The organism is Stutzerimonas nitrititolerans (assembly GCF_003696285.1).
Classification (GTDB): domain Bacteria; phylum Pseudomonadota; class Gammaproteobacteria; order Pseudomonadales; family Pseudomonadaceae; genus Stutzerimonas; species Stutzerimonas nitrititolerans.
Map to the genome: position 1 here is coordinate 1 of NZ_RFFL01000006.1, position 113,633 is coordinate 113,633.

A 113,633-nucleotide genomic window follows, 5' to 3' on the forward strand; every position below is an offset into this window, starting at 1 on the left:
CACGTCAACGGTATTTTGCAGTTTTGTTTCAACGCTAAGCCCTTCTTCCCCACCTTGTCCTGAAACCTGCCAAGCGGTGAGCTACCGTAGGCAGGCGCACCAGCAGCAACAACGCCGCGATAGAAGCGTAGAGCACCCAGCGTCCCGCATCGGCGCGCACAACCCACAGCATATGCAGCAAGACAATCAGAAGCATCGGATATATGAGCCGGTGCAGCTGTTTCCAACGCCTGCCCAGCTTGCGCATGCTCCAGCGGGTCGATGTTGCCGCAAGGGCAAGCAATCCCATCAGTGCCACCGCGCCGACGGTTATATAGGGGCGCTCGACCAACTCGGCGCCGAAACTGCTGAAATCGAGCCCCAGCAGGAAGTAAAGATATGCCGACAAGTGGAGCACCGCGTAGGCGAATGCCCACAAGCCCAGCTGCCGGCGAAAGGAGATCCAGCCCGCCCAGCCACTCAGTCTTTGCAACGGAGTCATTGCCAACGAACAAAGCAGGAAGACCAGCGCGCCCTCGCCAAGATTATCGACCAGCACCTTGCCCGGATCCGGCCCTAACGCGGCAATAGCCGCCAGGTACAACCAGTAGAAGGGCACGCTCGCGGCGACTAGAAAAATCAGCAACCGCCACCAGAAATGGCGCATCAGTAATCCCGGCTCAGATCCATTCCTGCATACAGGTGCGACACCTGGTCAGCATAGCCGTTAAATAGCAGCGTCTCGCGAATGTTCGGGTTGAAAAGGCTTCCTGGCAACCGACGCTCCCTAGCCTGAGACCAGCGCGGATGCGAGACCTGCGGATTGACGTTGGCGTAGAAACCGTACTCTTGGGGCGCCATCCTCTGCCAGGTAGTCGCCGGCTGTTCACGCACGAAACTGATGCGCACGATGGATTTGATGCTTTTGAAGCCGTACTTCCAAGGGACTACCAGGCGGAGCGGCGCACCGTTCTGATTCGGAAGCACCCGACCGTACATCCCGACCGCCAACAGCGTCAGCGGATGCATCGCCTCATCCATTCTAAGCGCTTCGACATAGGGCCAATCGATCAGCGAAAAGTCGCCACGCATGCCTGGCATCTGCTCCGGTCGGGCCAGGGTTTCGAATCGGACATACTTCGCAGCGGAGGTTGGCTCGAGACGCCGGATCAATTCGGCCAGAGGGAAGCCGAGCCAGGGAATGACCATCGACCAGGCTTCGACGCAACGCAGGCGATAGATACGCTCCTCGAGCTGGCTCGGAGCGAACAGTTCCTCCACCGAATACTTCCCCGGACGCTCGACTTCGCCATCCACCAAGACGGCCCAGGGCTCGATAACCATGCCCGCAGCATTTCGTGCCGGATCCCCCTTGCCAGGGCCGAACTCGTAAAAATTGTTGTAATGCGTGGCGTCACGGTAAGGCGTAAGGCTCTCGTCCTCTGGCAGCGCTTGCCAGCGCGTATGACGAAGCTTGTCAGCGAACCAGCCAGGTGCTGCTGCAGCGGGAACGTCGGCATAGCGCTCGGCGTCAGCCCAGGACAGACGGGGAATGACTGAGCACGCCGCTGAAGCCATCATCCCTTGCAACACCCGACGTCGGCCCAGATAGGCTTTCTCGGGAGTCACCTGCGATTCGCTGCAATCGCCAACACCGGGAATTTTGATCAACATGAGAACCTCCGCTGTCCGAGGACTGGCTCACACCAGACAGCGGATCAGGGCAGAAATCAACTTTCGGCGCGTTTACGTCTCCGCATCAGATATTGCACCGGGCCCGAAGCGGCATAGGCCAGGAATATCAGCAGCAGCACCCGTGGTGGATCGCTGAACACGACGGCGAAGACCAGTACCACCACCAGAATCGCCACGAAGGGCACTCGCCCCTTGAGGTCGAGATCCTTGAAGCTGTAGTACTTGATGTTGCTCACCATCAGCAACCCGGCCGCAGCCACCAGCAGCGCGAACAACATGACCAGCGCCAGAGGCAGGTCGGCACCGAGGATACCCGGATCATCCAGCGCCCAGACCGCCCATACGGAACCGGCCACCACACCTGCAGCCGCCGGACTGGCCAGGCCGATGAACCAACGCTTGTCCACCTTGCCGATCTGGGTATTGAAGCGAGCCAGACGTAGCGCTGCGCAGGCGACATAGATGAAAGCCACCGTCAGCCCGACGTTCCCCAGTTCCGACAGCGCCCATTCGTAAGCCAGGATAGCCGGCGCCAAACCGAATGCCACCATGTCGGAAAGCGAGTCATACTCCGCGCCAAAGGCGCTTTGAGTGTTGGTGAGACGAGCCACGCGACCATCGAGACTATCGAGCACCATCGCTACGAATACGGTGGCGCCAGCGACATAGAAATTGCCGTTTATGGCCGTGATTATGCAGAAGAAGCCGGCAAACAGATTGGCGGTCGTGAACAGGTTCGGGAGCAGGTAGATCCCCCGGTGACGCACCTTGCGCCCCTCGGCATCCTGGCTCTCCTCGACGTGTTCGTCGATAGGAAGCAGGCTTTCCGTCTCGACGGGCTTGTTTGGCTCTTCGGGGTGCTCACTCATGCACAATCCACCTTACAGCAGGTTTGAATAATTTCGACAGACCCGGACCAGGGCGGTTCAGCCCGCGGCCGGCATTGCCTTATACCAGATGGCCGCCGATCCCAACGAAAAAACGCGGCCTCGGCCGCGTTTTTTCTGAGCAGAACTCTTATCAGTTCTTGCTCTTGTCGACGATCTTGTTCGCCGCGATCCAAGGCATCATCGCGCGCAGCTTCTCGCCGACCACTTCGATGCCATGGGCAGCGTTGTTGCGACGGTAAGCCGTCATCGAAGGATAGTTGGCAGCACCTTCGGTGATGAACATCTTGGCGTACTCGCCATCCTGGATACGCTTGAGCGCGTTGCGCATGGCAGCACGGGATTCGGCGTTGATGACTTCCGGACCGGTCACGTACTCGCCGTACTCGGCGTTGTTGGAGATCGAGTAGTTCATGTTGGCGATGCCGCCTTCGAACATCAGGTCGACGATCAGCTTCAGCTCGTGCAGGCACTCGAAGTAGGCCATTTCCGGTGCATAACCGGCTTCGACCAGGGTTTCGAAACCGGCCTTGACCAACTCGACGCAACCGCCGCACAGAACGGCCTGCTCACCGAACAGGTCGGTTTCGGTTTCGTCCTTGAAGGTGGTTTCGATGATGCCGGTACGGCCGCCGCCCACGCCGGAGGCGTAGGACAGGGCGACGTTCTTGGCATTGCCGGATGCGTCCTGATAGATGGCGATCAGGTCAGGGATACCGCCGCCCTTGACGAACTCGGAGCGTACGGTGTGGCCTGGGGCTTTCGGCGCGATCATGATCACGTCGAGGTCAGCGCGCGGCACCACCTGGTTGTAGTGGATCGAGAAGCCGTGCGCGAAGGCCAGGGTGGCGCCCTTCTTCAGGTTCGGCTCGATTTCGTCTTTGTACAGACGACCCTGGAACTCGTCCGGGGTCAGGATCATCACCACATCGGCGGCGGCAACGGCAGAAGCGACGTTGTCGACTTTCAGGCCATGGGCTTCAGCCTTGGCGACCGAGGGCGAGCCGGCGCGCAGACCGACAGTCACGTCGACACCGGAGTCCTTCAGGTTGCAGGCGTGGGCATGACCCTGGGAGCCGTAGCCGATGATCGCGACCTTCTTGCCCTGGATGATGGAGAGATCGCAATCTTTATCGTAGAAAACTTTCATGGAATTACCCCTGTTGCAGGCCACGCGGCCTTTCTTGAAAAGGTGTTAGATGCTCAGCACTTTGTCGCCACGGGAAATCCCGGTGACACCGCTGCGCACGACTTCCAGAATCGAGGTGGTCCCGATGGCCTGGATGAAACTGTCCAACTTGTCGGTGGTACCTGCCAGCTGGATGGTGTAGACGCTGGGCGTCACGTCGACGATCTGCCCACGGAAGATGTCGGTGGTGCGCTTGACCTCGGCACGCTGTGCGCCGGAGGCCTTGACCTTGATCAGCATCAGCTCGCGCTCGATGTGCGCGCTTTCCGAAAGATCCACCAGCTTGACCACTTCGATCAGCTTGTTGAGGTTCTTGGTGATCTGCTCGATCACTTCCTCATGACCGACCGTTGTCAGGGTCAGGCGCGACAGCGTTGGATCTTCCGTCGGCGCCACGGTCAGGCTTTCGATGTTGTAGTTGCGCTGCGAGAACAGACCGACCACCCGGGACAAGGCGCCCGGCTCGTTTTCCATCAGCAGGGAAATGATATGTCTCATGATCAGGTCCGCTCCGTCTTGCTCAGCCACATGTCGCGCATGGCACCATCTTTGATCTGCATCGGATAGACGTGCTCGCTGGTGTCGACGGCGATATCGAGGAACACCAGGCGATCCTTCATGGCAAAGGCCTCTTCCATTTTCGGCTTGAGGTCCTTCAGGTCGGTGATGCGCATGCCGACATGGCCATAGGCCTCGGCCAGCTTGACGAAGTCAGGCAGCGACTCCATGTAGGAATGCGAGTAGCGGCTGTTGTAGACCATGTCCTGCCACTGGCGGACCATGCCCAACGCACCGTTGTTGAGGTTGATGATCTTCACCGGCAGGTCGTACTGCAGGCAGGTCGACAGCTCCTGGATGTTCATCTGGATACTGCCCTCGCCGGTAACGCAGGCGACATCGGCGTCGGGGAAGTTCAGCTTCACACCCATGGCCGCCGGCAGGCCGAAGCCCATGGTGCCGAGGCCACCCGAGTTGAGCCAGCGGTTGGGCTTGTTGAACCTGTAGTACTGGCAGGCGAACATCTGATGCTGACCAACGTCCGATGCCACATAGGCCTCGCCCTTGGTCACTTCGCAGAGCATTTCAATGGCGGCCTGCGGTTTGATGATGCTGCCGTCGCCCTTGTCGTAGGGGAACAGGCCACGGTTGCCGCGCCACTCGTCGATCTGCTTCCACCAGCTGGCGACCGTCTCGGCGTTCGGCGCCTGGCCGATTTCCTTGACGATGGCGACCATCTCGGTCAGCACGCTGTCCACCGGGCCGACGATCGGGATGTCGGCCTTGATCGTCTTGGAGATGGACGCTGGATCGATGTCGATGTGGATGATCTTGGCGTTCGGGCAGAACTTTGCCGCACCGTTGATCACGCGATCGTCGAAGCGCGCGCCTACGGCCAGGATCACATCGGAATGGTGCATGGCCAGGTTGGCGGTGTAGCTGCCGTGCATGCCGAGCATGCCGACGAACTGGCGGTCGCTGCCCGGATAGCAACCCAGGCCCATCAGGGTGTTGGTCACCGGCAGGTTGAGCATCTTCGCCAGCTCGGTCAGCTGTGCCGAAGCATTACCCATGACCACACCGCCACCGGCGTAGATGATCGGGCGCTTGGCAGCCAGCAGCAGCTCCGCCGCCTTGCGAATCTGGCCAGAATGCCCACGCACGGCCGGGCTGTACGAGCGCAGTTTGGCCTTCTTCGGGTAGACGTACTCGAATTTTTCGGCCGGGTTAGTCATATCCTTCGGGATATCGATGACAACTGGCCCAGGACGCCCGGACTCGGCGAGATGGAACGCCTTCTTCATCACGTCGGGGATTTCCGAAGGATGCTTGATCATGAAGCTGTGCTTCACGATGGGCCGGGAGATACCGATCATATCGGTTTCCTGGAAGGCATCGGTGCCAACCATGTTGCTCGGAACCTGACCGGAAATGACCACCATCGGGATCGAGTCCATGAAAGCGGTCGCAATGCCGGTGATGGCATTGGTCGCACCAGGACCGGAAGTCACCAGCACCACGCCGGCCTTGCCGGTTGCCCGCGCATAACCATCGGCCATGTGGGTGGCGGCCTGCTCGTGACGAACCAGGATGTGCTCGATGGACTTTTCTTTGAAAAGCGCATCGTAAATATGCAGAACGGCACCACCCGGGTACCCGTAGATGTACTTAACGCCTTCGTCGCGCAAGAAGCGGACGACCATTTCAGCGCCGGATAAAAGTTCCACGTTGTTCACCTCTGAAACGCCAGATAGCCGCCCCGCGTTCGGAACGGCCAGAAATAGGTTCGCTACCAAGCAGGGCATGAGCGACGGGTGGTCGCCGACTACGTCAGCTCTGACTCAGCAAGCATTAGGAAAGCCCCAAGTGTTGCGGGGCGCCCCTCCCAGCGCGAGGTAACGCGTTGCGGATATTGCAGATCGGCGCGGGTATGCGCCTCGTACCATTCTGAAAAGGTTCGCTTGCGGCGGCCTGCTCAGAACAGCAAGCATGGAATTGTTCGGATTAGGCCCCGGCAAGTCAAGTGCGCCGTTACCCCAGGACAGTTTTCAGCTGTGATCCAGCGCAGAATGGAGGCCAGCCCGATTGCGTATAGTACCGCTCTGGTACGCATCCACAGACAGAAGGGATAAGCATGCGATCGTTGATTGTAGCCGGCAGCCTGTTGTTCGCCTTGAGCGGCAGCGTCATGGCCGGCCAGATTTACAAATGGGTGGATGCTCAGGGCGTTACCCATTTCGGCGCGCAGCCCCCTGCCGGTCAGGCGGCCGAAACCCTGAACACGGTCGTAGCCCCACCGAAGCCTGCCATCCCGGCGAACACGCCCGAACAGGCGGCAACAGGCGACACCGAGCAGCGCGAGATCGATCGCAAGGTCAAAGAGCAGGTCGCGAACCAAGAGGCCGAGCGCAAGCGCTACTGCGAAACGCTGCGCACCAACCTCGCCCAACTGGAAAACAATCCGCGCGTGCGCGTCGAGGAAAACGGTGAAGTGCGAAGGATCACCGAGGAAGAACGTCAGTCGCGTATCGCCGAAGCCAAGCAGAAGATCAGCGAGAACTGCCAGTAAGGAAAACTTTCGCGGCGGCGATCACTCCCCGCCGCAAATCAGCTGATCGAATGCCCCCAGCGATTCGAGCAAGCCGCGCGCAGACGGCTGTCGGTCACGGTAGATCAGCTCCGCCATGACGAGAATGCCCGAGGCAGCCGGCAACGCCTCGTCATTCTCCAGGATCACCTTCATGCGCGGCAGAAATATCCACTGCAGCCATTCCTCGAAGGCCAGGGTATCCACGCAGAATGGCTCACAACTGGCCAAGGCCTCCTCTGTGGGTGGCGTGGCACTCCACATACCCAGCACCCGCAGCTCACGCTCGATCAGCAGCAACTGCTCGGCCAAGGCGTGGAAACGCTCATCCATCACAGACTGACCTTGGCCCGCTCGCGTGCCTGGGCAGCACCTGCGGCATTGCCCTGACGCTCGCGCGCCTGGGCGATCAGTTCCCACAAGCTGGCCTGCAACGCAGGCCGACCGCTGGCGTAGCTCAACCCTCGACGCGAAAGCTGTTCGGCCTGGACGGCATCACCCTGGGCCAGGCGGACCTGGGCCAGGCGATACAGCACCTGGGGCTCACGCGGCGCGATACGCTGCGCGCGCTCCAGGCTGGATGCCGCGCCATTGAGATCACCGCCACCCTGTTGCTGCTGGGCCGTGGTCAGCAGCGCCAGCACCGGGCCATCGAGTTGCTCGTCGGCCGACAACCCGCCGGCAGAGGGTATGCCGCTGGGCGCGCTGGGTGGCTGATTGGCAGAGGATGACGGGGCTGGCGACTCCCAGCGCGTCTGCGGAGCCGGCGGCGTCTCGGGCGTCCCCGAGAAAGCGGCGTCCGGCGCTGCAAAGGTCTGCAAAGGTGCGGAATTTCCTTGCGGCACGGCCACCACGACATCCGAGTCCTCGTAGCTCGGCTGAGCGGCGACGGGCGCAGGCGCTCGGTACGCCTGGCGCCCGGCAGTCTCCTCGGACACCGGCGCGCCGGCGTCGACCACCGGGATCGCGCCCCTGTCCACCGTCGCGCAACCCTGCACCAGCGTGGCGGCGATCAGGATGCCCATCCATTGCTTGTTCAATTGTTCAACCTCTCGCAAGCTGCTGCTTCGTCAATATGTTCAACGCGCGCCCGCCCTGTCACTGCAACCAGCCACGGACCCAGTCCATCACCGATTCGGCTGGCGCCTGAATGCCACAACCCGGCCCTGGCCCAGGTTCGCTGCCGCGAATATAGGGCATCTGCACGGCGCCAGGGCAGCGTTCATCCGTTCCGAGCCCCGTTTCCGCGTTCACCCAGGCATGCACGACATTGTCCGGAACCGGCATGTTCAAGGGCAACGGGTCCGCGCGGCGCATGAAGTCGGACCACACTTGCAGCGCACCGGTGGCACCGGTCAGCGAGGTCTTGCCGTTGTCATCGCGCCCCAGCCAGACCACCGCCAGCAGATCCTGACTGAAACCGGCGAACCAGCTGTCACGCGAATCGTTGGTGGTGCCGGTCTTGCCTGCCAGCGCAAGAGATTGCGGCACCCGGTTGTAAGCCGAACGACCGGTACCTTCGCGCATGGCGCGCTGCATGGCGTACTGGGTGAGGTAGATGGCGCCGGGATCGAAGCGCTGCTGAATCTGGAACGGATAACGCTTGAGCGGCTCTCCGCCGGCGGTCAGCACGCTGCGAATACCGCGCAGGGGGGTATTGAAGCCGCCGTTCGCCAAGGTCTGGTACATGTCGGCGACCTCGATCGGACGCAAGCCGCCGGCGCCCAGCAGCATCGAGGGATAGGCGGGCCAATCGGGCGAGGCGCCGAGGCGGCCGAGGGTCTTGAGCACCTGAGGCACGCCCAGATCCAGACCGAGACGAGCCGTGGAGAGGTTGTAGGAGTTGGCTAGCGCCTGGTACAGGTAGACGGTGCCGTGGGCGTTGCGTCCGTAGTTCTGCGGTTTCCAGACTTGCCCGTCGGCGCCCCTGACCGAAAAGGGTTCGTCCTCGAGCAGGCTGGTCAGGGTGTACTGGCTAGGCCTCTCGAGCGCGGTCAGATAGATGGCCGGTTTGATCAGCGAACCGATCGGGCGTACCGCATCCAGGGCCCGGTTGAATCCGGCATAGCCGGGCTGGCGACTGCCCAGCATCGCCTGGATTTCCCCGGTCTCGGGATTGGTGACCACCATCGCCCCCTCGATCTCGGCCGTCGCCTTGCCGCCCAGGCGCTTGAGCGTCTCGCTCATGGCCGCCTCGGCTTTCAGTTGCAGGATCGGATCGAAGCTGGTGAAGACACGCAAACCTTCTTCGGTCAGATCCTCCTCCCGATAGTCTTCACGCAACTGGCGTTTGACCAGGTCGAGGAAGGCCGGGTACGAGCTGTCGGCCAGGCTGCCGCGCTGAGTGATGCCGAGCGGTTTGCTTTTGGCCGCCGCGGCCTCTTCGGGCGTGATCACCTGCTGCTCGGCCAGCAGATCGATGATCAGATTGCGGCGATTCAACGCGCGCTCCGGATGACGGCGCGGATTGTAATAGGTCGGTCCCTTGACCATCCCGACCAGCAGCGCCACATGATGGAGCTTCAGCTCCGCCAGCGGCTGGCCGAAGAAGTACTGGCTCGCCAGACCGAAACCATGCACGGCGCGGCGCCCGTCCTGCCCGAGAAATACTTCGTTCAGGTAGGCCTCCAGTATCTCCTGCTTGTCGTAGTGCAGCTCCAGCAGAACCGCCATCATCGCTTCGGTGGCCTTGCGGCTGAGACTGCGCTCGTTGGTCAGGTAGAAGTTCTTGACCAGTTGCTGGGTCAGGGTACTGCCACCCTGGCGTACCTGGCCGGCCGTCAGGTTGACCCAGACGGCGCGGGCGATGGATTTCGGTGAAACACCAAAATGCTCGAAGAACTCACGGTCCTCCACGGCAACCAGCGTCTCGATCAGATAGGGCGGCGCCTGGTCGAGCTTGATCAGGATCCGGTCTTCGTTGTGCGCCGGATACAGCCCGCCGATGGTCACCGGTTCCAGTCGCGCCACCGGCAGCTCGCCACCGCCGACTGCCGACAGGCCGGCGACGAAGTCACCGGAGAAGCGCACCCGCAACCGCCTGGACTCCTCGGCCCCTTCGTAGAACTGGAAACCACGGGTATGCAGCTCGACATTGCTGCCTGCAACCGAAACGCCACCGGGCCCGCTCACCGCGTTCTCGCGGCGGTAGCCGAGGGCGCCGAGCTCGGCGAGAAAATCGTCCTTGTCCAGTTTCTGTCCGACGAACAATTCGAGCGGCCGGGCGTAGACCTTCGCCGGGATGGTCCAGCGCTTGCCGGAAAACTTCTCCTGCACCACGGCATCGAGATAAATGGCCATGCCAGCCAGCAGAACCAGCGCCACGATGGACAGTTTGAGCAGCCAGCCCAACCAGGGGCGAGCCGGGCCGGAGCGGCGTTTCGAGCGGGTACGAGGGGAGCGTGCTTTAGTCATGGCGGCGCATTATACGCACTTTGATTTCGCCGGCAGACGGCCTCTCGGCGGTTTGCACAACATCCATGTACGGCCATAATGGCGCATTTTCCGACTCTGTGAGCTGCGTCGCAGCGCATAGGCCCGTCCAACAATATCCACAAGGAATGACCGTGAGCCAAGCATTGATCGCCGCGCTGCAGAACCCAGCCCTATACCCGCATCCGGTGGATGGTTTCCAGGTCATCGAGACGCATATTTCCTGGATCATCCTGACCGGCACCTATGCCTACAAGCTCAAGAAGCCGGTCGATTTCGGCTTCCTCGACTTCACCGAGCTGAGCGCCCGCAAACACTTCTGCGAGGAAGAACTGCGCCTGAACCAGCGCCTGGCGGCCGACCTTTATCTGGAAGTGCTGCCGATTACCGGTAGCGTCGAGGCGCCCCAGCTGGATGGTGCCGGCGAGCCGATCGAGTACATGCTGAAGATGCGCGAATTCCCCCAGGCGCAACTGATGGCCCAGGTGCAGGCCCGCGGAGAACTGAGCGACGCTCACATCGATGCGCTGGCCAAGCGGATCGCCCAGTTCCATCTGGCCACCCCACGGGTGCCCGCCGACCATCCGCTCAGCACTCCCGAAGCCATAGTCGCGCCGATGCGGCAGAACTTCGAACAGATCCGCCCGCTGCTCAGCGAAGCGGCCGATCTGGAGCAACTGGACGCCCTGCTCGACTGGACCGAAACGACCATCAGCCGTCTGCAGCCACTGCTCGAACAGCGCTGTCAGCAAGGCTTCATTCGCGAATGCCATGGCGATCTTCACCTGGGCAACGCCACCATCATCGATGACGAGGTGGTGCTGTTCGACTGCATTGAGTTCAACGACCCCTTCCGCCTGATCGATATCGCCTCGGACGCCGCCTTCCTCGCCATGGATCTGGAAGACCGCGGCCTGAAGTGCCAGGCCCGCCGCTTCATCAACGGCTGGCTCGAGCACAGTGGCGACTATGCCGCGCTGGAGCTGCTCAACCTGTACAAGGCCTATCGCGCCATGGTGCGCGCCAAGGTCAATCTGTTCCGGCTGTTCCAGGAACAGGATGCCGTGCAGCGCAAGGTGATCCTGCGTCAATACCGCGGCTACGCGAACCTGGCCGAGAGCTACAGTGCGATTCCGTCGCGCTTCCTGGCCATCACCCATGGCGTATCGGCCGTCGGCAAGAGCCAGGTGGCGCTGCGCCTGGTGGAAGCGCTGGGTGTGGTGCGCCTGCGTTCGGATGTGGAACGCAAACGCCTGCATGGCGCGCAGACGGATGACGCCAAGGGGATGCTGCATGCGGGCATCTATAGCCCGCAGGCCAGCGAGGCGACCTACCGACGCCTGCATGAGCTGGCCGAAACCGCACTGAATGCCGGCTTCTCCGCGGTCATCGATGCCAGTTACCTGAAACAGGAGCAGCGCCAGGCGGCCTGGCAAGTGGCCGAATCCACCGGCGTGCCGTTCCTGATCATCGATTGCCAGGCGCCGGACGCGGTCATCGAGCAATGGCTGGCACAGCGTCAGGCGCAGGGAGCGGATGCCTCCGATGCGACCATGGAGGTCATTCGGGCGCAGCAGGCCGACCGCGAGGCGCTCAGCGAAGCCGAGCAACTGCTGAGTCGCCGAGTCGACACGCACGAGGCCGCCAGCCTCGACGACCTGGTCGCCGCCATCCGACAGCGTCTGCCCGGTCTCTGAGACCTCTCGCCGGCGTGATCGAGAGATCGCGCCGGCCGTAGCCAGAAGATCGGATCAATCTTCCCGACCAGCACAAATCCCAGCGCTACGGGCAGAAACCGACACGGCACCTATACTGTTCGAGGCACGCTCCTGGAGCCCGCCATATGCCTCGACACCTGCCGCCCCGCCCCAGACGGCTCGTTACCATGAGCGATAGCGTCCGGCCATGCCCTTTCCTGCCCCGGCGCCAAGGTGCCGTTTCGCCCAGCTGTCCGCCCGCCCTCTTCCGTTGGCTGACGAAACGCACCGTAACCTGGCAGGCGCTGCCCAACTGCCGCGACAGGGTGTTCGCAGGCGACGTCAGCCTCTCAGGCCATCCATGCCGATAGGAGATCCCGATGCACGACGAGCTGCTGACGTTGAAGAATATCGGCAAGACTTCCGCGCAATGGCTGCACGCCTCGGGCATTCATACCGCCGAGGATCTTCGCCGCCTGGGAGCGCTACAGGCCTACCTGGCGGTGAAGACACGAGGCTTCGGCGCTTCCCGGGTGTTGCTGTACGCCATCGAAGGCGCCCTGCATGACATTCCGTGGCAACACCTGTCCGAGACCAGAAAGGCGGAGCTCAACGAACAGCTGAACAAGGACGTACACGGCAACAAGAGCTAGCTCACAACCTCCGCGCAGTGAGATTTACTCAGCCCTATCCGCCACTTATCGTGGCGGGCACACGGCAACATGGCCGTCTGATCGTCTGTCCAAGGATTACCGACATGTATCTACTCGGGGAGCAACCGGCTTACGCCGATCGTCTGATCAACCGACTCCAGGGTATCCCCGCCCAGTTGCTCGATGGCCTGGCGCCTTCCGGCGATCCGATCGAACTCGGCAGCACCAGCGATATCGCGTCACAACTGCCGGAGCAGCAGGTGTTTCTGGTCCAGCGAGGACTGCTGCATGCCAGGGTGGACGAGCGTCCACTGTTCTATCTGCGCGAAGGCGATCTGCTGGGCCTGCGCCAGGGCATCGAACTACCGACCTGCCACTACTGCAGCGACGAGCCGATCACTCTGATCCCCTATACGCGCCGTGCGGTCTTCGAACACATCCATGCCGACGAACAGCGCCAGGAGCTGTTTACCCAGTACCTGATCGGCCATACGGCATTGCTGTCGGATGCATTGGCGCGCCTGAAGCAGCCGGAGATTCGCCCCACCACCGGCTTCCAGTATTTTGCCGAAGGAGAGGAACTGATCCGCCAGGGCGATGAAGCCGACAACGTCTTCATCATTATCGAGGGGCATGCCGAAGCCATCGTCGACGGGCAGAAAGTAGGCGATGTGCAACGCGACGAGATCTTTGGCGCCATGGCGGTATTCACCCAGGAGAAGCGCAGTGCCAGCGTCATCGCCAGCACCGCCTGCACCGTCATGGTGATCCCCAAGGACCAGTTTCTCGGCCTGATGCAGAACAACCCGAGGATCGCCCACAGCCTGATCGAGAGCATGGCTCGGCGCATCGATCTGCTGAACAAGGAAGTCACCCAGTTGCGGCTGCCGATGACCGCATGACCACCGAACTCGCAGGGCCGAAAAATAATTGAGTTTCCGCTGTTGACACGCAAACGAGAATTGTTATTATTCGCACAACTGGTCGCGAGATCAGCCGATAAGCTGAGAGCTCAGGCAGTCGAACTTTCAGGTTATCTCCTCATCAGGCTAATCACGGTTTTGACCCGGCTTCTTGCCGGGTCTTTTTTTGCCTGCAATATCCTCAGTCGCGGTGACGCAGCGTTGCGCAATAATCCTTTTCAGGCTGCTTCGGCGTGAACCAGACAAAATCGGCCTGAGCGGCCTCGACGCGCTCGCCCACCTCCGCCAGGATCAGTACTTTCGTCCGTTCCCGATCGCTACCACTATTCAGATGCAGCGGTACGCCGACATCACGCCGCACGTGGAAAACACCGGCCAGCAGCATCGCCGGCGCCGGCGCGGCCTGGAGGCGCTCCGCCATACGCCGATCACGCTGCTGCTGGACCGCCAGCATGGCGGGTAGCTGGGCCTCCGGAAGCATGTCGCAATGCGAGCGACGAATCTGCTCGAACAACGCTTGCTGCACCTCGGCCGCCGCTGGCGGGCCGGTAACCTTCGGGCGCTGACGGTAGATCGCGGATATCTCGTCACGATCCAGGTTCGCCTGCAGCAACGGATAAGGCTGCGCCAGCGCGTACTTCACCAACGGCCCGTAGAGCGACCAGTCCCAGCCCTTCTGCCAGCCCAGTTCCGCCGGCAGATCCTCGGGCCAATCCCCTTTGGCAATCGATGCCTTTACGGCCTCCACTCGGGGCTGCTGCATGGGATCGAGCATCTCCAGCAACAGGCTGCCCTGCTCGCGCTGCTGGGCCAGGGCCTGCAGCAACCAAAGCTGCAATGCATGGTGATCAGGGTTATCGTGGCGCTCGCCGACCAGAATCCGCTCCGCCGCAGCCAGTTCGGCCAGCAACTGCCTGGGCGTCAACTGCTGGCCTTCGCGCAGGTCGAGGATGCGATTGAGATCGGCATGTTCGAGCCCCTCGGGGCCCTGCCAGGAGGGCAGTGGCGGCAACGAATGACAGGCGGCCAACAGAGGCACCACGACCATCAGCAGAATACGCACTGGATTCATCTCACTTGCCTCGGCGGTATGAGCGACGCAGCATAAAAGGCCGCGAACGCTCGTCGCCAGCCCTCATCGCGCCAAAACGGCCGAACGACCGGTAATGACCATGCAACCGAATGCAAAAGACATCACGCCTCTGTGCGCTTCGAGCGCGCTTGCCGAAGGCCAGAGCCGCGGCTTTCAGGCCGGCGGCCTCAAGCTTGTGGCCGTCCGCAAGGATGACCGAGTGTATGTCTACGAGAATCGCTGTCCGCACCGCGGCGTGCCGCTGGAGTGGCTGCCCGATCAGTTCCTCGACACCAGCGGCAGCCTGATCCAGTGCGCCACCCACGGCGCACTGTTTCTGATCGACACCGGTGAATGCGTCACTGGCCCGTGCGCAGGCCAGGCCTTGCGAGCACTGCCGAGCCACGAAGCCGATGGCTTCGTCTGGTTGCACCGCGCCGAATCCGGCGATCACTGACGACCTTCGGTTCACCGCGCAGCGGCAGCGATCGAGAGTGCGACGCTGCGCCCAAGCGACAAGGCGTCGCGTTGGGTATCATGCGCCGATTGTTACTCGAGAGATGACCCATGCGCCGTTTGCTGAGTCTGCTGATCCTGCTGTTCGCCCTCCCCGCTGCCGCCGGCCTGTTCGACAGCCGTCCCAGCGCCTCCCTGGGAGGGATCAACAACAGTGCCGACTTCCTACCGGTGCGTGAAGCCTTCCGCCTGAGCCTGGTGGAAAGCACCCCGGAGCAGATCACCCTGCGCTTCGTGGCGACCGAAGGCTATTACCTCTACCGACACCGCTTCCAGTTCAAGACCGGCGATACCGAGGTGGCACTCGGCGAAGCCAGAATGCCCGCAGGCCAGCAGAAGACCGATGATTACTTCGGCGAAGTCGAGGTCTACTACGGCATATTGGATATCGAGTTGCCGGTCCGGAACCCGAAGAACCGGCCGTTCACTCTGCAGGTTGGCTACCAGGGCTGTGCAGACAAGGGCCTCTGCTATCCGCCCGAAACCGAGTCCTTCAGCATCGCCGGCGACGGCGCCGCCCCCGATAACGCCGCGACCTCGGACAACAACGACCGCAGCCTGTCCTGGCGCGCGGTGGCGTTGTTCTTTCTCGCCGGCCTGGGCCTGACCTTCACCCCCTGCGTATTGCCGATGCTGCCGATACTGTCCGGCGTAGTGTTGCGTGGCCAGACCGGTGGCATGCGCAGCTTCCTGCTGTCGCTTGCCTATGTACTGCCGATGGCCACCGGTTTCGCCGTGCTGGGCGCGTTGATGGGGGTTTTCGGTGCCGAGCTGAACCTGCAGGCGCGCCTGCAATCGCCCTGGGTGCTGGTGCCTTTCGCGCTGTTCTTCGTGGCCTTCGCGCTGGCCATGTTCGGCCTCTTCGAGCTGCGCCTGCCGCAGGTGCTGAGTGGCCGCCTCGACCGCCTGGCCGGTAATGTCAAGGGCGGCTCCTTCCTTGGCGCAGCGGTGCTGGGCACCGTTTCCAGCCTGCTGGTATCCCCCTGCGTCTCGGCGCCGCTGGCCGGCGCGCTGCTTTATATCAGCGCCAGTGGCGATGCTCTGGGCGGCGGGTTGAAACTCTTCGCGCTGGGCCTGGGCATGGGCACACCCCTGGTACTGTTCGCCACGGGCGGTGGTGCGCTGCTTCCCCGTAGCGGCCCCTGGATGGTGACGGTCCGCAATACCTTCGGCGTACTGCTGCTGGCCGTGGCCGTCTGGATGCTCGAGCGCGTACTGCCGGGCCCGGCAGCGCTGGCACTGTGGGGCCTGCTCGCCGCAGGGGCGGCGCTGTTCCTCGGCACACTGGAATTCAACAGCAAGACGCCACGGCAAAAGCTGGCCCAGTTGCTGGGTCTGGTACTGCTGGTGTACGCGCTGGCAGCCTGGGTCGGCGCACTGCAGGGCGGATCCGATCCGTTGCGTCCGCTGCCACGCGCCACGCTCAGCGCCACTGGCGGCAACGTCGAGATGGAGCGCTGGCAGACCATCTCCACTCCCACCGAACTCGAGGCACAACTGGCTGCCGCAGCGGCTGCGAACCAACCGCTGTTGCTCGACTGGTACGCCGACTGGTGCATCAGCTGCAAAGTCATCGAGCGCGAGGTCTTCGAAAATCCGCAGATCGCACCGCGCCTTGCCGACTACCGCCTGATCCGCTTCGACATCACCGACAGCAACCGCGAACAACGCGCCCTGCTGGATCGCTACAAACTGTTCGGGCCGCCGGCAGTGTTGTTCTTCGATCGCACCGGCAAGGAGCTCGCCCAGGTACGGGTGGTCGGCGAAATCGACGCAGAACTGTTCGGTACGCATCTGGACCGCGCCGAGCCGCTGCTCTAGGGTCAGCTGCCGCAAACTCCAGACATAATGACGGCATTTACGCCGATCGAGACATGACTGGACAGTCAGCCCAGGCTTCGTGCATAGTTTTTCTTTTCGCCGAGCCAGGCGACCCGCGAACGCAAAGTCCATAGAACAACAAGGAACATACATGGCGACCTTTCTGGTCCTTCATGGCCCGAACCTGAATCTGCTCGGCACCCGTGAACCGGGCGTCTACGGGGCGGTGACGCTGGCGCAGATCAACCAGGATCTCGAGCAGCGCGCCCGCGACGCCGGCCATCATCTGCTGCACCTGCAATCCAACGCCGAGTACGAACTGATCGAACGCATCCATGCCGCGCGCAGTGAGGGTGTCGATTTCATTCTCATCAATCCTGCAGCGTTCACGCATACAAGTGTCGCGTTACGTGACGCGTTGCTGGCAGTGAGCATCCCATTCATCGAAGTGCACCTGTCGAACGTGCACAAACGTGAACCTTTCCGCCATCACTCTTACTTTTCGGATGTTGCGGTAGGCGTGATCTGCGGCCTTGGCGCCAGCGGTTATCGGCTGGCATTGGAGGCTGCCCTGGAACACCTCGCTGCTTCCTGACGGGCCTGTGCACAAGCATGCCGGGTCTCGATAACGCGAGCAGCAATACCCTTCGAACTTACTTGGGAGTCAACGCTTCATGGATATTCGCAAAGTCAAGAAACTGATCGAGTTGCTGGAAGAGTCCGGGATCGACGAACTGGAGATTCACGAGGGCGAAGAGTCGGTGCGCATCAGCCGCCACAGCAAGCAAGTGGCCATGCAACAGCCGGTCTATGCCCAGGCCCCAGCAGCCGCGCCGGCACCGGCGCCAGTGGCTGCCGCTCCGGTCGCGGACGCCGCTCCGGCCGCTCCGAAGCTGAACGGCACCGTGGTCCGCTCGCCGATGGTCGGCACCTTCTACCGCGCTTCCTCGCCGGAATCCAAGCCGTTCGTCGACGTCGGTCAGAGCGTCAAGAAGGGCGACATCCTCTGCATCGTCGAAGCCATGAAGATGATGAACCACATCGAGGCCGAAACCAGCGGCACCATCGAATCCATCCTGGTGGAGAATGGTCAGCCGGTCGAATACGACCAGCCGCTGTTCACCATCGTTTGAACCGCGGAGAGCCAGCGATGTTGGAAAAAGTACTGATCGCAAACCGCGGTGAAATCGCCCTGCGGATCTTGCGAGCCTGCAAGGAGCTGGGCATCAAGACCGTCGCGGTGCATTCCACCGCCGACCGCGAATTGATGCACCTGGCCCTGGCGGACGAATCCGTCTGCATCGGCCCGGCCCTTGCCACCAATTCCTACCTGCACATTCCGGCGATCATCGCCGCGGCAGAGGTTACCGGTGCCACCGCCATTCACCCCGGCTACGGCTTTCTCGCCGAGAACGCCGATTTCGCCGAACAGGTCGAAAAGTCGGGCTTCGCCTTCGTTGGCCCCAAAGCCGACACCATCCGCCTGATGGGCGACAAGGTGTCCGCCAAGGACGCCATGATCAAGTCCGGCGTACCCGTGGTTCCCGGCTCCGACGGCCCGCTGCCGGAGAACGAGCAGGAAGCCCTGCGCATCGCCCGTGAAGTGGGTTACCCGGTGATCATCAAGGCCGCTGGCGGCGGCGGTGGTCGCGGCATGCGCGTGGTGCACAAGGAAGAGGACCTGATCAAGTCGGCCAAGCTGACCCGCACCGAGGCCGGTGCCGCCTTCGGCAATCCGATGGTCTACCTGGAGAAGTTCCTCGGCAATCCGCGTCACGTGGAAGTCCAGGTACTCTCCGACGGACAGGGCAACGCCATCCACCTCTACGACCGCGACTGCTCGCTGCAGCGTCGTCACCAGAAGGTTCTGGAAGAGGCGCCCGCCCCCTACATCGACGAGAAGGCTCGCGCCGAAGTGCTGCAGCGCTGCGTCGATGCCTGCATCGAGATCGGCTACCGGGGCGCCGGCACCTTCGAGTTCCTCTACGAAGACGGTCGCTTCTACTTCATCGAGATGAACACCCGGGTACAGGTCGAGCATCCGGTCACCGAGATGGTCACCGGCGTGGACATCGTCAAGGAGATGCTCAGCATCGCCGCGGGCAACAAGCTGTCGATCAAGCAGGAAGACGTGGTCATCCGCGGCCATTCGCTGGAATGCCGGATCAACGCCGAAGACCCGGAGAAGTTCCTCCCGAGCCCCGGCAAGGTCAAGCACTTCCATGCGCCGGGCGGCAATGGCGTTCGCGTCGATTCGCACCTGTACAGCGGCTATTCGGTTCCGCCGAACTACGACTCGCTGATCGGCAAGCTGATCACCTACGGGGCCACCCGCGAAGAAGCCATGGCGCGCATGCGCAATGCCCTGGACGAAATCGTGGTCGACGGCATCAAGACCAACATCCCGCTGCACCGGGATCTGGTTCGTGACGAAGGCTTCTGCAAGGGCGGCGTGAACATCCACTACCTAGAAAAGAAACTGGGTATGGACAAGCACTAAGCACCAGCCGAGAAAAGCGCTGAAGGCTGGAAGGCCGAACGAAAAAGCGGATAATCCCGCCACCTTTCGTTCAGCCTTCCAGCCTTCAGCCGTTTCTAGACGAGAATTTTATGCCCTGGCTACAACTTCGCCTCGCCATCGCCCCGGAACAGGCCTCCACCCTTGAGGATGCCCTGCTGGGCGTCGGCGCCGTATCGGTGACTTTCATGGATGCCGAGGACCAGCCCATCTTCGAGCCGGATCTGGGCACCACGCCCTTGTGGTCCAAGACCCACCTGCTCGCACTGTTCGAAGCCGACGTCGATGAAAGCAACCTGCTCGCCCATCTGCAGCTGCTGGCCGGCGGCGAACTGCCCGACTACCAGCTGGAGCGCATCGAGGATCAGGACTGGGAACGCAGCTGGATGGACAATTTCCAGCCCATGCGCTTCGGCCGCCGCCTGTGGATCGTGCCCAGCTGGCATGCCGCACCCGAGCCGGACGCGGTGAATCTGCTGCTCGATCCCGGCCTGGCGTTCGGCACCGGCACCCATCCGACGACCGCCCTGTGCCTGGAGTGGCTGGACGAACAGGATCTGCGCGGGCAGCAGGTGATCGATTTCGGCTGCGGCTCGGGCATTCTCGCCATCGCGGCGTTGCTGCTGGGCGCCGAGCAGGCCATCGGCACCGATATCGATCCCCAGGCACTCGAGGCGTCGCGCGACAACGCCGGGCGCAACGGCATCGAGCCGGCGCGCTTCCCGCTTTATCTGCCCGAGCAGCTACCCGTTGCCCAGGCCGACGTGGTGGTAGCGAATATCCTGGCCGGTCCACTGGTTGCGCTGGCACCGCAGATCACCGCACTGGTCAAGCCAGGCGGCCGACTTGCGCTGTCCGGCGTACTCGCCGAGCAGGCCGAAGAGGTCCGAGCCGCCTACTGCGACACCTTCGATCTCGACCCTACCGCGGAAAAGGATGGCTGGGTACGCATCAGCGGGATGCGTCACGCCTGATTTTCGGAGCCTGCCAAGGCGCGTGATGATCCCGATCGCCTTCTCACCTCTGCCGCTGTCGCCCAGGCATGCGCTAGACTAGCGGGCATTCTCCGCCGGACCTGCGCATGACCAGCTTCATCACCCAATGCCCACACTGCCGAACCAGTTTCCGCCTGAACCGCACCCAGCTCGGTGCGGCACGCGGGGTCGTGCGCTGTGGCGCCTGCCTAGAGGTATTCAATGCGTCCCAACGCCTCCAGCAGGAAGATGGCGAGCCGCTCGTCGTAGCACCGCCCTCCGTGACTGCCGCCGAACCGCCCTCGGTGCCGGTTGCGCCGCGCTCGGCGAAGCCGGTGACGGAAGAGGAACCGCTCTGGATTCATGACGACCTCGATCTCGACAACCTGGACCTCGACGAGGAACTGGCCAAGCTCGAGCGCGAGGAACGCGAACTGTCCCGCCAGTTGCAGGAACTGGAGCACCCGCCGCAAGCCCATACCGACGAAGCCTGGGCAGAACAGCTGTTACGCGCCGAAGGCCAGACGGACGAAAGCGACGACACGCCCGGTACTCCTGCTCCTCCGCAAGCGCCCGAGACGCTGAGCTTCACCCCGGTCTCGCCTGAAAAGCCTGCTCCACCGAGCCCCCTCACCGCATCCCGGGCATTCACCGATGCCCTGGAGCAGCAGCCACAACGCATCGAGCCGGCAATCGGCGATGTCGACCTGCCCACCCCTGGCGAGCCGGAAGACCTCGAGACAGTCACCCCGAAACACCTCGAGCGAAGCGACACGCCCCGCACCGTCGATGCTGCGGCCGAGCCGTTGTTCGACCTGGAAGACGAGCCGCTGCAACTGGACTGGCAAGCCCGGCGCAAGCCCTGGGGACGCTGGCTGGGCTGGGGAGTGTTGAACCTGATCGCGCTGCTGGCGCTGGCCGGCCAGTACGTCGCCTACAACTACGACGAGCTGGTACGGCAGGATCGCTATCGCCCGTGGTTCGAGCAGCTATGCCCCTCCATCGGCTGCACGCTGCCACCCAAGGTGGATATCGAGCAGATCAAGAGCAGCAACCTGGTGGTGCGCAGCCACCCCGACTTCAATTCGGCGCTGGTCGTCGACGCGATCATCTACAACCGTGCCTCGTTCGCCCAGCCCTTCCCGTTGCTGGAAGTACGCTTCGCCGACATCAACGGACAGCCACTGGCGAGCCGCGTGTTCAAGCCCGGCGAATACCTGTCCGGCGAGCTGGCCGGACGAACGGAAATGCCGCCTCAGGTGCCCATCCATATCGCGCTGGATATTCTCGACCCCGGCACCCGGGCTGTGAACTACAGCCTGAGTTTTCGCTCGCCCGAGTGATTCCGGCGCTCTGGCGCAGGGGCTCCCAAGCTCCTTCTAACGCTTGGCTATAAGCCTGCAACTGTTCAGATTTTGTTCAAAACAGCCTTTATCCCGTCATGCAGAGCGGGTATTATGCACACCCTTTTTTGCTGTCCCGATCGTCCTAACAAGCAGGCTCCAAGCAGGGAATCTTCATGTCCGCGGTGCGCATCGGCCCCTATACCCTTCCGAATCGATTGATCCTCGCGCCCATGGCCGGCGTGACGGATCAGCCGTTCCGCCAGCTGTGCCGCCGCATGGGCGCCGGACTGGTGGTTTCGGAAATGGTGACCAGCGACGTGCGCCTGTGGAACAGCCGTAAGTCACGCCTGCGCCTGCAGCATGACGGCGAGCCCGAGCCCCGCTCGGTACAGATCGCCGGCGGCGACCCCGAGATGCTGGCCGAAGCGGCCGTTCGCAACGTCGAACTGGGCGCGCAGATCATCGACATCAACATGGGCTGTCCGGCCAAGAAAGTCTGCAACAAGGCAGCCGGCTCCGCCCTGATGAAGGACGAGCAGTTGGTCGCGCAGATCCTCGAAGCCGTGGTCGGGGCCGTCGATGTGCCCGTCACGCTGAAGATCCGCACCGGCTGGGATTCGGAGAACAGAAACGGACTGACGGTGGCGAAGATCGCCGAGCATTCGGGCATCGCCGCATTGGCGGTGCATGGCCGAACCAGGGCCGACCTCTATACCGGCGAAGCCGAGTACGACACCATCGCCGCCATCAAGCAATCCGTCTCCATTCCCGTATTCGCCAATGGTGATATCGACTCGCCGCTCAAGGCCCGTCAGGTATTGCAGGCGACCGGTGCCGATGCCCTGCTGATCGGGCGGGCAGCCCAGGGAAGACCCTGGATCTTTCGTGAGATCAATCATTTTCTCGCGACCGGGCAACTGGCCCCGGCGCCTGAAGCGGCGGAGATCGAAAGCACTCTGCTCGATCACCTGGCCGCGCTGCATGCCTTCTATGGCGACGTGATGGGCGTGCGCATCGCACGCAAGCATGTGGGCTGGTACCTGGCGGCCGTTCCGGGAGCAGAGGAATTCCGTCGAGGTTTCAATCGTTTGCAAGACAGGGATGCGCAAAGCGCCAGTGTTCGGAGGTTCTTCAGCGAACACCGATCACGCCCTGACTCAGGGGATGGAAAGGGGGTGGCGGCATGACGCTGTTGAACGAAACACTGGCAACTGGAACATCATCCGTGAGCGACAACGTAAATCTCAAGCAGCATCTCAACACGCCGAGCGAAGCAGGCCAGACCTTGCGCGGCAGTGTGGAGAAGGCGCTTCACAACTATTTCGCGCACCTCGAAGGCGCAGACGTCACCGACGTATACAACCTGGTGCTTTCCGAAGTGGAAGCGCCGCTGCTGGAAACCGTGATGAATTACGTCAAGGGCAACCAGACCCGTGCCTCGGAACTGCTGGGGCTCAATCGCGGCACGCTGCGCAAGAAGCTCAAGCAATACGATCTCCTTTAAAAAGCCGCTGGAGGCTCAAGGCTGGCAGCTGGGCGAACAAGCGACACCCTCGCCCGGCTTCCAGCCTCCAGCGTTGTCTACCTTCCGATGGAAACCGTGATGACCGACCAAACTCTCCGCCTTCCCGTGCGCCGTGCGCTGATCAGCGTGTCCGACAAGACCGGCGTCGTCGAATTCGCCCGTGAACTCGTCCAGCTCGGTGTCGAGATCCTCTCCACCGGCGGCACCTTCAAGCTGCTGAGCGAGAACGGCATCGCCGCCGTGGAAGTCGCCGACTACACCGGTTTTCCGGAAATGATGGACGGCCGGGTGAAGACCCTGCATCCCAAGATCCACGGCGGCATCCTCGGCCGTCGTGATCTGGACGGCGCGGTGATGAGCGAACACGGCATCACCCCGATCGATCTGGTCGCGGTCAACCTCTATCCCTTCGCTGCCACCGTGGCCAAGCCCGGTTGCACCCTGCCTGACGCGATCGAGAACATCGACATCGGCGGCCCGACCATGGTTCGCAGCGCGGCGAAGAACCACAAGGATGTCGCCATCGTGGTCAATGCCGGTGATTACGCCAGCGTGATCGAGTCGCTGAAGGACGGCGGCCTGACCTACGCCCAGCGTTTCGATCTGGCCCTCAAGGCCTTCGAGCACACCGCGGCCTACGACGGCATGATCGCCAACTACCTGGGCGGTATCGACCAGAGCACCGAGCAGCTCGGCACCGAGAACCGCAGCCTCTTTCCACGCACCTACAGCATGCAGTTCATCAAGGCGCAGGACATGCGCTACGGCGAGAACCCGCACCAGCAGGCGGCTTTCTATGTCGAGAAGCCGGACGAGGCTTGCGTCGCCACGGCCAAGCAGCTGCAGGGCAAGGAGCTGTCGTTCAACAACGTCGCCGACACCGACGCCGCGCTGGAATGCGTGAAGAGCTTCACCAAGCCGGCCTGCGTCATCGTCAAGCACGCCAACCCGTGCGGCGTGGCTGTGGTGCCGGAAGACGAAGGCGGCATCCGCCAGGCCTACGAGCTGGCCTATGCCACCGACAGCGAATCCGCGTTCGGCGGCATCATCGCCTTCAACCGTGAACTCGACGGCGAAACCGCTCGCGCCATCGTCGAGCGTCAGTTCGTCGAAGTGATCATTGCCCCGAGCATTTCTGCCGAAGCCCGTGAAATCGTCGCCAGCAAAGCTAACGTGCGCCTGCTCGAATGCGGCCAGTGGCCGGCCGAACGCGCCGCCGGCTGGGACTACAAGCGCGTCAATGGCGGCCTGCTGATCCAGAGTCGCGACATCGGCATGATCACCGCCGACGATCTCAAGGTGGTGACCAAGCGCGCGCCCACCGAGCAGGAAATTCACGACCTGGTGTTCGCCTGGAAGGTGGCCAAGTTCGTCAAGTCCAATGCCATCGTCTACGCCAAGAACCGCCAGACAGTGGGCGTCGGTGCCGGTCAGATGAGCCGCGTCAACTCCGCGCGCATCGCCGCGATCAAGGCCGAACACGCCGGCCTGCCGGTTCCCGGCGCGGTCATGGCATCGGACGCCTTCTTCCCCTTCCGCGACGGCATCGACAACGCCGCCAAGGCCGGCATCACCGCAGTGATCCAGCCGGGCGGCTCGATGCGCGACCAGGAAGTGATCGACGCTGCCGACGAAGCGGGCATCGCCATGGTATTCACCGGTATGCGCCACTTCCGCCATTGATCCGGCGGTGGATGGCTTCGGCCATCCACCCTACACGGAACGCCAGACATCGTAGGGTGGATAACGCTTCGCTTATCCACCACGCGGGCCACCTGCCCGCCTCCAGGGGGAAAGAGTAATGAACGTACTGATCATCGGCAGCGGCGGTCGCGAGCACGCGCTGGCCTGGAAAGTCGCGCAGGATCCGCGCGTCGCGAAGGTATTCGTCGCACCGGGCAATGCCGGTACCGCACGCGAGGCCAAGTGCGAGAACGTCGCCATCGACGTGCTGGCCATCGAGCAGCTCGCGGACTTCGCCGAGCAGAATGTGCAGTTGACCATCGTCGGTCCGGAAGCGCCGCTGGTGAAGGGTGTGGTCGACCTGTTCCGCTCACGCAAGCTGGACATCTTCGGTCCGACCGCCGCGGCCGCCCAGCTGGAAGGCTCCAAGGCGTTCACCAAGGACTTCCTGGCCCGTCATGCGATTCCCACCGCCGATTACCAGAACTTCACTGAGGTGGAGCCGGCGCTGGCCTACCTGCGTGAGAAGGGTGCGCCGATCGTGATCAAGGCCGACGGCCTGGCCGCCGGCAAGGGCGTGATCGTCGCCATGACCCTGGCCGAAGCCGAAGACGCCGTGCGCGACATGCTCTCCGGCAATGCCTTCGGCGATGCCGGTGCCCGCGTCGTGATCGAAGAGTTCCTGGACGGTGAGGAAGCCAGCTTCATCGTCATGGTCGACGGCGAGAACGTGCTGCCGATGGCCACCAGCCAGGATCACAAGCGCGTCGGCGATGGCGACAGCGGCCCCAATACCGGCGGCATGGGCGCCTACTCGCCGGCCCCGGTGGTCACCGCCGAGGTACACCAGCGCGTAATGGATGAAGTCATCTACCCGACCGTGCGCGGCATGGCGGCCGAAGGCAACGTCTACACCGGCTTCCTCTATGCCGGTCTGATGATCGACAAGTCGGGCGCGCCCAAGGTCATCGAGTTCAACTGCCGCTTCGGTGACCCGGAAACCCAGCCGATCATGATGCGCCTGGAATCCTCGCTGGTGCTGCTGGTCGAGGCTGCGCTGGCGAAGGCCCTGGGCAAGGTCGAGGCAACCTGGGATCCGCGCCCGACCGTGGGCGTGGTACTGGCCGCCGGCGGCTACCCGGGCGACTACGCCAAGGGCGACGTGATCGAAGGTCTGGACGAGGCGGCGCAGCTCGACGGCAAGGTCTTTCACGCCGGCACCGCGCTGAATCCCGCAGGTCAGGTGGTCACCGCCGGCGGCCGTGTGCTCTGCGCCACCGCCATCGGTGCCAGTGTCTCCGATGCCCAGCAGCAGGCCTACCGCCTGGCAGAGAAAATCCGCTGGAGCGGCAGTTTCTACCGCAAGGACATCGGCTACCGCGCTATTGCCCGCGAGCAAGGTGAAGGCTGAAGCCGGCATGAGCTGGGGCTGTGCTGCCATCAACCCGACAGGAGCATATCCAACCAGCGTTAGTCACCGCCACTTCTCCCCCTCTCCCTTGATGGGAGAGGGGCCGGGGGAGAGGGTGAAGGGCGTAACCTGTAGCACGCTCTTGCCCCTCTCCCTAGCCCTCTCCCGCGAGGGGAGAGGGGATTTCATGTGCCAACCGATAGTCTGGATGGCATGCCTCACCAGCGGAACATCACCCTGGCTCAGTGCCAGTCGCGCAGATCCCTGTCCTTGGTTTCCGGCATCAGGAACAGGCCGATGACGAAGGTCATCACCGCCACGATGATCGGGTACCACAGCCCGTAGTAAATGTTGCCGGTGGCGGCCACCATGGCGAAGGCGGTGGTCGGCAGGAAGCCGCCGAACCAGCCGTTGCCGATATGGTAAGGCAGCGACATCGCCGTGTAGCGGATGCGCGTCGGGAACAATTCCACCAGCAACGCCGCGATCGGGCCATAGACCATGGTCACGAACAGCACCAGCACCGTCAGCAGCACCACCACCATCGTCTTGTTGATTTGAGTCGGATCGGCCTTGGCCGGATAGCCGGCTTCGCGAATCACCTCGGTCATGCTGGCGTTGAAAGCATCGGAGCGGGACTTGACCTCATTGGCTGGCAGGCCGGCACCCGCGAAGGAGGTGATCACCTGATCGCCGACCTTGATGCTCGCCACGGTTCCGGCAGCCGCCGCCTCGTTCGAATAGTTCACCGAGTTGCGCGCCAGGAAGCTCTTGGCGATATCGCAGGAGGTGACGAACTTCGAGGTGCCTACCGGGTTGAACTGGAACGAGCACTCACTCGGGTCCGCCACCACCGTCACCGGCGCCGAGGCCTGGGCCTGCTCGAGCGCGGGGTTGGCATAGTGGGTGATCAGGCTGAACAGCGGAAAGTAGGTCAGCGCCGCCACCAGGCAACCGCCGAGGATGATCGGCTTGCGCCCGATCTTGTCGGACAGCCAGCCGAAGACGACGAAGAACGGCGTGCCGATCAGCAGCGACAGCGCGATCAGGATGTTGGCCGTCGCGCCGTCCACTTTCAGCGTCTGGGTCAGGAAGAACAGCGCGTAGAACTGGCCCGTGTACCACACCACCGCCTGCCCCGCGGTACCGCCGAACAGGGCGATCAGCGCCACCTTGGCGTTCTCCCAGCGCCCGAAGGCCTCGGTAAGCGGTGCCTTGGAGGTCTTGCCCTCCTCTTTCATGCGTTTGAACACCGGGCTCTCGCTGAGGGTCAGGCGAATCCACACCGAAATGGCGAGCAGCAGGATGGACAGGAGAAACGGAATGCGCCAGCCCCACTCCGCGAAAGCTTCCTCACCCATCCAGGTGCGCGTGCCGAGAATCACCAACAGTGACAGAAACAGGCCCAGCGTCGCAGTGGTCTGGATCCAGGATGTGTAGAACCCGCGCCGGCCATGGGGCGCGTGCTCGGCGACATAGGTCGCCGCACCGCCGTACTCGCCGCCCAGTGCCAGCCCCTGGAACAGCCGGAGCAGGATGAGGATGATCGGCGCCGCGATCCCCCAGGTCGCATAGGACGGCAGAATCCCGACGATGAAGGTCGACAGGCCCATGATCATGATGGTGATCAGAAAGGTGTACTTGCGCCCCACCAGGTCGCCCAGCCGCCCGAAGACGATTGCGCCGAACGGTCTGACCGCGAAGCCGGCGGCGAAGGCCATCAGCGCGAAGATGAAAGCCGCCGTGGGGTTGACGCCCGAGAAGAACTGCGCCGCGATGATCGCGGACAGCGAACCGTATAGATAGAAGTCGTACCATTCGAAAACGGTACCCAGGGAAGAGGCGAAGATGACCTTGCGCTCCTCCGCCGTCATCGGCCGGACAGGGGGGTGTCCGGCATCTGCTGTTGCTACGCTCATGGCTGTCTCCGTGACATCCGCCAAGGAGCGCCAATCGCCCTGCAGTCGGACGTCTTTGTTGTTCTTTCGAGAAGAGGCTAGACACGGCCAAAAGCGTCGTTATTAGACATTGGTATTATTTCTGCTAAATCTCTGAAACACCCGCCGTACGGGGCTTTGCGCAGATACTGGAAGCCAAGCGGCAGATCGTTACATCCTCCGAAACAATCGCATAAGCCTCTGCGAAGCCGGCTGATTTTTTGCTCCCAGTTCTTTAAGGTTCCGACTTCTTCGTTTTCGAAGAGAATTCATCGCGACGACTCGACAAACGGAGTCTCGACGGCGGACAGCGACAAAACCGGAGAAGGCAGTGTTCGGAATGCGCGCGGCGACAAGTTTTATCGCTGTCATGCGCATTCCAGCCAGGATTGGCCAAGGCTATAATCCGCCGTCATAACGATGAAAGGTTTTCAATAGTGCGCCGGCTTCGGATCGCCATCGCGATGACCTTCAGTCTGTTGCTGATAGCGCTCGGCGCGTCACCGGCATGGACGGCCGAGGCGCAACCCAGTGATCAAGCGGACTCCCTCGCAGCACAACCCATAACGCCTAACTGGCGGATGCTGATCGACCAGTCGGGTCGCCTCACGCTCGACGAAGTGCTGACACAGCGTGCGCTGTTTCAGCGACTCGAGAAGCGCTCCTATACCGCCCCCGCCAGTACCAGTGCCGTCTGGCTGCAGGTAAGCCTGCCGGCCTATGCGCAACCCAACTGGCTGTGGGTGTTCGCCCCCCGCGTCCAGTACCTGGACTACTATCAGCTGCGCGACGGCAAGCTGGAACGACATGTCGAAACCGGTGAACTGCGACCGCTGGAGTCGCGGCCATTGCCGGCGCGCGCCTATCTTTTTTCCCTGCCCAATGACGGCCAGCCCCGCGAAGCCTACATCCGCCTGCAATCCTCCCACCCGATCATGGCCTGGTTCGAGACCATCGATGAAACCGGCCTGGTTCAGCAGTCGAAACCGGCCTACCTGTTCGGGGCGCTGTTCGGTGCGCTGGCGTTGCTGATGGTCTACAACCTGCTGCGTTTCGCCTATACCTTCAGCTACAACCACGTCTGGCTGGCGCTGCTGCACGGGGCCTTGTTGGCCTGCGTGGTGGCGAACCTCGGTTTGCTGGCGGTCTGGTCGCCCCAGCTCATCTATAGCCAGCCGTTGATCGCGGATCTCGCCGCGCTGGTCGCCTGCCTCTCGCTGCTCGCCTTGACCCTGGGTTTCTTCCGCCATCACGCGAAAACCTGGGTCACCTGGCTGCTGGGAACGCAATTCAATCTGGTGGCCGCACTGGCGGCGATCATCCTGCTGACGCAGCAGCTGTGGTACAGCTGGCTGATCTACCTGCTGGTGCTGCTGGCCTCGATCAGCGTGACCGCCGTGGCGCTCTATCACTGGCGCCGCGGTTATCAGCCGGCGCGCCTGCTGGTCGCGGGCATGCTGCTGTTCGATTCGGGATTCCTGTTCATCTTCCCGATCCTGCTGGGCTTCAACCAGCTCGACCCCGACTGGCTGACCGGGGTGATCTTCAGCATCGCCACCTGCTCGGGGCTGATCCTCAGTTTTGCCCTGCTCGAACGACAGCGCCGAATCCAGGCGGATAACCGCAACCTGTACACCGCAGCAGCGGTCAACAGCGCCGAGCTGAGAACCAAGGCGGACTTCCTCGCCAAGATCAGCCATGAGATCCGCACGCCGATGAACGGCGTACTGGGCATGAGCGAGCTGCTGCTGGGCACGTCGCTTTCCGCCAAGCAACGCGACTATGTCCAGACCATCCATAGCTCCGGCAACGAACTGCTCAACCTGATCAACGAGATTCTCGACCTCTCGAAACTGGAGTCGGGACAGATCGAACTCGATGACGTGCAGTTCGACCTCAACGCCCTGATCGAAGACTGCCTGGGCATCTTCCGCGCAAAAGCCGAGCAGCAGAAGGTCGAGCTGATCAGCTTCATCCAGCCGCACATGCCCCAGGTGATCGCCGGAGACCCCACCCGTCTGCGCCAGGCACTGCTCAACCTGCTGGACAACGCCTTCAAGCAGACCGAAGAAGGCGAAGTGCTGCTGATCGCGGCCATGGACGAAGACGAACAGGAACCGCAGCTGCGTATCACCGTTCAGGACAGTGGCCGGCCGCTCGAGGACGAGGAGCGTAACGACCTGCTCAACGCCGAGCTGGACAGCCGCGACTTCCTTTCCGCCACCCGCCACAGCGGGCGCCTCGGTCTCATCATCGCCCGACAGCTGGCGCACATGATGGGTGGCGATTTCGGCATCGAAACCGGCGGCGCGCAAGGCAACACCTTGTGGATGAGCCTGCCATTGAGCAACTCCGCGCCGGCGCAGGCCAGCCCCGACCTGGACGCCACGCTGCGGGATGCCCGTTTGCTGGTGGTGGATGACAACGATACCTGCCGCAAGGTGATCAGCCAGCAGTGCAGCAGTTGGGGCATGGAGGTCAGCGCCGTGGCCTCCGGCAAGGAAGCCCTCGCGCTGCTGCGAACCAAGGCGCACCTCAACGAAGTCTTCGATGTGGTCCTGCTGGACCAGGACATGCCAGGCATGACCGGCATGCAGCTGGCCAGCAAGATCAAGGAAGACTACAACCTGGACCAGGACATACTGCTGATCATGCTCACCGGGATGAGCAGCGCGCCGAGCCGGATCATCGCGCGCAACGCCGGCATCAGGCGCATTCTCGCCAAGCCGGTCGCCGGTTACACGCTGAAGACGACGCTGGCCGACGAACTCTCCCGTCACCGAGCCAGCGCTCCCGCCCGCTCCATCACTCCGCCAGGCAGCATGCCGGATGATTTCCGCGTCCTGGTAGCAGAGGACAACAGCATTTCCACCAAAGTCATCCGCGGCATGCTGCGCAAGCTCGACCTGCAACCGGACACCGCGGGTAATGGCGAGGAAGCACTGGAAGCCATTAAAGCCCGCCCCTACGACCTGGTCCTCATGGATTGCGAGATGCCGGTGCTCGACGGCTTCGAGGCCACCCGGCAGCTACGCAAGTGGGAAATCAGCGCAGGCCGCCCCCGCACGCCGGTGGTCGCGCTGACCGCACACATCTTCAGCGAACACCGCGAGCGTGCCCGGGAAGCTGGCATGGACGGACACATGGCCAAGCCGGTGGAAATGTCGCAACTGCGCGAGGTGATCGCGCACTGGATCGCCGTCAAGAACGCCGCCGACGGTCATTGAGCCACCCGCCGCACATCGCTGATCACCAGCTGGCTCTCCGGTTGTGCTGGCATGCGCGAGGGATCGATACGCAGGTCCTGAGCCGGCACCGCATATTCCATGTGTCGGGTCAGCATGCATAGCGAGGCCTTCAGCAGCTCGATGGCCAAGCGCTCGCCGGGGCAACGATGGCCGCTGGCCGGATCACCACCGCCCTGGGTGATGAAGTTGAAGGCACTGCCGTTCCAGTGGGCGAACCGTTCGGGGTCGAACCGCTGTGGCTCATGCCAGGAGCGGGGGTCGCGATTGGTACCGTACAGGTCGAGCAGCACCCGGGTTCCCTGCGTGAAGCGATAGCCGTTCCACTCGAAATCCTGCTTCACGCGCGCCGCAACAAAGGGGAAGAATGCATAGAGGCGCCGGACTTCCTGGGCAAACGGCTCGAGCAGCGCATCGCTTTCCTGCAGCCGCTTGCGCCACTGCGGATGGGTCAGCAGCTCCTCTACGGCATACACCACGAAACGCGACACCGCGACGATGGGGCGCAGCAGATTGAGCAGCTCCACGGCCGCGATCTTCAGCTCCATCGGGCGTCCATTCAGCTCGGCATGACGAGCCACCACCGCCAGTGGCTGGTCCGCGGCGACATTCAGTGTTCCGTCGCGCACCTGCTGAATCAGCCCGGCCGCCCAATCTTCCGCCGCCTTGCGCGCGCGACGCGCCTGCCAATGTCGCGCCGCTACGCCACCCGCGCCATCGATCATCGCCGCCAGCTGCTCGCAGCGCTGCTGCGCCTCGTCCGGTGCCAGAGGTACGGCCGCCCACCGACAGGCCGCACGGGTCAGAAGCAGTTGCATTTCCTGCAGCAGCACTATTCGCTCGCGGTTCTGCCAATCGTCGATGGCGGCGCTCCATTCGGCATTGCCGAGCCGCACCATCTCGGCCACGCCCTGCTCGTCGAGCAGCGCCAGGAACAACCCCTTGCGCTGTCTGTGTGCCGCTCCGTCCAGGCCTTGCACACCGCCCTGCCCGAAAAGGGTCTTCTGCAGCATCCGCGGAGCGGCATGGGCACGCTGCAGACGACGATCATCGTAAAAGAGCCGAGCGGCGTCCTCGCCAGTCATGCAGATGGTGTCCTGCATCAGCAGGCGCACCCGGAACACATCGCTTCCGAGTCGCTCGCACCGGTTGCGGATGAAGTCGTAACCTTCGCGCAGCAGCGAAACGGAACCATCGAAGCTCGCATCGCGCGGTATCGTCGGCATATCCACCTCATTCATAATCCAGCCCTTCGGTCGACAGCCTTCACCCAGCAGGGTTGCTGCACTGCCCAGCCAGCCGAAGCATTGAACAAAAAACCTTTGTTGCTGCCGATGTAACAGGCCTAGCGATCTTCAACGGCACGGGTCGCCGGCATCGAGTAGCCAGCCAACCGTCTCCAGGAGTCGCCCATGATGAAAAAGAGCGATGTGGCCTGGACAGCCATCGGCATCACCGCCGTCCTGCTGTCCGGTTATCTGCTCTATCACGAGATTCGCAACCTCTCCCTCGAGGACCTGACCGATAGCCTCGCAGCCATCGGCAGCCGCGACTGGCTATTCGCCGTGCTGGCAACCCTGGGCGCCTATACGGCGCTGGCCTGGTATGACCGTATCGCGATAGCGCATCTGGGCAAGAGCATCTCCTGGTGGTTCATCACACTGTGCTCGTTCACCACCTATGCCTTGGCCCACAACATCGGCGCGTCGGTATTCTCCGGCGCCCTGGTGCGCTACCGGGCCTATCGCAGCAAGGGCCTGACCCCTCAGGAAATCGGCATCCTGATCGTGTTCTGTTCCTTGACCTTCGTGCTGGGTACGCTGCTGGCGGCCGGCATCGTGCTGATACTGCGTCCGGAACTGCTCGAACGGCTGGTGGACGGTGGGCCCGGGCTGGCACGTCTGATCGGAACCGCACTGCTGGTCACCATAGGCCTGTATATCATCGGTGCCTGGCGACAGTTGCGGCCCTGGCAGCTGGGAAAATGGCGAATCGAATATCCACGCCTGCCCATTGTCAGGCGTCAGCTGATAGCCGCCCCGCTGGAGCTGGCATGCGCAGCGGCGATCATCTATTTCGCCCTGCCAGCCGAAGGCAATCCCGGCTATCTGGTGATACTCGGCATTTTCCTCGCGTCCTTTTCCCTGGCGCTGCTGTCCCATGCGCCGGGCGGCCTCGGTGTGCTCGAGCTGACCTTCCTGGCCGCGCTCCCCGAGCTGTCGACGGCCGATGTGCTGGCGGCGCTGATCGTGTTCCGCGGGCTCTATCTGCTGCTGCCCTTCACCCTGGCGATCATCGTGGTGCTGACCTTCGAAGCCGGCCAATGGTCGCGCCGGCATCATCCATCCCGAAACCAGTGATAACCTGCGCCCACCCACAGCTGCACCGCGCTATGGCGAAGCCGACGCGGACAGGCGATGATTGCGTTCTTTTCCAGGCATCCAAGCGAAGACATGACCGATAACCGCTCCAGCGCTCCTCCGCAACACAAGCCCCGCCCGCTGATGGACCTAGCCATCAGCATCCTGATTCCCTCGCTGATTCTCATGAAACTCAGCGGCGAACAACGCCTCGGCCCCGATGGCGCCCTGTTGCTGGCGCTGGCGTTTCCGCTGGGCTGGGGTCTGCTGGAGCTGGTCAAGTACCGTAAGTTCAACTGGATCGCCCTGCTCGGCCTCATCAGCGTGCTGCTGACCGGCGGCATCGGATTGCTGCAGCTGGACTCCGGCTGGCTGGCGATCAAGGAAGCCGCCATCCCGGGCATCATCGGTATCGCGGTGTTGGCCTCGACACGCACGCGCTACCCGCTGATCCGCACCCTGCTCTACAACCCTAAGGTGCTCAACGTCGCCATGATCCAGCAGCAACTGGAACGCAACGGCCAGGTCGCGCACTTCGAAACGCGCCTGCTTCGCGCCACCTACTGGCTCAGCGGCACCTTCTTCTTTTCCTCGTTCATGAACTTCGTGCTGGCCAAATGGCTGGTCAAGAGCCCGGCCGGCAGCGAAGCGTTCAACGCCGAGCTGGGCCGCATGACGCTGATGAGCTACCCGATGATCGCCATTCCCAGCATGCTGATGATGATGGCCATCTTCTATTTCCTCTGGCGCACCATCCACGGCCTGACCGGTCTGCGCCTGGAGGATATCGTCGCTACCTCGACCCAGAGCGAACCGCCGCAGCAATGATGGCGGCGTCGCTCACGCAGCCATCAGCAGCATCCACAGCGGCAAACTGATCGCTGCCAGGACGGTGGACAGGAAAACCGTCGAGCTCACCGCCCGGGTGTCCTCGGGCTGCTTCACGAAAGCCAGCACGTTCACGCCCGTCGGACAGGCCGCCAGCAGCACCAGTACGCTGCGCGCCGCTTGATCGAGCCCCGGTAGCCAGGCACTGAACCACCACACCAGCAGCGGAAAAAGCCCCAGCTTGACCAGGGTCAGCGCCAGCGAGCCGGTGCTCGGCCGCAGCCGATAACGCGACAGACTGATGCCCAGCACGATCAGCGCACAGGGCAACGCCGCCTGGGCCAGCCAGTCCACGATGCGCCATATCGCTCCCGGCAGGCCCAGCCCCGAAACGTTCAGCAAGGCGCCGAGCAACAACCCGATGATCAGCGGGTTGGCCAGATTCTTCAGCAGTGCGACAGGACGCACCCGCTCACCCGAGCCGAAGGCGGTGTAGAAGCTCTGCAGGGAAAACAGGATCAGGCTGTGGAACACCAGGATGGCGAACACGTAGACGAGACTTTCCGTGCCCAGCAGGGTGGTCACCAGCGGAATCCCGACCAGCACGTTGTTCGAATAGGCCGCCGCGAGCCCCAGGGGCGCGGCGCGGCCGAGCCTGTGGTGGGCCAGCAAGCTCACCAAGGCGAAGACGGCCAGCACAGGGCCGAAGTAGGCCAGCAGAAGCATTGGCGACATGCCGACACTCAACTCGGCACGGGCGATCCCCGCGAACAGAATCGCCGGCATGAAGAGCTTGAAGGTAATGCTGGCCAGCCCCGCTGCCGCCTCATCGGCCAGCCAGCGACGCCAACCCAGCAGATAACCGAGCATGATCAGACCGAAGATCGGCACGATCGCCTGAAGCACTACCATGCAGCCGCTCCCCGCAACAGAGGCGGAGGCAGATGCGTCCGCGCAAAGGGGCGCAAGAATACACCGTTATCGCAGAATTCCGCCAAGCCCGGCGGGCCCGTGATACGAATGCCACGCTCGCGAACAATGAACTTCGATCAAGACAGCGAATTCGCGCTGCGCGGGACGGCCAGAGCGGCAAGCACCGAGGCCAGGTCGCGATGCCAATCCGGCGCCGCGAGCCCGAACGTCCCCTCGAAGCGTCGACAATCGAGCACCGACCACGCAGGGCGGCGCGCCGGCGTGGGATATTGAGCGCTGCAGATCGGCGTCACCTGCGGTCGCCGGGACAGCAATCCGCCGGCCTCGGCCTGCCGAAAGATCTCGACCGCGAAGTCGTACCAGGAACAGGCGGGCTGGCCACCGAAGTGATACAGGCCCCAGGCGAGCTCTTCCCGACGGGCATGTCTGGCGGCCAACGCCAGCAGCACCTCGGCGATACTTCCCGCATAAGTCGGGCAACCGACCTGGTCGTTGACCACCGACAAGGCATCGCGCTGGCGCGCCAGGCGAAGCATGGTTTTGACGAAGTTGTGCCCGTGCGCACCGAACACCCAGCTGGTACGCAGAATCAGATGCTGCTCGAGGCGGGATCGAACGGCCTCTTCGCCGGCCTGCTTGCTGGCACCGTAGACACCTGTCGGGGATACGCTGTCGGTTTCCCGGTACGGAGCATTGGCCGCACCGGAAAAAACATAGTCGGTGGAGATGTGCAGCAGCGGAATGCCGGCTTCCCGGGCCGCCTCGGCAAGGTAGCCGACACCATCGCGATTGACCGCATAGGCCTGCTCGGCATGTGTTTCGGCATTGTCGACGTGGGTATAGGCCGCGGCATTGATGATCAAGCCGGGCTGCAACTGCCGAACGGCCCGGGCAACCTCCTCGCCCTGGCTGATGTCCAGCATGGCCCGGTTCATGCCAAGCGCCTCGAGGCCAAAGCCAGCCGCACGTTTCACCACTTCGTGACCGACCTGGCCATTCGCCCCGCAAACAAGAATCCGCATCTACTCTGCCTCGTCGTGCGCTCGCCCCGATGGCGAACAATGCGCGTTTAGCATCCTGGCCCGATATCCCTGCGACGCGCCAAGAATACCGAACTAGCGCGGTTCGTGCCTCGTTCAGGCCGAATAAAAGGCCTTTTGTTCCCGCCATCCGAGGCAGAGAAATAACCGGTTACATGAAGCAAATCGCCACCCTTCGAGGCATTGCCGCCCGGATGAATTTCAACTGCCTGGCACCCTGCAAGCACTCGCTCCCTCGAAGGCCGTGAAACTCACGCGCCTCCTTGCGGCCCAATCTTCTACCAACCCGCTCAGAGGACACCCGAATGCTCAAGCACGCCTTCATCGCCATCGGTCTGGTAACCGCTGTTTCAGGTTGCGCCTCCAACTCCCAGAACCCGCTGGACCGCGTGACCTATCGCGGCGAGCCCCTGGTAAAGGACGTCAAGCACGGCATGTCCCAGGAACGTGTCCTGGCCCTGGGCGGCGAGCCGTCCAGCGTTACGCCTCGCACGGCACGCCCCGGCCTCTGCCAGGAGTACGTGCTCTACCACGACGGACACGAAACGCCGTACTACGTCACCTTCGATTCATCGGGGCATGTCGACGGGAAAGGCTTCCTGACCTGCGCCCAGATGGAAGAGAACCAGCGCTGAACCGCTGAGCGACAACCTCTAATCCGCCATGGGAGCACCGACATGCCACGTGGAGATAAATCCAAGTACACCGCCAAGCAGCAGCGCAAGGCCGAGCACATCGAGGAGAGCTACGAAGAGCGTGGCGTCTCCGAGAAGGAGGCCGAAGCCCGTGCCTGGGCCACGGTCAACAAGCAATCCGGTGGCGGCGAACGCAGTGGTGGTTCCGGCAAGAAGAAGAGCGCCACCGCCAAGCGCGCCGATCGCAAGGATTCGGCCCATCGTGCGGCGCAGTCGCGCAAGGGCGACTCGCCGAACAAGGGCTCGGCCAGTTCCAGCGCGTCGAAATCCGGAAGTACTTCCCTGGCCGACATGACGCGCGACGAGCTGATGCAGAAGGCCCGCGAGCGGGACATCCGCGGACGCTCGAAGATGCGCAAGGACGAACTCCTGCGCGCGCTCAGCTAACTGCGCTGGAGGCTGTCGCAATGCAAGAACCCGACTCGCCGGACGATCGCAGAGCGCCCTTTCCGGGCGGCAATCCGAAGCGCAAGGACCCTGGCGAACCAGTACCCATCGAAGAGCCGGAGCAACCGGCCAACCCTGAAGAAGACGGACGCGCCTGACTGCCCATCACGGCGCGCCAGTAGCGACGAAGAGGAACCCCTGATGAGTTACGTTCAGTTGAGTGACAAACAAACCTTGCGCGAGCGCGCGCGCCAGCACGTCGAGAATGGCGCGGTAACCGAGAGCTATTCGGCCGACCGCGAAACCGTGATTCAGCTGCTCAACGATGCGCTGGCCACGGAGCTGGTGTGCTACCTGCGCTACAAGCGCCACTACTACATGGCTACCGGCCTTAAATCCAGCCTGGCGGCCGATGAGTTCCTCGAACATGCCAATCAGGAGCAGGAACATGCCGATCGGCTGGCCGAACGCATCGTTCAGCTGGGAGGCGAGCCTGATTACAACCCCGACAGCCTGACTGAACGCTCGCATGCCCAGTACGCCGAGGGCAACGGCCTGCGCGACATGGTCTTCGAGAACCTGGTGGCCGAACGCATCGCCATCGACAGTTATCGCGAGATCATCCAGTACCTGGGCGACAAGGACCCCACCACCCGCCGCATCTTCGAAGACATCCTCGCCCAGGAAGAAGAGCATGCCGATGATCTGGCGAGCCTGATGGACGGGATGAACTAGTCGAGCGGGAAGGCAATGAGCCGTTTCGCATGTACTCATTGCCGCAACAGTTTCTGCAGCTGAAAAAAAGGCCACCCGAGGGTGGCCTGAAAACTAGGAAAGAGAGTGTCGCTTAATGTGCGGCAGCGGGCCGCATATAGGAGATCGGAGCCGTCTGCGCGTCGTCGAAAGTGACCATTTCCCACGCATCCTTCTGAGCCATCAGGGCGCGTAGCAGGCGGTTGTTCAACGCATGTCCGGATTTGAAACCGCGGAATTCGCCGATCAGGCTGGTGCCCAGCAGATACAGGTCGCCAATCGCATCGAGGATCTTGTGCTTGACGAACTCGTCTTCATAACGCAAGCCATCTTCGTTGAGCACATGATCTTCGTCGACCACGATCGCGTTCTCCACACTGCCCCCAAGCGCCAGATTGTGCGAGCGGAGAAACTCGATGTCGCGCATGAACCCGAAGGTCCGCGCACGGCTGACTTCCTTGACGAAGGAAGTGCTGGAGAAATCCACGGTGGCAGTCTGAGTGCGTCCGCGGAAGACCGGATGGTCGAAATCGATCTCGAAACTCACCTTGAAGCCGTCGAACGGAAGGAAGGTAGCCCGCTTGTCCCCATCCTCCACCGTGACCTCGCGGATGATGCGGATGAATTTCTTGTGGGCGTCCTGCTCTTCCAGCCCCGCTGACTGAATCAGGAAAACGAAAGGACCCGCGCTGCCATCCATGATCGGCACTTCCGAGGCGGAAAGCTCGACGTAGGCATTGTCGATGCCCAGCCCGGCCATCGCCGACAGCAGATGCTCGACCGTGTCGACCTTGACATCACCGCTGACCAGCGTCGTCGACATGGTGGTTTCGCCGACGTTTTCGGCCCGCGCTGCAATGTACACAGGCGGGTCGAGGTCCTTGCGGCAGAACACGATTCCCGTGTCCACAGGCGCCGGTTTCAGGGTCAGGTAGACCTTTTCCCCCGAGTGCAAACCGACGCCGGTGGCGCGAATGATGTTCTTGAGTGTGCGTTGTCTGATCATGGCCTGATTTCGCTAGTGCGCTGTTGCGAATGGTTTCCAACAAAGGCGGCGATCATAGCAGAAGCCCACTTTGCTGAACACCAATCACACCGATACTCCTGATGCATATCTTCAATCGGCCTGGCGACGCAGGAACGCCGGGATGTCGAGATAGTCCAGATCCTCCTGAGGGTTCATCTTCGCCGCCGTCGCGGCAGCATGGGCCTGGTTGCGCATTACCGTCGGGCGTTCCAGGTCACGGTAGTTCACCGCTGCCTGCTCCTGACGAGGTGCGGCGGGCGCAGCCACGGCTGCGGTCTGGATGGTGTTGTCGACGACCTTGACCGGCTTGTCGTTGCGCGAACCCAGGCCGGTGGCGACCACGGTGACGTGCAATTCGTCGAGCATGTCCGGATCGATCACGGCACCGACCTTGACGGTGGCTTCATCGGAAGCGAAAGCCTCGATGATCTCGCCCACGGCCGCGTACTCGCCGAGAGACAGATCCAGACCAGCGGTAATGTTGACCAAGATGCCACGTGCACCCTGCAGATTGACGTCTTCCAGCAGCGGGTTGCGAATGGCCGCTTCGGTGGCTTCGCGGGCGCGGTTCGGCCCCGTGGAGCAACCGGTGCCCATCATTGCCATACCCATCTCGCCCATGACAGTCTTGACGTCGGCGAAGTCGACGTTCATCAGACCCGGACGCTGCATGATGTCGGAAATCCCGCGCACGGCACCGGTCAGCACGTCATCGGCCTTGGCGAAGGCGGACAGCAGGCTGGCATCCTTGCCCAGGATGGTCAGCAGCTTCTCGTTGGGAATGGTGATCAGCGAGTCGACGCATTCGGACAGCGCACGGATGCCTTCGTCGGCCACCTGCATACGGCGACGGCCTTCGAACGGGAACGGCCGGGTCACCACGGCAACGGTGAGAATGCCCATTTCCTTGGCCACCGACGCGATGATCGGCGCCGCACCGGTACCGGTACCACCGCCCATGCCGGTGGTGATGAACACCATGTCGGCGCCCTGCAGCACTTCGGCGATGCGCTCGCGATCTTCCATGGCCGCCTGACGGCCGATGTCCGGGTTGGTCCCGGCGCCCAGGCCCTTGGTGATGGCCGAGCCGAGTTGCAGCACGGTGCGCGCTTCGATCTTCTTCAGCGCCTGTGCATCGGTGTTGGCACAGATGAATTCCACGCCTTCGACGTTGTTGCGCACCATGTGATTGACCGCGTTGCCGCCGCCACCACCGACGCCGATGACCTTGATGACTGCACTTTGCGGGGTATGATCTACGAGTTCGAACATGTCCCTCTCTCCTTCCAGCTTTCTAGTTGTGGTACCGCACTGCTCAGAAATTGCCCTGGATCCAGCTCTTCAGCCGGTCCAGGACAGACGGTTTGGTTTCATCGGCGAAATGGCCGAGACCGGACATGGAAGTGCCGTCGGCCTGCTTCTGCAGTCCGTACAGCAACAGGCCCACGCCCGTTGAATAGATGGGGTTGCGTACGACGTCGGTCAGTCCCTTGAACCGGTGCGGCACGCCCAGGCGTACCGGCATGTGAAAGATTTCCTCGGCCAGCTCGACGGCTCCTTCCATCTTCGCTGTACCGCCTGTGAGGACGATTCCTGCCGGAACCAGATCCTCGTAGCCACTGCGACGCAGCTCGGCCTGAATCAGGGTGAAAAGCTCGTCATAGCGCGGCTCCACCACTTCGGCCAGTGCCTGACGGGAGAGTTCCCGCGGCGGACGATCTCCGACGCTCGGGACCTTGATAGTCTCGCCCGCGCCCGCCAGCTTGGCCAGCGCGCAAGCATAGCGAATCTTGATCTCCTCGGCATACTGGGTCGGCGTGCGCAGTGCCATGGCGATGTCGTTGGTGACCTGATCGCCGGCGATCGGAATCACTGCGGTGTGGCGAATCGCGCCCTCGGTGAAGATGCAGATATCGGTGGTGCCGCCGCCAATATCCACCAGGCAGACGCCCAGCTCCTTCTCATCCTCGGTAAGCACCGCATGCGCAGAAGCCAGCTGCTCGAGGATGATGTCGTCGACTTCCAGGCCGCAGCGGCGCACGCATTTCTCGATGTTCTGCGCGGCATTCACCGCACAGGTGACCACATGCACCTTGGCCTCCAGGCGCACGCCGGACATGCCCAGGGGTTCACGCACGCCTTCCTGGTTGTCGATCACGTAGTCCTGCGGCAGCGTGTGCAGCACGCGCTGATCCGCCGGAATTGCCACGGCCTGGGCGGCATCCAGCACGCGATCCAGATCGGCGTTGCTCACTTCACGGTCGCGAATGGCGACGATGCCGTGGGAGTTCAGGCTGCGGATGTGGTTGCCGGCCAGGCCGACGAAGGCGGAGTGGATACGGCAGCCCGCCATCAGCTGGGCTTCCTCGACGGCACGCTGGATCGACTGCACGGTGGATTCAATATTGACCACTACGCCTTTCTTCAACCCACGCGACGGATGCGTGCCGATCCCGACGATCTCCAGGTCGCCATCGGGCGTCACTTCGCCCACCAGGGCGACTACCTTGGAGGTGCCGATATCGAGTCCGACGATCATCTTGCCGCTTTGCACGCTTGACATGTTCATCCTTTCCTCAATTCTTCGCGGCGACGGTCATGTCCGTCGCCGCCGGATTCGGTTCGTGCCACGCAACGGCCAGACCGTTGGCGTAGCGCAGATCGATCCGCGCAATGTTCTCGCTCTCCTGCACCAGCGCTTGCTGGTAGATGGCAGTGAAGCGCCGCATTTTTTCGATTACCTGGTCGCGCCCCAGCAGCAGCTCGATACCCTGGCTGGTGGTCAGGAACCAGCTGCCGCGGGCGCGCAATTCCAGTCGCGCGATGGAGAAACCCAAGGGCCGCAACATCTGGCTGAGCAACTGGTATTGCTGCATGACCCGCAACTGGGCCCGCTTCGGACCGTACAACTGCGGCAAGTGTTCATATTCGGCCAGGTCATTCGGCGCAAAGGCCTGGCCGCTGTTGTTCAGCAACGCCTCGTCACCCCAGCGGGCGATGGGCAGCTGTTCGTCTAGACGCACCATGACCTGGTCCGGCCAGATCCGCCGCGCCTCCACATGGGCGATCCACGGCATCTGTTCAAGGTCGTGACGCAGCGCCTCCAGATCAACCTCGAAGAAGCTCGCTTCGACGAACGGCGCCATACGCGCCTGCACGGCCTGCTGGCTCACGTAACTCAACTCGCCCTGCACACTGACTTTGGCGATCGGCCGGTCGGCATAGGGCAGCAGACGCTGCCCCAGCTCATAGAGCCCGACCACCAGCCCCACCAGCAGCAGCGGCCAGAGAAACCGCTTCAAACCGTTCCAGCTGGGACGCGGCAAGCGGGCCCGGAGCGGCTCGCGCTGCACCAGGCGACTCGCACCCCGTGCCCCCGGCTTGCGCGTGGCGCGGCCGGTAGCGGGTTGCGAATGGCGCAGTGTGGCGATCATCGACTAGCTCCTCGCCGCCAGGCTGTCATCGAGAATCGCCAGCACCAGCTGCTGGAAATCCAATCCGGCCGCATTGGCCGCCATCGGCACCAGGCTGTGGTCGGTCATGCCCGGCACCGTGTTGACCTCGAGCAGCCAGAAGGCGCCGTCGGCGTCCTGCATCACGTCGACGCGCGCCCAGCCCTGGATACCCACGGCCTCACAGGCGCGCGCAGAAAGCGTCTTGAGCTCGGCTTCCTTCGCGCCATCCAGCCCACAGGGAATCCGGTACTGGGTATCGTCGGCCAGGTACTTGGCGTCGTAGTCGTAGAAGGTGTGGGGCGTGCCCAGTCCGATCGGCGGCAATACCTGCCCGCGCAAGGTGGCGATAGTGAACTCGGGGCCCTGAATCCATTGCTCCACCAGAACTTGCGCGTCGTAGGCGCTCGCGTCGCGCCAGGCGGCGATCAGCTCGCCCAGCCCGCTCACCTTGGCCATGCCGATGCTGGAGCCTTCATGTGCCGGCTTGACGATAAGCGGGAACCCCAGCGTCTTCGCGGCCGCTTCGCAATCCTCTTCGCTGGCCAATACGGCATGGCGCGGCGTCGGCAGCCCGAGGCTCAGCCAGACCTGCTTGGTGCGCAGCTTGTCCATGGCCAGCGCCGAAGCGAGGATGCCGCTGCCGGTGTAGGGAATGCCGGCGCACTCGAGCAGCCCCTGCATGCTGCCGTCTTCGCCGCCACGACCATGCAGGACGATGAAGGCGCGATCGATGCGCTCCGTGCTCAGGCGCTGCAGGAAATCGTCACCGACGTCGATCCCGAATGCATCGACGCCCGCCGCCTGCAATGCGCCCAGCACCGCTGCGCCGGATTTGAGGGACACCTCCCGTTCGGCGCTCTTGCCACCGAACAGCACCGCCACACGGCCGAAGTCCCGTGGATCACGGGTGGATTGCAGCGCATTCATTGCTTGTTCTCCCCGGCGGTCTCGGCGCCGGCAAAAAGCGGACTCTTGAGCAGTTGCGGCGCCAGGCCGCCGATATCGCCGGCGCCCTGGCAAAGCAGGATGTCGCCGGCGCGCAGCAGCGGCTTGACCAACGGCGCCAGGTCGACGCCGCGCTCGATATAGATCGGATCCAGCTGGCCGCGCTGGCGAATGCTGTGGCACAGCTGACGGCTGTCGGCGCCGGGAATCGGCTCTTCGCCGGCCGGATAGACCTCCATCAACAGCAGCACATTGGCCTCGGCGAGCACCTGCACGAAATCGTCGTAGAGATCGCGGGTACGGCTGAAGCGATGGGGCTGATAGACCATCACCAACCGGCGCTCCGGCCAGCCGTCGCGAACGGCCTGGATCACGGCCGCAACTTCACGTGGGTGATGGCCATAGTCGTCCACCAGCATCACGTTGCCGCCTTCGACCGGCAGCTCGCCATAGACCTGGAAACGTCGCCCCACGCCGCCGAATTCCGACAGGCCGTGAACGATGGCGGCATCGTCGATACCTTCATCGGTGGCAATGGCGATGGTTGCCAGCGCATTGAGCACGTTGTGCTTGCCCGGCATCCTCACCGAAACGTCGAGTGGCTCGAAGCCCGCTCGCAACACGGTGAAGTAGGTGCGCATGCCTTCCTGACGGATGTTGATGGCGCGCACGTCGGCATCGTCGCTGACGCCATAGGTCGTGGTCGGCCGGCCGATCTGCGGAAGGATCTCGCGTACCACCGGGTCGTCGACGCAGAGCACCGCCAGCCCGTAGAACGGCAGGTTGTGCAGGAACTCGACGAAGGTCTTCTTCAGCTTGCCGAAGTCGCCGCCGTAAGTGCTCATATGGTCGGCGTCGATATTGGTCACCACCGCGACCATCGGCTGCAGGTGCAGGAAACTGGCGTCGCTTTCGTCCGCCTCGGCGATTAGATAACGGCTGCTGCCCAGCTGCGCGTTGGTGCCGGCGGCGGTCAGGCGTCCACCGATGACGAATGTGGGGTCCAGGCCACCGGCAGCGAACACCGAAGCCAGCAGGCTGGTGGTGGTGGTCTTGCCGTGGGTGCCGGCCACGGCGATACCGTGGCGGTAACGCATCAGTTCGGCGAGCATCTCGGCACGCGGCACCACCGGAATACGCTGTTCGAGCGCCAGCGCCACTTCCGGATTGGCCGAGTTGATTGCGCTGGACACCACCAGCACATCGGCGCCCGCGACGTTGCCGGCCTGGTGACCGATGAATATCTGCGCACCGAACTTCTGCAGGCGCTCGGTGCTGGCCGATTCCTTGAGATCGGAGCCGGACACCTCGTAACCGAGGTTGAGCAGTACTTCGGCGATGCCGCACATGCCGACGCCGCCGATGCCGACGAAATGGATGCGCCGAATGCGCCGCATGCGGCGCACTTCGGCCTTCACGGCTGCGGGAGACTTAGCCATGCGCCACCTCCAGGCAGATATCGACGACGGTACGGGTGGCATCGGGTCGGGACAGCCGACGCGCAGTCGCCCCCATGGCCTTGAGTTTTTCCGGTTGCATCAGGACCTCGGTCAGCTGCGCGGCCAGCGCGGCAGCATCTGTTGTGGCTTGCGGCAGAAGAAGGGCGGCACCTTCCTTCGCCAGATATTCGGCGTTGTGGGTCTGGTGGTCGTCGATGGCATGGGGCAGCGGCACCAGAAAGGATGGAAGCCCGGCCGCTGCAAGTTCGCAGACGGTCAACGCGCCGGCCCGGCAGATCACCAGGTCGGCCCAGGCGTAGGCACTGGCCATGTCCTTGATGAACAGCGCGACTTGCGCGGCAACGCCTGCAGCCTCGTAGCGCTCGCGGGTGACATCGGCGTGCTGCTTGCCGGCCTGGTGGAACACCTCGGGGCGCAACTCGCTCGTTACCTGCGCGAGTGCATCAGGCAGCAGTTTGTTCAGTGGCTCGGCGCCCAGGCTGCCACCCAGCACCAACAGGCGCGGGCGACGATCGCCCAGGGAGTCGCGCGGGGTCTCCAGGAACAGCTCGGTACGTACCGGATTGCCGGTGGTGCGCCGCTTGTCACTGGCAGCGAAGGTCCCCGGAAACGCCTCGCACACCCGCGCAGCAAATGGAGCCAGACTGCGATTGGCGGTGCCGGCGACGGCGTTCTGCTCATGAATCACCAAAGGCACGCCGGCCAACTTGGCGGCCAGCCCACCCGGACCGGTCACATAGCCGCCCAGGCCCAGCACGCACACCGGCTGCAACTGGCGCATGACACGGCGTGCCTGCCAGAGCGAACGCAGCAACTGCCAGGGCGCCTTCAGCAACGAGGCCACGTTCTTGCCGCGCAGGCCGCTGACATCTATCAGGTGCAACGGCAGACCGGCTGCCGGTACCACTTCGTTCTCGATGCCACGCGGGGTTCCCAGCCAGTGGACCTTGTAGCCACGGCTCTGGAATTCATGGGCGCAGGCCAGGGCCGGGAACACGTGTCCGCCGGTGCCACCAGCCATGATCAGCACGTTAGCGGCCACGGGCGCCCTCCTTGGCCAAGGGTGCCTCGGCAAAATCGTCTTCGTTGAACTCGACATCCTCGCTGCCCAGCACCGTGCGGCTCTCCCACTCGATGCGCAGCAGCAGGGCCATGCTGGCGCACGTGACCACCAGCGAACTGCCGCCATAGCTGAGGAATGGCAGCGTCAGCCCCTTGGTCGGCAGCAGCCCGACGTTCACCCCGACATTGATCAGGAACTGGCCGAGCCAGAGAAACGCGATGCCCCAGGCCACATAGGCCGCGAAGAACTGCCGCGCACGCTCGGCCGCCAGGCCGATATACAGCGCACGAATACCGACGAAAGCGAACAGGGCGATGGTCAGCAGCGCCCCCACCATGCCCAGCTCTTCGGCGAGCACGGAAAACACGAAGTCGGTGTGGGCTTCGGGCAGGTAGAACTGCTTCTGCACGCTGTTGCCCAGTCCCACGCCGAACCACTCGCCACGACCGAAGGCGATCAGCGCCTGGGTCAGCTGGTAGCCGGCACCGTACTGGTCAGCCCAAGGATCGGTGAAGGTGATCAGACGCTGCAGACGGTATTCCTGGGTCTGTACCAGGATCACCACCGCACCGACCGCCGCCACCACCAGCAACGAGAAGCGGATCATGCCCACGCCGCCGAGGAACAGCATCGCCACGGCAGCGCCCATCATCACCACGGTGGCACCGAAGTCCGGCTCCAGCAGCAACAGGAAGGCCATCGGCAGCAGCACCAGGAAAGGCTTGGCAAAGCCCCAGAGGCTTTCACGCACTTCCTCCTGGCGGCGCACCAGATAGCCGGCCAGATAAATCACGACGAACACCTTGGCCAGTTCGGAAGGCTGGATGTTGAAAGCACCGAAGCCGATCCAGCGCATCGAGCCGTTCACTTCGCGACCGACCCCGGGAATCAGCACCAGGATCAGCAGGACGAACGCCGCCAGCAGCGCCATCCAGTCCAGCCGCTGCCAGGTCGACAGCGGGACCAGCAAGACGGCCGCGGCAGCACCTATCCCGAGCAGCAGGTAAACGAGGTGACGAATCATGTGATACATCGCGTTACCGGAGTTCACCGCCGCGACCTCCGAAGAAGCCGAGGTGATCATCACCAGCCCCAGCCCTAGCAACGCCAGGCAACCGGCGAGCATAGGGAAGTCGAGGTCCACGCCCCGGCGGCCGAACAGCGGCGAAGGAGCACTGCGCAGGAAGGCGAGCATCATTTCAGCGCCTCCACCGCGGCGGCGAACAGACGGCCGCGCTCTTCGAAATTCTTGAACATGTCCAGGCTCGCGCAGGCCGGAGACAGCAGCACGGCATCGCCCGGCAACGCGCATTCCGCTGCTCGCTGCACCGCCTCCTCGAGACCTTGCACCTGCTTCAAGGCAACGGCGCCTTGCAGCGTGCAAGCCAGCCGCCCGGCATCGCGGCCGAGCAGGATCACCTCACGGCAGTGGCGCCCGATCGGCTCGCGCAACGCGGAGAAATCTGCGCCCTTGCCATCACCGCCGGCGATCAGCACCAGCTTGCCGTCGATATCCGCACCGAGCCCGCCGATCGCTGCCAGCGCGGCGCCGACATTGGTGGCCTTGGAGTCGTCGTAGTAGCTCACGCCCGCACGCTCACCCACCCACTGGCAGCGATGGGGCAGACCGGCGAAGGTCCGCAGAGTCTGCAACATCGCCGCGAACGGCAGGCCGACGGCATGGCCGAGCGCCAGCGCCGCGAGGGCGTTGGACTGGTTGTGCGCACCGCGCATTTTCAATTCGCGCGCGGGCATCAGGGCCTCGAACTGGAAAGCCAGGTGCTTCTCGCCGTTCTCCTCGATCAGCCCGAAGCCCTTGAAGTCCGGTTTGCCGAGGCCGAACGACCAGACCGGAACCTCTTCGCCCACCAGCGGCCGGCTGAGACGGTCGTCACGGTTGACCACCACCTGGCGCGCGCCACGGAAGATCCGGTGCTTGGCCTGGTGATAGGCCGGCAGGCCGGCGTAGCGATCCATGTGGTCTTCGCTGACGTTCAGGCAGGTCGCGACTTCGGCGTTCAGCTGCTCGGTGGTTTCCAGCTGGAAGCTGGACAGTTCTAGCACATAGAGCTCAACGTCATCGTTCAGCAGATCCAGCGCCGGCGTGCCCAGGTTGCCGCCCACCGCCACCTTGCGACCGGACGCCTGAGCCATTTCGCCGACCAGGGTGGTCACGGTGCTTTTCGCGTTGGAGCCGGTGATGGCGACGATCGGCGCCCGGGCCTCGCGCGCGAACAGTTCGATATCGCCGGACAGCTTGACGCCGCGCGCGACCGCAGCCTGCAATGCCGGTGTGCTCACCGCCAGCCCTGGGCTGACCAGCAACTCGCTGGCCCGGCAGAGGAAGTCGACGTTCAGTTCGCCGCAACGCACCTCGACTTCTGGGTACTGTGCCTGGAGAGTGGCCAGCTCCGGCGGGTTCGCGCGCGTATCGACGACGGCGAACGGCTGCCCACGGCGCGCCAGGTGGCGTACCACGGACATGCCGCTCTTGCCGAGGCCGACAACGATGCGGAACTGGTCGGAAGCGATCAGCACTCTCTATTACCTCAACTTCAACGTGGCAAGGCCGATCAGCACCAGAATCACGGTGATGATCCAGAAACGGACGATAACCCGTGGTTCGGGCCAGCCCTTGAGTTCGAAATGGTGATGAATGGGCGCCATGCGGAACACGCGCTTGCCGGTCAGCTTGAACGAGGCGACCTGGATCATCACCGACAGGGTTTCCATCACGAACACGCCGCCCATGATGAACAGCACCACTTCCTGGCGAACGATCACCGCGATGGTGCCCAGCGCCGCACCCAGCGCCAGCGCACCGACGTCGCCCATGAAGACCTGCGCCGGATAGGTGTTGAACCAGAGAAAGCCCAGGCCGGCACCGATCAGCGCGCCGCAGAACACGATCAGCTCACCTGCGCCCGGCACATAGGGAATCAGCAGGTACTCGGCGAAATTCGTATTGCCCGACAGGTAGCAGAAGATGCCCAGGCCTCCGCCGACCATCACCGTCGGCATGATCGCCAGGCCATCGAGGCCGTCGGTGAGGTTGACCGCATTGCTCGAGCCGACGATGACGAAATAGGTCAGCACCACGAAACCGATGCCCAGCGGAATCTCGATGTTCTTCAGCAACGGCAGGATCAGCGTGGTCTCCACCGGCGTCTGCGCGGTCATATAAAGGAAGAGCGCCGCTCCGAGGCCGAACACCGACTGCCAGAAGTACTTCCAGCGGCTCGGCAGACCACGCGAGTTCTTCTCGATCACCTTGCGGTAGTCGTCGACCCAGCCGATCGCGCCGAACAGCAGCGTGACGGCCAGCACCACCCAGACGTAGCGGTTGGACAGGTCGGCCCAGAGCAGCGTGCTAATGGCGATGGCACTGAGAATCAGCGCGCCGCCCATGGTCGGCGTACCGGACTTGGACAGGTGCGACTGCGGACCATCGGTACGCACCGCCTGGCCGATCTGGCGCAGCTGCAGGGTGCGGATCAGCCACGGCCCCATCCACAGCGACAGGATCAATGCGGTGAGCACGCCGAGAATTCCACGCAGGGTCAGGTACTGGAAGACCGCGAAGCCCTTGTGGAACTGTTGCAAGTACTCGGCGAGTAGCAGCAGCATCAATGTTTCTCCATGCTAGGCGCGGTCAATGCCGCGACGACGTTATCCATTGCCGCGCTGCGCGACCCTTTGATCAGGAGGGTGGTGAGGTTGCCCTGCTCACGCCCCAGTGCCGCGATCAGGCTCTGCTGATCGGCGAAATGCTGGCCGCCGGCGCCAAAGGCATTCACGGCGTGCGCCATCAGCGACCCTACCGCATAAAGCGCATCGACCTTGCCAACCGCGTATTCGCCCACTTCGCGGTGGCCTTGCTCGGCCCACTCGCCCAGCTCCCCCATGTCACCGAGCACCAGCACCGTGCGCCCGGCAAAGCCGGTCAGCACATCCACGGCGGCACACATCGAAGCGGGGTTGGCATTGTAGGTGTCGTCTATCAGGCGCATGCCGTTGGGCAGGATCTGGGCGACACCGCGTCCCTTCACCGGTTGCAGTGCCTGCAGGCCGGCAACGATATGCTCATGGGCGATCCCCAGGGCATGTGCCGCCGCCGCCGCCGCCAGCGCATTGGCTACGCTATGGCGGCCGAGCAGGTTGAGTTGGACTCGCGCGCTTCCCGATGGCCCGGTCAGCACGAAATTCGGGCACCCGCGGGTGTCGTAGGCGATCGATCCTGGAGAGAAGTCAGCCAGAGGGCTGTTCATGGCGAAACTCAGCACACGGCGTCCGACAACGCGCTGCTCCCAGACCGGATAGGCCCTGTCGTCGCGATTGAGCACCGCCACGCCATCGACGGCCAGGCCATCGAGAATCTCACCCTTGGCCTCGACTATCTTCTCCACACCGCCGAACTCGCCGACGTGAGCCGTTCCGGCGTTGGTGATCAGACTGACATGCGGCTGCACCAGGCTTACGGTGTAGGCGATCTCGCCACAACGCGAAGCACCCAGTTCGATCACCGCGCTGCGGTGCTGCGCACCCAGCTCCAGCAAGGTGAGCGGCACGCCCAGTTCGTTGTTCAGATTGCCGCGCGTGGCCAGGACCGCATCGTCGCCATGGGCGGCACGCAGGATGCTGGCCAGCATTTCCTTGACGCTGGTCTTGCCGCTCGAGCCGGTGATGGCGGCGACGGGGCCGGTGAACGCAGCGCGGTTCAAGCCACCCAGCTGGCCCAGCGCCAGACGTGTGTCACGCACCACCAGTTGCGGCAATGCGGCACCTTCGACGTGCCGCTCCACCAGAGCGGCAACCGCGCCCTGGGCAGCGACTTCCTCCAGGTAGGCATGGCCGTCGAAGCGCGGACCGGCCAGCGCCACGAACAATTGCCCCGGCTGGATGGCACGGCTGTCCGTACTCACCGACGTAAAGCTGGCATCGGTACCGATCAGTTGTCCCGACAGGGGAACGCTCAGCTCGCTCAGGCGCATGGCGTCAAGCATCGGTGGCCTCCCAATCGTCCAGCGCGCTGGCGGCTTGATGAAGATCGGAGAAGGGCTGGCGCTCACCCTTGATCTCCTGGTAATCCTCGTGCCCCTTGCCTGCCAGCAGCAGCACGTCATCAAGGCGACTGCCGGCAATGCAGGCGGCGATGGCCTGGCCACGACCGGGGATGAAACGCACCCGCTCCGGTGCAGTGAGGCCGCCCCGAATCTCGTCGCGTATCTGCGAGGGATCCTCGTTGCGCGGATTATCGTCGGTAACCACTACCTCATCGGCCAGTCGCTCAGCCACGGCGGCCATCAACGGCCGCTTGCCGCGGTCCCGGTCGCCACCACAGCCGAACAGGCACAGCAGCTTGCCGCGGGTATGCGGACGCAGGGCTTCGAGGACCTTTTCCAGCGCATCGGGGGTATGCGCGTAGTCGACCACCACCAGCGGCCGCTCCCCACCACCCAGGCGCTGCATGCGGCCGATCGGCCCCTGCAATTCGGGCAGCACCGCCAGGATCTCGTCCAGCGGGTAATTCATGCCCAGCAGCGCGCCGATCGCGGCCAGCACGTTGCTCACGTTGAAACGCCCCAGCAAAGGACTGCGCCATGAGCGCTCGCCCTGGGGCGTGATCAGCCGGGCGCGAATGCCTTCGTCGTCCAGGTGCGCTTCCGGGCAGTACAGATAGGCCGAGGCATCTTCCAGGCTATAGGTGATCAGCCGCGACTCGGCTTCGACCGCCGCCAGAGTACGCCCGAACGCGTCGTCCAGATTGATAACCCGGCAGCTCAGCCCCGGCATGGCGAACAGGCTGGCCTTGACCGCGCCGTAGGCCTCCATGGAGCTGTGATAATCGAGGTGGTCGCGCGACAGGTTGGTGAACACCGCCACATCGAACGCCAACGCTGCGACACGCCCTTGCGCCAAACCGTGGGACGACACTTCCATCGCCACGGCGCGAGCGCCCTCCTTGCGCAGGCTGGCAAGATTGGCTTGCACGCCGATCGCATCGGGTGTGGTGTGGCGACCCAGTACCAACTCGCCATGGAAACCGGTACCCAGCGTGCCGATGATGCCGCAGCGCTCACCGAGCCGATCGAGCGCCTGGGCGATCAGATAGCTGACGCTGGTCTTGCCGTTGGTGCCGGTCACGCCGGCCAGATGCAGGCTGCGGCTCGGCTCGCCGTAGAAGCGCCCGGCGATCGCCGAGAGCTGGCCGGCGAGCTGGCGCACCGGCACCAGCACGGCACTCGCGGCGCTGATGTCGGCAGCTCCTTCAGCCTCGTACGCCACCGCCGCAGCACCACGGGCGATCGCATCGGCGATATGCACGCGGCCATCCTGCTGCAATCCGGGTACTGCCAGGAAAAGATCACCCGGGCGCACCATGCGACTGTCCAGGGTCAGCTCGCGAATCAGCACCGAACTGTCGGCCTGCGGCAACAATTGATTCAACGGCATCGGCATCAGATGCGCCCTCCCTTGCCCGTTGCGGCCTCGGCGGTTTGCAGCGGTGCCGGAGGCGGCAGGTTATCCGGCGCGACGTTCAGCAGGCGTAAAGCGCGAGCCGTGACCTTGCCGAACACGGGCGCCGCGACCAGCCCGCCGTAGTAGCCGCCCTCGCTCGGCTCGTCGACCACTACCACCACCGCGATACGCGGATTGGAAAGCGGCGCGACGCCGGCAAAGAACGAGCGGTAGGCATCCTTGGTGTAGCCGCCGGTACCGGAGACCTTCTTCGCAGTGCCGCTCTTGCCGCCGACGTGATAGCCCGGCACTCGGGCGCGCGAACCGCCGCCGCCGTCTTCCTCGACAACCGCACGCAGCATCTGCAACACGGTGGCGGATATATCCTTGTCGATGATCTGCACGCCCTCGGGGCGCTGATCCAGGCGCAGCAACGAGAGCGGCACGTTGCGGCCTTCGTTGCCCAGTACCGAATAGGCATGCGCCAGTTGCACTGCCGTGACCGACAGGCCGTAGCCATAGGCGAGGGATGCCGTCTCGGCATCCCTCCACTTGCGATGGTTGGGCAGATTGCCCACGCGTTCACCCGGAAAGCCAAGGCCGGTGCTCTGCCCGAAGCCGGCCTGCTGCATCGCCGCGTAAACCGGCTCGGCACCGATATCCAGGGCGATCTTGCTGATCCCAACGTTGCTGGATTTCATCAGGATTTCGGTGAGGTTCAGCTGGCCACCACGCGACACGTCGCGAATGGTGTAGCGGCCGATGCGCATCCAGCCCGGCAGGGTATTGATCACCGACTCGGGATGATATTTGCCTGTGCCCAGGGCGGCGGCGATGCTGAACGGCTTGACCGTCGAACCCGGCTCGAACACGTCGATCAGGGCACGATTGCGCATCGCCGCCGGCTGCAGGTTGCGACGATTGTTGGGGTTGTAGGTCGGCTGGTTGGCCATGGCGAGGACTTCGCCGGTCTCCACATCGACCATCACCAGGCTGGCACTCTTGGCCCCGTATTGCTGGACAACGTCGCGCAGTTCGCTATGGGCCAGGTACTGCAGGCGCAGGTCGATCGAAAGCGCCAACGCCTTGCCGGCCTTGGCGTTCTTGACCACCTGGACATCCTTGATCAGCCGGCCGCGGCGATCCTTGAGCACCTGCCGCTTGCCCGGCACGCCCGCCAACCATTCTTCGTAGGCCAGTTCCATCCCTTCACGGCCACGGTCGTCGATATCGGTAAAGCCGACCACGTGGGCAGCCACTTCGCCAGCCGGATAGAAGCGGCGAAACTCTTCCTGCTCGTAGACACCCGGAATCTTCAGGTCGAGCACCCGTTGCCCCTGTTGCGGCGTCAGGCCCCGTACCAGATAAATGAACTCGCGCTCGGCCTGTTCCTGCAGGCGCTTGGTCAGGGTCGCGCTGTCCTGGCCCAGCGCCTCGGCCAGTTCGGGCCAGCGGGCGCGTGCAGCCTGCAGCTCGCGAGGGTTGCCCCACAGCGTGGTCACCGGCGTGCTCACCGCCAGGGGCTCACCATGTCGATCGGTGATCAGTCCGCGATGCGCCGGAATGGGAATATGCCGCACACTGCGTGCGTCGCCCTGACCTTTGAGGAATTCCTGGTCGAGCACCTGCAGGTCGACAATGCGCCAGGCGATGGCACCCACCATCAGCGCCAGCAGTGCCAGCACGATGCGGAAACGCCACGGATACAGCGCGCCCTGCAGTTTCATGGTGCCACCAGCCTGACGTCCGCTGCTGCCGGGACGTGCATCTTCAATTGCTCGCTGGCCAGCGTTTCGATCCGGCTGTGTGCAGTCCAGGTACTCTGCTCGAGAATCAGGCGCCCCCACTCCGCTTGCGCACGATCCCGCACGCTCAGCTCTGCATACAGCTCGTTGAGCAGCTGACGGTTCCAGTGCGCGCTGTAGGCGACGGCAATCGCCGAAACCAGCACGGCAAGGAACAGCATCAGCATCGTCAGGCTGCCGTTGGGCATGGCGCGGCGCAGCGTGCTCATCGCAGTTTCTCCGCGACACGCATGACCGCGCTGCGCGAACGCGGGTTGGCCTTGAGCTCTTCGGCCGAGGCGTATTGCGGCTTGCCGAGCAGCTTGAGGCGCGGCACAAAAGCCTTGGGGATGATCGGCAGATCGCGCGGCAGGGTATCCGCCTCGCCCTTGGCATGGCGGCGCATGAACTGCTTGACGATGCGGTCTTCCAGCGAATGGAAGCTGATCACCACCAGCCGGCCGCCCACTTCCAGCGCCTCCAGTGCGGCCTCGAGGCCGGTCTCGAGATCGCCAAGCTCGTTGTTGATGAAGATGCGCAGCCCCTGGAAGGCACGAGTCGCCGGGTTCTTGCCCTTCTCCCAGGCGGGATTGGCGGCCGTCAGCACCTGTGCCAGATCGGCAGTGCGTTCGAAAGGCTTGTCGTTGCGTCGCTGCACCACCGCCCGGGCCATGCGCTTGGCGAAACGTTCTTCGCCGTACTCCTTGAATACGCGCGCAATCTCCTCTTCGGCGGCTGTCGCGATCCACTGCGCCGCGCTGATGCCCCGATCAGGATTCATACGCATGTCCAGAGGGCCATCGTTGAGGAAGCTGAAGCCGCGCTCAGGGTCGTCCAGTTGTGGCGATGACACGCCCAGATCCAGCAGGATGCCGCTCAGCGTCCCGCTCCAGCCACGCTGCGCGACCTCCTCGCCAAGCTCGGCGAAGCTTCTCTGTACAACGACAAAGCGGCCATCCTCGGCCGCCAATGCTTGCCCCGTAGCGATTGCCTGCGGGTCCTTGTCGAATCCCAGCAGGCACCCTTCCGGCCCGAGCTGCCGCAACAGCAGACGGCTGTGCCCACCGCGCCCGAAAGTGCCGTCCAGGTAACGACCGTCCGGCCGCACGGCCAGGGCCGCGACGGCTTCGTCGAGCAAGACGGTGATATGGCGCAAGCTGCTGATCGGGTTCAAAGGATTAGGTCACGCAGTTCGTCCGGCAGGCCGCCGGGTTGTTTGATGGCCGCCAGGTCCGCATCGGCTTGTGCGTTCCAGTCGTCCTCGTTCCACAGGATGAATTTGTTCAGTTGCCCCACCAGCATGGCTCGCTTGTCCAGGCCGGCGTATTCACGCAGACGCGGCGGCACCAGCACGCGACCGCTGCCATCCATTTCCAGATCCACGGCGTTACCAATCAGCAAACGCTGCAGACGGCGCGTTTCCTCGCGCAACGACGGCAGCTCGCGCAACTTGGCTTCGATCTGTTCCCACTCGGACAGGGGGTAAATACAGAGGCAGCGGTCGACGGCATCGATGGTGATGATCAATTGCCCATCGCAACGCGAAATCAGCTCGTCACGATACCGGCTGGGCATGGCAAGCCGGCCTTTGGCGTCGAGACTGATGGCGTTTGCTCCGCGAAACACGGTTGCACTTCCTCTGAATTAGCTATCCCAGCCCATTTTTTTCCACTTCCTGCCACTTTTTACCACTTGTGCGCACTATAGAAATGCATCAGCCCCACCGTCAAGGCGAGCCTGACGGGAAGAGCCTCTATATGTGGCGAATTTATCGATCAGGAGGGGGCTAAAAGCAGGCAAGGGAAGCGAAGGAAAGGAAGAAAGCCTTATCGCACGCACAGATGCGCCACAAAGTTAAAGTACTTTGTAAGCACAAATATCTTTTTGGACTTAGAGCGAAGGAAAGCGGAAGGAAAAGTCGGAGAGTCGATCTGTAAGCCGGGTTCTGTCGAGGACAGCCATTCCTCTACGACAGCCATCACTGACTGCCTCTAGCAACCTACCCGGATCCAGCGCGGGCCACGCCAATGGATCCCTATTTGGTCTTGCTCCAAGTGGGGTTTACCTAGCCACGGACTGTTGCCAGCCGTGCGGTGCGCTCTTACCGCACCTTTTCACCCTTACCGGCGCCGAAGCGCTTAGGCGGTTGTTTTCTGTGGCACTTTCCGTAGGCTCACGCCTCCCAGGCGTTACCTGGCACTTCGCCCTATGGAGCCCGGACTTTCCTCCCTCCCACTCTGAAACAGAGCGGAACAGCGACTGTCCGATCGACTCTCCGGGCGCAAGAGTATCGTTGCCGGTGGGCGACCGCAACCTGATATCACGCGATGGCGACAGGAGCATCCACGGCATAAACCGTGATGCTCGAGGCTCAATCGTTTTTCTTCGTTTCCAGCGCGATCTGGTAAAGCAGGTTCTTGCGCACACCGGTGATTTCCGCCGCCAGCGCAGCGGCGCGCTTGACCGGCAGTTCACCCAATAGCAACTCGAGTACCCGCCGCGCCTGGCCATCCACCGCTTCGTCACCTTGCGGCGCCTGCCAGCCGCCAACCACCAGCACGCACTCGCCCCGCCGCTGGTTGCCGTCAGCCTCGACCCAGGCACGCAACTGCGCCAACGGCAGCCCTTTGAGGGTCTCGAAGGTCTTGGTCAGCTCTCGCCCCAGCACCGCCGGACGCTCGGCGCCGAAAACGGCTTCGAGATCCATCAGGCATTCCAGGATACGGTGGGGCGCCTCATAGAAGATCAGCGTTCGCGGTTCTTCCTTGAGCTGCTCGAGACGCGTGCGCCGCCCTGCCGCCTTCGCCGGCAGAAAGCCCTCGAAAACGAAACGATCCGAGGGCAGCCCCGCTGCCGACAGTGCAGCGATCAAGGCACAGGCACCGGGCAGCGGTACCACTCGAACACCCGCCGCACGCGCCTGCCGGACCAGGTGGTAGCCAGGATCGGAAATCAGCGGCGTGCCGGCATCGGAGATCAGTGCCACATCCTCACCCGCCTGCAAGCGGCTGAGGAAGCGGCCGCCCTGATCCCGCTCGTTGTGCTCATGGCAGGCCGCCAGGGGCGTAGTGATACCGAAATGCTGCAACAGGCGCGCCGAATGCCGGGTATCTTCCGCGGCGATCAGACTCACCTCCGCCAATACCCTCAGCGCCCGCGCGCTGATGTCTTCCAGATTGCCGATTGGCGTGGCGACCACGAAGAGGGTGCCGGTGACGGAATTCACGACATCTTGCACAGTCACATCGGCTACCTCGAACACGGAAAGTGCGCATTGTAGCCCGTTTGGCCGCCGCAACATCGCCGCCCCGGTATCGCTTGGGTACAATCGCCCCTCGCTCGCGTTTTCAGGAATGACCTCATGCCGGCTCGTTTATGCCCGATCATCCTCATCTGCCTTGCCGCCTTACTGGCAGCTTGCGCCAGTTCGCCGACATCCACTCTTGGCGAATTGCCACGCACGCCCCAGGCGACAACGCAACAGCTGCTGGAGCAGGCCGACAGCAGCGATCCGCAGAAAGCCGCGCTGTTGCGCCTTTCGGCATCCGACCAGAGCTTCCAGCAAGGCGACCTGGCCAAGTCTCGGGAAATTCTCGCCCTGGTGCCGCTCGAGCAACTGCCACCGGCGCAGCAGATTTTCGCCAGCACCCTGCGGGCCGAACTGGCTCTCGCCGCGAACGATCCTCAACAGGCCTTGCAAGCGCTACAGCACGTCGCCTTCGAGCGGCTTGGCGAATTGCCCGTCGAGCAGCAGGTACGCAGCCAGCTCGTCAGCGCCAAGGCGCTGGAAGCCAGTGATCAGCCCCTCGCCGCCGCCCGCGAACGTATCTTCATCGCGCCACTGCTGAGTGGCGAAGAGGCGCAGAGCAACCACGAAACCATCTGGCGACTGGTCTCCGGGCTGCCGGTAACCACCCCTCAGGACTCCACCGATCCCGATCTCTCCGGCTGGCTGGCATTGGCTCGCTCGGTAAAACAGGCCGGCACCCTTGGCCAGCAACAACGGGCCATCGATAATTGGGTCCAGCAGAATCCACAGCACCCGGCCGCACAGCAGCTGCCAGAACCGCTGGTCATGCTCCGCGAACTGGCAGACCGCCCACTGACACATGTCGCCTTGCTGCTGCCGATGGACGGCCCGCTGGCCGGCGTGGCACGCGCGCTGCGCGACGGCTTCCTGGCTGCCCATCTGCAGGCACACCCCGAGGGCTCCGAGCTGCAGATCGAGTTGTACGACAGCACGCGCCTCGGCTCGCTAGACACCTTCTACCGACAGGCACAGGCCGCGGGCGTGCAACTGGTAGTCGGCCCCCTGGAAAAGAACCTGGTGCGCCAGCTCAGCGAGAAGGACGAACTGCCCATCACCACCCTTGCGCTGAACTACAGCGACGCGGGCCAGACTACCCCTCCTCAGCTGTTCCAGTTCGGCCTGGCCGCCGAGGATGAAGCACGCGAGGTTGCACGCCGTGCCTGGGCCGACGGTCATCGCCGCGCCATCGCCCTGACGCCTCGCGGCGAATGGGGTGCACGCGTGCTCGACGCCTTCCGGCGCAGCTGGGAAGAAGCCGGCGGCACGCTGGTGGCCGCGCAGGCGCTGGCGGAACCGGTGGAAATGGCCAACCAGATCGCCAGCATCCTGCAGATTCGAAACGGCGAAAGCCGCAGCCAGAGCACCGACGGATCGGCAACCCAGCCCACACGCCGCCAGGACGTGGACTTCCTGTTCCTTGCCGCCACGCCGCAGCAGGCCCAGCAGGTCAAACCCACATTGATCTTCCAGTACGCAGGCGACCTGCCGGTTTACGCCACCTCTCATCTGCACGCGGCCAACGAGAACCGCAGCCAGTACCTGGACCTGGAAGGCATCCGCTTTGCCGAGACCCCCTGGCTGCTCGACCCTCAGCTACCGCTACGCCAGCAGGTGGAGCGCCAGTGGCCTCAGGCCGGCGGCAGCCTTGGCCGCCTCTACGCGATGGGTGCCGATGCTTATCTGCTGGCTCCGCGCCTGAACCAGCTGCTGGCGCTGCCAGACACCCAGCTCGAAGGCATGTCCGGCGTGCTCACCCTCAACCCGGCACAGCGTATCGAACGACAGCTGCCATGGGCCGAGTTCCAGGACGGCGAAGTCCACAGCCTCACGGATTATCCCGTTGAGTAAAGACAGCCGGGACAGCGGCCGGACTGCCGAGGAGTTCGCCGAGGGTTATTTGCAGCGTCAGGGCCTACGCCTGCTCCAGCGTAACTGGACATGTCGCTGCGGAGAGCTCGATCTGGTCATGCTCGATGGCGATACAGTAGTATTCGTCGAGGTTCGTTACCGCCGCTACCGCGCCTGGGGTGGCGCCCTGGAAAGCGTCGACCTGCGCAAACGGCAGAAGCTGATCAAGGCCGCCCAGCTGTTTCTTCAGCAGGAAAGCCGCCTGGCGAAGCATCCATGCCGCTTCGATGTCATAGCCATTGGCCAGGCCGGAAAAGAGCAGGAGCCGAACTGGATCCGCAACGCTTTCGACAGCTGACAGGCAATCGCGTCCAACGTCGTTTTTGCCCACATCAACCTCAACCGTTCGCTTACGGCACGCCCCGCGAGGCCTGCCCGTCACCTTGAAGGTCAGATACCGATGGACATGCAAACCCGTATTCGCCAGCTTTTCCAGGCCAGCATCGAAACTAAGCAACAGGCGATGGAAACGCTCGCCCCAAGTATCGAACAGGCCGGACAGGCCATGGTCAATGCCCTGCTCAGCGAAGGCAAGATTCTGACCTGCGGCAACGGCGGCTCCGCGGGCGATGCGCAGCATTTCTCATCCGAGCTGCTCAACCGCTTCGAACGCGAGCGCCCCAGCCTGCCCGCCATCGCACTGACCACCGACAGCTCCACGCTGACCTCGATAGCCAACGACTACAGCTACAACGAGGTCTTCTCCAAGCAGATTCGCGCCCTGGGCCAGCCCGGCGACGTGTTGCTGGCGATCTCCACCAGCGGCAATTCCGCGAATGTCATCCAGGCGATCCAGGCCGCGCATGACCGGGAGATGCTGGTGGTGGCGCTGACTGGTCGTGATGGCGGTGGCATGGCTTCGCTGCTACTGCCCGAAGACGTCGAGATTCGCGTGCCGGTCAAGGTCACGGCGCGCATCCAGGAAGTCCACCTGCTCGCCATTCACTGCCTTTGCGACCTGATCGACAATCAACTGTTCGGGAGTGAAGAATGATACCGGCCCGCTTTTCCATCGTCGCGCTGGCGCTGTGCCTGGCAACCACCGGTTGCAGCTCGGTTTTGACTGCAGCCCGGGACGAGCCCATCAACGACAACCGTGGCACCCGCACCATCGGCAGCAAAATCGACGACTCGCTGATCGAAACCAAGGCCGCCGTGAACATCGCCAAGGCCCACCCGGATCTGGACAAGGCATCGCATATCGTGGTGGCCAGCTACAACGGCGTTGTGCTGCTGGCGGGTCAGACACCGCGGGAAGAGCTCAAGCAGCTCGCCGAGCAGACCGCGAGCGCGGTGCAGCGGGTCAAGCGGGTGCATAACGAGCTGCAGGTCCTGCAGCCCTCTTCCGCCCTGGCCCGCAGCAACGACTCCTGGCTGACCACCAAGATCAAGACGCAGATGCTGACGGACCAGAACGTCCCCGGCTCGCGAATCAAGGTCATCACCGAGAACGGAATCGTCTATCTGCTGGGCCTGGTTACACGCCAGGAAGGAAACCGGGCGACCAGCCTGGTTCAGGGCGTATCGGGCGTCCAGCGCATCGTCAAACTGTTCGAATACATCGATTGACACCGTCGACTGGAGCGTCGCGACAGGCTCATGCCTTGTCGCACCTCCAGCGCCGCCACGCCACGTTACTTGACGACCTTGAGACTTGGGCGGCCGGCCGGGCGATTGCCTTCACCTTCCGGAACAGGGCCATCTCCGTCGGGCGTGTCTTCGGGCGGTGTTGGCTCGATCTCGAATACCATTCCCTGGCCATTCTCACGCGCGTAAATCGCCATCACCGCCGCACAAGGCACATGCAGATTGTGCGGCACGCCGCCGAAACGCCCATCGAAACTGACGGCATCGTTACCCAGCTGCAGGTTACGCACCGCACCGGGCGCCACGTTGAGCACGATCTGGCCGTCGCTGACGAAACCCGGCGGCACCTGCACACCGGGATACTCGGCATTTACCAGCATGTGCGGCGTGCATTCGCTGTCGACGATCCACTCATACAGCGCGCGAATCAGATAAGGGCGACTTGACGTCATGAGGGCCTCTCTTGGCGCATATCGCGCTCAACGGCGGAAAGACTGGCCTGGAAGGCCGCACGCGCGAAATTGCGTTCCATGTAGTCGAGCATCGGCTTGGCCGCACCCGGCAACTCGATGCCGAGTCTGGGCAAACGCCAGAGGATAGGCAACAGGCAGCAGTCGACCAGACTGATTTCTTCGCTCATGAAATAGGCCATCTCGGCGAATATCGGCGACACCCCGGTCAGGCTCTCCCGCAGCTCCTTGCGCAACTGCAGCCGAATCGAGTCGCTGGTGCGGCTGTCGCCGATGCGATCGACCAGGGCGCACCAGTCGCGCTGGACGCGGTGCATCAGCAGGCGCGTATTGGCACGCGCCACCGGATAGACCGGCAATAACGGCGGGTGCGGATAACGCTCCTCAAGATACTCGGTAATCACGTTGGGCTCGTAGAGCGCCAAGTCACGATCCACCAGGGTAGGCACGCTGGAATACGGGTTCACCTCAGCCAGCTTGATCGGGCAGTGACCAGGCTCCACGTCGATGATATCGACACTGACGCCTTTCTCGGCGAGCACGAAACGCACGCGATGGGAATAGTGGTCGGCGGGATCGGAATAACAGGCCAACCTGTTGGTTGCGGCCATGGCCCCTCCTCACTTGAATTATCGAATAGCAGAAAAAAGCGCGCGCCCATGAGGGCGCGCGCGATGTACCACGAAACAGCGGTCTGTCAGTGCACGTCTTTCCAGTACTCGCGCTTGAGCAAGTAGGCAAACACGAAGAAGACGGCAAGGAACAGCAGCACGTAAGTGCCGATACGCTGGCTTTCCAGTTTCACCGGGTTGGCGGAGTAGGCCAGGAAGGTCACCAGATTCTTGATCTTCTCGTCGTACTCGGCCTCGCTCAGCGTACCGGTACCCGGCTCGATGATTTTCTGATCACAAGCTTCCTGAGTGATCGGCGTACCGGTCAACGGATCGAACTGCTTGCGACCATTCTCCACCACCTGAACCTGGGTGCACCCAACGATGCGGTTACCTTGCAACGGAGCGAGCACATGCGGCATGCCCACGTTCGGGAACACTTCGTTGTTGACGCCGTAGGGACGCGCCGGGTCGACATAGAAGCTGCGCATGTAGGAGTACAGCCAGTCGTTGCCGCGCACGCGCGCAACCAGAGTCAGATCCGGCGGAGCAGCGCCGAACCAGCCCTTGGCGTCCTGGGGCTCCATGCCGATGCGCATGTGGTCGCCGATCTTGGCATCGCTGAAGACGACATTATCCATCATCACTTCAGGCGGAATGCCCAGGTCGGTGGCGACGCGCTCGTAACGCTGGAACTTGGCGCTATGGCAGCCCATGCAGTAGTTGGCGAATGTCTTCAGGCCATCCTGCATGGCAGCCTTGTCGGTCAGGTCGATATCGACCTTGTCGAGCTCTACTGCCGGGCCTGCTGCAAAGGAGAAGGCCGGCAGAATTGCAAGAATCAATGCAGCAAATTGCTTTTTCATCAGCCATCCACCCTTTGCGGAACCACTTTGGTCTTCTCGATCTTGGTGTAGAACGGCATCAGGATGAAGTAGCCGAAGTAGATAGCTGTACAGATCCGCGATACCAGTGTGCGCTCAGGCGTCGGAGACAACACGCCAAGCACGCCGAGAATGATGAAAGAGATGCAGAACACCACCAGCGCGACCTTGCTCATCCAGCCCTTGTAGCGCATGGACTTAACCGGGCTGCGATCCAGCCACGGCAGGACGAACAGCACCGCGATGGCACCACCCATGGCGATGACGCCGAGCAGCTTGTCCGGGACGGCACGCAGAATCGCGTAGTACGGGGTGAAGTACCAGACCGGCGCGATGTGCTCTGGTGTCTTCAGCGCGTTGGCTTCTTCAAAGTTCGGCTTCTCGAGGAAGTAACCACCCATTTCCGGGAAGAAGAACACCACGGCACAGAACACGAACAGGAACACCACCACACCGACGATGTCTTTCACCGTGTAGTAGGGATGGAACGGAATACCGTCGAGCGGCACGCCGGCTTCATCCTTGGTTTTCTTGATGTCCACACCCAGCGGGTTGTTCGAGCCGACCTCATGCAGCGCCAGGATATGCAGCACCACCAGACCGAGAATCACTATCGGCAGGGCAATCACGTGCAGAGCGAAGAAGCGGTTCAGGGTGATGCCGGAGATCAGGTAGTCACCGCGAATCCACTGCGTCAGGTCACCGCCGATTACCGGAATGGCACCGAACAGCGAGATGATTACCTGGGCACCCCAGTAGGACATCTGACCCCAGGGCAGCAGATAGCCCATGAACGCCTCGGCCATCAGCGCGAGATAGATCATCATGCCGAAGATCCACACTAGCTCGCGCGGCTTCTGATAGGAGCCGTAGAGGATGCCGCGGAACATGTGCAGATACACCACCACGAAGAACGCCGAGGCTCCGGTGGAGTGCAGATAACGCAGGATCCAGCCGTACTCCACGTCGCGCATGATGTACTCGACGGAGGCGAAGGCGCCTTCGGCCGAAGGTTCGAAGCTCATCGTCAGCCAGATACCGGTCAGGATCTGGTTGACCAGCACCAGCAGTGCCAGGGAGCCGAAGAAGTACAGAACGTTGAAGTTCTTGGGCGCGTAATACTTGGACAGATGGTCTTCCCACATCTTGGTGGCGGGGAAGCGGGCATCAACCCATTCCATGAACTTGCTCATCAGGCGCTCTCCTGGTCCACACCGATGATGATCACATCATCCGTCTCGTACGAGTGCGGGGGTACTGGCAGGTTCAAGGGAGCCGGCTGCCCCTTGTAGACACGGCCAGCCATGTCGTATTTCGAGCCATGGCAGGGGCAGAAGTAACCACCCAGCCAGTCTGCGCCCAGATCGGCGGCGGCCACTTCCGGACGATAAGAAGGTGCACAGCCCAGGTGCGTGCAGAGCCCGACCAGGATCAGCAACTCAGGCTTGATCGAGCGGAACTTGGGATCGACATAAGCCGGCTGCTCCGATGCCTCGGACTGCGGATCGGCCACTGCGCCCTGGAGCTTGTCCAGGCCAGCCAGCGTCTCCTCGGTACGACGCACGACAAACACCGGCTGCCCGCGCCATTCGGCGACCATCTGCTGCCCCGGTTCAATCTTGCTGATATTTACCTTCACCGGTGCACCGGCCGCCTTGGCCTTGGCACTTGGGAACCACGATCCCACGAACGGGACCGCGGCACCCACCGCTCCTGCAGCACCCACCACCGAGGTGGCAGCCACAAGGAAGCGACGCCGGCCAGCATTCACGCCGTCATTGCTCATTCAGTCGTCTCCCATCAGTTTCTTATGACCCACCGAAGGCAGGCCTGTACTACGTAAAATTGGGCCGCGAAAAATTCGCCAAATGGTAAAGAAAACCCCCTTTAAAGACAAGGCAATAAGCCGATACAAACCCGCCCAAAGCCGCGTAATGCGGGCTTCAGGCGGCGCGACAAGCTGTCGCAGGAATAAATCCAACGCATAAAAAAACGCCCAGTCTCGTTGCAGAACTGGGCGTTTTTTTGTGAAGCGGAATTAGCGCTTCGAGTACTGCGGACGCTTACGCGCTTTGCGCAGACCAACCTTCTTACGCTCGACTTCGCGGGCATCGCGAGTAACGAAACCGGCCTTGCGCAGTGCAGGACGCAGCGTTTCGTCGTATTCCATCAGCGCGCGAGTGATGCCGTGGCGGATTGCGCCAGCCTGACCACTCACACCACCACCGAGAACGGTGACGTAGACGTCGAACTTCTCACCGGTTTCAGTCAGCTCAAGCGGCTGACGAACAACCATCCGAGCAGTTTCACGACCGAAAAAGTTATCCAGCTCGCGGTTGTTGATGGAGATCTTGCCAGTACCCGGGCGCAGGAAAACGCGCGCGGTTGCAGTCTTGCGACGGCCAGTGCCGTAATTTTGAGTCGCCGACATAATGAACTATTCCGTTAAATCTTCAGTTCTTGGGGCTGCTGAGCGGCGTGCGGGTGAACAGCACCCTTGTACACCTTCAGCTTACGATACATGTCGCGACCCAGCGGGTTCTTCGGCAGCATGCCTTTTACCGCGGTCTCGATCACACGCTCGGGCGCCTTGGCGATCAACTTTTCAAAGCTGATCGACTTGATGCCACCCGGGAAACCGGAGTGGGAGTAATAAATCTTGTCGGTGGTCTTGGCACCGGTAACACGCACTTGCTCGGCATTGATCACGACGATGTAGTCGCCGGTATCAACGTGAGGAGTGTATTCCGCCTTGTGCTTGCCACGCAGGCGGCTAGCGATTTCGGTTGCCAGACGACCCAGGGTCTGGCCGGCAGCGTCGACGACAAACCAGTCGCGCTTGACGGTTTCCGGTTTAGCAGTAAAAGTCTTCATTCGATATAGCCTCAGGGGCCGCCCTGAAAATAAGACGGCGAATCTTACTGAATGGTGCTCGCCCTGGCAAGCCGGGGCAGCCGGAAACAGACGCTATCGGGGGCTCGGGTCAGCGCGTCCGCCACGGCAGTGGTTTGGTAGGCTAGGCATCCCCTACCGATGTTGTTGCGTCGACAGGCTAGGCATCCCTGGCGACAGGCTGCGGAATTATCCCGATTGAGAGAAAAATAGCAAGCGACTTCGGGCTGCGAAGCGGCGTAATGCCGCCGCATGGCTGTATATTCCTCGGCCCCGTGAACCATATTGGCGGTTTACAGTCGAGCGACTACGCACAAATCGCACCAACAGCCTCAGCCCAGCCCCGCCATCACCTCATCGGCACAAGGATCTTCCATGGAACAGCGTCAACTCGGCCGTACCGACCTGCGCGTCAGCGCGCTCTGCCTGGGCACCATGACCTGGGGCGAACAGAACGATGAAACCCAAGCCTTCGCCCAGCTCGATCGGGCCAAGGCTGCGGGCGTGAACTTCATCGACACCGCCGAAATGTATCCTGTGCCGCCCCGCCCTGAAACCTACGCGACCACCGAACGCTACATCGGCAACTATCTCAAGGCCCGCGGCGGCCGCGCGGACTGGATCATCGCCAGCAAGATCGCCGGCCCCGGAAACGGGATCACTCATATCCGCGACGGCCAGCTGAAAATGGACCGTCGGCACATCACCGCTGCCCTGGATGCCAGCTTGCAGCGATTGCAGACGGACTGGATCGACCTCTACCAGCTGCATTGGCCCGAGCGAAACACCAACTTCTTCGGCCAGCTAGGCTACCGTCATCGGGATGAGGAGTTCACCCCTCTCGAGGAAACCCTGGAGGCGCTCGACGAACAGATCAAGGCCGGCAAGATTCGCCACGTCGGCCTTTCCAACGAAACCCCCTGGGGCGCCATGAAGTTTCTACAGCTGGCGGAATCGCGCTGCTGGCCTCGAGCGGTCTCCATCCAGAACCCTTACAACCTGCTGAACCGAAGCTTCGAGGTAGGGCTGGCCGAAATCGCCATGCGCGAACAATGTGGATTGCTTGCCTATTCGCCACTGGCGTTCGGCATGTTGAGTGGCAAATACGAAGGAGACGCACGCCCTGCCAACGGACGGATCACGCTATTCAGCCGGTTTGCCCGCTACAGCAACCCACAGGCTCGGACAGCATGCTCGCGCTACGTTGCACTGGCACGCGAGCATGGTCTCGACCCGGCCCAGATGGCCCTGGCCTATGTGACGCAACAACCCTTCGTGACCAGTAACATCATCGGCGCAACCAACCTCGAACAACTGGAGAACAACCTCGCGAGCCTGCAGGTACAGCTGTCCGAGGGCGTGCTGGAAGCCATAGAAGCCATCCATGTCGAACAACCCAACCCGGCACCCTGATAGCGCCTTCCGATTGGGAATGAGTAATACGCATCATCACAAGGCCCGGGCCAGTCGCAACATGATTACGACCTGGCCACCGATGAAAATGAAAAAGGAGCAGCAGTGATTTCTGCCGAACTACTGGCCCCGTCCAGCATTTACACGGGCTGGTTCATTTATGGCCTCGCGCTGATCTGGGCGACCCTGCGCGCCCCATGGGTCGAACTATTCAGCGACAGCCGTCGCCAGCACATCCTGTTCGCCACCATTCTGGCCATATTCATTCTATGGCTGGTACGGCGCGACTTCGAGTCAGGCCTGTCCTTTCACTTCATCGGACTGACCGCCGTCACGCTACTGCTGGACTGGCCGCTGGCGATTCTCGCCGCCTTCCTGGCGCAGCTGGGGCTGACCGTGACCGGGCACCAGCACCTGCTGGCGCTAGGTATGAATGGTGTACTGCTGGTATTGATTCCGGTCGCGGTAACGGAAGCCTGCGCACAGCTGGTCGAGCGCAAACAGCCACGCAACCTGTTCGTGTTCATCTTCTTTTCCGGCTTCTTCCCGGCCGCGCTCGCCACCCTTCTTTGTGTGCTGGCCTCGCTGGTCGTGCTGTTGGTCGACGGTCGCTACCCGATGCCACCCTGGCTGGACGACTTCGCAGGCTACATATGGCTGATCATGTTCCCCGAAGCCTTCATCAACGGAACCGCCATCAGCGCATTGGTGGTCTATAAACCGGAGTGGCTGGAAACCTTCAACCGTAGCCGTTATCTGCAGGCGCCGTGGAAGGATGAGGAGTGGTGAGAAAACAGGATGACTTACTACTCCTCAACGTCTCATCTGCCCTCATACGCATCTGCACCTAAAGCCTGCTTTTTTCAAGCTGAACAAAGCACTTCGCTTCCAGCTTCAACTGCATAAAGGTTCGACGCCTCGGGCTTTTAAATCATCCATCCTGAAGGGCCAAGTATTTTTTTATATTATCAGCATTCTTGTAAGCACAGGTGACTACTCTACCCTCTTCCAAGTAAACCCCCTCGTAGCAGTTCTGCAGCGCGGCACTCGGATGATCTCCTGGAAAAAAATTCAACGATAACGTATCCCCTTCCAAAATAATGGGGAGCTCCATTACCGAGTATGAATACCCCTCAAAAAGCCGATTTGAAACCACGGTCTTCGTCAGCACGAACATGGACCTTCCAGCTCTGCCGGCGGATTTCCACTTGAAAAAAAACACTGAAGAAATCTGATCGCCCTCCACCTTCCAAACATACTTGAGGTCAGGAGCCAGCGGCCGCACTTGGATATAGTAAATCTCACCAGACGCCACGTGGTCATTTTTTATGCTCTCTTTGAAGTTATTCTTCAAAAATACAACAACTATCTTTTTATCCCGCTCAGAAACCACCACTGAAGGATGGAACTCTTCGACATAACGCGAATCACTACCAACTGCTATAGCATCTACCATTACAAAAAAACCGATTAGAAGAGCAAGAACCTGCTTATACATCCTTGAAAACCTCCTCAACCTCAAAAATCCTCTTAAAATTTTCTCTACGCTTCCCATAGCTATCAGTAGCCTCGTTTATTATTCTAGTTATTGCATCTACAACCGACCCATCAGATCCCTTATCAGCCTCGACGAACAAACTATTAGACATCCAGAAGTAGATACCAGAGCGAACCACATACTTATAGTCCTCATGCAACAGATCAGGATTCTGGACAAAATCCACATCCTCACCCCAAAAACTTTTATGGTAATTTTTAAAATCAGAATAATTGCTTTTAAAAGTTAGATGCTTCAGGCCTCGCCCCCTGTAGCGCCAGCCATCGCCAGATGCAATATCGCCATTATCGTACCTACTAGCATATGCTCTGTTCGCGATAGCCATTTGATTCTCTACCGATACAAATCTACCCCTTCCCGCATATCCATAAGTGCTTGCTTCTTCTGGGTTTAACCTGAAATACCTGAAAGTACTTTTCAAACCCTCCGGGCTATATGTGAAATCTTCAACCACTCTGCATTTAGACCCGATTTCTTGTCGTACCTGCGAAAAGAAGTGGCTCAACCTCAAGGCTGTATCTAGCTTGTATTTTTCACAATCCGCATTGATCTGGCTAGCTATTTCACCCAGCAACTCGTCCGCCTCATCGGTATCTTGCAAGCCTTCAAAAACCTTTTTAAGCATTTCAATAGTTATATTTATTCTACCAACCTTAATAAAACTCCCAACTAATGATACTGCCTGAAAATGCCACGCCTTACCTTCTTCATCCACTCCGTGCTTCCCCGCTAACTCCCCCCACCAGCTCAGCTTCTCAATCCGATTCTTTTCCACTTCCCAAACAGCGTTCTCTTGTCCGCCCTCATCTGCCAAAAGTCGATCAAGCTCATCCCATTTGGCCTTGTTCCAGAACCATTCGCTTTCATAACGAGTAATCAGTTGTCCAAGTACCTGCGCCTGCCAAGGTTTCTTCAAGGCAGCGCGCATTTCGTTGCCGGTCAACACGCTATCCTTGTCGTTATCGACGATTTCGTAGAGCCTAGCGAGCGACATGATGGGACCGCCATCGGCCTTGCTGATCTGGGCGCGGTAGTTGTGCTGCTCATCTGTATCCAGCAAGCCTCTGGCATTAAGGGTATAAGCCAGCTTTTCTAGAGGAGTACCGGTGTCTTCGATCCACTGAAAATCCAGCCATTCCCAAGGGCTATGCCGGGTAGTGATCAGGTCTTGCTCAGCGAGCCAGCCGTCGATGGGATTGCCATTTTCGTCAGCGAACAATCCATCCAATCGCCACCAGTAGGTTGTGCTAGGCGTGGAGCTACTTTCCACGGGTGTTTTGACTTGGATCTTGTTCGCTGCCGGCAAGCCATCCAGAAGGGCCTGGGGGATTATCAGGTCGACGCCGATCTGGCTGCCGCTGTCGCTCAGCTTGGGTGGGTTGTCCGCCTTGATGTCGTCGCGGTGAGCAATCAGTTTGCTGGCGCCTTTATGGACTTTAAGCAAGGTTTTCTGACTGTCCGGCAATCTGCTGGCCCAGGCTCGGCTTCGGCCGATGAAGCCGGGCACGTCGTCGCAACTGAACACCTCAAGGTGAACCAGGGATTGGGCTGCACTGTTGTGGTTCTGGTAAATCCCAGGGTGGCCGATCAGTTCACCGGCCTTGATGGGAATCCCTTGTTCAAGCATGACCACTTGATCCGTGGCCTCAGGTTCTTTTTGCGCCTTGAGATATTTGGAGGCGAGATAACCCGGAAGCTCCCCATCTTCCCCTGCGACAAGTGCAGGATTCGTCGTGCCACTCGGCACTGCTACCAGCTTGCAGTATTCGCCATCCCGGATACCGATTCTGACCTGGGTGCCGTTGGCCAGCCTGGTAACTTCCGCTCCGCTTCGACTGGGTTGACTGCGGACGATCAAATCATCGCCTTGCGTGTCGACGACATAGGTATCGCCTCCCCAGAATACCGGCCGAGGCAAATGCGGCTTGGCTCGGTAACCCGCCCAATCCTGCAAATGCATATAGAGGCTGTAAAGCGTCAGTACAGGCGGCGTTTGTTCGCTGGAAGAAGCCCCCGCTGCATTGGCCGGCAGCGGCGGATGCAGGCTGTGCTTGACCAATACGAACCCCGTCGAGAATGCGGCTCGATTGATGCGAGGAACCTCATCGACAAACTCACTAAGCGGATAGCTCTCATCGATACGGTAAGCAATCACCTCGCCATCGGCGATACAGCGTACGCTCGATTGATCGAAAGCACCGGCGGTGCCCTGGTCGAAATGTACACCACCGTGCCATAGGCCATTCTCGCCGGTCGGATAGTAGCCACCCTTGGCCTTCGCCATATGGGTCAAGTATTGCAGTGGGTCGACTTCCGTCCCCTTGCCGGGAAACGGATAAGCCCAGTTGATTGGTCTGTCTTCGGCCATGTGATACGTCCTGATCCTCTGCCTGCAAGCGGCAGTTCGCGCTTGTCCCTGCTTAACCGGAGAAGTTGAGCATCCGTTTACGCTTCGCCAGCGTACTGGCCGACTCATTCGGTTGCGCCTGCTCCAGCACTTCCCCCGCCCTGTCGCTATCGGCGATGCCCGGCGGCAGCGGCGACTTGATGCCGATACCCGAGCCTCTACCCGGTGCGCCGCCAGCGTTGATCCTGGCCAGCGGGCCGCTGATGGTGATGCCGCCCGGATCGAGCTTGACGAAGCTGCCGCCGGCCTTGAGGGTCAGTTCGATACCGGCTTCGATGACTATTTTCTGCCCGGCCTTGAGGTGGATCTCACGACCGGCCCTGGTCAGTTGTGCACTGCCCAACTGGACGTGCTGATCGATGGCTACGGTCAGGTGGTCCTGCGGCTTGATTTCCACCTTGCGCTCGCCAGTCACGGTCAGGTGTTCCTCTGCACGAAACTCGCTGTAGCTGTTGGCCTCGACGGTGTCATGACGCTCGTGGCCGACGCGGATCTTCTGATCGTGCTGGATGTTCTGGTCCCAGTCTCGCTGGGCATGAACATAAATCTGCTCGGCGCCCTTCCTGTCCTCGACGCGCAGCTCGTTGTAGCCCTCGCCGCCGGGGCTGCTGAGGGTCTTGAAGACGCTGCGGGTCTTGTTCGCCGGCAGTTCGTAGGGCGGAACATGTTCGGCGTGATACAGGCAGCCGGTGACCAGCGGCTGGTCGGGATCGCCTTCGAGAAAGGTGACCAGCACTTCCATACCGACGCGTGGAATGGCGATGCCGCCATAACGGTCGCCGGCCCAGCTGCTCGATACGCGCAGCCAGCAACTGCTCTTGTCATCCGTCTGGCCTTGGCGGTCCCAATGAAACAGGACCTTCACGCGGCCGTACGCATCGCAGTGGATTTCCTCCCCGGCAGGGCCCGTGACGATCGCGGTCTGGCTGCCTAGCACCTTGGGTTTCGGATAATCGAATGGCGGGCGATAAGGTAGCTCCCAGGGGGTGGCAGTGAAGTGGTTGCGGTAGCCTTGGGTGAATGCTGCCCCCTCTCCCACAAGGGGAGAGGGAGCTTGAATGTGCGAGCCTGGAGAAAGAGTGATCGACTCTTCCAGCACCTGCGGCTGTTTGCCTTCATGGATGACTTCATTGAGCAACCAGAGGTCGTTCCATTCCCGGCGGGGGTGTTCGGAGATTTCCAGGAGATGACCAGCGACCAGGTTGGGCTGGTCACTGCGGCCATCGGCGAGTCGGTAGTCGCTGCGATGGCGTTCGAGATTGCGCTGTGAGAGGTACTTGCCGCGAGTACGGTCGGTAAAACGGCCGGGATAGTCGTAGTCCTCCAGATCGGGCTGAGCAGCTTGGGGATTCTGTTCGCCCTGGCTGGCAGCCTTCATCAGCAGGCGGGGTTTCTCGAAATCGTAATCGCGGCGCGACACCCGAGTGGGACGGGTCTCCACGCGCACGCCGAAACTTTTGATCACCGGCTCGTCGGCAACCAGGCCACTGTCCTGAACATAGGCTGTCGGTTGACCGAGGCGCGGGAAACTGGTCTGGTCATCACCGAACACCAGCACATGCCCTTCGGCGCTGTGCTCGAAGTGGTAATGGATGCCCTCTTCCGCGCATAGACGCTGGATGAAGTGCAGATCGGTTTCGCCGTACTGCACGCAGTATTGGCGCTCAGGGTATTGGGTCGGCCCCAGCTGAAAGCGATAACCATCGGCCTGGATGCCATTCGCCTCGAGCACCTGGGCGACGATCTGCGGCACGCTGAGGTGCTGGTGGATCTGCTGGTTGGTTCGATGGGCGAGATAGGCCAGCCGCGGCACAAGCACCAATCGGTAGCGGGTCAGACGCTTGCCGGATTGCCCCTGCGCGACACTATGGAGCTGGCCGTGAACACCTGCACCATCGGTTGTGAAGGCGAGAAAGGCCGACTGATGCAGAAGACTTTGCAGATCGATATCGTGGCGTTCGCTGACGACCTCCAACTCGAAGCGATAAGGCTGGCTGATCGCCTCGCGGCCACGGAACTGGAGCACCTTGAAGTCGTGCTCGACGCCCTCGATGCTCAAGTTGAAATGGCTTTCATTGGCCGGATCGAACATGGTGACCTTCCTTGTCATGCACGGCGGCCGAACCAGCGGCCGAAACGGGGAGATGCGGGATTGGCGCGAAACGCAGCCAGCAATGGCTCAAGGCTGTCACTGCGCTTGGCAACATCGAACGCCAGTCCCCTCTTGAGAACCTTCCAGACGGGAGCCGGCATACCGGCCGGCGCCGCCAAAGCCAGGCCCATGCCCTGCGCCTGCTTGGCGCTCAATCGCCGATAGGGATGCTGACCGTGGCACAACTCGTAGATAACGCACGCGACCGCATAGATATCCGTGGCCATGCTCAGCGCGCCACCATCGATCAGTTCCGGCGCGGCATAACGTGGCGTCCAGGCGCAGAAGCGGCTTCGCGCCAGTATCGGCACGCTCGCCTCGTCATCCCCGACGATTCGACCCAGGCCGAAATCGAACAGTCGGATGTTCCCATCGTCGAGCATCAGGTTGCCGGGCTTGATATCGCCATGCAGCACACCCTGCGTGTGGGCATAGGCCAGCGCTTCCAGCAGTGCCAGGGAGATTTCTCGCGCCTCGGCCCAAGGCAACCCCTGTGGATAGCGCAACAGCAGATGGTCCAGCGTGCAGCCCCTGAGCTGCTCCATGACGATGAAGGCACGCTCGCTGCCCCGATCGAGCTCGAAACTGTGGCAACGCACGATGTGTCGATGATGCAGGCGGACCGTCATGGCGAATTCACCATGCAGCAGCGCATTGCCGTCGGCGTACTCGGCGAACTCATCGCTCAAGGCTTTCAGCGCCACGAAGGGAGCGGGATCCCCCAGCTGCTCGCGGAGCAGATCGCACCCTCGATAGACCGCGCCCATGCCGCCGACGCCCAGCAGGCGTTCGATCTTGTAGCGTCCACACAGCACATCGGGCAGCGCCTTGAGCGGTTGGCGCGCTTGCGCTGGGCTCAACACTGAAGCCGATTCGGCAAAGGCGAAATAGGTCTGATCCGAAGCCAGCGCTTGCTCGCTCATCTCAGCTCCTCACCGACGAATCACTATCGCGCTGAGGTTGTCCCGCGCGGCGCCCTGCAGCGCCTGGTCGAATAGCCGCCGCAGGGCCAGCGGTGCCGAACCGAGGTTCAGCGCCGCGCCCAACTGATCGGGTGACAGGCTCTGGTAGAGACCGTCGCTGCAGAGCAGCAAGGCGTCACCGGGCAGAACGTCGAACTCGACGATATCCAGTTGCAGCGCTTCGCAGGCTCCCACTGCGCGGGTCAAGGCGTGCGCGCGGGGATGGCGGGCCGCCTCCTCGGCGCTCATTTGCTGCTCCTCGATCAGCAACTGGGCCAGCGAATGATCCCGGCTGAGTTGATACAGGCAACTGCTGCGCCAGAGGTAACAGCGACTGTCGCCAGCCCAGATGCAGGCAGCGCGATCATCCTCGGCCAGAAACACCACGACGGTGCTGCCCATCAGGCTGTCGGCCTGGCCGCAAGCCAGGGTCAGATCCTGGCCGAGTCTGCGGTTGAGCTCGTGCAGGCAACCACGTACCTGGGCCACGCGCTGCTCCAGCCCCCCCCCGTGAGGCAGCTCGGCCAGTGCTTCGACGATCAGCCGGCTGGCCAATGCACCATTCTGGTGGCCACCCATGCCATCGGCGACCACCCATAGCCCACGCTCGGGCAGATCGAGGAAGGCGTCCTCGTTGCGCGCCCGAACCTTGCCGGTGTCGGTGCGTGCGGCACTGCGCCAGGCGCTCGCGACTTCGCTCATGCCGGCTGCCTTCACAGTGTCGTCGGCAGTTTGAAGCCGCGCAGCAGGTCGATATCGAAGGGGTTCGGCGAACGCTGGCTGTGCAGCAGATAGTTGGCGCGCAGCCCACCGAGGTTGGCCTTGAGCATCAGCACATCGCGACCGCTGTGGTAGTCCACCTCCATCAGATCGAGCAGACGGAACAGCGACCAGGGGCCGGTGTTCTTCTCGATGCCGACACGCCGGCCACCCAGCTCTTCGACCACCAGGCTGGTGCGTCCTTCGTCGCCCTCGGCCGGCCAGCGGAATGCAGTCTGCACGATCGGCCCGTGACGGTATTCCATCTGCTGCTTGCCGAAGCGGAAGTCTGCCCGACCAAGGCTGGAATCCAGCGAATACGGTTCCAGCTTGAACAGGATCAGCGGCTCGTTGGGATTCTCCGTGAAGAAGCTGCGCCTAATGGTCTGCGCCCTGCCCATCTGCGCCAGGAATTCCTCGGACAGCGGCAGACCACGGCCATCGACACGACGCAGACGATACTGGCCCGCACTGCCGGTGACGAAAGGCTTCAGGTAACGGTCGAAGAAGCTGTCGGCGGTGCCCTGCGCCTTGAAGAATTCGCGGAAGTCGGCGAGCGCAACGTCGCTTTCGCTGTGCGCATTGAATGGATAGCGCTGGCGCAGCGAGCCACCGTAGGCGGCGTACAGCTCGCTGCGATAACGCTGGTTGAGGTAGTGGTAGGCATCGCTGAGCACCAGCATCCAGCTGTCTTCAGCGAGCAGCCCGAGCCACTTTCCAACCGGCTGCGGCAGGCGTCCGGCGCTGCTGCGCACCTGGTTGATCGCATCAGGCTGGCCAGCCATACGGGCACGGGCCATCTCGAACGCAGCCTGTTCCGGCGCACTGGCATGCGCCAAGCCGGTCAGTTGCCGATGCAGCGCATCCAGTGCCTGAAGCGCGCTGGCCAGCTCGGGGCCGGCGCCGCCCGCTTCATCGAGCAAGCGATGCAAGGGTTCGAAGCGTCGCTCCAGGGCCTTGCGTGCAGTATCAGGCAGGTTCCTGAGCAATGCGGCCTGCGCCTGTTCCGCGGCGACGGCAGCCAGCTTGCCGGCCTTCCCAAGTTTGCCGCCTGCGGCCTGGGCCGCTTCAGCTGCCTCTCCAGCCTGATCGGCCGCTTCAGCAAGGCCGCTGAAGCGCGTGTTCTCGCGTATTTCCACCAGCAACTGCAGCAATGGCGAGTTGGCAGCCGTCAGATCGGCCAGTTGCAGCGCGCCTTCAGCAGCCGTGTTGGCCGGCTGCAGGTTGAGCTGCGCCAGTGCTTCGCTCCAATGGTTGGCATAGTCGCGGAAATAGAGCTGCTCCATCTCCACCATCAATCGGCTCAGGTCCTTGGCGCTGAGACTCTCGCCCTCGCCCAGTACCCAGTTGTCGCGCAGGATCTCCCGCACCAGATCCGCCCCCTGGGCGACGAACATCCGTTGATAGCCGCGCTGGGTATAGAAGCCGGGAACCGGATAATCACTGCCGATGAACTGCGACGCCTGCGAGCCGAGGCGCTGGCTCAGACGGTAATCCGGCAGGCTGCGAGCCTGCTCGCGAAGCATGCGATAGACGACGTTGGCCAGCGATTCGCTGCGCAGCTGCGTACGTGCCTGCGCGACCAGTTGCTCGTTCAGCGGATAGGGTGCGAACGACTCCTCCAGCAGGCGAGCGAAATGGCTGTTCAACCCGTTCTGGGCGACGCCGTTACCGGCATAACGCAGTGACCAGTCGGCAGCGACCCAATCCTTGAGATAGTCGGCGTCACGGCGTTGCTCCAACTGCAGCATCAGGTAGGCTCGCAGGCTGCCGAGCAGACGCTCGCGGTCATCCAGGTTGGCCCGTATCTGCGCTTCCAGCTGGCGTCCGACACGTGGCAACAGCAGCGCTTCCAGTTCACGGCGGTAGGCCTGATGCAGCGTCGGCTCGACCTGCTCGCCCTGGTACAGGCCACCGCGACGCAGCCAGGAAACCTCATTCCTGGGCGGAAAGACCTGGGTGGCAGCATAGCTGCTGTCGAGCGTCTTGAGGGTCTGCAGCGCATCGTCCTGCGGTTCGATGGCCTGGCGCTGCTGGCCGAGCGCCTGGGCAATCTCGCGCAACTGTTCGAGCCGATCATGGTTACCGGAGAAATTCAGCGCCCAGCCCAGGCCGAACACCGCCATGCAAGCGAAAGCCGCGGCGTACAGCGAACGCTGGCGCCAGTCGATACGCCGTACTTCGCGCTGGTCGAGCCCGGCCAGTTCGGCCTCGGGAAAGATCACGCGACTCAGCAGCTGGTTGATAAACCGAGCGCGGCCGCTGCGGAAGGTGGGCAGAGCGCTGCCGGCCAGGCCGATGCTGCGTCCGATACCGGCGGTCAGCGGATCGAGGCTGTCCTGCAGTTGCGGTGCGCTGGTCAGGTAGAAGCCGCGTAGCTGGCTGGCGCGCTGGTAGCGATTACCGGCGAAGGCCAGTTCGATGAACAGACCGAGGCGTTCGCCTATCTGTCCCAGTTGATGAGGGAAGTCGAGGATTCGCCCACGGCGCTGGGTATCGCGCTCCTGGTGCATGCGCAAAATTACCTGGCTGTTGAGGCGGCGCAGCAGCTCCTCGAACTCCTGGCGCACGACCTGGGCCTCGGTACCCTTCTGTTGCTGGCGGAAACTGACACCGAGCACCTGATCGCTTTCTTCGCGAGACAGCTGGTCGAAGAACTCTTCGAAGCCGAGGATGCGGTCGGCCTTGCTCAAGACCAGGTACACCGGCACGTCGATGGCCAAGCGCTGATGGATCTCATGCAGTCGCTGCCGGAACTGGCGAGCCAGGTTCTCCAGCTCGAGTTCGTTGTCGCCCAGCAACAGCTCCACCGGAATGTTCACCAGCACGCCGTTGAGCGGACGGGCGCGTCGCTTGCGCAACAGGCCCAGCAAAATGTCCCAGGCGCTGCGGTCGATTTGCGCATCAGGCTGGGTCAGGTAGCGACCGGCCGTGTCGATCAGCACGGCGTGATCGGCGAAATACCAGTCCGCGTAGCGCGTGCCGGACACGTCCTTGGTCAGGCGCTGGTTCTCGCCACGGTTCAGCGGAAAATCCAGCCCGGAGAAATCCAGCAGGCTGGTCTTGCCGCTGCCCTGGGGACCGAGCAGCAGGTACCAAGGCAGCTCGTTGCGCCATTTTTCACTGCGTCCGCGATACAGGCTGGAGCTGCGCAACGTACGCAGCGCCTGCTTGAAACGATGGCGCAACTCCTGCTGTTCTTCACCGATCGCCCCATCTCGCCGCAGTTTTTCCTGGACGTCCTGGTCGTCTTCCTCCTTTTTCCTGCGAACCGTGGCACGCCAGCTGGCGAACACCATTGCCAGCCCCCAGATCAGGAACAGCGCGCTGATGGTCAACAGGCGGCTGGTGGCCGATTCCCAGAACTTGTGATCGTCGACCGCGAACAGCGGGCCGGCAAACCAGACCAGCAGCGCGACGATCAGCACCAGACACAGGCTCCAGACCCAGGTCTTGCGGAAAAAGGCGCCGAGCTTGGCGAAGAAAACCTTCATTTCAATTCATCCCTGAGGAAAGCTGTGAATCCACCGAGTCGGCATCCAGCGACTGGTACGGTTGCAGAACGGTCGAGCGCTGCTCGCTGAGCACCCAGGCGAAACCGCTGTACATCACCCCGAGACAAGCCAGGGTGAAAAGCCCCACCATCCACCACGGTACGATGCGCACCAGGCGCCGCCGCGTGTCTTTCAGCCCCTCCCAATGCGGCGACAGCTCGCGGGGCACATCGCCACGTATCTGGCGAATCTGCCGGTACAGGCTGTCACGTACGGCTTCCAGCTCGAGCATGCCGCGCGGCAGCACGCGGTATTTGCCTTCGAAGCCAAGCGACAGGCACAGATACAGCAGCTCCAGCATCGGCAGGTGCTTGACCGGATTGCGCGACAGGCGCTCGAGCAGCTGGAAGAACTTCTCCCCGCCAAAGGTCTCGTTGTGGAAGTTGCTCAGCAGGCTCATCTGCGACCATTCGCTCTCGTTGCCCCAGGGCGTGGTCACCACCGCCTCGTCGAGCACCGTGCAGAGCACATAACGGGCTGCCATCACCTGGCTGCTTTCACAGCCATCGTGCAACGCCCGGTGTTCGAACAGCTTGATCGCGCCGGTCAGTCTTGCGTGCAGCGCCTGGAAATCCTCGCCCTCGGGGCTGTGCTTGAGGCGCACCACTTCCGAAAGCAGCGACGAGGCCGCGGCCACCAGCGGGTTGAGACTGATGTTGAAGACTTCCGCCGGGCGCAGGCGAGCGGCATAGATCATCCGCTCCTCCAGCTGTTCGAATTTCGGTGGCACGGCAAAATCCGTCAGCGGGCTCTGCGATGCTTCTTCGCCACCGCGGTTGACGATTACCGTCTTGTCATCCTGCCCGTAGTCCATTTCTCTGATCATGTCGTCAATCCCTGACTGCCCAGAATTTCAGTTCGAGCCCGGTGAAGTCGCCGGACACATGGAAGGCGAAGCCGCCGGAGCGCTCCAGCTGGGCCTGGTCCTCGGGGCTGAGTTCCAGTGCGAAGTAGGTCTTGCCCGCATGGAAGGGGATCTGCCGTGGCGCCACCGGCAGCGGCTTGATCCTGATACCCGGCAGATGCAGGTTGACCAGTTGGCGAATGCGCTCCACCGGACCCACCTTCAGGTGGGCGGGCAGGCGCGTACGCAATTCTTCCGAATCGCACTGGGCGCTCGCCGCGAGCACGAAGGATGCCGAGCCGAGCAGCTTGTGGTCATGCAGCGGCGAAACCTGAATGCCGTACTGGCGCTGCTGCAGCAGCAACTCGATGGCATGCTGCTCGAGCACCATCGACAGCACCTGGCGAATCGCGTCCATCAGCTTGCGGAAACTCGCGCCTTGATCGCTGTGCTGGTAGCGGCTCTCCAGTCGCGGTCGCTTGCTCTCGCTGGAAAAGGTGGCCAGCTCGCCGAGCAGGCCCAGCAGCTCGCGATAGAGCTGCTCGGGATGAACCTGGTCGACACCGAGGTAGTGGCGCAGCACCGGTTCGTGGCGGTTGATCAGCTGCAGCATCATGAAATCGCCGACCTCCGCACCGCCCACCTTGCCGCTCGCCCTTATGCGCTCGGCAAGGGTATCGCCACGGTGCGCGAGCATGCTGATCACTTCCTTCAGGCAGGAGAGCAGGTAACTCGAGGCCTGGAAGTTGACGTAGGTAGGGATGAAGTCCGGATCCAGGCTGATCACCCCATCCGGCGTGGTGTCCATGATTTCGCAGAGCTTGAGCTTGACGTAGGCTTGGTCGTTCTCCTGTTCGCCGAGCAGCAGGCGAAAGTCCATGCGCCCGGTGCTGACCTGACTGCTGCCGCTATCCCCCGCGTTGGAATCGACCACTTCGGTATCGAAGGCGATATAGCGCGCCAGCACGTCCTTCTGTTCGGGGCGGCGGGTTTCGATGTGGTTGCCGGTCACCAACGGCAGCGCGAGATATACCGACGTGCTGCCGGTATTCGGCGGAATGTCCAGCCCCAGCGGCTCGCGCTGATCGCCCAGGTCGAACAGGCTGCCATCGGGGAGAATGCCGCTGGCCTGGCTGACGACCAGCTTGCCCATGTTCAGGAACTGGCGATCAATCTCCTGGGCGAAGAAGCCCCAGGCGTAATTGTTCAGCTTCTGCGTGCGAACCTTCAGCTGGTAATCGAAGTAGCGATCATTCTGCTGGAAATGCTGGGGGCGCAGCAGCATGCCTTCCTGCCAGACGACTTTATGCAGACTCATGCTCATTCCCCTTGTTCGGCAAGCGGATCGACCGGCTGGATGCCTTGCTCGTCCAGCCTCAACCAGGCGTGGGTGCGCTCACGCGGCTCCAGGGTCAGCACGTAGCGCCAGTTCGCTTCGGGCAGGTCGCGATAGGCGGCCAGCACGCCGACGTAACGGCTGCCCTCCTGCACCGTCAGTTTCAGGTCGCGGCTTTCGCCGGGGCGCAACTCGAGCTCTTCAAGCGCGACCAGATCCGGCGCCAGCGCTTCCTTGGGCCGCTGGTAAAGGGAGAAGAAATCGGCATTCTCGAAGGCGACCGGATGCTTGAGTTCGAGCAGACGCAGGACGATCGGCGAAGGCCGGCCGTTGAGGTCCGGATTGAGTCGATCACTGCCTTGCAGCGCAAGGTCCAGCTTGGTCAGGTCGGAAAAGGGTGACAGGGCCGAACAGCCGCTCAGAACGAGCAGCATCGCCAACATGGCGAGAGGGATACAGCGAGGCATGGTGGATCATCCTTGAACGGGGGAATCGAGTGTGGCGATCAGGCGTACCTGCTCTTCATACGCCTTGGCAAAATCCCGGGCGAACAGACGATCACTCCAATCGTCGTCCTGTCCGAGTGCCTGGTGCAGCTTGCGGTAAGCCCGCCAGCGGCTCGCCGCGGTGGCGAACAACGGTTTGTGGCCGTCACGCTCGTAGCGCAGCACCAATTGTTCCGGCGAGAACTGCTCGAACATCGCCTTGACAGCAGCACGGCTGGCCGCGAGCAGAGCCACCTGGTGGGCCTGAATGTCGCGGAACGCGCGACTGACGGCCTGTTCGGCCGATAACTGACCGGGCTTGCCGCCACGCAGCAGTGCGTTCAGGGCCTCGGCGCTGTCGACGCTATGCTTGAGCGGATTGTTGCCCGCGCTCTGCACGGTGGTCAGCGCCAACCGCAGCTCGTTCTTCAGTTCGCTCCGGGTACGCAGACTCTGCTGCAGGCTTGAAACGCTCTGCCTGAGCAAGCGCGCCGCATCGATGGCCATTGCTTCGCGGGCCGCCTCATCCATGCCATCCAGATCGATGCCCAGCGCCTCGCCGAAGCGCTCCCAGAAGGCCAGCGGCAGCTGTTCCGGCACGACTGCAGGAGCAGGCTCTGGCATGACCCGCGGTTCGACCAGCTCCGGCAGCGACAGGCTTTCCATATCGATGCGGGCATAGTCGCGCTGTGGGGTCTGCTGGCGCGGCGCGCCCAGGGCGAGATCGAGATCGTCGGTTTGCGCGTAGACGCGCTCCTGCTGATCCATGGCGATCAACGGGTCGAGATCCAGGAAAGCATCGTCGGGAATGACGCTACCGGCGGGTTGTGAGCGCCCGACATCTGCTTCGAACATGGACGGGGCCTGAATCAGCCGTGCCCGAATCTCGTAATCGCCGAGGCAGTACACGCTGCCATGCTCGATGCGTTGCGGCTGGCCCTTGGTCAGGCTGGCGCCGCTGTCCTTGAGCTGGATACCGTTGCTGCTGGTATCGGTCAGGAAGAAGGCGCCGTCACGATAGCTGACCGTCGCGTGGCGACCGGACAGTACGCGCTTGCGATCGGGCATCACCCAGTCGCACCCTTCCGCGCGCCCGATCACTCCACCGGACTGCCTGAATGCCTTGCTGGACTGCAGGCCTGGCGCGAACTGATGCGCGCCGACCACGTCGAAAACCAATTCCATGGCTGCTTCGCTCCCTGCGATCAGTTATTGCGATTCACTGCATGCGGATCGCCGAGCGGACGGTACTCGTCGTCGCTGAATTTGTAGTTACCGGAGCAAGCGGAGAGAGAGAAGATGGCGCCTAGAAAAACGGGGACGCAATAGCGTTTGAACACGCGGGTTTCCTCCTTGAAAGCGTGGGCCGGGCAGTGCTTCCGTCACTGTGAAGCGGGCCCGCATATTGAACGTCAATACCCACGGCTATCGCGGTGATGCGTGTCACGAAGCGACCGAACCATTACAGGGAAACGGTGTCGCGGTACGAATCCTTTCGCAAACCGCGAAGCAGGCCTCAATGCCTGCGCGACAGATCCTCGGAAAAGAGCTCGTCCTCCAGCTCATTTCCCGGAATGGCATGTTCCTCGGCGGCCCACGCCCCCAGATCGATCAACTTGCAGCGTTCCGAGCAGAACGGGCGCTGCGGACTCTGCGGTCCCCATTCGACCGGAGCGCCGCAAGTCGGGCATTTGACAACGGTTGTACTCATGGCTGACCTCCTCGTAGCGTCAGGTAAAAATCATGCAGGCGCGCGACTTCGGCCTCGAGCCACGCCCGATCGCGATCGTTCACCAGCACATCGTCCGCGTGCCGCAACCGCTCCTCGCGGCTGGCCTGAACTTTCAGAATGGCGCGAATCTGTGCCTCCGATGCCTGATCGCGGCGCATGGCGCGCTGCAGTTGCAACGACTCGGGAACGTCGACCACCAGCACCCGATCGGCCTGGCGATATTGACCCGCCTCGATCAACAGCGGCGATACCAGAATGGCGTACGGCGACTGCGCACGCGACAGGTGCTCGGCAATTTCCTGGCGAATCAGCGGATGCAGCAATTGCTCCAGCCACTTGCGCTCGCCGGCATTCTCGAACACCCGCGCCCGCAGCACCGCGCGATCCAGCTCGCCTGCCGGCGTCAACACGCCATCGCCAAAATGCTCGGCGATCCGCGCCAAGGCGGGTTTTCCGGGCTCCACCACCCAGCGCGCCGCATGGTCGGCGTCGACCCAATGCACGCCGAGCCGGCCGAACTGCTCGACTACCGCGCTCTTGCCACTGCCGATGCCGCCGGTCAGCCCGAGAATCCAAGGTTTCATCACTTAACCATCGCCGCAAAACGACGCGCAGTAGTAACGCCTTGAAGCGATCGACGCAAGGCAGGTAGAACGACAGCCGATAAAAAGATCGATGGCTGAACGGTCAGGTGATTGCGAGCAAGCTCCTACAACCATACCTCATCACCGTTGCCGTAGGAGCCAGCTTGCTGGCGATCCGGGATCACACACAACATCCGGTCCAGCGCACAAGCCCGGTGCCATCAATCGCGAGCAAGCTCGCTCCTACAGTCTGGCGAACTGCAGGTAGCTGGCAGTGATCTGGTCACCCCAAAGCAATGCGACCCAGCCAGCGATCGCCAGATAGGGGCCGAAGGGAATGGGCGTGCCGCTCTCGGCCTTTTGCATACGCAACATGACCGTGCCCAGCACCGCGCCGACCACCGAAGACAGCAAGATAGTCAGCGGCAGCACCTGCCAGCCGCCCCAGGCACCCAGCATGGCCAGCAACTTGAAGTCGCCGTAGCCCATCCCCTCCTTGCCGGTCACCAGCTTGAACAGCCAGTACACCGACCACAGGGCGAGGTAACCCACAACTGCGCCCCACAACGCATCTTCCAGCGAAGCGAACAGCCCGAAGCTGTTGACGATCAAGCCCAGCCAGAGCAGCGGCAGCACCAGCGAATCCGGCAGCAACTGATGATCGACGTCGATCATGCTCATCGCCAGCAAACCCCAGGTCAGCAGCAGCATCGCGCCAGCCTGCCAGGAAAAACCGAAATGCCAGGCGACGTAACCCGAGAGCAACCCACACGCCAGCTCGACCAGCGGGTAGCGCTTGCTGATCGACGCCTTGCACGCCGAACACTTGCCACGCAGCGCCAGCCAGCTGATCAGCGGAATATTTTCCCAGGCGCGGATCTGGTGGTCGCAGTGCGGGCAACGTGAATGCGGGAGAAACAGATTGAAGGCAGCGCCGGCAGGCTCGGCAGGTATCTCCAGAAACTCCCGCGCCTGCGATTGCCAGTCACGCTGCATCATGATCGGCAGGCGATGGATGACCACGTTGAGGAAGCTGCCGACCAGCAGGCCAAGCACTAGCGCGCACAAAACAAAGGCCAGCGAGTTGCTGGCCAGAAATTCGACAGGAGTCATGTTTAAACAACAGCACCCAGCTGGAAGATTGGCAAGTACATTGCGATGATCAAGCCACCTACCAACACACCGAGAACCGCCATGATCATCGGCTCCATCAGCGCGGTGAGACCATCGACCATGTTGTCTACCTCATCCTCGTAAAATGTCGCCACCTTGGCCAGCATCTCGTCCAAGGAGCCGGATTCCTCACCAATCGCGGTCATCTGCACCGCCATGGACGGGAATGTTCCGGTGGTTCGCATGGAGAAGTTGAGCTGCATGCCGCTGGAGACATCGCTCTTGACCTTGTTGGTCGCCGTGCGGAACACCACGTTACCCGTGGCACCAGCTACCGAATCCAGCGCATCGACCAGCGGCACACCGGCTGCAAAGGTGGTCGACAAGGTGCGGGCGAAACGCGCTACCGACGACTTGTACAGAATGTCACCCACCACCGGCACCTTCAGCATCAGCCTGTCGAACCAGTTACGGAATTTCTCGGAACGTGTGTGCGCCTGCTTGAAGGCAAAGGCAGCACCAACAAGCCCAGCCAGCACTACGTACCACCAAGCCTGCAGTGCCTCCGATAGGCCAATAACCATCATAGTGAAAGCCGGCAACTCCGCACCGAAGTTGGCGAACACATCTTGGAACTGCGGAACCACCTTGATCAGAAGAATGGCAGTAACGATCACTGCCACCAAAACTACCGCAATCGGATAGTTCATTGCCTTCTTGATCTTGGCTTTCAGCGCCTCGGTTTTCTCCTTATAAGTCGCCACGCGATCGAGCAGGGTTTCCAGCGAACCGGACTGCTCCCCAGAGTCCACCAGGTTGCAATAAAGGTCATCGAAATACTGGGGTTTCTTGCGTAGCGAGGAGGCAAAGCTGTTACCAGCTGCGACCTCCTGCTTGAGGTCATCGACCAGCTTGCGCATGTTCGGATTGTCGAATCCCTCGCCAATGATGTCGAACGACTGCAGCAGGGGGACGCCGGCCTTCATCATGGTCGCCATCTGCCGTGTGAACAGCGCAATGTCCATCGGCTTGATCTTCTTGCCAGAGCTGAAGAGCGAAACCGATTTCTTGCGCACCTTCTGCGGGTTGATCCCCTGCTTGCGCAGTTGCGCCTTGACCAGCGCCGGGCTCACGCCACTCAGTTCGCCTTTGATCTTCGCACCCTGCCGGTCGAGCCCTTCCCAGGTAAAGACACTGTTCTTAATCGCTTTCTGCGCCATGTTAGTCCTTTGTCACCCGGTTGACTTCTTCCAGGCTGGTCACGCCCTGCATGGCCTTGATCAGCGCCGAAGTCCGCAAGTCGTTGAAGCCATCCTTGCGCATCTGGGTGGAGATATCGATTGAGTTGCCGTCCTCCATGATAATCCGGGCCAATGCTGGCGTGTTTTTAACCACTTCATAAATACCAACACGCCCCTTGTAACCGCCCACACAGTTTTCACAACCTACAGGTCCGTATATCTTGAAAGTACCGATGCTTTCCTCGGGGAAGCCTTCCTTGAGCAACGCATCGCGCGGCACCTCGATTTCCTTCTTGCAGCTCGAGCACAGCTTGCGCGCCAGGCGCTGGGCGATAATCAGGTTCACCGACGTGGCGATATTGAATGCAGCCACACCCATGTTGCGCAGGCGGGTGAGGGTTTCCGCGGCGCTGTTGGTGTGCAGAGTGGACATCACCATATGCCCTGTCTGCGCCGCCTTGATGGCGATCTCGGCCGTTTCCAGGTCACGAATCTCGCCCACCATGATCACGTCCGGATCCTGGCGCAGGAAGGCGCGCAGCGCCTGGGCAAAGTCCATACCCTGGCGCGGATTGACGTTGACCTGGTTGATGCCCTCCAGGTTAATTTCCACCGGATCCTCGGCGGTCGAGATGTTCACGTCCACCGTATTGAGGATGTTCAGACCGGTGTACAGCGAAACCGTCTTACCCGAACCGGTCGGCCCGGTGACCAGAATCATGCCCTGGGGCTGCTTGAGCGCATCCATATACAGCTGCTTCTGCGACTCCTCATAGCCCAGGGCATCAATGCCCATTTGCGCACTAGAGGGATCGAGAATCCGCATCACGATCTTTTCGCCCCACAGCGTCGGCAGGGTGTTCACGCGAAAGTCGATGGCCTTGGTCTTGGAAAGCTTCATCTTGATCCGGCCATCCTGAGGCTTGCGCCGCTCGGAAATATCCAGCCCGGCCATTACCTTCAACCGCGCGGAAATACGTGGAGCCAGCTGGATCGGCGGCCGCGCCACTTCATGCAGCACACCATCTGTACGCAGGCGCACCCGATAGGCCTTTTCGTAGGGCTCAAAGTGCAGGTCCGACGAGCCACCGCGTATGGCATCGAGCAGCATCTTGTTGACGAAGCGTACTACTGGGGCGTCATCAGCGGCCTCTCCCTCCTCCCCGCCTTTGACATCATCATTGACGGACTCGACGTCGATACCGTCCAGATCGACGTCGCCCAGATCCTCCAGCCCGCTCGTACCGCTCTCATAGAGCTTGTCGATGGCAGCACCCAGCTTGTCGTCCTCCACCAGAATCGACTCGATGGTCAGCCCGGTGCTGAACTGAATATCGGCAATCGACTGGTGGTTGGCCGGATCGGAAATAGCGACATAGAGCTTGGTGCCGCGCTTGACCAGCGGCAGCACCCGATGCTGGCGCGCCAGCTTTTCACTGACCAGCTCCTTAGGTAGCGAATCTTTGTCTAAGGCGGACAAGTCCAGCAATGCGACCCCGAACTGATCGGAGGCGAGCTCGGCAACCGCCCGCCCTTTCGCCAGTTTGTTCTGCACCACATAGGTCACCAGGGATAGCTTGTTACGTTGCGCCTGCATCTGGGCCTGCTGTGCAGTCTTCTCGTCCAGCACCCCGGCCAAGACCATCTGCCGGGCCAGACCCGAAAGGGAAATATGTTCGTTCATGGCGCTCTCGCGGAAATCGAATGCCCGCCTTATAACGCAGTTAACCGAAGGTTCAAACAACCACACGGCAAAGTGCCGTATTTCGTCACATATCGCCACCACAAGACCACTAAGCTAAAAACCCGGGAGACGGTTAACCGTGAAGCAGCCACCGTCAATATCAAAGAACAACCACCCGAGATGCTCTTCCTGACTCCCTCGCCCAGCAAGACAGGACACCCATCACATTATCGATCAGCAGACGAGCACTAAACGTAAGCTGGCATGCCAACTGCTTTATCTCAGCCAGGCTCGATGCCTAACACTCAAGGAGATTTGAATGAAAACGCAAATGCAGAAGGGCTTTACCCTTATTGAATTGATGATCGTAGTTGCGATCATCGGAATTTTGGCAGCGGTGGCGCTGCCGGCGTATCAGGATTACACGATTCGTGCGCGAGTGACTGAAGGTGTCGGCCTGGCCTCCAGTGCCAAATCGCTGATCGCCGAAAATGCAAATACCGCAGCAGAGTTGACTGCCGTAGCTACCGCTTGGAACGCCCAAGCAGGTGACAATGGTGCCGTAAGCAAGTACGTCTCTTCCGTACTGGTTGATGCCGCTACCGGTGAAGTGACCGTTACCTTTAACCAAGATAACGTTGGCAACATTCCTGCTGATGCAACGCTGGTTTACACTCCGTATATCCAAACCGGGGATGATGCCGTTCAACTGGCTGCCAACTTTGGTAGCGGCAATACTGGCTCTGTCGACTGGGGCTGCGCATCTACTGCCAACCTTGTTTCGGCTGGCCGCGGCCTCGCAACTCTGACTCCGGGCACTCTGCCGGCGCAGTTCGCCCCGAGCGAATGCCGCTAAGCCTTGAGCGGCGGGCGTAATCGCTCAGGTTACGTCCAACTTAGCCGGCATCAACAAAACCCTGCCTCTCGGCGGGGTTTTGCTTTATAGCGCACGTGCTTCGCCACTCATAATGGATATGACCTAACGCTCAAAACCATCAATTCAATCGAAAAAGTTTTTGCCTGCCAGCGCCCCATCCAATATCGTCTATTTTTGTATGGAGTTTTCCATGCCTGCCCGCTTCAAGGTATTTTTATTACATCTAGCTGCATCAGTGGCTATCGCATTAATAGCCTTGATACTGGTACTCCTCGTATGGTATCCCGCACCACTACACGAAGCACAGAATGTAACTCATATACTCTTGTTGCTATTGATAATAGATGTAATCCTCGGCCCAGTACTGACCCTTTTGGTGTTCAAGGTTGGCAAGAAAAATCTGTTTATGGATTTGGCTGCAATAGCCTTCCTGCAATTGACAGCGCTGGGATATGGTCTATGGACTGTGGCAGAAGGCCGCCCAGCTTGGATCGTCTACAATGTAGATCGTTTCGATGTAGTAACGGTGGCAGACATTGATAACCGACTGCTAGACGAAGCACCCACGCTATACCGCAATGTCCCTTGGAGTGGACCGCAATGGGTCGGTGCCGTAAGGCCTGACGATCCCGAGCAGCGCAACACTATCCTTTTCGAGGCGACACTCGGCGGCAACGACATAGCACAGCGTCCCAACCTCTACCGACCCTTAGAGGAAATGACCAATGCCATGCAGCAGCGCGCACGCCCACTTTCATCCCTGAACGATTTTAACGACCCCGCCACGGTTAACGATGTTCTATACAAGTGGCCAGACGCAGCCGCTTGGGTACCACTGATGGCACGTGCCAAACCAATGGTAGTGCTGCTTGGCGAGAACAAGAGCGAAGTAATCGCCATCGTCGAACTTGACCCTTGGAAATGAATCTCTGACCTAGGCAACACTCCTTAGCCAGGGCACTCGAATTTACGAATCCACTATCACCCAGCCATCCTCATAGGGTGGATCGCCAAACCTTGCTCGCTTACCAGCCTGGCACCGAGCTAACCATGACCGAGAGCAAGCTCGCTCCTATGATCGGTGTGTTTTCACCGCATCTTCTGGCCCACACCTATGCCGCTGGGCTAGCATCGATCCTTCTTTGCCAAAGAGGCAACGCAGACACCCCAACATCAGGAGGATTCATGAGCTTTACCGTTTACCTGTCCGGCGAGATTCATACCGACTGGCGCGACGAGATCAAGCGTGGCGCTGAGGACGCCGGGCTGGACGTGGTTTTCACTTCTGCCGTTACGGACCATGACGCCAGCGACGCCGCCGGCGACTGCCTCGGCGCAGAGCCGAATGCATTCTGGCGCGACCACAAGTCATCCAAGGTCAATGCGATTCGTACCAAGACGCTGATTCAACAGGCCGATCTGGTGGTGGTGCGCTTTGGCGACAAGTACAAGCAATGGAACGCGGCATTCGATGCCGGCTATTGCGCCGCACTGGACAAGCCCTACGTCACTCTGCATGGCGAAGACATCGTGCACCCACTGAAGGAAGTCGACGCAGCCGCCATGGCCTGGGCGACCACTATCGAGCAGGTGGTGGAGATTCTGAAGTATGTGCTGCGCGACTGAAGAAAGGGTCAGCTGCGCCGACGGACTTACAGTCTATTCGCCGCGAGGGCGCGGCTCCCACGAAAACGACGCGGCGATTGACCTCGCGGGAGCGCCCCGGCGCGAAGCTTGAACTCACGCACGCGGCTTGCGAGCGGAGCGACTCCAGAAAGCGAAACGCCCTGCAACTGCAGGGCGTTTCGTTCTCACCTCAGCGTCAGATCGCCTCACGCTGACGAAGCAGATCGATCACCTGCTTGACGCCATCGGCCACGCTCACGGATTCGGTATCGATCACCAGATCCGCATTGCCCGGCACGTCGTAGGGGAAGGATTCGCCGGGAATATTGTCGCCACCGGCGGCGTACAGACCCTGCGGATCACGTTGCTGGCAGGTCAGCGGCGACGCCTGGACGTACACCGTGATCAGACGTTCGGCGCCTACCAGTGCTCTGGCCTGCTCACGGCCTTCGGCGTCCGGCGCGACGAAGGCCGCCAGGGTAATCAGGCCGGCTTCGTTGAACTGCTTGGCTACCTGCGCGGCGCGGCGCCAGTTCTCGGTGCGGCCGGCGCGGTCCTGCGGCAGGCCCTTGTTCAGGTCGTGGCGCAGGTTCTGGCCATCCAGCACGTAGACCGCACGCCCCATGTCGAACAGCTTGCGCTCGACTCCGTAGGCCAGCGTGCTCTTGCCGGCGCCCGACAAGCCGGTGAACAGCACGGTGGCCGGCTGCTGGCCGAAGCGTGCCGCGCGCTCTTCGGTAGCCACGTGAGCCAACGCGCCGTGATGGCTGCCGGAACCCTGGACGACCGGATCGGCGATGATCATGCCCGCACCGACGGTACCGTTGGTGAGCCGGTCGATGACGATGAAGGCACCGGTGGTGCGGTTCTGCGCATAACCGTCCAGCGCGATGGACGCATCCAGGCTGACCCGGACCTTGCCGATCTCGTTGAGCTGGAGGCTGCTCGCGGGGCCTTGCTCCAGGGTATTCACGTCCACCGTGTGGGCGATGCTGGCGATGGAGCCCGGCACGTAGCTGGTGGCGCGCTTGATGTCGTATTTCTTGCCCGGCAGCATCGGCTCTTCGCCCATCCACACCAGCATGGCGTCGAAGCTGTCGGCGATGCGCGGCAGGTTGTCGGCATGCACCAGCATGTCGCCACGGGATACGTCGATCTCGTCTTCCAGCGTCAAAGTGATTGCCTCGCCCGGCGTGGCCTGCTCCAGCTCGCCGTCGTAGGTGACGATGGACTTGATCCGGCTGGTCTTGCCCGACGGCAATACCGTGACTTCATCGCCCTTGCGCACAATGCCGCTGGCCAGGGTACCGGCGAAGCCACGGAAATTCAGGTTCGGCCGGTTGACGTACTGCACCGGGAAGCGCAGGTCGTCGAAGTTGCGGTCGCCGGCAATCTCGACGCTTTCGAGGATTTCCATCAGCGACTGGCCTTCGTACCAGTCCGCCCGCTCGCTCTTGTTGACGACGTTGTCGCCCTTGAGTGCGGACATGGGCACGAAATGCAGCGAAGTCGGCTTGAGGCCGATGCGCTCGGCAAAGGACAGGTAGTCGGCCTTGATGCGCTCGAACACGCTCTGATCGAAGTCCATCAGGTCCATCTTGTTGATGGCTACGACGATGTGCTTGATGCCCAGCAAGGAGGCGATGAAGCTGTGGCGGCGGGTCTGGGTCTGCACGCCGTAGCGGGCATCGACGAGGATGATCGCCAGATCGCAGGTCGAGGCGCCGGTCGCCATGTTCCGGGTGTACTGCTCATGGCCGGGGGTGTCGGCGATGATGAACTTGCGCTTGGCGGTGCTGAAGTAGCGGTAGGCCACGTCGATGGTGATGCCCTGCTCGCGCTCGGCCTGCAGGCCATCGACCAGCAGCGCCAGGTCCACGTCATCGCCGGTGGTGCCGACCTTCTTCGAGTCGCGGGTGATGGCTTCCAGGTGATCCTCGTAGATCATCTTGGAGTCGTGCAGCAGGCGGCCGATCAGCGTGCTCTTGCCGTCGTCGACGTTGCCGCAGGTGAGGAAGCGCAGCAATTCCTTGCGCTCGTGCTGGGCCAGGTACGCGAGGATGTCCTCGCTGATCAGATCGGATTGATGAGACATGGTGCGGAATCCCTTAGAAGTAGCCCTGGCGTTTCTTTTCTTCCATCGACCCGGCGCCATCATGGTCGATGACGCGGCCCTGGCGTTCGGAGGTGCGGGTCAGGAGCATTTCCTGGATGATTTCCGGCAGCGTCGCGGCGGTGGATTCCACGGCACCGGTCAGCGGGTAGCAGCCGAGGGTGCGGAAGCGGACCATGCGCTTTTCGATGCGTGCCTTTTCTTCGTCGGTAAGGTGCTCGAGGATGCGCTCGTCGTCGATCATGATCAGCGTGCCGTTCTTCTCGATCACCTCACGCTCGGCGGCGAAGTACAGCGGTACGATCGGGATCTGCTCCAGATAGATGTACTGCCAGATGTCGAGCTCGGTCCAGTTGGACAGCGGGAACACTCGGATCGACTCGCCCTTCTTGACCTTGCCGTTATAGACATTCCACAGCTCGGGACGCTGATTCTTCGGGTCCCAGCGATGCTTGGCGTCGCGGAAGGAATAGACGCGCTCCTTGGCCCGCGACTTCTCTTCGTCGCGGCGCGCACCACCGAAGGCGGCATCGAAGCCGTGCTTGTCCAGCGCCTGCTTGAGACCTTCGGTCTTCATGATGTCGGTGTGCTTGGCGCTGCCATGGGTGAAGGGGTTGATGTCCTGGGCGACGCCATCGGGGTTCACGTGGGTGATCAGGTCCAGATCCATCTCGGCAACCATCTTGTCGCGGAAGCGGTACATCTCTTGGAATTTCCAGCGCGTGTCCACGTGCATCACCGGGAACGGCAGCTTGCCGGGGTAGAACGCCTTGCGCGCCAGATGCAGCATCACGGCCGAATCCTTGCCGATGGAATACAGCATCACCGGGTTGTCGAACTCGGCGGCCACCTCGCGGATGATGTGGATGCTTTCCGCCTCCAGCTCTTTCAGATGCGTCAGTTTGTCGACCATGGCTACTCACGAATATGCAGATGGACGGCCGGCAGGCCTTGAAGAGGGCGCAACTTTAGCACGACGACCGATTCTAATCAGGCCGCTGCTTAGAACGAAATTGACTAGATTTATGCCCCGGCGAATGTGCGAAGCGCCCTCTATCTGTAGGAGCGAGCCTGCTCGCGATCACCGCTGCGGAGATGGATCGCCAGCAAGCTGACTCCTACGAGAATGCGTACGTGGGGCCACTCGGGGAGCGGAAACGAGCCATGCCCGCCCCTAGGCCGGATTGGGGCAATCGATGAACAGGTGTTCGATCGCGAAGCGCCGCGCCAGGTACTCGCCCAGCGCCTGGACACCATAACGCTCGGTGGCGTGATGGCCGGCCGCGAAGAAGCTCAGGCCATTCTCTCGCGCGCTGTGCACCGTTGGCTCGGAGATTTCGCCGGTCAGGTAGGCATCCACGCCCGCGGCTATCGCCTGGTCGATGTAGCCCTGGGCCCCGCCCGTGCACCAGCCCACGCGACGAATCGGGCCGTTCCCTTCGATCATCAGCGGCTCGCGGTCCAGTTTCTCATGCACCAGGCGCATGAAGTCCACCGGTGCCAGCGGCGTTTCCAGCGAGCCGACAAGGCCCACCGATCTGGGGTTGTCCGGCTCCAGCGGCCCTTCGATGGTCAGGCCGAGCAGCCGCGCCAACTGCACGTTGTTACCCACTTCGTCGTGCACGTCGAGTGGCAGGTGATAGGCGAGCAGGCTGATGTCGTGATTCAACAGGGTTTTCAGCCTGCGTTGCTTCATCCCGACAACGCGCGGATCCTCGTTCTTCCAGAAGTAACCGTGATGCACCAGCACCACATCCGCCTCGGCCGCCACCGCCGCATCGAGCAGGGCCTGGCTGGCGGTCACGCCACTGACGATGCGCCGCACCTGCGGTCGCCCCTCGACCTGCAAGCCGTTGGGACAGTAGTCGGCGATCTTCGCCACGTTCAGATAACGGTCGGTCTCCTCGACCAGGGTGGTGAGCGCTATGGCCATGGAACAGCTCCTGAAGTCGGTGTGGTATCGCCGCGGCCGAGATGCACGCTGAAGATACGAACGATGAGCAAGCTGCATTTCGCCGCCAGCTTCGTATAATGCCGCCACCTTAAAGGGGGCACTCGACCCCCGCAACCTGCCCGGATTGCATATTCGATGATCCACGCCCTGCGTTATCTCGGCTGGCCGTTACTGGTAGGCCTGCTCGTCGCCCTGCTGATCATCCAGCGCTACCCCCACTGGGTGGGGCTGGAGAACAAGCCCGAATACACACTGCAGCAGGCGCCGCTACCCACAGGGCCGCAGCAGGGACCTTATTCCTATGCCACCGCGGTGAGCGGAGCCGCGCCGGCAGTGGCCAACCTCTACACCACCAAGGTCATCGACAAGCCCCAGCAACCACTGGCCAAAGACGACCCGCTGTTCCAGCGCTTCTTCGGCGATAGCCTTCCACGCCAGCGGCGCATGGAATCGAGCCTCGGCTCGGCGGTGATCATGAGTCCCGAAGGCTACCTGCTGACCAACAACCATGTGACGGCCAATGCCGAGCAGATCGTGGTGGCGCTCAGGGATGGCCGGGAAACCCTGGCGCGCGTAATCGGCAGCGATCCGGAAACGGACCTGGCGGTGCTGAAGATCGATCTCACGGATCTGCCGGTGATAACCCTGGGCCGCTCAGACAGCATTCGTGTCGGCGATGTCACCCTGGCGATCGGCAACCCGTTCGGGGTGGGCCAGACGGTGACCATGGGCATCATCAGCGCCACAGGGCGCAACCAGCTGGGGCTCAATACCTACGAGGACTTCATCCAGACCGACGCGGCGATCAATCGCGGCAACTCGGGTGGCGCACTGGTGGATGCCACCGGACACCTGATCGGCATCAATACGGCGATCATTTCCGAGTCCGGCGGTTCCCAGGGCATCGGCTTCGCGATTCCGGTGAAACTGGCGATGGAGGTGATGAAGGCGATCATCGAACACGGCCAGGTGATTCGCGGCTGGCTGGGTGTCGAGGTCCAGTCTTTGACGCAGGAATTGGCCGAATCCTTCGGCCAGGCAGGTCGACCGGGCATCGTGGTGGCCGGCGTTTATCGCGACGGCCCTGCGGAGCGGGCCGGCCTACGTCCTGGCGACCTGATTCTCAGCATCGACGGAATACAATCGAGCAACGGCCGCAACTCGATGAACCAGGTCGCCCGCACGCGCCCCGGTGACAAGATCGACATCGACATCCTGCGCAACGGCAAGCCGCTGACGCTGACCGCCGAGGTGGGGATGCGGCCGCCGGTGGAGAATCGTCCGAACAAGTGAAGGCTGGAGGTTATCCAGCCTTTTCGAGGTCTATCGGCGCTCGACGTACTACCGGCTCAAGGCATCCAGCAACGCCTGATTCTGCTCCGGCGTGCCGATGGTGATGCGCAGGAACTGGTCGATGCGTGGCAGCTTGAAGTGGCGCACGATGATGCCCTCCTCGCGCAGGCTCGCCGCCAGCGTCGCCGCGTCCTGCTGCGGATGACGGGCGAAGATAAAGTTGGCTGCCGATGGCAGCACCTCGAAGCCCAGCGCCGTCATCGCGGCAACCACTGCCTCGCGACTGGCGATCACCTGCTGGCAAGTTTGCTGGAAGTGTTCACGATCCTCGAACGCCGCGGCGGCGCCGGCAATGGCGATGCGATCCAGCGGATAGGAGTTGAAGCTGTTCTTGATGCGCTCCAGCGCCTCGATCAGATCAGGATGCCCAACCGCCAGACCAACGCGCAGACCGGCCAGCGAACGCGACTTGGACAGCGTCTGGGTCACCAGCAGGTTCGGATAGCGATCGACCAGTGCAATGGCCGACTCGCCGCCGAAATCGATGTAGGCCTCATCTACCAGCACCACGGAATCGGTATTGGCCTGCAGCAATCGCTCGATAGCACTCAGACCTAGCACACGTCCGGTGGGTGCGTTGGGGTTGGGGAAAATGATGCCGCCATTGGGACGATCGTAATCGGCGACCTCGATCTGAAAGCTCTGGTCCAGCGCGATGGTTTCGTACTCGATGCCGTAGAGCCCGCAGTAGACCGGATAGAAACTGTAGGTCACGTCGGGAAACAGTAGCGGCTTGCCATGCTGAAACAGCCCGTGGAAGGCATGCGCCAGCACCTCGTCGGAACCGTTGCCGACGAAGACCTGGGCGGGTTGCACGCCGTAGTAATCGGCCACCGCCTGCTTCAGCCGCTCGCCATTCGGGTCCGGATACAGGCGCAGGCTATCGCCGATTTCCGCCTGCATCGCTGCGATCGCCCTGGGCGACGGGCCGTAGGGGTTTTCGTTGGTATTGAGCTTGACCAGCTTGCTCAGCTTCGGCTGCTCGCCCGGTACGTAAGGCACCAGGGTCTTGACGAAGGGGCTCCAGAATTTGCTCATCTGCCCTTCTCTCCTCGAATTCTTCGGTTTGCGTAGGGTGGAGAACCGCGAAGCGTTTTCCACCGCCGATAACGGCGGACAAGCAAAGCGTTGTCCGCCCACAGACAGCCCTCAGTTCTTGATCCGGTATTCCGCACTGCGCGCATGGGCGGTCAGCGACTCGCCACGGGCCAGCACCGAGGCCACCTTGCCAAGCTCCGACGCACCTTCGGCCGAACAGTTGATGATCGACGAACGCTTCTGGAAGTCGTACACGCCCAGCGGCGAAGAAAAACGCGCGGTGCCCGAGGTCGGCAGCACATGGTTGGGGCCAGCGCAGTAATCGCCCAGGGCCTCCGCGGTGTAACGGCCCATGAAGATCGCACCGGCGTGGCGGATCTGCGGCAGGTACTGGTCGGGATCTTCCACCGACAACTCGAGGTGCTCGGGCGCAATGCGGTTGGCCACTTCGATGGCCTGGGCCATGTCGGCGACCTGGATCAAGGCGCCACGTCCTTCGATGGAGGTGCGGGCGATCTCGGCTCGCTCCAGGGTCGGCAGCAGGCGCGCAATGCTCTCGGCGACCTTGTCGAGGAACGCCGCATCGGGACTGACCAGGATCGACTGCGCATCCTCATCGTGCTCGGCCTGGGAGAACAGGTCCATGGCGATCCAGTCCGGGTCGGTCTGGCCGTCGCAGACGACGAGGATTTCCGAAGGCCCGGCGATCATGTCGATGCCGACCTTGCCGAACACGTGGCGCTTGGCGGTGGCGACGTAGATGTTGCCCGGACCGACGATCTTGTCCACCGGCGGTACGCTCTCGGTACCGTAGGCCAGCGCGGCCACGGCCTGGGCGCCGCCGATGGTGAAGACCCGATCGACTCCGGCGATGCAGGCTGCGGCCAGCACCAGCTCGTTGATCTCACCGCGGGGGGTCGGCACCACCATGACCACCTCGGGTACGCCGGCGACCTTCGCCGGAATCGCGTTCATCAGCACCGAGGATGGATAGGAGGCCTTGCCGCCCGGCACATAAAGGCCGGCACGATCCAGCGGGGTGACCTTCTGGCCGAGGACGGTGCCGTCGGCCTCGGTGTAGGTCCAGGAATCCTGTTTCTGCTTCTCGTGGTAGCTGCGCACGCGCTCGGCAGCTACCTCCAACGCCCTGCGCTGCTCGGCGCTGATGCGCTCCAGGGCCAGCTCCAGACGCTCGCGCGGCAGGATCAGATCGGCCATGGAAGCGACTTCAAGCCCGTCGAAACGCCGGGTCAGCTCCACCAGCGCGGCATCGCCACGCTCGCGCACGGCCTGGATGATCTCCAGCACGCGCTGGTTGACCCCATCGTCGGATACGCTTTCCCAGCTCAGCAGATGGTCCAGATGCCGGGCGAAATCGGCATCGGCAGCGTTGAGTCGGCGAACAGCGATGGGAGCGGTCATAGTGAGCCTCATGGGTGGCTGGAACGGTATTTTCAGGCGCCCGCTAGCTTAGCAAGCCCACCGTGCGGGCACCTGAGAATTTCGGCTATGACACGGATAGGCAAGCGCGGTGGCTACCGCGAGAGAGCGTCAGTGTCGATGCTGCTCGACAGCCGCCTGCAGGGCATCGATCAGCGCCTGGATGCGCGAATGCTGCATCTTCATCGAGGCCTTGTTGACCACCAGCCGCGAGCTGATGTGGCAGATCAGTTCCTGCGGTTCCAGGCCATTGGCGCGCAATGTATTGCCGGTATCCACCACATCGATGATCTTGTCGGCGAGGCCCACCAGCGGTGCTAGCTCCATCGAGCCATAGAGCTTGATGATGTCGACCTGGCGGCCCTGCTGGGCGTAGTAGCGCTTGGCGACGTTGACGAACTTGGTCGCCACCCGCAGGCGCCCCTTAGGCTCCGGCGCACCGACCTTGCCGGCGGTCATCAGCTTGCAGTTGGCGATCTGCAGGTCCAGCGGCTCGTAAAGGCCTTGGCCGCCATACTCCATAAGCACGTCCTTGCCCGCCACGCCGAGGTCCGCGGCACCATGCTCGACATAGGTCGGCACGTCCGTGGCGCGCACGATGAGCAGGCGCACGTCATCCTGGGTGGTGGGGATGATCAGCTTGCGGCTCTTCTCGGGATTCTCGGTCGGGACGATACCCGCCGCCGCCAGCAATGGCAGGGTGTCATCGAGAATGCGGCCTTTGGACAGGGCGATGGTGAGCATTGCGTTAATCCTTGAGTTCCGCTCGTTCGAACGATCAGCACCTTTCAGTTCTGACCGTTCGAACGGCGTTGTTCGCCAGCGAGCTGGCTCCTACATGAGGCTGCCGCGTCAGCCCGCCACGCGGCGAATCTTGGCGCCCAGCAGCTGCAGCTTTTCCTCGATGCACTCGTAGCCACGGTCGATGTGGTAGATGCGGTCGATCAGGGTATCGCCCTCGGCCACCAGGCCGGCGAGGACCAGGCTGGCGGAGGCGCGCAGATCGGTAGCCATCACTGGGGCGCCCTTGAGCCGCGGCACGCCGGTGACGATGGCCGTGTTGCCCTCGACGAGAATCTGCGCGCCCATGCGGTTCATCTCGTAAACGTGCATGAAGCGATTCTCGAACACCGTTTCGATCACGGTGCCGGTGCCTTCGGCGATGGCGTTCAGGGCGATGAACTGCGCCTGCATGTCGGTGGGGAATGCCGGATACGGCGCCGTGCGCACGTTGACGGCCCGCGGGCGGTTGCCCTTCATGTTCAGTTCGATCCAGTCCTTGCCGGTATCGATATGGGCGCCGGCTTCCTCGAGCTTGTGCAGCACCGCTTCGAGCAAGGTGGCATCGGTGTCCTTGAGCTTCACGCGGCCACCGGTCGCGGCTGCGGCCACCAGGTAGGTACCGGTCTCGATGCGATCGGGCATCACGCTGTAGCGACCGCCACCGAGGCGTTTGACGCCGTCGATGGTGATGGTGTCGGTACCGGCGCCGGAAATCTGCGCGCCCATCGCATTGAGGAAGTTGGCCAGGTCGACCACCTCAGGCTCGCGAGCGGCGTTCTCCAGCACGCTGCGACCGTTGGCCAGGGCGGCGGCCATCATGATGTTCTCGGTACCAGTCACGCTGACGATATCGAAGAAGAAGTTCGCACCGCGCAGACCGCCGGCAGGCGCCTTGGCCTTGATGTAGCCGCCTTCGACCTCGATCTGCGCACCCATGGCTTCCAGGCCGCGGATATGCAGGTCCACCGGCCGCGAGCCGATGGCGCAACCGCCCGGCAGAGCCACTTCGGCTTCGCCGAAGCGCGCGACCATGGGGCCGAGCACCAGGATCGAGGCGCGCATGGTCTTGACCAGTTCATAGGGCGCCACCAGCGTCTGGATGCTGCTGGCATCGACCTCGACGCTGAGCTTCTCGTCGATGATCGGCTGCACGCCCATGCGGCCGAACAGCTCGATCATGGTGGTGATGTCGTGCAGGTGCGGCAGGTTGCAGACGGTGACCGGCGTGTCGGCCAGCAAGGTCGCGGCGAGGATCGGCAGCGCCGAGTTCTTCGCGCCGGAAATGCGGATTTCGCCGTCGAGGCGGGTACCGCCGGTGATGATCAGTTTATCCATGGATGTTCCTGTAGCCCGCAGGCTGGAAGCCCTGTCGAAGAGTGGGCGGCGCGCAGCGATGCTCGCTGCGGCTCTGCCTGGAATGGTTCGGCTCGCCTGGCGCCCTGTTTTCAGCCCCGGGTGAGCCAGTCGTTGCGGCTGAAGAATTTCATGGTCACGGCGTGGATGCTGCCGTCGGCGATCCATGGATTCAGGTGGGCATAGATCTGCTGCTGGCGCTTGACGGGGCTGAACGCCGCCAGTTCGTCGCTGATCACGTTCAACTGGAAGTTGCAGCCTTCACCTTCGACTTCCACCTGGGCTCCCGGAATCTTCTCTTCCAGGAAATTCTTAACTTCTACGGCCTGCATGTTCAACCTCGATCGGCGCCGGACGCGCACGGCCGGCCATCATACAAAAAAGCCCGGAGCCTGCGAACCCCGGCACTACGCCACCTAACGAACAGGTCACGCGACTCAGCGATTCTCCATCAGGTTGTCGCCGACGTACTCTCCAGTGGAATCTATCGCCTTGCTGGAGGGGAATCGGTGCGAGGCGAACCTGACGGCCAGCACCGAAAGCGACAGAAGGAATATTCCGCCGCACAGATACACCAACCCGATATCGGGCGCCCTGTGGTGGGATACATCGCCAATCAGGTAGCGAGTCAAGGCCGTTATCGCGATGTAGAGCAGGAAGCGTATGGGGAGGTGATTAGTCTTGAAATAAATCCCGACCATCGCGCCCAGCTCCAGATAAATGAAGAGCAGGAGGATGTCATCGATGCTGGCATGGCCTTTATCGACCATCCCCAGAAAGGCCACCACCGAGGCCCATGCGGTGGCTGCACCAATGGCAAACAGGCCGAGGTAGTGAAAGCCCTCGACCATGAGGTTGCCAATCGCATTGGCGCCATCATGCATACGTTTACGACTGAGGTCCGCCCACTTCATGCTCGATCGACTCCCGGGGTATCGTTGGCCAGCGGCAGCACGTCCAGCAGGCCGGAAACCCTGGCGATCTGCTGCATATCCTGCGGAAGATTGGCGATGGACACGTCACGACCGAGCTTCTTCGCATCGCGGACGAAGCACAGCAGCAACGACAAGCCGACGCTGCTGGACTTCTCGACGCCGCCACAATCGATCCGCAGCCCCGCACCCTGGCCTTCGCGAATCAGCGCCTGCCCGGTCCGGCGCAATGCCGGCGCGGACCGGTAGTCGAGCACGCCGAGCATTCGCAGCTCGCCGGCAGCGCCCTCGATGCGCCCGTCACTCATCGCCGACAGCCTGCTGACCGGCCTGGGTGTCCTTGGCACGGGCTACCACTTCGGCCCAGCCGTCGATGGTCTTGTCCAGGTCGCCGCCATTCTTCTGCATCGCATCGGCGAACTGATCACGGAACAGCTTGCCGATGTTGATGCCGTTGATGATCACGTTGCGTACGCGCCATTCGCCGTTGTTGGTCATGGTGTAGGACACCGGGTAGATCTCGCCTTGGCGACCGGTCACTTCCATGCCGACGCTGGTGCGCTCCGGATCCTGCTTGCCACTGGGCGGCAGCACACGAATCTGCTGGTTGTTGTACTCCAGCAGCGCGTTGCCGTAGAACTGCATGAGGCTGCGCTTGAAGTTTTCCTGGAAGCGATTCATCTGCTCGGGAGTCGCGTTGCGCGAGTAGCGGACCGTCATGATGCTGCGCGAGATGCCTTCGGCATCCACCACCGGGCCGAGAATCCCGTTCAGTGCGTCATAGAACGCCGAAGGGTCCTGGCGATACCGCTCCTTGTTGGTCTTGAGATCGGCCAACAGCTGATCGGTGGTCTGCTGGATCACCTCATGGGCACTCGGAGCGGCCTGGGCAAACAGCGGCACGCAAGCCAGCAGGACCAACAAGCCACGACGCAGGGCAGTCATCATGTCGAAAATCCTCATTCTTTGTTCACGGTATTGAGCAGGAACTTGCCGATCAGCTCTTCCAGCACCAGCGAAGACTGGGTGTCGCGAATCACGTCGCCATCGGCCAGCACTTCTTCGTCTCCGCCGACGCTGATGCCGATGTACTTCTCGCCCAGCAGCCCCGCGGTCAGGATCGAAGCCGTGGAGTCGGCCGGCAGGATGTCCACGTTACGCTGAACCTCCATGGTCACGCGCCCGGTGTAGCTGTCACGATCCAGATCGATGGCGGTCACCTTGCCGATGGTGACACCGGCCATGGTGACCTTGGATCTGACCGTAAGACCGGCAATATTGTCGAAATAGGCATACAGCTTGTAACTGTCGGTGTGCCCCGCCGTTATGCCACTGACCCGCAGCGACAACAGCAGCAGGGCCAGCAGGCCGGCCAGCAGGAACAGGCCGACACCAATTTCCAGGGTGCGGATACGCATCAGAAATCTCCAAACATCAGGGCGGTCAGAATGAAATCGAGGCCGAGTACTGCCAGCGAGGCATAGACGACGGTACGGGTGGTGGCGCGGCTGATGCCCTCGGAGGTGGGCTCGCAGTCATAGCCCTGGAAGACCGCGATCCAGGTCACCACCAGGGCGAAAACCAGGCTCTTGATTATCCCGTTGACGACATCGGTCGAGAAGTTGACGCTGTTCTGCATGTTGCCCCAGAACGATCCGTCATACACGCCCAGCCAGCTCACCGCGACCATGGCGCCGCCCCAGATGCCCACCACGTTAAAGATCAGCGTCAGCAACGGCAGCGAGATGAAACCTGCCCACAGGCGTGGCGCGACAATGTACTTGAGCGGATCGACGCCGATCATTTCCAAGCTCGACAGCTGCTCGGTGGACTTCATGTTGCCAATCTCGGCAGCCAGCGCCGACCCCGCGCGCCCGGCGAACAGCAGCGCGGTCACCACCGGCCCCAGTTCGCGCAGCAGGGTCAGGGCCACCATCTGCCCGACGGCCTGCTCCGAGCCGTAGTTGCTGAGGATGCTGTAGCCCTGCAGCGCCAGCACCATACCGATGAAGATGCCCGAGACCACGACGATCGCCAGCGACAGCACGCCGACCGAGTAAAGCTGCTTGCACAGCAATGTCAGGCCATTGTCGAAGCCGCCACGGCCGAACAGCGCATGCACCAGGAACAGTGTCGAGCGTCCCAGCGCCGCCAGCACGTCGAGGCCGGCCTTGCCCAGCAGGCGAACCCGCTCCAGCGGGGAACGCTTACGCATCGCTGCCTCCCAACAGATCATCGGCGTAGGCCTGCGCCGGAAAATGAAAAGGAACGGGACCATCGGCGGTACCGGTCATGAACTGCCTGATGCGCGGATTATCCGATTCGCGCAGTTGCGCCGGCGTGCCCTGCCCCAGCACCTGCCCTTCGCCAATCACATAGATGTAGTCGGCGATGCTCGCCGTTTCGGCCAGGTCGTGGGAAACCACGATGCTGGTGATGCCCAGGGCATCGTTGAGCAGACGGATCAGACGCACCAGCACGCCCATGGCGATCGGGTCCTGGCCGGCGAAAGGCTCGTCGTACAGCAGGATCTGCGGGTCCAGCGCGATAGCCCGAGCCAGGGCGACGCGCCGCCGCATGCCACCGGACAGCTCATCGGGCATCAGCTCGACGGCGCCGCGCAAGCCGACCGCCTGCAGCTTCATCAGGACGATGTCGCGAATCATCTCTTCCGGTAGCTTGGTGTGGACGCGCAGCGGGAAGGCGACGTTCTCGAAGACGTCGAGATCGGTGAACAGCGCGCCGCTCTGGAACAGTACGCCCATCTGCTTGCGCATATCGAACAGCTCGCTGCGCGACAGGCTCGGAAGATTCTGCCCACCCACCCAGACCTCGCCGCGGGCTGGCATCAGCTGCGCGGCGATCAGGCGCAGCAGGGTCGTCTTGCCACAACCGGACGGCCCCATGATGGCCGTGACCTTGCCGCGCGGAATGGCGATATCGACATCCTTGAAGATGCTCCGCTCACCGCGCTGGAAGGTGACACCTTTCAGCTCGACGGCATTGGCATGGGTATTGGCGGCACTCATCGGGTCTCCTTATATACGGCTCGAAGCCTGCCGAACTCGCGACGAGCCGCGACGAACCTATCGACAGACCCTACACAGACGCGTCCCGCCCTGGCGGGGATACGTCGGTGCCTGACCGTTTTCGGGGGCGCACTATATCACTCGCCACCCGCACACGCCCAACCAGCACAGGGTTCTCCTGGTGCAACCACAATAACCCTGCAGCAGACGTAAGGCGTCTGCGCCGCGCATTGGGCGACGCGAGGACAGGAGCAGGCCAGATTTGAACGTGTTACCCAAGATTTCGGCACCTTCACCATGCGAAGCGCCCCGGGCGAGTTCACGCAGCCCCTCCTTTTCGCCCCGCAACCGGCACGCGGTTTCCGCTATAATCCCCCGCTTTTCAGTCAGACGATCTTGCCGACATGACCCAGAGCAGCCAGTTGATCGAAGCCGCGCAGCGCACCATAGGCCTGGAAATCGAAGCGGTGGAACAGCTCCGGTCGCGCATCGACGAGCACTTCGTGCGCGCTTGCGAACTGATCCTCGCCTGCAAGGGCCGGGTGGTGGTGGTGGGCATGGGCAAGTCGGGCCATATCGGCAACAAGATCGCCGCGACACTGGCCAGCACCGGCACCGCCGCGTTCTTCGTGCACCCGGCCGAGGCCAGCCATGGCGACATGGGCATGATCACCCGCGACGACGTGGTGCTGGCACTCTCCAACTCCGGCACCACCAATGAAATCGTGACCTTGCTGCCGCTGATCAAGCGCCTGGGCATCACCCTGATCAGCATGACCGGCAATCCGGCCTCGGTACTGGCCAAGGCTGCCGCCGTCAATCTAGACGCCAGCGTCGCCGCCGAAGCCTGCCCGCTCAACCTGGCGCCCACATCATCGACCACCGCCAGCCTGGTGCTGGGCGACGCGTTGGCCATCGCGCTGCTGGAAGCGCGCGGCTTCACCGCCGAGGATTTCGCCTTTTCCCACCCCGGCGGCGCACTGGGCCGGCGCCTGCTACTGAAGGTCGAACACGTGATGCACAGCGGCGCGCAACTGCCGCAGGTCAGCCGCGGCACCTCGCTGCGTGACGCGCTGCTGGAAATGACCCAGAAGGGGCTCGGCATGACGGTGGTGCTGGACGAGGACGGCGGACTGGCCGGAGTCTTCACCGACGGTGACCTGCGCCGCACCCTGGACAAGGGCATCGACGTGCGCCAGGCCCAGATCGACCAGGTGATGACCGCGCGTGGCAAGACCGCCACGGCCGACATGCTCGCCGCCGAAGCCCTGAAGATCATGGAAGACAACAAGATCAACGCGCTGGTGGTCATCGACGAACAGAACCGCCCGATCGGCGCCTTGAACATGCACGACCTGCTGCGCGCCGGAGTGATGTGATGAACCAGCTTCTGCAACGCGCCCGCGATGTCCGCCTGGCGATATTCGATGTCGATGGCGTACTCACCGACGGCAGGCTTTACTTCCTTACCGACGGCAGCGAGTTCAAGACCTTCAACACGCTGGATGGGCATGGCATCAAGATGCTGATCAACTCGGGCGTACGCACGGCGATCATCAGCGGGCGCAAGACGCCCGTCGTCGAACGACGCGCGCAGAACCTCGGCATCCAGCACCTTTACCAGGGCCGCGAAGACAAGCTGGTCGTACTGGACGAGCTGCTTGCCGAACTGGGCCTCGACTACGCCGAAGTCGCCTACCTGGGCGACGACCTGCCGGACCTGCCGGTCATTCGCCGGGTCGGCCTGGGCATGGCCGTGGCCAGCGCCGATGCCTTCGTCCGCGAGCATGCCCACGGCGTGACCCAGGCCCGCGGCGGCGAAGGCGCGGCCCGCGAGTTCTGCGAACTGATCATGCGCGCCCAGGGCACTCTCGAAGCCGCCCAGTCCGCCTATCTCTAGGATCTGTCGAGGTTTTACATGCTGCGCAAGATCCGCTTCCCCGCCCTGCTGATACTCATCGCCGCGCTGCTGGTGGCGGTGGGTTACTGGAACATACGCCCCGAGAGCTTCATGCAGGTGCCAGCCGCCTCGACGGCCGGCCAGCCGGAGATCGACTTCTACGTGATCAATTCGCGCACCGTGCAGTATCAACCCGACGGCAAGCGCCACTACGAGCTGACCGCGGAGAAGATGGAACACATCGCCGCCACCGACATGAGCCTGCTGACACGCCCGGACCTGCTGGCCTACCGCGGGACCGAACTACCCTGGCACGTGACCAGCGAACGCGGCGAGGTCGGCCCGCAGGGTCAGGAAGTCGAGCTGATCGACCAGGTTCGCGTCGAGCGTACCGACGCCAAAGGTCGCCCAACCATCATCACCACCAGCCGCCTGACCGTATTCCCCGAGAAGGATTATGCCCAGACCCGGCAACCCGTTAGAATCGAGGCCGCCAACGGCGTGACCACGGCCACGGGCATGAACGCGTATCTGAATGAAGGCAGGATGCTCCTGCTATCCAACGTAAGAGGCCAGCATGAGCTGCGTTAAGTCCCTTTCCCTCGTGCTCGGATTGAGCGCATTCCTGCTTGGCTCCACCGCCTGGGCACTTCCCGAAGACCGCAACCAGCCCATCCGCATCCAGGCCGACACCGCCGAACTGGACGACAATCAGGGCGTTGCGGTCTATCGCGGCGACGTGGTCATCACCCAGGGAACCATGATCATCACCGGCGATACCGTGACCATCACCCAGGACGCCAACGGCGATGTCGAAGTCTTCACCTCCGTCGGCAAGCCGGCCTATTACGAGCAGAAGCCCGCGGTGGACAAGGAAATCGTCAAGGCCTACGGCCTGACCATCCAGTATTTCGCTGCCAACGAGCGCATCGTGCTGATCGACCAGGCCAAGGTCATCCAGGAAGGCAATACCTTCGAAGGCGAGAAGATCGTCTATGACACCCAGCGCCAGATCGTCAACGCCGGTCGCGCAACCAACAACGACATCACCACCCCGCGCCCGCGGGTCGACATGGTGATCCAGCCGCGCAAGAAAGAAGCGCCCGCAACCGAAGCCCCCACTGCGGAGCAGGGCGAATAATGGCCGTCCTGAAAGCCCAGCACCTCGCCAAGAGCTACAAGAGCCGCCAGGTCGTACGCGACGTCAGTTTGTCCATCGAAAGCGGGCAGATCGTCGGATTGCTCGGCCCCAACGGCGCGGGCAAGACCACCTGTTTCTACATGATCGTCGGGCTGGTCAACGCCGATCAGGGACGCGTACTGATCGATCAGGACGACGTCACGCACCTGCCGATGCACGGTCGCGCTCGCGCCGGTATCGGCTACCTGCCCCAGGAAGCCTCGATCTTTCGCAAGCTGTCGGTCGCCGACAACATCATGGCGATCCTGGAAACCCGCAAGGATCTCGACCGCAACGGCCGCCTGCAGGCGCTCGAGGCGCTGCTCCAGGAATTCCACGTCAGCCACATTCGCGACAGCCTTGGCATGAGCCTTTCGGGCGGCGAGCGCCGCCGCGTGGAAATCGCCCGGGCGCTGGCCACGGCGCCCAAGTTCATTCTTCTCGACGAACCCTTCGCCGGTGTCGACCCCATTTCGGTCGGCGATATCAAGCAGATCATCCATCACCTCAAAGCCAAGGGCATCGGCGTGCTGATCACCGATCACAACGTGCGCGAAACCCTGGATATCTGCGAAACCGCCTATATCGTCAACGATGGGCAACTGATCGCCGAGGGCGATGCGCAGACCATCCTCGCCAACCAACTGGTCAAGGAAGTGTATCTCGGCCACGAATTCCGCCTGTAACCCCAGCTTTAGGCCCGACATTCTCATTCGGGCCTAGGCAAAGGCTTCGTTTCCGGGCATATAATTTGCTTCCTCCGGCGCTCGACGCGCCAGCGAAATCGGAACAGGCGCGGTTGCGCCGGCAAACAAGGTTCGAAGTCCTCTGCCATGAAACCATCGCTAGTCCTGAAGATGGGCCAGCAGCTGACGATGACACCCCAGCTGCAACAAGCCATACGATTGCTCCAGCTCTCTACCCTGGATCTCCAGCAGGAAATCCAGGAGGCGCTGGACACCAATCCCATGCTCGAGCGCGAAGAAGAGGGGGAGGATTTCGACGCCTCCGACCCGATGGCCGAATCCCTTGAGAAGGCGCCCGATGGCGCCACGAGCGAACAACCGGGCGCCGAGAGCCGCCACGAAGACAGCGTCTCCACGGTCGAGAGCTTCGATGATGAGGATTGGGGTGAGCGCATTCCCAGCGAGCTACCGGTGGACACCGCCTGGGAAGACATCTATCAGACCAGCGCCAGCAGCCTGCCGAGCTCCGACGACGACGAATGGGATTTCACCACCCGCACCTCGTCCGGCGAGAGCTTGCAAAGCCACCTGCTCTGGCAGCTCAATCTGGCTCCGATGAGCGATACCGATCGCCTGATCGCCACCACGCTGATCGACTGCATCAATCCCCAGGGTTTTCTCGACGAGCCCCTGGATGAAGTCCTGGGGTATTTCGATCCCGAACTGGACATCGAACTCGACGAGATCGAAGTGGTGCTGCGCCGCATTCAGCAATTCGAACCCACCGGAGTGGGCGCCCGCGACCTGCGAGAGTGCCTGCTGCTGCAGTTGCGCCAGTTACCCAGCGAAACACGCTGGCTGGACGAAGCCGTGCGCCTGGTCGGCGACCATCTGGACGTGCTCGGCAACCGCGACTACAGCCTGCTCATGCGCCGCATGAAGCTCAAGGAAGACGAGCTGCGTCAGGTCATCGACCTGATCCAGACGCTCAATCCGCGCCCCGGCTCGCAGATCGAAAGCAGCGAGCCGGAATACGTGATACCGGATGTCATAGTGCGCAAGCACAACGACCGCTGGCTGGTGGAGCTGAATCACGAAGCCATGCCACGGCTGCGGGTCAATGCCCAGTACGCCGGTTTCGTCAAACGTGCCGACTCCAGCGCCGACAACACCTTCATGCGCAACCAGTTGCAGGAGGCGCGCTGGTTCATCAAGAGCCTGCTCAGCCGCAACGAGACGCTGATGAAGGTCGCCACGCAGATCGTCGAGCATCAACGCGGCTTTTTCGAGCATGGCGACGAGGCCATGAAGCCGCTGGTGCTGCACGACATCGCCGAAGCGGTCGGCATGCACGAATCGACGATCTCGCGCGTCACCACGCAGAAATACATGCATACGCCACGCGGCATCTACGAACTGAAATATTTCTTTTCCAGCCACGTCAGCACGGCCGAAGGCGGCGAGTGTTCCTCCACCGCCATACGCGCGATCCTCAAGAAGCTGGTGGCCGCGGAAAACCCCAAAAAGCCATTGAGCGACAGCAAGATCGCTGGTTTACTGGAGGCACAAGGTATTCAGGTTGCACGCCGCACAGTTGCCAAATACCGTGAATCTCTGGGTATCGCACCGTCGAGCGAGCGCAAAAGATTGTTGTGATGCCAGGCGATCTGGCCGATGTCATTCATTCGATGGGCTTGGCCGAGCAGGTGCTTCTTTCCGGCAACCTGCTAGGCTGCTTCTTCGCACATGGCAACAAGGAGAAAGCAGTATGCAAATCAACATCACTGGTCTTCATCTGGAAGTAACCGACGCTCTTCGTGCCTACCTCGAAGAAAAGTGCGAAAGACTGGAACGCCATTTCGATCGCATCATCGCCATCCAGGTGGTTCTTCAGGTCGAGAAACTCAAGCAGAAAGCCGAAGCCACGCTGCACGTCGCAGGCCGCGAGGTGGTTGCCAATGCTGAGCACGAGGACATGTATGCGGCAATCGACCTGCTCGTGGACAAACTCGACCGCCAACTGATCAAGCACAAGGAAAAACAGCTTGATCATACCCAGGGCGCACTGGTTCGCTGACCCCTCACCATGATCCGACTCGAAAACATCCTGAGCCCTGAACGTTCGCTGGTGAACGTTCAGGGCGGCAGCAAGAAACGCGTCCTGGAACAGATCGCCAAGGTGATCGCCCAGGATCTTCCCGACCTCGACGCCCAGGCGATCTTCGAGAGCCTCTTCGCGCGAGAAAAACTTGGCTCCACCGGTTTCGGCAATGGCATCGCCATTCCGCATTGCCGGATGGCCGGCTGCAAGTCGCCGATGAGCGCGCTCCTGCGACTCGACACGCCGATCGATTTCGATGCGATCGATGGCGAGCCCGTCGACCTGCTGTTCGTGCTGCTGGTACCGGAAGCGGCGACCGACGAGCACCTCGAACTGCTACGCCAGATCGCCAGCATGCTCGACCGCGACGATGTACGTGAAAAACTGCGTCAAGCGCCAACCAACCAGAGTCTGTACCAGGTGGTTGTCGACGTGCAGCAGAACGGCCAGTAGCCGCGCGAAGCCCAGCGCATTCTGGCTGCGGCTCGCCGCATGACTTCGTTCCAGACCGACCCCGTCAACGACCACCGCCGACAGCTGTCAGGCGGCGTCAGCGCTTGAGGAGTGTGTTGTGATCATCTTCGACTTGCGACGAACCTGGCATCCTCCCGCTCCGCTTCTACAGCGCGGCGGACGCTCGAAGCGCGCTTACCCATGCGCCTGATCATCGTCAGCGGCCGCTCCGGCTCCGGCAAGAGCACGGCCCTCGACGTGCTCGAGGACAATGGTTTCTACTGCATCGACAACCTGCCCGCCGGGTTGCTGCCGGAGCTGGCAGAACGCTCGCTGCTGCATACCGAACTCCTGAATCCGCAGGTGGCCGTGTCCATCGACGCACGCAACCTGCCCAGTCAGCTCAGGCGCTTCGCCGAACTGCTGGAAGAGGTTCGTGCCCGGCATATCCTCTGCGACGTGCTCTACCTCGATGCCGCCGACGAGACGCTGCTCAAGCGCTTTTCGGAAACCCGCCGCCGGCATCCGCTGACTAACGCGAACCGATCGCTGGCCGAGGCCATCCGCGATGAAGAACTGCTGCTGGCGCCCATCATCGATCACGCCGACCTGAAGATCGACACCACGCATCTCAACCTCTACCAGCTGCGCGATACGCTCAAGCTGCGCCTGCTCAACAAGCCCGAGCCCGGCACGGCCTTCCTCGTCGAGTCGTTCGGTTTCAAACGTGGCATGCCGGTGGATGCGGACCTGGTATTCGACGTCCGCTGCCTGCCCAACCCCTATTGGAAAGCCGAGCTGCGCGATTTCTCGGGGCTCGACCAGCCTGTGATCGATTACCTGATGGCGCAGCCCGATGTCGAAGAGATGTTCCAGGACATCCTCGCCTACCTGCACAAATGGCTACCACGCTTCGCCGCCAGCAACCGCGCCTATGTCACCATCGCCATCGGCTGCACCGGAGGACATCATCGCTCGGTTTTCCTCGCCGAGCGGATCGGCCAGGCGCTTCGAGAACCCTTGAAAAACATCCAGGTCCGTCATCGCGACCTTGCTTAGGAACTGCCGACCACCATGCCCGCCTGCGACATCACCATCATCAACAAGCTCGGCTTGCACGCCCGAGCCGCGGCGAAATTCGTCGGTACGGCCAGCCGCTTTCCCTGCGACATCCGTGTGGGGCGCTGCCCGGACACGCTGGTCGATGGCAAGAACATCATGGCGGTCATGATGCTGGCGGCAAGCCAGGGCACCCCGCTGCATCTGCGCACCGAGGGCGAACAGGAGGAACACGCCCTCGAAGCGCTCAAGGCGCTGATCGAGGACTATTTCGAGGAAGGCGAGTAGGGCAGTCCGACCTGCGGCCTAGCGAAATTGTAGGGTGGATGTCGCCTGTTACATCCACCATGACTCCACCCTACGGCCTTAGCCTGCCGCTGCCTTACCGCCCCGCCACCTTCATCCGCTCTATCAATACCGATCCGGTACGGATGCTGCTGCGTTTCTCGACATCGCAGCCCACGGCGACGATCTGCCTGAACATATCGCGCAGGTTGCCAGCGATGGTCACTTCCTGCACAGGGAACTGGATCTCGCCATTTTCCACCCAGTAACCGCCGGCGCCGCGCGAGTAGTCACCGGTTACCAGGTTCAGCCCCTGCCCCATCAGCTCGGTGACCAGCAGGCCGCGGCCCATGCGACGGATCAATGCGGCCTGGTCCTCGTCGCCATGAGTGACGAAGAGATTGTGCACGCCACCGGCGTTGGCGGTGCTCGGCATACCCAGCTTGCGGCCCGAATAGGTGCCCAGCACGTACGACAGCAGCCTGCCGTCTTCCACGAAAGGCTTGGCATAGGTCGCCAGCCCGTCACCATCGTATCCGGCACTGGCCAGTCCACGCGGCAGATGCGGACGCTCGTCCAGGCTTAGCCACTCGGGAAACAGCGTCTGCCCCAGTGCATTTTCCAGGTACGAGGATTTGCGGTAGATATTGGCCCCCGAGATCGCCGCCAGGAAATGCCCGAACAACCCCGTGGCCAGGTCGGCAGTAAACAGCACCGGCACATCGCAGGTCGGAATCGGCCGCGCGCCCAGACGCCGCACGGCGCGCTCCGCCGCACGCCGACCGATGCTCGCGGCATCGGCCAGGTCAGCGGCGACCCGGCTGACGTCGTAATGGTAGTCACGCTGCATCTGGCCGTCCGCTTCGGCGATCATCACGCAACTCAGGCTGTGGCGGGAGCTGCAATAGCTGCCGATGAACCCATGGCTGTTGCCGTAGGCACGGCAGCCCTGATGAGTGCTGAGCGTGGTGCCGTCCGCATTGCGAATGCGCGCATCGGTGGCGAAGGCCGCGGCCTCGCACCCCAGCGCCAGCTCCACGGCTTCGTCGGGGGACAACTCCCAGGGGTGATGGAGATCGAGATCCGGCACCTCGCGCGCCATCAGCGAGGCGTCGGCCAAGCCGGCGAACTCGTCTTCGGAGGCATGCCTGGCGATGGCCAGCGCCGCCGCCACCGTTTCCCGAATGGCCTCGTCACCACTGCCGGTG

The 113,633-nt window shown here is 62.2% G+C and carries 111 protein-coding genes, 1 other RNA gene and 1 pseudogene (1 of these 113 running past the window's edge); 43 read left to right on the forward strand and 70 right to left on the reverse strand.

Annotated elements, in window-relative coordinates:
• Positions 1-34: 34 nt before the first annotated feature.
• The 6 genes from msrQ to EA795_RS08850 all read right to left on the reverse strand — a co-directional run bounded on the left by msrQ (position 35) and on the right by EA795_RS08850 (position 5,975).
• A complete protein-coding gene (msrQ, locus tag EA795_RS08825) occupies positions 35-646 on the reverse strand; it encodes a protein-methionine-sulfoxide reductase heme-binding subunit MsrQ (protein WP_122076693.1) in 612 nt (203 codons plus the stop codon).
• Entirely contained in the window at positions 646-1,653 is a 1,008-nt protein-coding gene (gene msrP / locus EA795_RS08830; protein WP_014851756.1) for a protein-methionine-sulfoxide reductase catalytic subunit MsrP, read from the reverse strand. Before msrP ends, msrQ begins: the two co-directional genes overlap by 1 nt.
• Before the next feature lie 56 nt (positions 1,654-1,709).
• A complete protein-coding gene (pssA, locus tag EA795_RS08835) occupies positions 1,710-2,543 on the reverse strand; it encodes a CDP-diacylglycerol--serine O-phosphatidyltransferase (protein ID WP_014851755.1) in 834 nt (277 codons plus the stop codon).
• 151 nt (positions 2,544-2,694) lie between these two features.
• Positions 2,695-3,711 carry a ketol-acid reductoisomerase gene (gene ilvC, locus EA795_RS08840; protein WP_014851754.1) on the reverse strand — a complete coding sequence of 339 codons (1,017 nt, stop codon included), beginning with the start codon at positions 3,709-3,711 and terminating at the stop codon, positions 2,695-2,697.
• A gap of 45 nt (positions 3,712-3,756) precedes the next feature.
• Complete coding sequence (ilvN, locus tag EA795_RS08845) at positions 3,757-4,248, reverse strand: acetolactate synthase small subunit (protein ID WP_014851753.1); 492 nt, start codon at positions 4,246-4,248, stop codon at positions 3,757-3,759.
• Positions 4,249-4,250: 2 nt separating this feature from the next.
• Positions 4,251-5,975, reverse strand: a complete 1,725-nt coding sequence (locus tag EA795_RS08850) for an acetolactate synthase 3 large subunit (RefSeq protein WP_014851752.1) — start codon at positions 5,973-5,975, stop codon at positions 4,251-4,253.
• A 407-nt stretch (positions 5,976-6,382) separates the two neighbouring features.
• Between EA795_RS08850 and EA795_RS08855 the strand changes: the two genes are divergently transcribed.
• Positions 6,383-6,817, forward strand: coding sequence for a DUF4124 domain-containing protein (locus tag EA795_RS08855; protein WP_122076696.1), 435 nt, complete (start codon positions 6,383-6,385; stop codon positions 6,815-6,817).
• 21 nt (positions 6,818-6,838) lie between these two features.
• Here the strand turns inward: EA795_RS08855 and EA795_RS08860 are convergent, their stop codons facing one another.
• From EA795_RS08860 to mrcB, 3 genes are all read right to left on the reverse strand, one after another.
• Positions 6,839-7,168: a YqcC family protein gene (locus tag EA795_RS08860; RefSeq protein ID WP_122076699.1), complete on the reverse strand. Its 330-nt coding sequence runs from the start codon at positions 7,166-7,168 to the stop codon at positions 6,839-6,841.
• On the reverse strand, positions 7,168-7,860 hold the full coding sequence (locus tag EA795_RS08865; protein WP_122076701.1) for a tetratricopeptide repeat protein: 693 nt from the start codon (positions 7,858-7,860) through the stop codon (positions 7,168-7,170). Before EA795_RS08865 ends, EA795_RS08860 begins: the two co-directional genes overlap by 1 nt.
• Before the next feature lie 73 nt (positions 7,861-7,933).
• A complete protein-coding gene (gene mrcB / locus EA795_RS08870) occupies positions 7,934-10,249 on the reverse strand; it encodes a penicillin-binding protein 1B (protein WP_122076704.1) in 2,316 nt (771 codons plus the stop codon).
• 152 nt (positions 10,250-10,401) lie between these two features.
• Here mrcB and EA795_RS08875 point away from each other — a divergent pair, with 152 nt between their 5' ends.
• The 3 genes from EA795_RS08875 (at position 10,402) to EA795_RS08885 (ending at position 13,519) form a co-directional block, all read left to right on the forward strand.
• The gene (locus EA795_RS08875) at positions 10,402-11,964 is read left to right on the forward strand and encodes a bifunctional aminoglycoside phosphotransferase/ATP-binding protein (RefSeq protein ID WP_122076707.1); all 1,563 of its coding nucleotides are present in this window, start codon (positions 10,402-10,404) and stop codon (positions 11,962-11,964) included.
• Positions 11,965-12,344: 380 nt separating this feature from the next.
• Positions 12,345-12,617, forward strand: a complete 273-nt coding sequence (locus EA795_RS08880) for a TfoX/Sxy family protein (protein WP_122076710.1) — start codon at positions 12,345-12,347, stop codon at positions 12,615-12,617.
• Positions 12,618-12,721: 104 nt separating this feature from the next.
• On the forward strand, positions 12,722-13,519 hold the full coding sequence (locus EA795_RS08885) for a cyclic nucleotide-binding domain-containing protein (RefSeq protein ID WP_122076713.1): 798 nt from the start codon (positions 12,722-12,724) through the stop codon (positions 13,517-13,519).
• A gap of 202 nt (positions 13,520-13,721) precedes the next feature.
• Here the strand turns inward: EA795_RS08885 and EA795_RS08890 are convergent, their stop codons facing one another.
• Positions 13,722-14,603 (reverse strand): ChaN family lipoprotein, encoded by an 882-nt coding sequence (locus EA795_RS08890; protein ID WP_122076981.1) that lies wholly within the window; start codon positions 14,601-14,603, stop codon positions 13,722-13,724.
• Between the two features lie 130 nt (positions 14,604-14,733).
• Between EA795_RS08890 and EA795_RS08895 the strand changes: the two genes are divergently transcribed.
• From EA795_RS08895 to purD, 11 genes are all read left to right on the forward strand, one after another.
• Positions 14,734-15,069, forward strand: a complete 336-nt coding sequence (locus EA795_RS08895) for a Rieske (2Fe-2S) protein (protein WP_122076985.1) — start codon at positions 14,734-14,736, stop codon at positions 15,067-15,069.
• Positions 15,070-15,179: 110 nt separating this feature from the next.
• Complete coding sequence (locus EA795_RS08900; protein WP_122076715.1) at positions 15,180-16,949, forward strand: protein-disulfide reductase DsbD; 1,770 nt, start codon at positions 15,180-15,182, stop codon at positions 16,947-16,949.
• A 151-nt stretch (positions 16,950-17,100) separates the two neighbouring features.
• Positions 17,101-17,544, forward strand: a complete 444-nt coding sequence (aroQ, locus tag EA795_RS08905; RefSeq protein WP_058075647.1) for a type II 3-dehydroquinate dehydratase — start codon at positions 17,101-17,103, stop codon at positions 17,542-17,544.
• A 79-nt stretch (positions 17,545-17,623) separates the two neighbouring features.
• Positions 17,624-18,082: an acetyl-CoA carboxylase biotin carboxyl carrier protein gene (gene accB, locus EA795_RS08910; RefSeq protein ID WP_058075646.1), complete on the forward strand. Its 459-nt coding sequence runs from the start codon at positions 17,624-17,626 to the stop codon at positions 18,080-18,082.
• Between the two features lie 17 nt (positions 18,083-18,099).
• Entirely contained in the window at positions 18,100-19,449 is a 1,350-nt protein-coding gene (gene accC, locus EA795_RS08915) for an acetyl-CoA carboxylase biotin carboxylase subunit (RefSeq protein ID WP_122076718.1), read from the forward strand.
• 110 nt (positions 19,450-19,559) lie between these two features.
• The gene (gene prmA / locus EA795_RS08920; protein ID WP_058075644.1) at positions 19,560-20,441 is read left to right on the forward strand and encodes a 50S ribosomal protein L11 methyltransferase; all 882 of its coding nucleotides are present in this window, start codon (positions 19,560-19,562) and stop codon (positions 20,439-20,441) included.
• Positions 20,442-20,548: 107 nt separating this feature from the next.
• Complete coding sequence (locus EA795_RS08925) at positions 20,549-21,784, forward strand: DUF3426 domain-containing protein (RefSeq protein ID WP_122076721.1); 1,236 nt, start codon at positions 20,549-20,551, stop codon at positions 21,782-21,784.
• 176 nt (positions 21,785-21,960) lie between these two features.
• Positions 21,961-22,974, forward strand: coding sequence for a tRNA dihydrouridine synthase DusB (dusB, locus tag EA795_RS08930; protein WP_122076723.1), 1,014 nt, complete (start codon positions 21,961-21,963; stop codon positions 22,972-22,974).
• The gene (gene fis, locus EA795_RS08935) at positions 22,971-23,291 is read left to right on the forward strand and encodes a DNA-binding transcriptional regulator Fis (RefSeq protein ID WP_014851735.1); all 321 of its coding nucleotides are present in this window, start codon (positions 22,971-22,973) and stop codon (positions 23,289-23,291) included. The genes dusB and fis overlap by 4 nt, the downstream gene beginning before the upstream one ends.
• 99 nt (positions 23,292-23,390) lie before the next feature.
• Positions 23,391-24,995 carry a bifunctional phosphoribosylaminoimidazolecarboxamide formyltransferase/IMP cyclohydrolase gene (gene purH, locus EA795_RS08940; RefSeq protein ID WP_122076726.1) on the forward strand — a complete coding sequence of 535 codons (1,605 nt, stop codon included), beginning with the start codon at positions 23,391-23,393 and terminating at the stop codon, positions 24,993-24,995.
• A gap of 118 nt (positions 24,996-25,113) precedes the next feature.
• Positions 25,114-26,406, forward strand: a complete 1,293-nt coding sequence (gene purD, locus EA795_RS08945) for a phosphoribosylamine--glycine ligase (protein WP_122076729.1) — start codon at positions 25,114-25,116, stop codon at positions 26,404-26,406.
• 242 nt (positions 26,407-26,648) lie between these two features.
• Here the strand turns inward: purD and EA795_RS08950 are convergent, their stop codons facing one another.
• Positions 26,649-28,325 carry an MFS transporter gene (locus EA795_RS08950; RefSeq protein WP_122076731.1) on the reverse strand — a complete coding sequence of 559 codons (1,677 nt, stop codon included), beginning with the start codon at positions 28,323-28,325 and terminating at the stop codon, positions 26,649-26,651.
• A 455-nt stretch (positions 28,326-28,780) separates the two neighbouring features.
• On the opposite strand from EA795_RS08950, the gene EA795_RS08955 reads away from it, so the two are divergent.
• Entirely contained in the window at positions 28,781-31,570 is a 2,790-nt protein-coding gene (locus tag EA795_RS08955) for a hybrid sensor histidine kinase/response regulator (RefSeq protein WP_122076734.1), read from the forward strand.
• Here the strand turns inward: EA795_RS08955 and EA795_RS08960 are convergent.
• Positions 31,564-32,814 carry a cytochrome P450 gene (locus EA795_RS08960; RefSeq protein WP_122076987.1) on the reverse strand — a complete coding sequence of 417 codons (1,251 nt, stop codon included), beginning with the start codon at positions 32,812-32,814 and terminating at the stop codon, positions 31,564-31,566. The genes EA795_RS08955 and EA795_RS08960 overlap by 7 nt on opposite strands.
• 186 nt (positions 32,815-33,000) lie before the next feature.
• Here EA795_RS08960 and EA795_RS08965 point away from each other — a divergent pair, with 186 nt between their 5' ends.
• Positions 33,001-33,948 (forward strand): lysylphosphatidylglycerol synthase transmembrane domain-containing protein, encoded by a 948-nt coding sequence (locus EA795_RS08965; protein WP_122076737.1) that lies wholly within the window; start codon positions 33,001-33,003, stop codon positions 33,946-33,948.
• 93 nt (positions 33,949-34,041) lie between these two features.
• Positions 34,042-34,776 carry a VC0807 family protein gene (locus EA795_RS08970; protein ID WP_085988222.1) on the forward strand — a complete coding sequence of 245 codons (735 nt, stop codon included), beginning with the start codon at positions 34,042-34,044 and terminating at the stop codon, positions 34,774-34,776.
• Between the two features lie 12 nt (positions 34,777-34,788).
• Here the strand turns inward: EA795_RS08970 and EA795_RS08975 are convergent, their stop codons facing one another.
• Both EA795_RS08975 and rfbD read right to left on the reverse strand, forming a co-directional pair.
• Positions 34,789-35,688 (reverse strand): AEC family transporter, encoded by a 900-nt coding sequence (locus EA795_RS08975; RefSeq protein ID WP_122076739.1) that lies wholly within the window; start codon positions 35,686-35,688, stop codon positions 34,789-34,791.
• A 137-nt stretch (positions 35,689-35,825) separates the two neighbouring features.
• Positions 35,826-36,731 (reverse strand): dTDP-4-dehydrorhamnose reductase, encoded by a 906-nt coding sequence (gene rfbD / locus EA795_RS08980; RefSeq protein WP_122076742.1) that lies wholly within the window; start codon positions 36,729-36,731, stop codon positions 35,826-35,828.
• A gap of 323 nt (positions 36,732-37,054) precedes the next feature.
• On the opposite strand from rfbD, the gene osmE reads away from it, so the two are divergent.
• The 4 genes from osmE to EA795_RS08995 are packed head-to-tail and all read left to right on the forward strand — an operon-like array spanning position 37,055 to position 38,566.
• Entirely contained in the window at positions 37,055-37,384 is a 330-nt protein-coding gene (gene osmE / locus EA795_RS08985; RefSeq protein ID WP_014851726.1) for an osmotically-inducible lipoprotein OsmE, read from the forward strand.
• 42 nt (positions 37,385-37,426) lie between these two features.
• Positions 37,427-37,831 carry a Rho termination factor N-terminal domain-containing protein gene (locus tag EA795_RS08990; RefSeq protein ID WP_058075635.1) on the forward strand — a complete coding sequence of 135 codons (405 nt, stop codon included), beginning with the start codon at positions 37,427-37,429 and terminating at the stop codon, positions 37,829-37,831.
• A 20-nt stretch (positions 37,832-37,851) separates the two neighbouring features.
• On the forward strand, positions 37,852-37,989 hold the full coding sequence (locus EA795_RS21015) for a hypothetical protein (protein WP_158601298.1): 138 nt from the start codon (positions 37,852-37,854) through the stop codon (positions 37,987-37,989).
• A 43-nt stretch (positions 37,990-38,032) separates the two neighbouring features.
• On the forward strand, positions 38,033-38,566 hold the full coding sequence (locus EA795_RS08995; RefSeq protein WP_014851724.1) for a ferritin-like domain-containing protein: 534 nt from the start codon (positions 38,033-38,035) through the stop codon (positions 38,564-38,566).
• Between the two features lie 112 nt (positions 38,567-38,678).
• Here EA795_RS08995 and lpxC read toward each other — a convergent pair whose 3' ends face one another.
• The 18 genes from lpxC to rsmI form a co-directional block, all read right to left on the reverse strand.
• Entirely contained in the window at positions 38,679-39,590 is a 912-nt protein-coding gene (gene lpxC / locus EA795_RS09000) for a UDP-3-O-acyl-N-acetylglucosamine deacetylase (protein WP_014851723.1), read from the reverse strand.
• Between the two features lie 111 nt (positions 39,591-39,701).
• A complete protein-coding gene (ftsZ, locus tag EA795_RS09005; protein WP_014851722.1) occupies positions 39,702-40,883 on the reverse strand; it encodes a cell division protein FtsZ in 1,182 nt (393 codons plus the stop codon).
• Between the two features lie 43 nt (positions 40,884-40,926).
• On the reverse strand, positions 40,927-42,174 hold the full coding sequence (ftsA, locus tag EA795_RS09010) for a cell division protein FtsA (protein WP_014851721.1): 1,248 nt from the start codon (positions 42,172-42,174) through the stop codon (positions 40,927-40,929).
• Between the two features lie 13 nt (positions 42,175-42,187).
• Positions 42,188-43,045: a cell division protein FtsQ/DivIB gene (locus tag EA795_RS09015; protein ID WP_058075634.1), complete on the reverse strand. Its 858-nt coding sequence runs from the start codon at positions 43,043-43,045 to the stop codon at positions 42,188-42,190.
• Between the two features lie 3 nt (positions 43,046-43,048).
• Entirely contained in the window at positions 43,049-43,993 is a 945-nt protein-coding gene (locus tag EA795_RS09020; RefSeq protein ID WP_122076745.1) for a D-alanine--D-alanine ligase, read from the reverse strand.
• Positions 43,990-45,450, reverse strand: coding sequence for a UDP-N-acetylmuramate--L-alanine ligase (gene murC, locus EA795_RS09025; protein WP_122076747.1), 1,461 nt, complete (start codon positions 45,448-45,450; stop codon positions 43,990-43,992). The genes EA795_RS09020 and murC overlap by 4 nt, the downstream gene beginning before the upstream one ends.
• On the reverse strand, positions 45,443-46,513 hold the full coding sequence (murG, locus tag EA795_RS09030; RefSeq protein ID WP_122076750.1) for an undecaprenyldiphospho-muramoylpentapeptide beta-N-acetylglucosaminyltransferase: 1,071 nt from the start codon (positions 46,511-46,513) through the stop codon (positions 45,443-45,445). Before murG ends, murC begins: the two co-directional genes overlap by 8 nt.
• A complete protein-coding gene (gene ftsW / locus EA795_RS09035) occupies positions 46,503-47,729 on the reverse strand; it encodes a putative lipid II flippase FtsW (RefSeq protein WP_014851716.1) in 1,227 nt (408 codons plus the stop codon). The genes murG and ftsW overlap by 11 nt, the downstream gene beginning before the upstream one ends.
• A complete protein-coding gene (gene murD / locus EA795_RS09040) occupies positions 47,729-49,072 on the reverse strand; it encodes a UDP-N-acetylmuramoyl-L-alanine--D-glutamate ligase (RefSeq protein WP_122076753.1) in 1,344 nt (447 codons plus the stop codon). Before murD ends, ftsW begins: the two co-directional genes overlap by 1 nt.
• Before the next feature lie 6 nt (positions 49,073-49,078).
• Complete coding sequence (gene mraY / locus EA795_RS09045) at positions 49,079-50,161, reverse strand: phospho-N-acetylmuramoyl-pentapeptide-transferase (RefSeq protein WP_058075629.1); 1,083 nt, start codon at positions 50,159-50,161, stop codon at positions 49,079-49,081.
• Positions 50,161-51,537 carry a UDP-N-acetylmuramoyl-tripeptide--D-alanyl-D-alanine ligase gene (locus EA795_RS09050; RefSeq protein ID WP_122076756.1) on the reverse strand — a complete coding sequence of 459 codons (1,377 nt, stop codon included), beginning with the start codon at positions 51,535-51,537 and terminating at the stop codon, positions 50,161-50,163. Before EA795_RS09050 ends, mraY begins: the two co-directional genes overlap by 1 nt.
• On the reverse strand, positions 51,530-52,993 hold the full coding sequence (locus tag EA795_RS09055; protein WP_122076759.1) for a UDP-N-acetylmuramoyl-L-alanyl-D-glutamate--2,6-diaminopimelate ligase: 1,464 nt from the start codon (positions 52,991-52,993) through the stop codon (positions 51,530-51,532). Before EA795_RS09055 ends, EA795_RS09050 begins: the two co-directional genes overlap by 8 nt.
• Positions 52,993-54,720, reverse strand: a complete 1,728-nt coding sequence (locus EA795_RS09060) for a peptidoglycan D,D-transpeptidase FtsI family protein (protein WP_058075626.1) — start codon at positions 54,718-54,720, stop codon at positions 52,993-52,995. Before EA795_RS09060 ends, EA795_RS09055 begins: the two co-directional genes overlap by 1 nt.
• Entirely contained in the window at positions 54,717-55,007 is a 291-nt protein-coding gene (gene ftsL / locus EA795_RS09065) for a cell division protein FtsL (protein WP_058078496.1), read from the reverse strand. The genes EA795_RS09060 and ftsL overlap by 4 nt, the downstream gene beginning before the upstream one ends.
• The gene (rsmH, locus tag EA795_RS09070) at positions 55,004-55,951 is read right to left on the reverse strand and encodes a 16S rRNA (cytosine(1402)-N(4))-methyltransferase RsmH (RefSeq protein ID WP_014851709.1); all 948 of its coding nucleotides are present in this window, start codon (positions 55,949-55,951) and stop codon (positions 55,004-55,006) included. The genes ftsL and rsmH overlap by 4 nt, the downstream gene beginning before the upstream one ends.
• Complete coding sequence (gene mraZ / locus EA795_RS09075) at positions 55,948-56,403, reverse strand: division/cell wall cluster transcriptional repressor MraZ (RefSeq protein WP_014851708.1); 456 nt, start codon at positions 56,401-56,403, stop codon at positions 55,948-55,950. Before mraZ ends, rsmH begins: the two co-directional genes overlap by 4 nt.
• A gap of 292 nt (positions 56,404-56,695) precedes the next feature.
• An RNA gene (rnpB, locus tag EA795_RS09080) (RNase P RNA component class A) lies at positions 56,696-57,052 on the reverse strand.
• Positions 57,053-57,148: 96 nt separating this feature from the next.
• Positions 57,149-58,021 (reverse strand): 16S rRNA (cytidine(1402)-2'-O)-methyltransferase, encoded by an 873-nt coding sequence (gene rsmI, locus EA795_RS09085; protein WP_122076990.1) that lies wholly within the window; start codon positions 58,019-58,021, stop codon positions 57,149-57,151.
• Between the two features lie 117 nt (positions 58,022-58,138).
• On the opposite strand from rsmI, the gene EA795_RS09090 reads away from it, so the two are divergent.
• The 4 genes from EA795_RS09090 (at position 58,139) to EA795_RS09105 (ending at position 61,564) form a co-directional block, all read left to right on the forward strand.
• Positions 58,139-59,935, forward strand: coding sequence for a penicillin-binding protein activator (locus EA795_RS09090; RefSeq protein ID WP_122076762.1), 1,797 nt, complete (start codon positions 58,139-58,141; stop codon positions 59,933-59,935).
• The gene (locus tag EA795_RS09095; RefSeq protein ID WP_122076765.1) at positions 59,928-60,293 is read left to right on the forward strand and encodes a YraN family protein; all 366 of its coding nucleotides are present in this window, start codon (positions 59,928-59,930) and stop codon (positions 60,291-60,293) included. Before EA795_RS09090 ends, EA795_RS09095 begins: the two co-directional genes overlap by 8 nt.
• A gap of 102 nt (positions 60,294-60,395) precedes the next feature.
• The gene (locus EA795_RS09100) at positions 60,396-60,989 is read left to right on the forward strand and encodes a phosphoheptose isomerase (protein WP_122076768.1); all 594 of its coding nucleotides are present in this window, start codon (positions 60,396-60,398) and stop codon (positions 60,987-60,989) included.
• The gene (locus tag EA795_RS09105; protein ID WP_122076770.1) at positions 60,986-61,564 is read left to right on the forward strand and encodes a BON domain-containing protein; all 579 of its coding nucleotides are present in this window, start codon (positions 60,986-60,988) and stop codon (positions 61,562-61,564) included. Before EA795_RS09100 ends, EA795_RS09105 begins: the two co-directional genes overlap by 4 nt.
• Positions 61,565-61,629: 65 nt before the next feature.
• On the opposite strand, the gene EA795_RS09110 is transcribed toward EA795_RS09105, so the two are convergent.
• From EA795_RS09110 to rplM, 7 genes are all read right to left on the reverse strand, one after another.
• On the reverse strand, positions 61,630-62,034 hold the full coding sequence (locus tag EA795_RS09110; protein ID WP_058075619.1) for a ClpXP protease specificity-enhancing factor: 405 nt from the start codon (positions 62,032-62,034) through the stop codon (positions 61,630-61,632).
• On the reverse strand, positions 62,031-62,663 hold the full coding sequence (locus tag EA795_RS09115; protein ID WP_122076773.1) for a glutathione S-transferase N-terminal domain-containing protein: 633 nt from the start codon (positions 62,661-62,663) through the stop codon (positions 62,031-62,033). The genes EA795_RS09110 and EA795_RS09115 overlap by 4 nt, the downstream gene beginning before the upstream one ends.
• Before the next feature lie 86 nt (positions 62,664-62,749).
• Positions 62,750-63,529, reverse strand: a complete 780-nt coding sequence (locus tag EA795_RS09120; RefSeq protein ID WP_014851700.1) for a cytochrome c1 — start codon at positions 63,527-63,529, stop codon at positions 62,750-62,752.
• Positions 63,529-64,740: a cytochrome b gene (locus EA795_RS09125; RefSeq protein WP_014851699.1), complete on the reverse strand. Its 1,212-nt coding sequence runs from the start codon at positions 64,738-64,740 to the stop codon at positions 63,529-63,531. The genes EA795_RS09120 and EA795_RS09125 overlap by 1 nt, the downstream gene beginning before the upstream one ends.
• A complete protein-coding gene (petA, locus tag EA795_RS09130; RefSeq protein ID WP_014851698.1) occupies positions 64,740-65,333 on the reverse strand; it encodes a ubiquinol-cytochrome c reductase iron-sulfur subunit in 594 nt (197 codons plus the stop codon). Before petA ends, EA795_RS09125 begins: the two co-directional genes overlap by 1 nt.
• 252 nt (positions 65,334-65,585) lie before the next feature.
• Positions 65,586-65,978, reverse strand: coding sequence for a 30S ribosomal protein S9 (gene rpsI / locus EA795_RS09135; protein WP_014851697.1), 393 nt, complete (start codon positions 65,976-65,978; stop codon positions 65,586-65,588).
• Between the two features lie 14 nt (positions 65,979-65,992).
• Entirely contained in the window at positions 65,993-66,421 is a 429-nt protein-coding gene (gene rplM, locus EA795_RS09140; RefSeq protein ID WP_014851696.1) for a 50S ribosomal protein L13, read from the reverse strand.
• A gap of 393 nt (positions 66,422-66,814) precedes the next feature.
• Here rplM and EA795_RS09145 point away from each other — a divergent pair, with 393 nt between their 5' ends.
• Positions 66,815-67,852 (forward strand): NADP(H)-dependent aldo-keto reductase, encoded by a 1,038-nt coding sequence (locus EA795_RS09145; protein WP_122076775.1) that lies wholly within the window; start codon positions 66,815-66,817, stop codon positions 67,850-67,852.
• Between the two features lie 105 nt (positions 67,853-67,957).
• On the forward strand, positions 67,958-68,641 hold the full coding sequence (locus EA795_RS09150; RefSeq protein WP_122076778.1) for an energy-coupling factor ABC transporter permease: 684 nt from the start codon (positions 67,958-67,960) through the stop codon (positions 68,639-68,641).
• Positions 68,642-68,783: 142 nt separating this feature from the next.
• Here the strand turns inward: EA795_RS09150 and EA795_RS09155 are convergent, their stop codons facing one another.
• The 16 genes and pseudogenes from EA795_RS09155 to pilB all read right to left on the reverse strand — a co-directional run bounded on the left by EA795_RS09155 (position 68,784) and on the right by pilB (position 88,263).
• Positions 68,784-69,350: a hypothetical protein gene (locus EA795_RS09155; protein WP_122076781.1), complete on the reverse strand. Its 567-nt coding sequence runs from the start codon at positions 69,348-69,350 to the stop codon at positions 68,784-68,786.
• On the reverse strand, positions 69,343-71,778 hold the full coding sequence (locus EA795_RS09160; protein ID WP_122076784.1) for a hypothetical protein: 2,436 nt from the start codon (positions 71,776-71,778) through the stop codon (positions 69,343-69,345). The genes EA795_RS09155 and EA795_RS09160 overlap by 8 nt, the downstream gene beginning before the upstream one ends.
• Positions 71,779-71,830: 52 nt before the next feature.
• A complete protein-coding gene (locus EA795_RS09165; RefSeq protein WP_058078504.1) occupies positions 71,831-73,909 on the reverse strand; it encodes a type VI secretion system Vgr family protein in 2,079 nt (692 codons plus the stop codon).
• Positions 73,910-73,923: 14 nt separating this feature from the next.
• Entirely contained in the window at positions 73,924-74,892 is a 969-nt protein-coding gene (locus EA795_RS09170) for a serine/threonine-protein kinase (protein ID WP_122076787.1), read from the reverse strand.
• Positions 74,893-74,901: 9 nt separating this feature from the next.
• A complete protein-coding gene (locus EA795_RS09175; RefSeq protein ID WP_122076790.1) occupies positions 74,902-75,633 on the reverse strand; it encodes a PP2C family protein-serine/threonine phosphatase in 732 nt (243 codons plus the stop codon).
• An 11-nt stretch (positions 75,634-75,644) separates the two neighbouring features.
• Positions 75,645-79,184, reverse strand: coding sequence for a type VI secretion system membrane subunit TssM (gene tssM / locus EA795_RS09180; protein WP_122076793.1), 3,540 nt, complete (start codon positions 79,182-79,184; stop codon positions 75,645-75,647).
• A 1-nt stretch (position 79,185) separates the two neighbouring features.
• Entirely contained in the window at positions 79,186-80,070 is an 885-nt protein-coding gene (gene icmH, locus EA795_RS09185; protein ID WP_122076796.1) for a type IVB secretion system protein IcmH/DotU, read from the reverse strand.
• Positions 80,071-80,074: 4 nt separating this feature from the next.
• The gene (gene tssK / locus EA795_RS09190) at positions 80,075-81,406 is read right to left on the reverse strand and encodes a type VI secretion system baseplate subunit TssK (RefSeq protein ID WP_058078508.1); all 1,332 of its coding nucleotides are present in this window, start codon (positions 81,404-81,406) and stop codon (positions 80,075-80,077) included.
• 2 nt (positions 81,407-81,408) lie between these two features.
• On the reverse strand, positions 81,409-81,891 hold the full coding sequence (gene tssJ / locus EA795_RS09195; RefSeq protein WP_122076799.1) for a type VI secretion system lipoprotein TssJ: 483 nt from the start codon (positions 81,889-81,891) through the stop codon (positions 81,409-81,411).
• A 6-nt stretch (positions 81,892-81,897) separates the two neighbouring features.
• On the reverse strand, positions 81,898-83,094 hold the full coding sequence (gene tagH, locus EA795_RS09200; RefSeq protein ID WP_058078510.1) for a type VI secretion system-associated FHA domain protein TagH: 1,197 nt from the start codon (positions 83,092-83,094) through the stop codon (positions 81,898-81,900).
• A gap of 20 nt (positions 83,095-83,114) precedes the next feature.
• Positions 83,115-83,201: pseudogene (locus EA795_RS21625) on the reverse strand (type VI secretion protein); the annotation flags it as partial.
• Positions 83,202-83,425: 224 nt separating this feature from the next.
• Positions 83,426-83,620, reverse strand: a complete 195-nt coding sequence (gene yacG / locus EA795_RS09210) for a DNA gyrase inhibitor YacG (protein ID WP_014851684.1) — start codon at positions 83,618-83,620, stop codon at positions 83,426-83,428.
• Complete coding sequence (coaE, locus tag EA795_RS09215) at positions 83,617-84,225, reverse strand: dephospho-CoA kinase (protein ID WP_058075604.1); 609 nt, start codon at positions 84,223-84,225, stop codon at positions 83,617-83,619. The genes yacG and coaE overlap by 4 nt, the downstream gene beginning before the upstream one ends.
• A gap of 243 nt (positions 84,226-84,468) precedes the next feature.
• Positions 84,469-85,338: a prepilin peptidase gene (locus tag EA795_RS09220; RefSeq protein ID WP_115027457.1), complete on the reverse strand. Its 870-nt coding sequence runs from the start codon at positions 85,336-85,338 to the stop codon at positions 84,469-84,471.
• Between the two features lie 2 nt (positions 85,339-85,340).
• Complete coding sequence (locus EA795_RS09225; protein WP_115027456.1) at positions 85,341-86,558, reverse strand: type II secretion system F family protein; 1,218 nt, start codon at positions 86,556-86,558, stop codon at positions 85,341-85,343.
• A gap of 1 nt (position 86,559) precedes the next feature.
• Positions 86,560-88,263 carry a type IV-A pilus assembly ATPase PilB gene (pilB, locus tag EA795_RS09230; RefSeq protein ID WP_115027455.1) on the reverse strand — a complete coding sequence of 568 codons (1,704 nt, stop codon included), beginning with the start codon at positions 88,261-88,263 and terminating at the stop codon, positions 86,560-86,562.
• 319 nt (positions 88,264-88,582) lie between these two features.
• Between pilB and EA795_RS09235 the strand changes: the two genes are divergently transcribed.
• The 3 genes from EA795_RS09235 to EA795_RS09245 all read left to right on the forward strand — a co-directional run bounded on the left by EA795_RS09235 (position 88,583) and on the right by EA795_RS09245 (position 90,766).
• Positions 88,583-89,119, forward strand: coding sequence for a pilin (locus tag EA795_RS09235; RefSeq protein ID WP_122076801.1), 537 nt, complete (start codon positions 88,583-88,585; stop codon positions 89,117-89,119).
• 211 nt (positions 89,120-89,330) lie between these two features.
• Positions 89,331-90,065 (forward strand): TfpX/TfpZ family type IV pilin accessory protein, encoded by a 735-nt coding sequence (gene tfpZ / locus EA795_RS09240; RefSeq protein WP_122076804.1) that lies wholly within the window; start codon positions 89,331-89,333, stop codon positions 90,063-90,065.
• Positions 90,066-90,325: 260 nt separating this feature from the next.
• Positions 90,326-90,766, forward strand: coding sequence for a YtoQ family protein (locus EA795_RS09245; protein WP_122076807.1), 441 nt, complete (start codon positions 90,326-90,328; stop codon positions 90,764-90,766).
• A 196-nt stretch (positions 90,767-90,962) separates the two neighbouring features.
• Here EA795_RS09245 and cysN read toward each other — a convergent pair whose 3' ends face one another.
• From cysN to EA795_RS09260, 3 genes are all read right to left on the reverse strand, one after another.
• A complete protein-coding gene (gene cysN / locus EA795_RS09250) occupies positions 90,963-92,861 on the reverse strand; it encodes a sulfate adenylyltransferase subunit CysN (protein WP_122076810.1) in 1,899 nt (632 codons plus the stop codon).
• Positions 92,862-92,874: 13 nt separating this feature from the next.
• Positions 92,875-93,792 carry a sulfate adenylyltransferase subunit CysD gene (cysD, locus tag EA795_RS09255; protein WP_014851672.1) on the reverse strand — a complete coding sequence of 306 codons (918 nt, stop codon included), beginning with the start codon at positions 93,790-93,792 and terminating at the stop codon, positions 92,875-92,877.
• 261 nt (positions 93,793-94,053) lie between these two features.
• Positions 94,054-94,812, reverse strand: coding sequence for a Nif3-like dinuclear metal center hexameric protein (locus EA795_RS09260; RefSeq protein WP_058078520.1), 759 nt, complete (start codon positions 94,810-94,812; stop codon positions 94,054-94,056).
• 156 nt (positions 94,813-94,968) lie between these two features.
• Between EA795_RS09260 and algW the strand changes: the two genes are divergently transcribed.
• Positions 94,969-96,126 (forward strand): Do family serine endopeptidase AlgW, encoded by a 1,158-nt coding sequence (algW, locus tag EA795_RS09265; RefSeq protein ID WP_058078521.1) that lies wholly within the window; start codon positions 94,969-94,971, stop codon positions 96,124-96,126.
• Between the two features lie 48 nt (positions 96,127-96,174).
• Here algW and hisC read toward each other — a convergent pair whose 3' ends face one another.
• The 11 genes from hisC to EA795_RS09320 all read right to left on the reverse strand — a co-directional run bounded on the left by hisC (position 96,175) and on the right by EA795_RS09320 (position 104,761).
• Complete coding sequence (gene hisC, locus EA795_RS09270; protein ID WP_122076812.1) at positions 96,175-97,224, reverse strand: histidinol-phosphate transaminase; 1,050 nt, start codon at positions 97,222-97,224, stop codon at positions 96,175-96,177.
• A gap of 111 nt (positions 97,225-97,335) precedes the next feature.
• Positions 97,336-98,646, reverse strand: a complete 1,311-nt coding sequence (gene hisD / locus EA795_RS09275) for a histidinol dehydrogenase (RefSeq protein ID WP_122076815.1) — start codon at positions 98,644-98,646, stop codon at positions 97,336-97,338.
• 129 nt (positions 98,647-98,775) lie between these two features.
• Positions 98,776-99,408 carry an ATP phosphoribosyltransferase gene (gene hisG, locus EA795_RS09280; RefSeq protein WP_014851667.1) on the reverse strand — a complete coding sequence of 211 codons (633 nt, stop codon included), beginning with the start codon at positions 99,406-99,408 and terminating at the stop codon, positions 98,776-98,778.
• 108 nt (positions 99,409-99,516) lie between these two features.
• The gene (gene murA / locus EA795_RS09285; RefSeq protein WP_065983261.1) at positions 99,517-100,782 is read right to left on the reverse strand and encodes a UDP-N-acetylglucosamine 1-carboxyvinyltransferase; all 1,266 of its coding nucleotides are present in this window, start codon (positions 100,780-100,782) and stop codon (positions 99,517-99,519) included.
• A gap of 110 nt (positions 100,783-100,892) precedes the next feature.
• A complete protein-coding gene (locus tag EA795_RS09290) occupies positions 100,893-101,132 on the reverse strand; it encodes a BolA family protein (RefSeq protein ID WP_058075589.1) in 240 nt (79 codons plus the stop codon).
• Positions 101,133-101,237: 105 nt separating this feature from the next.
• Positions 101,238-101,714: a phosphate-starvation-inducible protein PsiE gene (locus EA795_RS09295; protein WP_058075588.1), complete on the reverse strand. Its 477-nt coding sequence runs from the start codon at positions 101,712-101,714 to the stop codon at positions 101,238-101,240.
• Entirely contained in the window at positions 101,711-102,040 is a 330-nt protein-coding gene (locus EA795_RS09300) for an STAS domain-containing protein (protein ID WP_122076818.1), read from the reverse strand. Before EA795_RS09300 ends, EA795_RS09295 begins: the two co-directional genes overlap by 4 nt.
• Complete coding sequence (locus EA795_RS09305) at positions 102,033-102,680, reverse strand: MlaC/ttg2D family ABC transporter substrate-binding protein (protein WP_058075586.1); 648 nt, start codon at positions 102,678-102,680, stop codon at positions 102,033-102,035. Before EA795_RS09305 ends, EA795_RS09300 begins: the two co-directional genes overlap by 8 nt.
• Positions 102,681-102,691: 11 nt before the next feature.
• The gene (mlaD, locus tag EA795_RS09310) at positions 102,692-103,150 is read right to left on the reverse strand and encodes an outer membrane lipid asymmetry maintenance protein MlaD (RefSeq protein WP_014851661.1); all 459 of its coding nucleotides are present in this window, start codon (positions 103,148-103,150) and stop codon (positions 102,692-102,694) included.
• Positions 103,150-103,947 (reverse strand): lipid asymmetry maintenance ABC transporter permease subunit MlaE, encoded by a 798-nt coding sequence (mlaE, locus tag EA795_RS09315; protein ID WP_014851660.1) that lies wholly within the window; start codon positions 103,945-103,947, stop codon positions 103,150-103,152. The genes mlaD and mlaE overlap by 1 nt, the downstream gene beginning before the upstream one ends.
• Positions 103,940-104,761, reverse strand: a complete 822-nt coding sequence (locus tag EA795_RS09320; protein ID WP_058075585.1) for an ATP-binding cassette domain-containing protein — start codon at positions 104,759-104,761, stop codon at positions 103,940-103,942. Before EA795_RS09320 ends, mlaE begins: the two co-directional genes overlap by 8 nt.
• A 404-nt stretch (positions 104,762-105,165) precedes the next feature.
• Here EA795_RS09320 and EA795_RS09325 point away from each other — a divergent pair, with 404 nt between their 5' ends.
• The 11 genes from EA795_RS09325 (at position 105,166) to EA795_RS09370 (ending at position 112,428) form a co-directional block, all read left to right on the forward strand.
• Entirely contained in the window at positions 105,166-106,140 is a 975-nt protein-coding gene (locus tag EA795_RS09325; RefSeq protein ID WP_058075584.1) for a KpsF/GutQ family sugar-phosphate isomerase, read from the forward strand.
• The gene (locus EA795_RS09330) at positions 106,140-106,661 is read left to right on the forward strand and encodes a KdsC family phosphatase (RefSeq protein ID WP_058075583.1); all 522 of its coding nucleotides are present in this window, start codon (positions 106,140-106,142) and stop codon (positions 106,659-106,661) included. The genes EA795_RS09325 and EA795_RS09330 overlap by 1 nt, the downstream gene beginning before the upstream one ends.
• Before the next feature lie 18 nt (positions 106,662-106,679).
• Entirely contained in the window at positions 106,680-107,252 is a 573-nt protein-coding gene (lptC, locus tag EA795_RS09335; protein ID WP_122076821.1) for an LPS export ABC transporter periplasmic protein LptC, read from the forward strand.
• The gene (gene lptA, locus EA795_RS09340) at positions 107,239-107,802 is read left to right on the forward strand and encodes a lipopolysaccharide transport periplasmic protein LptA (RefSeq protein WP_058075581.1); all 564 of its coding nucleotides are present in this window, start codon (positions 107,239-107,241) and stop codon (positions 107,800-107,802) included. The genes lptC and lptA overlap by 14 nt, the downstream gene beginning before the upstream one ends.
• Positions 107,802-108,527, forward strand: a complete 726-nt coding sequence (gene lptB / locus EA795_RS09345; RefSeq protein WP_014851654.1) for an LPS export ABC transporter ATP-binding protein — start codon at positions 107,802-107,804, stop codon at positions 108,525-108,527. Before lptA ends, lptB begins: the two co-directional genes overlap by 1 nt.
• Positions 108,528-108,674: 147 nt before the next feature.
• Positions 108,675-110,183 carry an RNA polymerase factor sigma-54 gene (locus tag EA795_RS09350; RefSeq protein WP_058075580.1) on the forward strand — a complete coding sequence of 503 codons (1,509 nt, stop codon included), beginning with the start codon at positions 108,675-108,677 and terminating at the stop codon, positions 110,181-110,183.
• Entirely contained in the window at positions 110,183-110,332 is a 150-nt protein-coding gene (locus EA795_RS21020; RefSeq protein WP_158601299.1) for a hypothetical protein, read from the forward strand. The genes EA795_RS09350 and EA795_RS21020 overlap by 1 nt, the downstream gene beginning before the upstream one ends.
• Positions 110,296-110,604: a ribosome hibernation-promoting factor, HPF/YfiA family gene (hpf, locus tag EA795_RS09355; RefSeq protein ID WP_014851652.1), complete on the forward strand. Its 309-nt coding sequence runs from the start codon at positions 110,296-110,298 to the stop codon at positions 110,602-110,604. Before EA795_RS21020 ends, hpf begins: the two co-directional genes overlap by 37 nt.
• Positions 110,605-110,613: 9 nt before the next feature.
• On the forward strand, positions 110,614-111,081 hold the full coding sequence (ptsN, locus tag EA795_RS09360) for a PTS IIA-like nitrogen regulatory protein PtsN (protein ID WP_058075579.1): 468 nt from the start codon (positions 110,614-110,616) through the stop codon (positions 111,079-111,081).
• A 201-nt stretch (positions 111,082-111,282) separates the two neighbouring features.
• Positions 111,283-112,140, forward strand: coding sequence for an RNase adapter RapZ (gene rapZ, locus EA795_RS09365; RefSeq protein WP_014851649.1), 858 nt, complete (start codon positions 111,283-111,285; stop codon positions 112,138-112,140).
• 15 nt (positions 112,141-112,155) lie between these two features.
• Positions 112,156-112,428 (forward strand): HPr family phosphocarrier protein, encoded by a 273-nt coding sequence (locus EA795_RS09370; RefSeq protein ID WP_014851648.1) that lies wholly within the window; start codon positions 112,156-112,158, stop codon positions 112,426-112,428.
• A 94-nt stretch (positions 112,429-112,522) separates the two neighbouring features.
• On the opposite strand, the gene pmbA is transcribed toward EA795_RS09370, so the two are convergent.
• Positions 112,523-113,633, reverse strand: the 3' portion of a protein-coding gene (gene pmbA / locus EA795_RS09375) for a metalloprotease PmbA (protein WP_014851647.1). 236 nt of this gene lie beyond the right edge of the window; 1,111 of the gene's 1,347 nt are visible here — the last part of the coding sequence; the start codon falls outside the window, past its right edge — the gene reads right to left on this strand; the stop codon is at positions 112,523-112,525.

Bases quoted from the DNA above. Each gene is read 5' to 3' on its own strand.
- msrQ (WP_122076693.1), bottom strand. From the start codon at position 646: ATGCGCCATTTCTGGTGGCGGTTGCTGATTTTTCTAGTCGCCGCGAGC.
- msrP (WP_014851756.1), bottom strand. From the start codon at position 1,653: ATGTTGATCAAAATTCCCGGTGTTGGCGATTGCAGCGAATCGCAGGTG.
- pssA (WP_014851755.1), bottom strand. From the start codon at position 2,543: ATGAGTGAGCACCCCGAAGAGCCAAACAAGCCCGTCGAGACGGAAAGC.
- ilvC (WP_014851754.1), bottom strand. From the start codon at position 3,711: ATGAAAGTTTTCTACGATAAAGATTGCGATCTCTCCATCATCCAGGGC.
- ilvN (WP_014851753.1), bottom strand. From the start codon at position 4,248: ATGAGACATATCATTTCCCTGCTGATGGAAAACGAGCCGGGCGCCTTG.
- EA795_RS08855 (WP_122076696.1), top strand. From the start codon at position 6,383: ATGCGATCGTTGATTGTAGCCGGCAGCCTGTTGTTCGCCTTGAGCGGC.
- EA795_RS08860 (WP_122076699.1), bottom strand. From the start codon at position 7,168: ATGGATGAGCGTTTCCACGCCTTGGCCGAGCAGTTGCTGCTGATCGAG.
- EA795_RS08865 (WP_122076701.1), bottom strand. From the start codon at position 7,860: ATGGGCATCCTGATCGCCGCCACGCTGGTGCAGGGTTGCGCGACGGTG.
- mrcB (WP_122076704.1), bottom strand. From the start codon at position 10,249: ATGACTAAAGCACGCTCCCCTCGTACCCGCTCGAAACGCCGCTCCGGC.
- EA795_RS08880 (WP_122076710.1), top strand. From the start codon at position 12,345: ATGCACGACGAGCTGCTGACGTTGAAGAATATCGGCAAGACTTCCGCG.
- EA795_RS08885 (WP_122076713.1), top strand. From the start codon at position 12,722: ATGTATCTACTCGGGGAGCAACCGGCTTACGCCGATCGTCTGATCAAC.
- EA795_RS08900 (WP_122076715.1), top strand. From the start codon at position 15,180: ATGCGCCGTTTGCTGAGTCTGCTGATCCTGCTGTTCGCCCTCCCCGCT.
- aroQ (WP_058075647.1), top strand. From the start codon at position 17,101: ATGGCGACCTTTCTGGTCCTTCATGGCCCGAACCTGAATCTGCTCGGC.
- accB (WP_058075646.1), top strand. From the start codon at position 17,624: ATGGATATTCGCAAAGTCAAGAAACTGATCGAGTTGCTGGAAGAGTCC.
- accC (WP_122076718.1), top strand. From the start codon at position 18,100: ATGTTGGAAAAAGTACTGATCGCAAACCGCGGTGAAATCGCCCTGCGG.
- prmA (WP_058075644.1), top strand. From the start codon at position 19,560: ATGCCCTGGCTACAACTTCGCCTCGCCATCGCCCCGGAACAGGCCTCC.
- EA795_RS08925 (WP_122076721.1), top strand. From the start codon at position 20,549: ATGACCAGCTTCATCACCCAATGCCCACACTGCCGAACCAGTTTCCGC.
- dusB (WP_122076723.1), top strand. From the start codon at position 21,961: ATGTCCGCGGTGCGCATCGGCCCCTATACCCTTCCGAATCGATTGATC.
- fis (WP_014851735.1), top strand. From the start codon at position 22,971: ATGACGCTGTTGAACGAAACACTGGCAACTGGAACATCATCCGTGAGC.
- purH (WP_122076726.1), top strand. From the start codon at position 23,391: ATGACCGACCAAACTCTCCGCCTTCCCGTGCGCCGTGCGCTGATCAGC.
- purD (WP_122076729.1), top strand. From the start codon at position 25,114: ATGAACGTACTGATCATCGGCAGCGGCGGTCGCGAGCACGCGCTGGCC.
- EA795_RS08950 (WP_122076731.1), bottom strand. From the start codon at position 28,325: ATGAGCGTAGCAACAGCAGATGCCGGACACCCCCCTGTCCGGCCGATG.
- EA795_RS08960 (WP_122076987.1), bottom strand. From the start codon at position 32,814: ATGCCGACGATACCGCGCGATGCGAGCTTCGATGGTTCCGTTTCGCTG.
- EA795_RS08965 (WP_122076737.1), top strand. From the start codon at position 33,001: ATGATGAAAAAGAGCGATGTGGCCTGGACAGCCATCGGCATCACCGCC.
- EA795_RS08970 (WP_085988222.1), top strand. From the start codon at position 34,042: ATGACCGATAACCGCTCCAGCGCTCCTCCGCAACACAAGCCCCGCCCG.
- EA795_RS08975 (WP_122076739.1), bottom strand. From the start codon at position 35,688: ATGGTAGTGCTTCAGGCGATCGTGCCGATCTTCGGTCTGATCATGCTC.
- rfbD (WP_122076742.1), bottom strand. From the start codon at position 36,731: ATGCGGATTCTTGTTTGCGGGGCGAATGGCCAGGTCGGTCACGAAGTG.
- osmE (WP_014851726.1), top strand. From the start codon at position 37,055: ATGCTCAAGCACGCCTTCATCGCCATCGGTCTGGTAACCGCTGTTTCA.
- EA795_RS08990 (WP_058075635.1), top strand. From the start codon at position 37,427: ATGCCACGTGGAGATAAATCCAAGTACACCGCCAAGCAGCAGCGCAAG.
- EA795_RS21015 (WP_158601298.1), top strand. From the start codon at position 37,852: ATGCAAGAACCCGACTCGCCGGACGATCGCAGAGCGCCCTTTCCGGGC.
- EA795_RS08995 (WP_014851724.1), top strand. From the start codon at position 38,033: ATGAGTTACGTTCAGTTGAGTGACAAACAAACCTTGCGCGAGCGCGCG.
- lpxC (WP_014851723.1), bottom strand. From the start codon at position 39,590: ATGATCAGACAACGCACACTCAAGAACATCATTCGCGCCACCGGCGTC.
- ftsZ (WP_014851722.1), bottom strand. From the start codon at position 40,883: ATGTTCGAACTCGTAGATCATACCCCGCAAAGTGCAGTCATCAAGGTC.
- ftsA (WP_014851721.1), bottom strand. From the start codon at position 42,174: ATGTCAAGCGTGCAAAGCGGCAAGATGATCGTCGGACTCGATATCGGC.
- EA795_RS09015 (WP_058075634.1), bottom strand. From the start codon at position 43,045: ATGATCGCCACACTGCGCCATTCGCAACCCGCTACCGGCCGCGCCACG.
- EA795_RS09020 (WP_122076745.1), bottom strand. From the start codon at position 43,993: ATGAATGCGCTGCAATCCACCCGTGATCCACGGGACTTCGGCCGTGTG.
- murC (WP_122076747.1), bottom strand. From the start codon at position 45,450: ATGGCTAAGTCTCCCGCAGCCGTGAAGGCCGAAGTGCGCCGCATGCGG.
- ftsW (WP_014851716.1), bottom strand. From the start codon at position 47,729: ATGCTCGCCTTCCTGCGCAGTGCTCCTTCGCCGCTGTTCGGCCGCCGG.
- mraY (WP_058075629.1), bottom strand. From the start codon at position 50,161: ATGCTGCTGCTACTCGCCGAGTACTTGCAACAGTTCCACAAGGGCTTC.
- EA795_RS09050 (WP_122076756.1), bottom strand. From the start codon at position 51,537: ATGCTTGACGCCATGCGCCTGAGCGAGCTGAGCGTTCCCCTGTCGGGA.
- EA795_RS09055 (WP_122076759.1), bottom strand. From the start codon at position 52,993: ATGCCGATGCCGTTGAATCAATTGTTGCCGCAGGCCGACAGTTCGGTG.
- EA795_RS09060 (WP_058075626.1), bottom strand. From the start codon at position 54,720: ATGAAACTGCAGGGCGCGCTGTATCCGTGGCGTTTCCGCATCGTGCTG.
- ftsL (WP_058078496.1), bottom strand. From the start codon at position 55,007: ATGAGCACGCTGCGCCGCGCCATGCCCAACGGCAGCCTGACGATGCTG.
- EA795_RS09090 (WP_122076762.1), top strand. From the start codon at position 58,139: ATGCCGGCTCGTTTATGCCCGATCATCCTCATCTGCCTTGCCGCCTTA.
- EA795_RS09100 (WP_122076768.1), top strand. From the start codon at position 60,396: ATGGACATGCAAACCCGTATTCGCCAGCTTTTCCAGGCCAGCATCGAA.
- EA795_RS09105 (WP_122076770.1), top strand. From the start codon at position 60,986: ATGATACCGGCCCGCTTTTCCATCGTCGCGCTGGCGCTGTGCCTGGCA.
- EA795_RS09110 (WP_058075619.1), bottom strand. From the start codon at position 62,034: ATGACGTCAAGTCGCCCTTATCTGATTCGCGCGCTGTATGAGTGGATC.
- EA795_RS09115 (WP_122076773.1), bottom strand. From the start codon at position 62,663: ATGGCCGCAACCAACAGGTTGGCCTGTTATTCCGATCCCGCCGACCAC.
- EA795_RS09120 (WP_014851700.1), bottom strand. From the start codon at position 63,529: ATGAAAAAGCAATTTGCTGCATTGATTCTTGCAATTCTGCCGGCCTTC.
- EA795_RS09125 (WP_014851699.1), bottom strand. From the start codon at position 64,740: ATGAGCAAGTTCATGGAATGGGTTGATGCCCGCTTCCCCGCCACCAAG.
- petA (WP_014851698.1), bottom strand. From the start codon at position 65,333: ATGAGCAATGACGGCGTGAATGCTGGCCGGCGTCGCTTCCTTGTGGCT.
- rpsI (WP_014851697.1), bottom strand. From the start codon at position 65,978: ATGTCGGCGACTCAAAATTACGGCACTGGCCGTCGCAAGACTGCAACC.
- rplM (WP_014851696.1), bottom strand. From the start codon at position 66,421: ATGAAGACTTTTACTGCTAAACCGGAAACCGTCAAGCGCGACTGGTTT.
- EA795_RS09145 (WP_122076775.1), top strand. From the start codon at position 66,815: ATGGAACAGCGTCAACTCGGCCGTACCGACCTGCGCGTCAGCGCGCTC.
- EA795_RS09155 (WP_122076781.1), bottom strand. From the start codon at position 69,350: ATGTATAAGCAGGTTCTTGCTCTTCTAATCGGTTTTTTTGTAATGGTA.
- EA795_RS09160 (WP_122076784.1), bottom strand. From the start codon at position 71,778: ATGGCCGAAGACAGACCAATCAACTGGGCTTATCCGTTTCCCGGCAAG.
- EA795_RS09165 (WP_058078504.1), bottom strand. From the start codon at position 73,909: ATGTTCGATCCGGCCAATGAAAGCCATTTCAACTTGAGCATCGAGGGC.
- EA795_RS09170 (WP_122076787.1), bottom strand. From the start codon at position 74,892: ATGAGCGAGCAAGCGCTGGCTTCGGATCAGACCTATTTCGCCTTTGCC.
- EA795_RS09175 (WP_122076790.1), bottom strand. From the start codon at position 75,633: ATGAGCGAAGTCGCGAGCGCCTGGCGCAGTGCCGCACGCACCGACACC.
- tssM (WP_122076793.1), bottom strand. From the start codon at position 79,184: ATGAAGGTTTTCTTCGCCAAGCTCGGCGCCTTTTTCCGCAAGACCTGG.
- icmH (WP_122076796.1), bottom strand. From the start codon at position 80,070: ATGATCAGAGAAATGGACTACGGGCAGGATGACAAGACGGTAATCGTC.
- tssK (WP_058078508.1), bottom strand. From the start codon at position 81,406: ATGAGTCTGCATAAAGTCGTCTGGCAGGAAGGCATGCTGCTGCGCCCC.
- tssJ (WP_122076799.1), bottom strand. From the start codon at position 81,891: ATGCCTCGCTGTATCCCTCTCGCCATGTTGGCGATGCTGCTCGTTCTG.
- tagH (WP_058078510.1), bottom strand. From the start codon at position 83,094: ATGGAATTGGTTTTCGACGTGGTCGGCGCGCATCAGTTCGCGCCAGGC.
- yacG (WP_014851684.1), bottom strand. From the start codon at position 83,620: ATGAGTACAACCGTTGTCAAATGCCCGACTTGCGGCGCTCCGGTCGAA.
- coaE (WP_058075604.1), bottom strand. From the start codon at position 84,225: ATGAAACCTTGGATTCTCGGGCTGACCGGCGGCATCGGCAGTGGCAAG.
- EA795_RS09220 (WP_115027457.1), bottom strand. From the start codon at position 85,338: ATGACTCCTGTCGAATTTCTGGCCAGCAACTCGCTGGCCTTTGTTTTG.
- EA795_RS09225 (WP_115027456.1), bottom strand. From the start codon at position 86,558: ATGGCGCAGAAAGCGATTAAGAACAGTGTCTTTACCTGGGAAGGGCTC.
- pilB (WP_115027455.1), bottom strand. From the start codon at position 88,263: ATGAACGAACATATTTCCCTTTCGGGTCTGGCCCGGCAGATGGTCTTG.
- EA795_RS09235 (WP_122076801.1), top strand. From the start codon at position 88,583: ATGAAAACGCAAATGCAGAAGGGCTTTACCCTTATTGAATTGATGATC.
- tfpZ (WP_122076804.1), top strand. From the start codon at position 89,331: ATGCCTGCCCGCTTCAAGGTATTTTTATTACATCTAGCTGCATCAGTG.
- EA795_RS09245 (WP_122076807.1), top strand. From the start codon at position 90,326: ATGAGCTTTACCGTTTACCTGTCCGGCGAGATTCATACCGACTGGCGC.
- cysN (WP_122076810.1), bottom strand. From the start codon at position 92,861: ATGTCTCATCAATCCGATCTGATCAGCGAGGACATCCTCGCGTACCTG.
- cysD (WP_014851672.1), bottom strand. From the start codon at position 93,792: ATGGTCGACAAACTGACGCATCTGAAAGAGCTGGAGGCGGAAAGCATC.
- EA795_RS09260 (WP_058078520.1), bottom strand. From the start codon at position 94,812: ATGGCCATAGCGCTCACCACCCTGGTCGAGGAGACCGACCGTTATCTG.
- algW (WP_058078521.1), top strand. From the start codon at position 94,969: ATGATCCACGCCCTGCGTTATCTCGGCTGGCCGTTACTGGTAGGCCTG.
- hisC (WP_122076812.1), bottom strand. From the start codon at position 97,224: ATGAGCAAATTCTGGAGCCCCTTCGTCAAGACCCTGGTGCCTTACGTA.
- hisD (WP_122076815.1), bottom strand. From the start codon at position 98,646: ATGACCGCTCCCATCGCTGTTCGCCGACTCAACGCTGCCGATGCCGAT.
- hisG (WP_014851667.1), bottom strand. From the start codon at position 99,408: ATGCTCACCATCGCCCTGTCCAAAGGCCGCATTCTCGATGACACCCTG.
- murA (WP_065983261.1), bottom strand. From the start codon at position 100,782: ATGGATAAACTGATCATCACCGGCGGTACCCGCCTCGACGGCGAAATC.
- EA795_RS09290 (WP_058075589.1), bottom strand. From the start codon at position 101,132: ATGCAGGCCGTAGAAGTTAAGAATTTCCTGGAAGAGAAGATTCCGGGA.
- EA795_RS09295 (WP_058075588.1), bottom strand. From the start codon at position 101,714: ATGAAGTGGGCGGACCTCAGTCGTAAACGTATGCATGATGGCGCCAAT.
- EA795_RS09300 (WP_122076818.1), bottom strand. From the start codon at position 102,040: ATGAGTGACGGGCGCATCGAGGGCGCTGCCGGCGAGCTGCGAATGCTC.
- EA795_RS09305 (WP_058075586.1), bottom strand. From the start codon at position 102,680: ATGATGACTGCCCTGCGTCGTGGCTTGTTGGTCCTGCTGGCTTGCGTG.
- mlaD (WP_014851661.1), bottom strand. From the start codon at position 103,150: ATGCGTATCCGCACCCTGGAAATTGGTGTCGGCCTGTTCCTGCTGGCC.
- mlaE (WP_014851660.1), bottom strand. From the start codon at position 103,947: ATGCGTAAGCGTTCCCCGCTGGAGCGGGTTCGCCTGCTGGGCAAGGCC.
- EA795_RS09320 (WP_058075585.1), bottom strand. From the start codon at position 104,761: ATGAGTGCCGCCAATACCCATGCCAATGCCGTCGAGCTGAAAGGTGTC.
- EA795_RS09325 (WP_058075584.1), top strand. From the start codon at position 105,166: ATGACCCAGAGCAGCCAGTTGATCGAAGCCGCGCAGCGCACCATAGGC.
- EA795_RS09330 (WP_058075583.1), top strand. From the start codon at position 106,140: ATGAACCAGCTTCTGCAACGCGCCCGCGATGTCCGCCTGGCGATATTC.
- lptC (WP_122076821.1), top strand. From the start codon at position 106,680: ATGCTGCGCAAGATCCGCTTCCCCGCCCTGCTGATACTCATCGCCGCG.
- lptA (WP_058075581.1), top strand. From the start codon at position 107,239: ATGAGCTGCGTTAAGTCCCTTTCCCTCGTGCTCGGATTGAGCGCATTC.
- lptB (WP_014851654.1), top strand. From the start codon at position 107,802: ATGGCCGTCCTGAAAGCCCAGCACCTCGCCAAGAGCTACAAGAGCCGC.
- EA795_RS09350 (WP_058075580.1), top strand. From the start codon at position 108,675: ATGAAACCATCGCTAGTCCTGAAGATGGGCCAGCAGCTGACGATGACA.
- EA795_RS21020 (WP_158601299.1), top strand. From the start codon at position 110,183: ATGCCAGGCGATCTGGCCGATGTCATTCATTCGATGGGCTTGGCCGAG.
- hpf (WP_014851652.1), top strand. From the start codon at position 110,296: ATGCAAATCAACATCACTGGTCTTCATCTGGAAGTAACCGACGCTCTT.
- ptsN (WP_058075579.1), top strand. From the start codon at position 110,614: ATGATCCGACTCGAAAACATCCTGAGCCCTGAACGTTCGCTGGTGAAC.
- rapZ (WP_014851649.1), top strand. From the start codon at position 111,283: ATGCGCCTGATCATCGTCAGCGGCCGCTCCGGCTCCGGCAAGAGCACG.
- EA795_RS09370 (WP_014851648.1), top strand. From the start codon at position 112,156: ATGCCCGCCTGCGACATCACCATCATCAACAAGCTCGGCTTGCACGCC.